This window comes from Modestobacter sp. VKM Ac-2977, from assembly GCF_026968045.1.
Taxonomy (GTDB): Bacteria; Actinomycetota; Actinomycetes; order Mycobacteriales; family Geodermatophilaceae; genus Modestobacter.
Genome location: NZ_JAPVBQ010000005.1, coordinates 1 through 113,685, shown reverse-complemented (window position 1 = coordinate 113,685; position 113,685 = coordinate 1). Strand labels below are relative to the sequence as shown.

At 74.5% G+C, this 113,685-nt stretch carries 107 protein-coding genes and 1 riboswitch (1 of these 108 only partly in view); of the genes, 53 read left to right on the top strand and 54 right to left on the bottom strand.

From position 1 onward, the window contains the following. The 3 genes from O2V63_RS20075 to O2V63_RS20065 all read left to right on the top strand — a co-directional run. Positions 1-77, top strand: the 3' end of a protein-coding gene (locus tag O2V63_RS20075; RefSeq protein WP_269169244.1) for a hypothetical protein. 145 nt of this gene lie to the left of the window's left edge; only the last 77 of its 222 coding nucleotides appear in the window; its start codon lies off the left edge, out of view; it ends in the stop codon at positions 75-77. Beyond that, positions 74-1,060 carry an ROK family protein gene (locus tag O2V63_RS20070; RefSeq protein ID WP_269169243.1) on the top strand — a complete coding sequence of 329 codons (987 nt, stop codon included), beginning with the start codon at positions 74-76 and terminating at the stop codon, positions 1,058-1,060. Before O2V63_RS20075 ends, O2V63_RS20070 begins: the two co-directional genes overlap by 4 nt. Positions 1,061-1,219: 159 nt before the next feature. Further along, on the top strand, positions 1,220-2,212 hold the full coding sequence (locus O2V63_RS20065; protein WP_269169242.1) for an NAD(P)H-quinone oxidoreductase: 993 nt from the start codon (positions 1,220-1,222) through the stop codon (positions 2,210-2,212). Between the two features lie 3 nt (positions 2,213-2,215). Here the strand turns inward: O2V63_RS20065 and O2V63_RS20060 are convergent, their stop codons facing one another. Continuing rightward, complete coding sequence (locus tag O2V63_RS20060) at positions 2,216-3,433, bottom strand: cysteine desulfurase-like protein (protein WP_269169241.1); 1,218 nt, start codon at positions 3,431-3,433, stop codon at positions 2,216-2,218. An 87-nt stretch (positions 3,434-3,520) separates the two neighbouring features. Here O2V63_RS20060 and O2V63_RS20055 point away from each other — a divergent pair, with 87 nt between their 5' ends. Continuing rightward, positions 3,521-4,051: a bacterial proteasome activator family protein gene (locus O2V63_RS20055; protein WP_269161100.1), complete on the top strand. Its 531-nt coding sequence runs from the start codon at positions 3,521-3,523 to the stop codon at positions 4,049-4,051. A 15-nt stretch (positions 4,052-4,066) separates the two neighbouring features. Here O2V63_RS20055 and O2V63_RS20050 read toward each other — a convergent pair whose 3' ends face one another. From O2V63_RS20050 to serS, 7 genes are all read right to left on the bottom strand, one after another. Continuing rightward, positions 4,067-5,587 (bottom strand): chemotaxis protein CheW, encoded by a 1,521-nt coding sequence (locus O2V63_RS20050; protein ID WP_269169240.1) that lies wholly within the window; start codon positions 5,585-5,587, stop codon positions 4,067-4,069. 23 nt (positions 5,588-5,610) lie between these two features. Beyond that, entirely contained in the window at positions 5,611-7,701 is a 2,091-nt protein-coding gene (locus O2V63_RS20045) for a methyl-accepting chemotaxis protein (RefSeq protein ID WP_269169239.1), read from the bottom strand. 170 nt (positions 7,702-7,871) lie between these two features. Next, a complete protein-coding gene (locus tag O2V63_RS20040; RefSeq protein WP_269169238.1) occupies positions 7,872-9,503 on the bottom strand; it encodes a methyl-accepting chemotaxis protein in 1,632 nt (543 codons plus the stop codon). Positions 9,504-9,700: 197 nt separating this feature from the next. After that, on the bottom strand, positions 9,701-11,341 hold the full coding sequence (locus tag O2V63_RS20035) for a methyl-accepting chemotaxis protein (RefSeq protein ID WP_269169237.1): 1,641 nt from the start codon (positions 11,339-11,341) through the stop codon (positions 9,701-9,703). A 118-nt stretch (positions 11,342-11,459) separates the two neighbouring features. Then, positions 11,460-12,269 carry an HAD family hydrolase gene (locus tag O2V63_RS20030; RefSeq protein ID WP_269169236.1) on the bottom strand — a complete coding sequence of 270 codons (810 nt, stop codon included), beginning with the start codon at positions 12,267-12,269 and terminating at the stop codon, positions 11,460-11,462. Then, on the bottom strand, positions 12,262-13,215 hold the full coding sequence (locus tag O2V63_RS20025; protein WP_269169235.1) for an HAD family hydrolase: 954 nt from the start codon (positions 13,213-13,215) through the stop codon (positions 12,262-12,264). The genes O2V63_RS20030 and O2V63_RS20025 overlap by 8 nt, the downstream gene beginning before the upstream one ends. Continuing rightward, entirely contained in the window at positions 13,212-14,516 is a 1,305-nt protein-coding gene (gene serS, locus O2V63_RS20020; protein WP_269169234.1) for a serine--tRNA ligase, read from the bottom strand. The genes O2V63_RS20025 and serS overlap by 4 nt, the downstream gene beginning before the upstream one ends. A 58-nt stretch (positions 14,517-14,574) precedes the next feature. On the opposite strand from serS, the gene O2V63_RS20015 reads away from it, so the two are divergent. The 3 genes from O2V63_RS20015 to O2V63_RS20005 are packed head-to-tail and all read left to right on the top strand — an operon-like array spanning position 14,575 to position 16,725. After that, positions 14,575-16,008, top strand: a complete 1,434-nt coding sequence (locus O2V63_RS20015; protein WP_269169233.1) for a GuaB1 family IMP dehydrogenase-related protein — start codon at positions 14,575-14,577, stop codon at positions 16,006-16,008. A gap of 10 nt (positions 16,009-16,018) precedes the next feature. After that, positions 16,019-16,366: a metallopeptidase family protein gene (locus O2V63_RS20010; RefSeq protein ID WP_269169232.1), complete on the top strand. Its 348-nt coding sequence runs from the start codon at positions 16,019-16,021 to the stop codon at positions 16,364-16,366. Between the two features lie 23 nt (positions 16,367-16,389). Beyond that, entirely contained in the window at positions 16,390-16,725 is a 336-nt protein-coding gene (locus O2V63_RS20005; protein WP_036339379.1) for a GroES family chaperonin, read from the top strand. A 41-nt stretch (positions 16,726-16,766) separates the two neighbouring features. On the opposite strand, the gene O2V63_RS20000 is transcribed toward O2V63_RS20005, so the two are convergent. The 5 genes from O2V63_RS20000 to pheA form a co-directional block, all read right to left on the bottom strand. Further along, entirely contained in the window at positions 16,767-17,417 is a 651-nt protein-coding gene (locus O2V63_RS20000) for a class I SAM-dependent methyltransferase (protein WP_269169353.1), read from the bottom strand. 338 nt (positions 17,418-17,755) lie between these two features. Continuing rightward, positions 17,756-18,232 carry a MerR family transcriptional regulator gene (locus O2V63_RS19995; RefSeq protein WP_269169231.1) on the bottom strand — a complete coding sequence of 159 codons (477 nt, stop codon included), beginning with the start codon at positions 18,230-18,232 and terminating at the stop codon, positions 17,756-17,758. A 10-nt stretch (positions 18,233-18,242) separates the two neighbouring features. Then, entirely contained in the window at positions 18,243-19,070 is an 828-nt protein-coding gene (locus O2V63_RS19990; RefSeq protein ID WP_269169230.1) for an SDR family NAD(P)-dependent oxidoreductase, read from the bottom strand. Further along, the gene (locus O2V63_RS19985; protein ID WP_269169229.1) at positions 19,067-20,095 is read right to left on the bottom strand and encodes an NAD(P)-dependent alcohol dehydrogenase; all 1,029 of its coding nucleotides are present in this window, start codon (positions 20,093-20,095) and stop codon (positions 19,067-19,069) included. Before O2V63_RS19985 ends, O2V63_RS19990 begins: the two co-directional genes overlap by 4 nt. A gap of 142 nt (positions 20,096-20,237) precedes the next feature. Continuing rightward, entirely contained in the window at positions 20,238-21,191 is a 954-nt protein-coding gene (pheA, locus tag O2V63_RS19980; RefSeq protein ID WP_269169228.1) for a prephenate dehydratase, read from the bottom strand. A 125-nt stretch (positions 21,192-21,316) separates the two neighbouring features. Here pheA and O2V63_RS19975 point away from each other — a divergent pair, with 125 nt between their 5' ends. The 4 genes from O2V63_RS19975 (at position 21,317) to O2V63_RS19960 (ending at position 28,044) form a co-directional block, all read left to right on the top strand. Next, entirely contained in the window at positions 21,317-23,086 is a 1,770-nt protein-coding gene (locus tag O2V63_RS19975) for a GGDEF domain-containing protein (RefSeq protein ID WP_269169227.1), read from the top strand. A gap of 101 nt (positions 23,087-23,187) precedes the next feature. Next, positions 23,188-25,995, top strand: coding sequence for a diguanylate cyclase domain-containing protein (locus O2V63_RS19970; RefSeq protein ID WP_269169226.1), 2,808 nt, complete (start codon positions 23,188-23,190; stop codon positions 25,993-25,995). Between the two features lie 80 nt (positions 25,996-26,075). Then, the gene (larC, locus tag O2V63_RS19965) at positions 26,076-27,278 is read left to right on the top strand and encodes a nickel pincer cofactor biosynthesis protein LarC (protein ID WP_269169225.1); all 1,203 of its coding nucleotides are present in this window, start codon (positions 26,076-26,078) and stop codon (positions 27,276-27,278) included. 166 nt (positions 27,279-27,444) lie between these two features. Then, positions 27,445-28,044 (top strand): TMEM165/GDT1 family protein, encoded by a 600-nt coding sequence (locus O2V63_RS19960; RefSeq protein WP_269169224.1) that lies wholly within the window; start codon positions 27,445-27,447, stop codon positions 28,042-28,044. 9 nt (positions 28,045-28,053) lie between these two features. On the opposite strand, the gene O2V63_RS19955 is transcribed toward O2V63_RS19960, so the two are convergent. Next, the gene (locus O2V63_RS19955) at positions 28,054-28,281 is read right to left on the bottom strand and encodes a hypothetical protein (protein ID WP_269169223.1); all 228 of its coding nucleotides are present in this window, start codon (positions 28,279-28,281) and stop codon (positions 28,054-28,056) included. 155 nt (positions 28,282-28,436) lie between these two features. Between O2V63_RS19955 and O2V63_RS19950 the strand changes: the two genes are divergently transcribed. Next, a complete protein-coding gene (locus tag O2V63_RS19950) occupies positions 28,437-29,024 on the top strand; it encodes a GGDEF domain-containing protein (RefSeq protein WP_269169222.1) in 588 nt (195 codons plus the stop codon). A 12-nt stretch (positions 29,025-29,036) separates the two neighbouring features. On the opposite strand, the gene O2V63_RS19945 is transcribed toward O2V63_RS19950, so the two are convergent. Beyond that, positions 29,037-29,936 carry a haloalkane dehalogenase gene (locus tag O2V63_RS19945; protein WP_269169221.1) on the bottom strand — a complete coding sequence of 300 codons (900 nt, stop codon included), beginning with the start codon at positions 29,934-29,936 and terminating at the stop codon, positions 29,037-29,039. 128 nt (positions 29,937-30,064) lie between these two features. Here O2V63_RS19945 and O2V63_RS19940 point away from each other — a divergent pair, with 128 nt between their 5' ends. From O2V63_RS19940 to O2V63_RS19930, 3 genes are all read left to right on the top strand, one after another. Then, positions 30,065-30,823, top strand: coding sequence for a MerR family transcriptional regulator (locus tag O2V63_RS19940; protein ID WP_269169220.1), 759 nt, complete (start codon positions 30,065-30,067; stop codon positions 30,821-30,823). Positions 30,824-30,923: 100 nt separating this feature from the next. After that, positions 30,924-32,015, top strand: a complete 1,092-nt coding sequence (locus tag O2V63_RS19935; RefSeq protein ID WP_269169219.1) for an FUSC family protein — start codon at positions 30,924-30,926, stop codon at positions 32,013-32,015. Between the two features lie 99 nt (positions 32,016-32,114). Further along, on the top strand, positions 32,115-33,362 hold the full coding sequence (locus O2V63_RS19930; RefSeq protein ID WP_269169218.1) for an MFS transporter: 1,248 nt from the start codon (positions 32,115-32,117) through the stop codon (positions 33,360-33,362). A gap of 30 nt (positions 33,363-33,392) precedes the next feature. Here the strand turns inward: O2V63_RS19930 and O2V63_RS19925 are convergent, their stop codons facing one another. Then, positions 33,393-34,187, bottom strand: coding sequence for a methyltransferase domain-containing protein (locus O2V63_RS19925; RefSeq protein WP_269169217.1), 795 nt, complete (start codon positions 34,185-34,187; stop codon positions 33,393-33,395). Between the two features lie 60 nt (positions 34,188-34,247). Then, positions 34,248-35,783: a glycerol-3-phosphate dehydrogenase/oxidase gene (locus O2V63_RS19920; protein ID WP_269169216.1), complete on the bottom strand. Its 1,536-nt coding sequence runs from the start codon at positions 35,781-35,783 to the stop codon at positions 34,248-34,250. A gap of 108 nt (positions 35,784-35,891) precedes the next feature. On the opposite strand from O2V63_RS19920, the gene O2V63_RS19915 reads away from it, so the two are divergent. After that, a complete protein-coding gene (locus O2V63_RS19915; protein ID WP_269169215.1) occupies positions 35,892-36,260 on the top strand; it encodes an STAS domain-containing protein in 369 nt (122 codons plus the stop codon). 100 nt (positions 36,261-36,360) lie between these two features. Further along, positions 36,361-37,587, top strand: coding sequence for an arginine deiminase (locus O2V63_RS19910; protein ID WP_269169214.1), 1,227 nt, complete (start codon positions 36,361-36,363; stop codon positions 37,585-37,587). 4 nt (positions 37,588-37,591) lie between these two features. Here the strand turns inward: O2V63_RS19910 and O2V63_RS19905 are convergent, their stop codons facing one another. Together O2V63_RS19905 and O2V63_RS19900 are read right to left on the bottom strand one after the other, a co-directional pair. Then, positions 37,592-39,529 (bottom strand): alpha/beta hydrolase, encoded by a 1,938-nt coding sequence (locus O2V63_RS19905; RefSeq protein ID WP_269169213.1) that lies wholly within the window; start codon positions 39,527-39,529, stop codon positions 37,592-37,594. 69 nt (positions 39,530-39,598) lie between these two features. Continuing rightward, entirely contained in the window at positions 39,599-40,369 is a 771-nt protein-coding gene (locus tag O2V63_RS19900; protein WP_269169212.1) for a zf-HC2 domain-containing protein, read from the bottom strand. A gap of 47 nt (positions 40,370-40,416) precedes the next feature. Here O2V63_RS19900 and O2V63_RS19895 point away from each other — a divergent pair, with 47 nt between their 5' ends. Beyond that, the gene (locus tag O2V63_RS19895; protein ID WP_269169211.1) at positions 40,417-40,971 is read left to right on the top strand and encodes a sigma-70 family RNA polymerase sigma factor; all 555 of its coding nucleotides are present in this window, start codon (positions 40,417-40,419) and stop codon (positions 40,969-40,971) included. A 26-nt stretch (positions 40,972-40,997) separates the two neighbouring features. Here the strand turns inward: O2V63_RS19895 and O2V63_RS19890 are convergent, their stop codons facing one another. The 3 genes from O2V63_RS19890 to O2V63_RS19880 form a co-directional block, all read right to left on the bottom strand. Then, entirely contained in the window at positions 40,998-41,789 is a 792-nt protein-coding gene (locus tag O2V63_RS19890; protein WP_269169210.1) for a DUF4184 family protein, read from the bottom strand. A 68-nt stretch (positions 41,790-41,857) separates the two neighbouring features. Next, positions 41,858-42,844 (bottom strand): cytochrome c oxidase assembly protein, encoded by a 987-nt coding sequence (locus O2V63_RS19885; RefSeq protein WP_269169209.1) that lies wholly within the window; start codon positions 42,842-42,844, stop codon positions 41,858-41,860. A gap of 92 nt (positions 42,845-42,936) precedes the next feature. Then, on the bottom strand, positions 42,937-43,875 hold the full coding sequence (locus O2V63_RS19880; protein WP_269169208.1) for a DUF5926 family protein: 939 nt from the start codon (positions 43,873-43,875) through the stop codon (positions 42,937-42,939). Between the two features lie 75 nt (positions 43,876-43,950). Here O2V63_RS19880 and O2V63_RS19875 point away from each other — a divergent pair, with 75 nt between their 5' ends. The 4 genes from O2V63_RS19875 to O2V63_RS19860 all read left to right on the top strand — a co-directional run bounded on the left by O2V63_RS19875 (position 43,951) and on the right by O2V63_RS19860 (position 48,173). Then, a complete protein-coding gene (locus O2V63_RS19875; RefSeq protein WP_269169207.1) occupies positions 43,951-45,162 on the top strand; it encodes a cytochrome P450 in 1,212 nt (403 codons plus the stop codon). Between the two features lie 227 nt (positions 45,163-45,389). Then, positions 45,390-45,488: riboswitch (cyclic di-AMP (ydaO/yuaA leader) on the top strand. Between the two features lie 24 nt (positions 45,489-45,512). Further along, positions 45,513-46,373 (top strand): LysM peptidoglycan-binding domain-containing protein, encoded by an 861-nt coding sequence (locus O2V63_RS19870; protein ID WP_269169206.1) that lies wholly within the window; start codon positions 45,513-45,515, stop codon positions 46,371-46,373. A 220-nt stretch (positions 46,374-46,593) separates the two neighbouring features. Continuing rightward, positions 46,594-47,190 (top strand): SigE family RNA polymerase sigma factor, encoded by a 597-nt coding sequence (locus O2V63_RS19865; protein WP_269169205.1) that lies wholly within the window; start codon positions 46,594-46,596, stop codon positions 47,188-47,190. After that, complete coding sequence (locus tag O2V63_RS19860) at positions 47,187-48,173, top strand: hypothetical protein (protein WP_269169204.1); 987 nt, start codon at positions 47,187-47,189, stop codon at positions 48,171-48,173. Before O2V63_RS19865 ends, O2V63_RS19860 begins: the two co-directional genes overlap by 4 nt. A 51-nt stretch (positions 48,174-48,224) precedes the next feature. On the opposite strand, the gene araA is transcribed toward O2V63_RS19860, so the two are convergent. The 7 genes from araA to chvE form a co-directional block, all read right to left on the bottom strand. Beyond that, positions 48,225-49,748 (bottom strand): L-arabinose isomerase, encoded by a 1,524-nt coding sequence (gene araA, locus O2V63_RS19855; protein ID WP_269169203.1) that lies wholly within the window; start codon positions 49,746-49,748, stop codon positions 48,225-48,227. Next, complete coding sequence (locus O2V63_RS19850; protein ID WP_269169202.1) at positions 49,745-50,428, bottom strand: L-ribulose-5-phosphate 4-epimerase; 684 nt, start codon at positions 50,426-50,428, stop codon at positions 49,745-49,747. The genes araA and O2V63_RS19850 overlap by 4 nt, the downstream gene beginning before the upstream one ends. Next, a complete protein-coding gene (locus tag O2V63_RS19845) occupies positions 50,425-52,089 on the bottom strand; it encodes a xylulokinase (RefSeq protein WP_269169201.1) in 1,665 nt (554 codons plus the stop codon). The genes O2V63_RS19850 and O2V63_RS19845 overlap by 4 nt, the downstream gene beginning before the upstream one ends. Before the next feature lie 102 nt (positions 52,090-52,191). Further along, positions 52,192-53,199: a LacI family DNA-binding transcriptional regulator gene (locus O2V63_RS19840; RefSeq protein WP_269169200.1), complete on the bottom strand. Its 1,008-nt coding sequence runs from the start codon at positions 53,197-53,199 to the stop codon at positions 52,192-52,194. Positions 53,200-53,319: 120 nt separating this feature from the next. Continuing rightward, positions 53,320-54,573 carry a multiple monosaccharide ABC transporter permease gene (mmsB, locus tag O2V63_RS19835; RefSeq protein WP_269169199.1) on the bottom strand — a complete coding sequence of 418 codons (1,254 nt, stop codon included), beginning with the start codon at positions 54,571-54,573 and terminating at the stop codon, positions 53,320-53,322. After that, positions 54,570-56,108 (bottom strand): multiple monosaccharide ABC transporter ATP-binding protein, encoded by a 1,539-nt coding sequence (mmsA, locus tag O2V63_RS19830; protein ID WP_269169198.1) that lies wholly within the window; start codon positions 56,106-56,108, stop codon positions 54,570-54,572. The genes mmsB and mmsA overlap by 4 nt, the downstream gene beginning before the upstream one ends. Before the next feature lie 168 nt (positions 56,109-56,276). Further along, positions 56,277-57,428, bottom strand: a complete 1,152-nt coding sequence (gene chvE / locus O2V63_RS19825; protein WP_269169197.1) for a multiple monosaccharide ABC transporter substrate-binding protein — start codon at positions 57,426-57,428, stop codon at positions 56,277-56,279. Between the two features lie 264 nt (positions 57,429-57,692). On the opposite strand from chvE, the gene O2V63_RS19820 reads away from it, so the two are divergent. Further along, entirely contained in the window at positions 57,693-59,309 is a 1,617-nt protein-coding gene (locus tag O2V63_RS19820) for a long-chain fatty acid--CoA ligase (protein WP_269169196.1), read from the top strand. A gap of 25 nt (positions 59,310-59,334) precedes the next feature. Here O2V63_RS19820 and O2V63_RS19815 read toward each other — a convergent pair whose 3' ends face one another. Further along, complete coding sequence (locus O2V63_RS19815) at positions 59,335-59,667, bottom strand: rhodanese-like domain-containing protein (protein ID WP_166756047.1); 333 nt, start codon at positions 59,665-59,667, stop codon at positions 59,335-59,337. Between the two features lie 84 nt (positions 59,668-59,751). Here O2V63_RS19815 and O2V63_RS19810 point away from each other — a divergent pair, with 84 nt between their 5' ends. From O2V63_RS19810 to O2V63_RS19800, 3 genes are read left to right on the top strand one after another with little or no spacing between them, the layout of a single operon-like run. Next, positions 59,752-60,267 carry a PH domain-containing protein gene (locus O2V63_RS19810; protein ID WP_269169195.1) on the top strand — a complete coding sequence of 172 codons (516 nt, stop codon included), beginning with the start codon at positions 59,752-59,754 and terminating at the stop codon, positions 60,265-60,267. Then, on the top strand, positions 60,264-61,727 hold the full coding sequence (locus O2V63_RS19805) for a PH domain-containing protein (protein WP_269169194.1): 1,464 nt from the start codon (positions 60,264-60,266) through the stop codon (positions 61,725-61,727). The genes O2V63_RS19810 and O2V63_RS19805 overlap by 4 nt, the downstream gene beginning before the upstream one ends. A gap of 43 nt (positions 61,728-61,770) precedes the next feature. After that, positions 61,771-62,412, top strand: a complete 642-nt coding sequence (locus O2V63_RS19800; protein ID WP_269169193.1) for a pentapeptide repeat-containing protein — start codon at positions 61,771-61,773, stop codon at positions 62,410-62,412. A 12-nt stretch (positions 62,413-62,424) separates the two neighbouring features. On the opposite strand, the gene O2V63_RS19795 is transcribed toward O2V63_RS19800, so the two are convergent. The 3 genes from O2V63_RS19795 to O2V63_RS19785 all read right to left on the bottom strand — a co-directional run bounded on the left by O2V63_RS19795 (position 62,425) and on the right by O2V63_RS19785 (position 65,537). After that, on the bottom strand, positions 62,425-63,669 hold the full coding sequence (locus tag O2V63_RS19795; RefSeq protein ID WP_269169192.1) for a glutamate mutase L: 1,245 nt from the start codon (positions 63,667-63,669) through the stop codon (positions 62,425-62,427). Next, complete coding sequence (locus O2V63_RS19790; RefSeq protein WP_269169191.1) at positions 63,666-64,772, bottom strand: saccharopine dehydrogenase family protein; 1,107 nt, start codon at positions 64,770-64,772, stop codon at positions 63,666-63,668. Before O2V63_RS19790 ends, O2V63_RS19795 begins: the two co-directional genes overlap by 4 nt. Before the next feature lie 108 nt (positions 64,773-64,880). Beyond that, positions 64,881-65,537, bottom strand: a complete 657-nt coding sequence (locus tag O2V63_RS19785; RefSeq protein WP_269169190.1) for a response regulator — start codon at positions 65,535-65,537, stop codon at positions 64,881-64,883. A 106-nt stretch (positions 65,538-65,643) separates the two neighbouring features. Between O2V63_RS19785 and O2V63_RS19780 the strand changes: the two genes are divergently transcribed. After that, a complete protein-coding gene (locus O2V63_RS19780; RefSeq protein ID WP_269169189.1) occupies positions 65,644-66,357 on the top strand; it encodes a sensor histidine kinase in 714 nt (237 codons plus the stop codon). Between the two features lie 67 nt (positions 66,358-66,424). On the opposite strand, the gene soxR is transcribed toward O2V63_RS19780, so the two are convergent. After that, positions 66,425-66,883, bottom strand: a complete 459-nt coding sequence (gene soxR / locus O2V63_RS19775) for a redox-sensitive transcriptional activator SoxR (protein WP_269169188.1) — start codon at positions 66,881-66,883, stop codon at positions 66,425-66,427. A 173-nt stretch (positions 66,884-67,056) separates the two neighbouring features. Between soxR and O2V63_RS19770 the strand changes: the two genes are divergently transcribed. From O2V63_RS19770 to O2V63_RS19760, 3 genes are all read left to right on the top strand, one after another. After that, positions 67,057-67,722 (top strand): MBL fold metallo-hydrolase, encoded by a 666-nt coding sequence (locus O2V63_RS19770; protein WP_269169187.1) that lies wholly within the window; start codon positions 67,057-67,059, stop codon positions 67,720-67,722. Positions 67,723-68,013: 291 nt separating this feature from the next. Further along, complete coding sequence (locus O2V63_RS19765; protein ID WP_166754109.1) at positions 68,014-68,877, top strand: manganese catalase family protein; 864 nt, start codon at positions 68,014-68,016, stop codon at positions 68,875-68,877. A gap of 133 nt (positions 68,878-69,010) precedes the next feature. Continuing rightward, positions 69,011-69,337: a hypothetical protein gene (locus O2V63_RS19760; RefSeq protein ID WP_269169186.1), complete on the top strand. Its 327-nt coding sequence runs from the start codon at positions 69,011-69,013 to the stop codon at positions 69,335-69,337. Between the two features lie 77 nt (positions 69,338-69,414). Here O2V63_RS19760 and O2V63_RS19755 read toward each other — a convergent pair whose 3' ends face one another. Further along, positions 69,415-71,028 carry a solute symporter family protein gene (locus O2V63_RS19755; RefSeq protein WP_269169185.1) on the bottom strand — a complete coding sequence of 538 codons (1,614 nt, stop codon included), beginning with the start codon at positions 71,026-71,028 and terminating at the stop codon, positions 69,415-69,417. Next, positions 71,021-71,395 carry a DUF485 domain-containing protein gene (locus tag O2V63_RS19750; RefSeq protein WP_269169184.1) on the bottom strand — a complete coding sequence of 125 codons (375 nt, stop codon included), beginning with the start codon at positions 71,393-71,395 and terminating at the stop codon, positions 71,021-71,023. The genes O2V63_RS19755 and O2V63_RS19750 overlap by 8 nt, the downstream gene beginning before the upstream one ends. A 168-nt stretch (positions 71,396-71,563) precedes the next feature. On the opposite strand from O2V63_RS19750, the gene O2V63_RS19745 reads away from it, so the two are divergent. Beyond that, a complete protein-coding gene (locus tag O2V63_RS19745; RefSeq protein ID WP_269169183.1) occupies positions 71,564-72,877 on the top strand; it encodes a Rieske (2Fe-2S) protein in 1,314 nt (437 codons plus the stop codon). Positions 72,878-72,910: 33 nt separating this feature from the next. Then, a complete protein-coding gene (locus tag O2V63_RS19740; RefSeq protein WP_269169182.1) occupies positions 72,911-73,363 on the top strand; it encodes a universal stress protein in 453 nt (150 codons plus the stop codon). A gap of 14 nt (positions 73,364-73,377) precedes the next feature. Here the strand turns inward: O2V63_RS19740 and O2V63_RS19735 are convergent, their stop codons facing one another. Next, positions 73,378-74,610, bottom strand: a complete 1,233-nt coding sequence (locus O2V63_RS19735; protein WP_269169181.1) for an MFS transporter — start codon at positions 74,608-74,610, stop codon at positions 73,378-73,380. Between the two features lie 210 nt (positions 74,611-74,820). Between O2V63_RS19735 and O2V63_RS19730 the strand changes: the two genes are divergently transcribed. From O2V63_RS19730 to O2V63_RS19710, 5 genes are all read left to right on the top strand, one after another. Then, positions 74,821-76,536, top strand: a complete 1,716-nt coding sequence (locus O2V63_RS19730) for a sensor histidine kinase (protein WP_442929049.1) — start codon at positions 74,821-74,823, stop codon at positions 76,534-76,536. Next, positions 76,533-77,243 (top strand): response regulator transcription factor, encoded by a 711-nt coding sequence (locus tag O2V63_RS19725; protein ID WP_269169179.1) that lies wholly within the window; start codon positions 76,533-76,535, stop codon positions 77,241-77,243. The genes O2V63_RS19730 and O2V63_RS19725 overlap by 4 nt, the downstream gene beginning before the upstream one ends. Positions 77,244-77,526: 283 nt before the next feature. Then, entirely contained in the window at positions 77,527-78,297 is a 771-nt protein-coding gene (locus tag O2V63_RS19720) for an ABC transporter ATP-binding protein (protein WP_231558492.1), read from the top strand. Positions 78,298-78,302: 5 nt separating this feature from the next. Then, the gene (locus O2V63_RS19715; protein ID WP_269169178.1) at positions 78,303-80,765 is read left to right on the top strand and encodes an ABC transporter permease; all 2,463 of its coding nucleotides are present in this window, start codon (positions 78,303-78,305) and stop codon (positions 80,763-80,765) included. 100 nt (positions 80,766-80,865) lie between these two features. Continuing rightward, a complete protein-coding gene (locus O2V63_RS19710; protein WP_269169177.1) occupies positions 80,866-82,068 on the top strand; it encodes an MBL fold metallo-hydrolase in 1,203 nt (400 codons plus the stop codon). A gap of 9 nt (positions 82,069-82,077) precedes the next feature. Here O2V63_RS19710 and O2V63_RS19705 read toward each other — a convergent pair whose 3' ends face one another. The 8 genes from O2V63_RS19705 to O2V63_RS19670 all read right to left on the bottom strand — a co-directional run bounded on the left by O2V63_RS19705 (position 82,078) and on the right by O2V63_RS19670 (position 89,180). Continuing rightward, positions 82,078-82,845, bottom strand: a complete 768-nt coding sequence (locus O2V63_RS19705; protein WP_269169176.1) for a hypothetical protein — start codon at positions 82,843-82,845, stop codon at positions 82,078-82,080. A gap of 54 nt (positions 82,846-82,899) precedes the next feature. Further along, positions 82,900-83,562, bottom strand: coding sequence for an HAD family hydrolase (locus tag O2V63_RS19700; protein WP_269169175.1), 663 nt, complete (start codon positions 83,560-83,562; stop codon positions 82,900-82,902). 23 nt (positions 83,563-83,585) lie between these two features. Then, positions 83,586-84,455 (bottom strand): Fpg/Nei family DNA glycosylase, encoded by an 870-nt coding sequence (locus O2V63_RS19695; protein WP_269169174.1) that lies wholly within the window; start codon positions 84,453-84,455, stop codon positions 83,586-83,588. Positions 84,456-84,533: 78 nt separating this feature from the next. Next, the gene (locus tag O2V63_RS19690; RefSeq protein WP_269169173.1) at positions 84,534-85,685 is read right to left on the bottom strand and encodes a MalY/PatB family protein; all 1,152 of its coding nucleotides are present in this window, start codon (positions 85,683-85,685) and stop codon (positions 84,534-84,536) included. A gap of 4 nt (positions 85,686-85,689) precedes the next feature. Then, positions 85,690-87,105 (bottom strand): NAD-dependent malic enzyme, encoded by a 1,416-nt coding sequence (locus O2V63_RS19685; RefSeq protein ID WP_269169172.1) that lies wholly within the window; start codon positions 87,103-87,105, stop codon positions 85,690-85,692. 149 nt (positions 87,106-87,254) lie between these two features. After that, positions 87,255-87,695, bottom strand: a complete 441-nt coding sequence (locus O2V63_RS19680; RefSeq protein ID WP_269169171.1) for an SRPBCC domain-containing protein — start codon at positions 87,693-87,695, stop codon at positions 87,255-87,257. Further along, complete coding sequence (locus tag O2V63_RS19675) at positions 87,692-88,204, bottom strand: DUF309 domain-containing protein (RefSeq protein WP_269169170.1); 513 nt, start codon at positions 88,202-88,204, stop codon at positions 87,692-87,694. Before O2V63_RS19675 ends, O2V63_RS19680 begins: the two co-directional genes overlap by 4 nt. A 1-nt stretch (position 88,205) precedes the next feature. Beyond that, complete coding sequence (locus tag O2V63_RS19670; RefSeq protein WP_269169169.1) at positions 88,206-89,180, bottom strand: anti-sigma factor RsbA family regulatory protein; 975 nt, start codon at positions 89,178-89,180, stop codon at positions 88,206-88,208. A 246-nt stretch (positions 89,181-89,426) separates the two neighbouring features. Here O2V63_RS19670 and egtA point away from each other — a divergent pair, with 246 nt between their 5' ends. From egtA to O2V63_RS19620, 10 genes are all read left to right on the top strand, one after another. Next, entirely contained in the window at positions 89,427-90,701 is a 1,275-nt protein-coding gene (gene egtA / locus O2V63_RS19665) for an ergothioneine biosynthesis glutamate--cysteine ligase EgtA (RefSeq protein ID WP_269169168.1), read from the top strand. Next, positions 90,698-91,975 (top strand): ergothioneine biosynthesis protein EgtB, encoded by a 1,278-nt coding sequence (gene egtB / locus O2V63_RS19660; RefSeq protein WP_269169167.1) that lies wholly within the window; start codon positions 90,698-90,700, stop codon positions 91,973-91,975. Before egtA ends, egtB begins: the two co-directional genes overlap by 4 nt. Positions 91,976-91,988: 13 nt before the next feature. Then, positions 91,989-92,693 (top strand): ergothioneine biosynthesis protein EgtC, encoded by a 705-nt coding sequence (gene egtC, locus O2V63_RS19655; protein WP_269169166.1) that lies wholly within the window; start codon positions 91,989-91,991, stop codon positions 92,691-92,693. After that, a complete protein-coding gene (egtD, locus tag O2V63_RS19650) occupies positions 92,690-93,658 on the top strand; it encodes an L-histidine N(alpha)-methyltransferase (RefSeq protein WP_269169165.1) in 969 nt (322 codons plus the stop codon). Before egtC ends, egtD begins: the two co-directional genes overlap by 4 nt. Before the next feature lie 13 nt (positions 93,659-93,671). After that, entirely contained in the window at positions 93,672-94,814 is a 1,143-nt protein-coding gene (egtE, locus tag O2V63_RS19645) for an ergothioneine biosynthesis PLP-dependent enzyme EgtE (RefSeq protein ID WP_269169164.1), read from the top strand. 61 nt (positions 94,815-94,875) lie between these two features. Beyond that, a complete protein-coding gene (locus O2V63_RS19640) occupies positions 94,876-95,727 on the top strand; it encodes a DUF4397 domain-containing protein (RefSeq protein ID WP_269169163.1) in 852 nt (283 codons plus the stop codon). A 241-nt stretch (positions 95,728-95,968) separates the two neighbouring features. Continuing rightward, on the top strand, positions 95,969-96,787 hold the full coding sequence (locus tag O2V63_RS19635; RefSeq protein ID WP_269169162.1) for a DUF4397 domain-containing protein: 819 nt from the start codon (positions 95,969-95,971) through the stop codon (positions 96,785-96,787). A gap of 26 nt (positions 96,788-96,813) precedes the next feature. Next, the gene (locus O2V63_RS19630) at positions 96,814-97,521 is read left to right on the top strand and encodes a class F sortase (RefSeq protein WP_269169161.1); all 708 of its coding nucleotides are present in this window, start codon (positions 96,814-96,816) and stop codon (positions 97,519-97,521) included. 44 nt (positions 97,522-97,565) lie between these two features. Continuing rightward, on the top strand, positions 97,566-98,165 hold the full coding sequence (locus tag O2V63_RS19625) for an RNA polymerase sigma factor (protein WP_269169160.1): 600 nt from the start codon (positions 97,566-97,568) through the stop codon (positions 98,163-98,165). After that, the gene (locus O2V63_RS19620) at positions 98,146-98,949 is read left to right on the top strand and encodes an anti-sigma factor (protein ID WP_269169159.1); all 804 of its coding nucleotides are present in this window, start codon (positions 98,146-98,148) and stop codon (positions 98,947-98,949) included. The genes O2V63_RS19625 and O2V63_RS19620 overlap by 20 nt, the downstream gene beginning before the upstream one ends. A 13-nt stretch (positions 98,950-98,962) precedes the next feature. Here O2V63_RS19620 and O2V63_RS19615 read toward each other — a convergent pair whose 3' ends face one another. Further along, positions 98,963-100,336 (bottom strand): 8-oxoguanine deaminase, encoded by a 1,374-nt coding sequence (locus O2V63_RS19615; protein ID WP_269169158.1) that lies wholly within the window; start codon positions 100,334-100,336, stop codon positions 98,963-98,965. 213 nt (positions 100,337-100,549) lie between these two features. Between O2V63_RS19615 and O2V63_RS19610 the strand changes: the two genes are divergently transcribed. From O2V63_RS19610 to pucD, 3 genes are read left to right on the top strand one after another with little or no spacing between them, the layout of a single operon-like run. Then, the gene (locus O2V63_RS19610) at positions 100,550-101,428 is read left to right on the top strand and encodes an FAD binding domain-containing protein (protein ID WP_269169157.1); all 879 of its coding nucleotides are present in this window, start codon (positions 100,550-100,552) and stop codon (positions 101,426-101,428) included. Between the two features lies 1 nt (position 101,429). After that, entirely contained in the window at positions 101,430-101,918 is a 489-nt protein-coding gene (locus O2V63_RS19605; protein ID WP_269160998.1) for a (2Fe-2S)-binding protein, read from the top strand. Then, the gene (gene pucD / locus O2V63_RS19600; RefSeq protein ID WP_269169156.1) at positions 101,915-104,284 is read left to right on the top strand and encodes a xanthine dehydrogenase subunit D; all 2,370 of its coding nucleotides are present in this window, start codon (positions 101,915-101,917) and stop codon (positions 104,282-104,284) included. Before O2V63_RS19605 ends, pucD begins: the two co-directional genes overlap by 4 nt. Positions 104,285-104,293: 9 nt before the next feature. On the opposite strand, the gene alc is transcribed toward pucD, so the two are convergent. The 8 genes from alc to O2V63_RS19560 are packed head-to-tail and all read right to left on the bottom strand — an operon-like array spanning position 104,294 to position 111,189. Beyond that, positions 104,294-105,424, bottom strand: a complete 1,131-nt coding sequence (gene alc / locus O2V63_RS19595) for an allantoicase (RefSeq protein ID WP_269169155.1) — start codon at positions 105,422-105,424, stop codon at positions 104,294-104,296. Between the two features lie 55 nt (positions 105,425-105,479). Further along, complete coding sequence (allB, locus tag O2V63_RS19590) at positions 105,480-106,805, bottom strand: allantoinase AllB (protein WP_269169154.1); 1,326 nt, start codon at positions 106,803-106,805, stop codon at positions 105,480-105,482. Beyond that, a complete protein-coding gene (locus tag O2V63_RS19585) occupies positions 106,802-107,461 on the bottom strand; it encodes an urease accessory protein UreD (protein ID WP_269169153.1) in 660 nt (219 codons plus the stop codon). The genes allB and O2V63_RS19585 overlap by 4 nt, the downstream gene beginning before the upstream one ends. A 59-nt stretch (positions 107,462-107,520) precedes the next feature. Next, positions 107,521-108,201, bottom strand: a complete 681-nt coding sequence (ureG, locus tag O2V63_RS19580; protein ID WP_269169152.1) for an urease accessory protein UreG — start codon at positions 108,199-108,201, stop codon at positions 107,521-107,523. Positions 108,202-108,219: 18 nt separating this feature from the next. Then, positions 108,220-108,867, bottom strand: coding sequence for an urease accessory protein UreF (locus tag O2V63_RS19575; RefSeq protein WP_269169151.1), 648 nt, complete (start codon positions 108,865-108,867; stop codon positions 108,220-108,222). Further along, complete coding sequence (locus O2V63_RS19570; RefSeq protein WP_269169150.1) at positions 108,867-110,588, bottom strand: urease subunit alpha; 1,722 nt, start codon at positions 110,586-110,588, stop codon at positions 108,867-108,869. The genes O2V63_RS19575 and O2V63_RS19570 overlap by 1 nt, the downstream gene beginning before the upstream one ends. Further along, on the bottom strand, positions 110,588-110,890 hold the full coding sequence (locus O2V63_RS19565) for an urease subunit beta (protein WP_269169149.1): 303 nt from the start codon (positions 110,888-110,890) through the stop codon (positions 110,588-110,590). Before O2V63_RS19565 ends, O2V63_RS19570 begins: the two co-directional genes overlap by 1 nt. Continuing rightward, complete coding sequence (locus tag O2V63_RS19560) at positions 110,887-111,189, bottom strand: urease subunit gamma (RefSeq protein WP_036339584.1); 303 nt, start codon at positions 111,187-111,189, stop codon at positions 110,887-110,889. The genes O2V63_RS19565 and O2V63_RS19560 overlap by 4 nt, the downstream gene beginning before the upstream one ends. Before the next feature lie 157 nt (positions 111,190-111,346). Between O2V63_RS19560 and O2V63_RS19555 the strand changes: the two genes are divergently transcribed. From O2V63_RS19555 to O2V63_RS19545, 3 genes are read left to right on the top strand one after another with little or no spacing between them, the layout of a single operon-like run. Continuing rightward, entirely contained in the window at positions 111,347-111,709 is a 363-nt protein-coding gene (locus O2V63_RS19555) for a GntR family transcriptional regulator (protein WP_036339582.1), read from the top strand. Next, positions 111,706-112,629 carry an ABC transporter ATP-binding protein gene (locus tag O2V63_RS19550; RefSeq protein WP_269169148.1) on the top strand — a complete coding sequence of 308 codons (924 nt, stop codon included), beginning with the start codon at positions 111,706-111,708 and terminating at the stop codon, positions 112,627-112,629. The genes O2V63_RS19555 and O2V63_RS19550 overlap by 4 nt, the downstream gene beginning before the upstream one ends. Continuing rightward, entirely contained in the window at positions 112,626-113,324 is a 699-nt protein-coding gene (locus O2V63_RS19545) for a hypothetical protein (RefSeq protein ID WP_269169147.1), read from the top strand. Before O2V63_RS19550 ends, O2V63_RS19545 begins: the two co-directional genes overlap by 4 nt. The last annotated feature ends 361 nt before the right edge of the window (positions 113,325-113,685 follow it).

The following is a 113,685-nucleotide window of genomic DNA, read 5'->3' as shown; positions in this document are numbered from 1 at the left end:
GCGCGGCCGGCCACCTGGAACGGGCGGACCGCCACCGGCACCTGGCCGCCCACCGGCTCGTCCGGCAGGGCTGGTGACCGCTTCCGGCCCGGTGCGCACCGTGGTCGCGGTCGACCTCGGCGGGACGGGCATCAAGGCGGCCCGGCTGGACCTGCACGGCAGGGTGGTGGCGCGTCGGACCGTGGCCACACCGGTGGCCGCCGGAGCCGGGGCCGTGGTGAACGCCGTCGGCGAGGTCGCTCGGTCCCTCGTCGTCCCCGGAACCGTCGGCGTCGGCCTCTGCGCCCCCGGGGTGCTCGACACCGCAGCTGGCCTGGTCCGCTACGCCCCCAACCTCGGGATGCGCGACGTCGCGCTGGCCGCTGCGGTACAGCAGCACGTGGGTGCGCCGGTGGTCATGGAGCACGACGTGCGGGCGGCCTGCCTGGCCGAGCATCGGATGGGCCTCGGGCGTGGCGTCGACGACCTGGTCGTCATCGCCCTGGGCACCGGGGTCGCCGCCGGGGTGGTCACCGGCGGACGTCTCGTCACGGGCGCGGCAGGAGCGGCCGGCGAGCTCGGCCACGTGCCCGTGCACGTCGGTGGGGAGCCCTGCCCGTGCGGGCAGCGCGGGTGCCTGGAGGCCTACGCCTCGGCCGGCGGGATCGTCCGCCGCCACCGTGCCGCGGGAGGAGCTGCCGGCCGAACCGCGGCGGACATCGCCGCGAGCGCGTTCCACGAGCCCGTGGCGGCCCGGATCTGGCAGGAGGGCGCAGAGGCCCTCGCCCGCGCGCTGGTCACGATCACCATGATCCTGGACCCGTCCGTGATCGCCCTGACCGGAGGACTCACCGGGGCCGGCGAACACCTGCTGGGGCCCGTCCGAACCGCGCTGGCTGCCGGTCTCGCCTGGCGCGAGCCCCCGCGGGTGGCCATCTCGGCGCTGGGGGCGGAGGCGAGCCTCTACGGTGCCGCGCTGCACTTCCTGGAGACCGCCGGGCTGCACGCGGTCCCCACCTCGTGGCAGGCGCCCACCGGTGACCGGGGCGCAGTGCCCAGCCAGGAGGACGGCGGTTGCTGATCACCGCTGGGCGGCTGGTGACCCTGGCACCGTCCTGACCCCTCGCTGACTCGAGGTCAGCGGAAGCCGGCTGATCAGCTGGTCGTGCCGGGGTTCGTGGACGTCCATGTCCAGGGCGGCGGGACGCGTACGCCGGGCGGGGACCCTAGGGTCGGGGGCATGCGTGCGGTGACGATCTCCTCCCCTGGCGGCCCCGAGGTGCTCGGCTGGGGTGAGGTGCCCGACCCGGTCTGCGGGCCCGGCGAGGTGCTGGTCGACGTGGCCGCCACCGCGGTGAACCGCGCCGACACGCTGCAGCGCCAGGGGCACTACCCGCCCCCGCCGGGTGCCAGCGAGGTGCTCGGCCTGGAGTGCAGCGGGGTGATCAGCGAGGTCGGCGCCGACGTGACCGGCTGGTCGGTGGGCGACGAGGTCTGCGCACTGCTGTCCGGTGGCGGGTACGCCGAACGGGTCGCCGTCCCCGCCGGGCAGCTGCTCCCCCGGCCGGCGGGTGTCGAGCTGGCCACCGCCGCGGCGCTGCCCGAGGTCGTGTGCACCGTCTGGTCCAACGTCTTCATGCTCGCCGGGCTGCGGGCCGGCGAGGTGTTCCTGGTGCACGGCGGCTCCAGCGGCATCGGCACCATGGCGATCCAGCTCGCCGCGCGCGCCGGCGCCCGGGTGGCGACCACGGCCGGCAGCGCCGAGAAGCTGGCCTTCTGCCGCGAGCTGGGCGCGGACATCGGCGTCGACCACCGCGAGCAGGACTTCGTCGAGGTGGTGCGGGAGGCCACCGACGGGCACGGCGCGGACGTCGTCCTGGACATCATCGGCGCCAAGTACCTGGCCCGGAACCTCGACGTGCTGGCCACCGGCGGCCGGCTGGTGGGCATCGGCATGCAGGGCGGCACGAAGGCCGAGATCGACCTCGGCAAGCTGATGCGCAAGCGCGGGTCGGTGCACGCGACCACGCTGCGCTCACGGCCCGCGACCGGGCCCGGGGGCAAGGCCGAGATCGTGGCGGCAGTGCGGCACGACGTGTGGCCCGACGTCGAGCGGGGCGTCGTCCGGCCGATCGTGGACCGGCGGCTGCCGATGTCCCGGGCCGGCGAGGCACACGCCCTGCTGGAGTCCAGCACCCACATCGGCAAGGTCCTGCTCGTCCCCGACGCCTGACGGCTACCGCAGGTCGGCGACGGCGTCGACGAGGCGGTCGACCTCCTCGACGGTGTTGTAGTGCATCAGGCCCAGCCGCACGGCGCCGCCGGTCTCGTTGACCCCGATCGCATCGAACAGCTCGCGGGAGTAGAAGTCGCCGTCCCAGGCGCAGACACCGCTCCGGGCGAGCTCGGTGGCCGCCTGCCGGGGGCGCAGCCGGTCGACGGTGAAGGACAGCGTCGGCGTGGTCCACGCCGGGTCGCCCAGCACCTGCACGTGCGCCATCGACCGCAGCGCCCCGTCCAGCCGGGTGAACAGCTGCTCCTCGTAGCGGCTCACCGCGGCCATCGAGGTGCGCAGCCGCTCCCGCCGGGTGCCGGTGGCCTCGAGGCAGAGGGCCGCCAGGTGGTCCACCGAGGCCGCGACGCCGGCGTAGAGCTCGAACGGCGGCGCGCCCGTCTCGAACCGGTCGGGCACCCGCTCCGACGCGGGCAGCAGCTTGTCCGGCCACAGCTCCTCGAGCAGTCCCGGGTGGGCGACCAGCGCGCCGACGTGCGGCCCGCACCACTTGTAGGCCGACAGCAGGAGGAAGTCCGCACCCAGCTCCTCGACGTCCAGCGGGGCGTGCGGTGCGGCGTGCGCGGCGTCGACGACCACCAGTGCCCCGACCCGGTGCGCGCGCTCGGCGATCGAGGCGACGTCGGGGCGGGTGCCGATGGCGCTGCTGGCCGCGGTCACGGCGACCAGCCGGGTGCGGTCGGTGACCAGCTCGTCGTACTGCCAGTCCGGCAGCTCGCCGGTCTCGATGTCCACCTCGGCCCACCGCACGACCATGCCGAGCTCGTCGGCGACCTGCAGCCACGGGCGGATGTTGGCGTCGTGGTCCAGCCGGCTGACCACGAGCTCGTCGCCGCGGCGCCAGTGCTTGGCCAGCGCCCGGGCGACGGCGTAGGTCAGCGTCGTCATGTTCGGCCCGAGGACGACTCCGGCGGGTGCGCCGCCCACCAGGTCGGCCACCGCGGAACGCGCGCCGGCGACCAGCTGCTCGGCCCGGGCGGAAGAGGCGAAGACGCCGCCCCGGCCGGCGATCGGCACCCGCATGGCCTGGGAGACGGCGCGCACCACGCTCTCCGGCACGAGCGCGCCCCCGGGCCCGTCGGCGTGCACGAGGCCGTCGGACAGCCCCGGGAACAGGCCCCGGACGCGGGCCACGTCCAGCTGGCCCTCCCCCGACGACATGCGGGGAGCGTAGTCAGTCGGCCGGTCGCGCCGGACCGGTGCGGCCCCTCGGCGGGCAGCCCGACGACACCGGGGCAGGATGGGGGCATGACAGCACCAGGCACCGGTGAGCCAGGCCGCCAGCAGGTCCTCGTCGTGGGCCCGGACGGGCAGCCGGTCGGCGGCATGCACCTGCCGGAGGGCGACGAGGGCGGCATGGCGGGGGTCGGCGACCTCGTCGAGCAGCCGGCGAAGGTCATGCGGATCGGCACGATGATCAAGCAGCTGCTCGAGGAGGTCCGGGCGGCGCCGCTGGACGACGCCAGCCGCAACCGGCTGCGCGACATCCACGCCTCCTCCATCCGCGAGCTGGAGCAGGGGCTGGCCCCCGAGCTGCGCGAGGAGCTGGAGCGGATCACGCTGCCGTTCACCGAGGGCGAGACCCCCTCGGACGCCGAGCTGCGGATCGCCCAGGCTCAGCTGGTCGGCTGGCTGGAGGGCGTCTTCCACGGCATCCAGACCGCGCTCTTCGCCCAGCAGATGGCCGCCCGGGCCCAGCTGGAGGAGATGCGCCGCAAGGCCCTCCCACCCGGCGCACCGGCCCAGGAGCACCGCCCCGGTGGAGGCCAGTACCTCTAGCCGGAGCCGATCCGCTCAGTGGACGAGGAGCTCCTCGTCCGGGGCCGGCCGGGGCACCGGCACGGCGGACTGGCCGTGCATCGTGCGGGCCACGTGCTGCAGGTCCAGACACGGCAGCAGCCGGGTGTCCGCACCCACCTGCACGAGGGGCGACCGCCGCAGGAGGTCCGCCAGCCGGTCCGCGCCCGGCCGGCCGGGCTGGTCGGGGTCGGTCCAGGTCAGCGGGTCGATGCTGCGCAACGCGTCGACGGCGAACGCCACCGGCTCGCCGACGTCCACGACCAGCAGACAGCTGGCCGCCGTCACCTCCAGCTGGGGCAGCCCGAGCAACGTGGCCAGGCACAGCACCGGGACGGCCGCCCCGCGGTGCACCACGACGCCCAGCACACCCCGGCCGACCGACGTCCCCGTGACCTCGGCCGGGTACGGGACGATCTCGCCGACCTGCTCCAGCGGCGTCGTGACGTCGATGCCGACGGAGAACGTCAGGTACGAGGGTGCACCGGTGGCGCTCACCCGCCCGCTGCCGCCCGGCGAGCCGGGGTCCGCACCGGCCGCCGGGGTGTTCATCGCGGCGAGCGCCAGCACCCGCGGATCGGCCAGCAGCGCCGCGCCGTCCAGCACCAGGCAGGTCGTGCCGTCCACGTCGGCCAGGCCACGCAGCAGCTCGGGCCGGGGGACGGCGAAGGCCGGCACCGGGAGCACGGCGCCCTCGGCGAGGTCGGTGAGCGCGATCAGCGCGTCCACGGCCAGGACCACGTGACCGCTGCCGGTGTCGACCACGACCCCGGCCTCAGCGGTGGACGTGCCCAGGCTGCCCAGCCCGAGCAGGGCCAGCGGATCGACGACGGCCACGTCCTGCCCGGCGAACCCGGTCACCCCGGGGCACACGCTGCCGGACAGCACCGAGGGCCGCGGCGACGGGCTCGGCAGCGTGGTGTGCACCTGGGCCACGTCCAGCGCGAGCACGTGCGGGCCGCACCGCAGCAGGGTCACCGACACCCGGTCGCCCGACGGGACCGGACCGTCCGCGCCGACCGACGAGGCCGACCGCGCCACGTCGGCGACGGTGGGCAGCCCGGGCCGGCACACGACCGCCGCCGCGTCGAGCACGCTGGTGGCCCGGCCGGTCTCCGGGTGCTGGAAGGTGTGCGAGAAGAGCAGCTCCCCGGCCGCCACCCGCATCGGCAGCAGCGCGGTGCGCGGGACCCTGGCGACCCCGCACACCTCGTCGGCCAGCAGACCCAGCGACTGCCCGTCCACCGCGACGACGACCACGACCTGGCCCGGGTGCCGCGCCGCCGGACGGCCCAGCACCAGCCGCAGGTCCACGACCGGCAGCACCGTCGTCCGCAGGTCCATGGCCCCCAGCAGGCCCACCGCATCTGCCGGCAGGCCGGCCAGCTCGGCCGGGCACGGCACGACCTCGCGCAGCACCGCCAGCGGCAGCGCGACGTCGACGCCGGCCAGCCGGATCATCCCGTAGACCTCACCGGCCGCCGTCCCGGTCGACGCGGCCGGCTGCACCCCGGACATCGCCCAGTCCTCGCCGGGCCGGCTCAGCGGGCCGGGTCGGCGGAGGTCAACTGGGCGATCAGGGCGTCGACCTCCTGCGAGGCTGCCTGCTGCCGGCAGGTGGCCGAGGAGATGGACTTGATGACCTCGTTGGTCTGCCCGACGCTGTCGACGATCCGGGCGAACGCCGCCTCGGCCCGCTGGGAGACCGTCGACCCCTGCTCCACCCGCTCCGCCGACTCCTCGATCAGCTTGCCGATCTGCTGTGCGGCGTCGAACGACCGCTCCGCGAGACGGCGGACCTCGCCGGCCACGATCGAGAAGCCCACCCCGTGCTCGCCGGCGCGGGCGGCCTCGATCGAGGCGTTGAAGGCCAGCAGGTTGGTCTGGTTGGCGATCTCCCCCATCACCCGGACGATCTCGGAGATCGACACCGAGGAGCGCTGGATCAGCGCGATCGCCTCGAGCGACGCCTGGAGCGCCTCGACGCCCTCCGCGGCGTCCCCGTGGGTCTTCTCGGCCAGGCCGGTCGCGGCGGCCGAACTGCGGGCGATCTCGTCGATCGAGGTGGCGAGCTTGCGGACCGAGGCCGTCATGTCCCGGGTGCCGTCGGACACCCGGCGCTCCCGCTCGACCTCGTTCGTCACGTCGTAGGCGTACTTCACCACCTTGACCGGAGCACCGGACAGGTCGAGCACCGGGTTGTAGGTGGCCTGGATGTGCACGTCGCGGCCGAACTTGCCCTTGCGGTGGAACCGGCCGGCGATGAGCTCGCCCTTGCCCAGCCGGAGCCAGAAGTCCCGGTACTCGGGGGAGACGCGGTACTCCTCGTCGCAGAAGAGGCTGTGGTGCTGACCGGTGACCTCGCGGAGCGAGTAGCCCATGGTGCGCAGGAAGTTGTCGTTGGCGGCGAGCACGTTGCCGTCGAGGTCGAACTCGATGACCGCCTGCGCGCGGTCGACGGCGTTGACCCGCGCCTCGATGTCGGCGTTGCGCAGCTTGGCGTCGGTGACGTCGCTGGCGAACTTCACGATCTTGAAGGGGCGGCCGTCGTCGTCCAGGATCGGGTTGTAGGTGGCCTGGATCCAGACCTCACCGCCGTCCTTGCCGACCCGGCGGTACTCGCCGCCGGCGTACTGGCCCCGGCCCAGCAGCTCCCAGAACTGCCGGTACTCGTCGGTGGCGGTGTACTCGGGGTCGCAGAACATGCGGTGGTGCCGGCCGACGACCTCCTCGAGCCGGTACCCCATGACCTCGAGGAAGTTGGGGTTGGCGCCCAGCACAACGCCGTCCAGGCCGAACTCGATCACCGCCTGGGAGCGCTCGATGGCGGCGACCTTGCCCCGCGACTCGGCGTTGTGGGTGCGCTGCTCGGTGAGGTCGCTGGCGAACTTGACGACCTTCACCGGACGACCGGTCAGGTCGAGGATCGGGTTGTAGGTGGCCTGCAGCCACACCTCGCGGCCGCCCTTGGCCACCCGCTTGTACAGACCGGAGGTGTAGCGGCCGGTGCCCAGGTCGGCCCAGAACTGCCGGTACTCGTCGGTGGCGACGTGCTCGGGCTCGCAGAACATGCGGTGGTGCTCGCCGACGACCTCGTCCAGCTCGTAGCCCATCGTGTCCAGGAACAGCTGGTTGGCGGAGAGCACGTGCCCGGCCAGGTCGAACTCGACCACCGCCTGCGAGCGCTCGATGGCAGCGACCTTGCCCGCGGAGTCGGCGGCGGCGAGCTTGACGGCGGTGACGTCGCTGGCGAACTTGACCACCTTCACCGGCGTCCCGGCACCGTCCAGGATGGGGTTGTAGGTGGCCTGCAGCCACACCTCGCGGCCACCCTTGGCGAGCCGGCGGTACTCCCCGCTGCTGAACGCCCCGGTCGCCAGGGCCGCCCAGAACTGCCGGTACTCCTGGGTGTCGGCTTGGGCGGGGTCGCAGAACATGCGGTGGTGCTCACCGACGACCTCGTCGAGCTCGTACCCCATGACGTCGAGGAAGTTCTGGTTCGCGGTGACCACGTGACCGGTCAGGTCGAACTCGATCACCGCCTGCGCCCGGTCGAGCGCCGCCACCAGGCTCGCGTACTCGTGCAGCTGGGCGGGGATCGGGGTGGAGCCCTTGGTGGTGGCGGCGGGCATGGGGGCCTCCGGTTGCTACGTGGCGTCGTCGCCTGCGGCCGGGTGTTGGACCGGTGACGGGGACCTCATCGGCAGTCCACGGATGCGGCGTGACCGGGTGGGCCACCATCCGGTGCCGAGCAACGCGAACGGCCCCGGCACACTGCGCCGGGGCCGTTCGTGCCGATCGGTCAGACGGTGAAGCGCCGGACGGCGTCCTGCAGCTCGTCGCTCATCCGGGCCAGGTCCGCGGCCGAGCGCTGCGCCTCCGCGACGCCCTCGTTGGTCTGCTGGGTGCCCGCGGCGAGTCCGGTGATCGCGGTGGCGATGCTGCGCGAGCTGCCCGCCGCCTCGGCCACGTTCCGGTTCATCTCGTTGGTCGTGGCGGTCTGCTCCTCCACCGCGGCGGCGATGGTGGCCTGGTAGTCGTTGATCTGGCCGATGACGTTGCTGATCTCCCCGATCGCCTCGACCGCACCGGCGGTGTCGGCCTGGATGGCCTCGACCCGCTGGGAGATGTCCTCGGTGGCCCGGGCGGTCTCCTGCGCCAGCTCCTTCACCTCGCTGGCCACCACCGCGAAGCCCTTGCCCGCCTCACCGGCACGCGCGGCCTCGATCGTGGCGTTCAGCGCCAGCAGGTTGGTCTGCTCGGCGATCCCGTTGATCAGCTTCACCACCGTGGCGATCTCCTGCGAGGAGTCACCCAGCTTGCCGACGGTCCGCGTCGTGTTCTCCGCGACGTTCACCGCCTGCCCGGCCACCCGCGACGCCTCGCTGGCGTTCCGGCTGATCTCCCGGATCGCCGCCTCCATCTGCTGGGAGCCGGTGGCGACGGTGTCCACGCTGGCGGCGACCTCCCCGGCGGAGCTGACGACGACGTCGGCCTGGCCGGTCGCCGCCCGGGCACTCTGGGCCATGCCCGCAGCGCCGGCGTTCAGCGCCTGCGACGCCACCGCCAGCCGGCCGGCGGAGTCGTTGACCAACCGGAGCACACCGCTGAGCGAGTCCAGCGTCGAGTCCAGGGAGCGGGCGACCTCCCCGATCTCGGCACCACCGGTGGCGCCGGCCCGGACGCTCAGGTCACCGTCGGCCACCTGGTCCAGCACCTCACGCACCCGCTGCACGGGGCGCATCACCGACCGGACGACGAGCAGCGCCAGGACGACGGAGACCAGCAGCCCGACCACGATGATCCCCAGCGTGAGGGCACGCGCACTGCTGTAGGCGTCCTCCGCCTCTGCCGCCGTGGCGACCGCGTCGGCGGCCGCCGCGTCGGTGGCGGCCACGATCGCCGTGGAGATGGTCGTCTCGGTGTCGTTCATCCGGGCGATGAGGGCGAGGGTCTCCTGTGGGGCGCGGGTGCCCTGGCCGGCGGACAGCTGCTGGAGCAGGCCGAGGTACTGCTGCGACGCGGCGACGAACTGGTCGTAGCCGGCCCGCGCCTCGGCCGACAGCGGCAGCTCGCCGGCGGCTGCGGTCTCCTCCGTCAGCGCCTGGAGGTTCTCCGTCGACGCCTGGGCGAAGGCCGCCCGGGTCTCGGCCGGCAGGGACGCGATGCTGGCCCGGGCGTTGCTGGCGGAGAACTGCCACCAGCCGGCCTGCAGTCGGCGGAGCGCATCCAGCGGGACGGCGCCCTCGGAGTACACCTGCTCGGCCTTGTCGCTGAGCATCGACATCCGCTGGATGCCGACCAGCCCGACGGTCAACGTGGTCAGCGCCACCAGCAGGATCGCCAGGAGGAGGCGGCCACGCAGCCCCACCCGGGCGGACAGCGACGGGCTCCCGGCCCTGCTCGACTCGGTGGTTGCCGGTCCCTGCGCCATGACGTCCATCTGTCCCTCTTCTGCCCACGGCGCGCCCGTGCGGCCCACCGCCTCTGTGATCGGCAGCGGCGCCCGCTCCTCGACCCGGTGTGTCGCACGCGATCGAGATCGGGAGGCGGTCCCCGGCCGGCCCGGGACGACGACGGCGCCGGCCACCGCGAGCTGCGGTGACCGGCGCCGCCGGGTCGGGCCCTGCGTCAGACGGTGAACCGGCTGACCGCGTCCTGCAGCTCGTCGCTCATCCGGGCCAGCTCGACCGCGGACCGCTGGGCGTCCTCGACCCGCTGGTTGGTCTCCGCCGTACCGGCAGCCAGCCCGGTGATCGCGGTGGCGATGCTGCGCGAGCTGCCCGCCGCCTCGGCCACGTTCCGGTTCATCTCGTTGGTCGTGGCGGTCTGCTCCTCCACCGCGGCGGCGATGGTGGCCTGGTAGTCGTTGATCTGGCCGATGACGGTGCTGATCTCCCCGATCGCGTCCACCGCACCGGCGGTGTCGGCCTGGATGGCCTCCACCCGGCGGGAGATGTCCTCCGTCGCCCGGGCGGTCTCCTGCGCCAGCTCCTTCACCTCACTGGCCACCACCGCGAAGCCCTTGCCCGCCTCACCGGCACGCGCGGCCTCGATCGTGGCGTTCAGCGCCAGCAGGTTCGTCTGCTCGGCGATCCCGTTGATCAGCTTCACCACCGTGGCGATCTCCTGCGAGGAGTCACCCAGCTTGCCGACGGTCCGCGTCGTGTTCTCCGCGACGTTCACCGCCTGCCCGGCCACCCGCGACGCCTCGCTGGCGTTCTGCGAGATCTCCCGGATCGCGGCCTCCATCTGCTGGGACCCGGTCGACACCGTGTCCACGCTGGAGGCGACCTCACCGGCCGAGGCCACCACGACGTCGGCTTGACCGGCCGCCGTCCGGGCGTTCTGCGCCATCGACTCGGCACCCGCGTTCAGCTGCAGTGACGCCGTGGCCAGCCGCCCGGCCGAGTCGTTGACCAGGCTCAGCACGCCACTGAGCGCGTCCAGCGTCTCGTCCAGCGACTCCGCGACCTGACCGAGCTCGGCACCGCCGGTGGCGCCGGCGCGCACCCGCAGGTCACCGGCGGTCACCTGGGCGAGCACCTCCCGGATCCGCTCGACCGGCCGGGTCACACTGCGTGCGACCAGCACGGCGAGGGCGACGGAGATCGCGAAACCGATCGCCACGCCGAGGAGCGTCAGGGTGCGGGCGGCGGCGTACGCGTCGCGGGCCTCCTGCACGGTGGCCTCGGTGGCGGCGATCTGCGCGTCGCTGGCCGCCGCGAGTGCATCGATGGCGTTGGTCTCGGCCTCGATCAGCGTGGGCAGCACGGACATCGGGTCGCCCCCGGACGCGGCGATCTCACCCATCTGGGCGCTGGCGTCGTCGTAGAGCGCGATCGCGGTCTGGAAGTCCTGGAACGCGGCCTCGGTGGCCGGCCGCAGGGTCACCTCGTCCAGGCCGGCGCGCAGCCCGTCCAGCGTCTCCCGGATGGCCGCCGTCTGCTCCTGCAGGGACTGCACGATCTCCGGCGAGAGGCCCGCACCCGTGGAGCGGGAGATGGTCGCCTGGTACTGCCAGTAGGTGGAACGGAGCAGCAGGATGTCGCGGAGCGGGACGGCTCCCTCCTCGTAGACCACCTCGGCCTGGTGGCTGAGCGCGGACATCCGCGAGATGCCGAGGCCGCCGACGACGAGCGTCATCACCGCGACGGTCAGGAAGGCCGCGAGCAACCTGCCGCGCAGCCCGATCCGGGACAGCGGGTTGCCTGCACGCTCGTCCGTCGGGTCGGGGACGTGCGTGGCGGGGTCGTGGGTCGTCGGGTCCATGGCGTGCCTCTCGTCGCGCGGGCGCACGAGCGCGCCCCTCGCCCATGGGATCGGCACCATGGGCGACCGACTCCACCGGAGATCCGATAACGAAACGAATCGGTCGCCCGGTGGACGGTCAGGCGCGCAGGGAGGCCAGCAGCGTCGCGACGCCCTCGGCGTCGTTCGAGTCGGTCACGTCGGTGGCCGCCGCGAGCACGTCCGGGTGGGCGTGCGCCATCGCCACGGCGCGGCCGCCGCCCTCGCGCACCCAGTCGAAGGCGGCCAGGTCGTTGGGCATGTCGCCGAAGTAGACGACGTCGGCCGCCGTCAGCCCGCGTTCGGCGGCGAGCCGGGCCAGACCGGTGGCCTTCGTGATCCCGACGGCGGAGATCTCGGCCATCGCGTCGGACGAGGAGTACGTGACCGTGGCGGTGTCCCCCACGACCTCTGCGACCAGGGCGACGAACTCCTCGCGGCCCATCCGCTCGTGCCGGGCCAGCAGCTTGGCGACCGGCTGGGCGACCATCTCGGCCAGCGTGGCCACCGCGACGCCGGGGGCGTCCCGGTCCCAGCGCGGCCGGTAGATCGGCTCGTGCCGGAACTGGTCGCCGTACTCCACCGCGAACCAGGTGTCCGGTTGGTGCTCACGCAGCTGCCCGGTGACCTGCTGGAGCACCTCCGGCTGGACCGGGTGCTCCTCCAGCACCCGGAACTCCCCCAGGTCCAGCAGCACCGCGCCGTTGCAGCAGATCGCGGTGCCGCCGCCCAGGCGGTCCCGCACCCCGAGCATCCAGCGGGGCGGGCGGCCGGTGGCCAGCACCAGCGGGACGCCCTCGTCGGCCCAGCGGTGCAGCTCGGCCAGGGTGGCGTCGCTGATCGTCTCGTCGCTGCGCAGCAGCGTGCCGTCCAGGTCGCTGACGATGAGCTTCGGCCGCCAGTCAGACATCGGTGCCCTCCAGGGCGAGCAGGGCCTCGAGGTAGCGGGCGACGCCGTCGGCGTCGTGGCCGCTGGTCCGGTCACCGGCGGCGGCCCGGACGGTCAGGTGGGCGTTGGCCATCGCGACCGCCCGGCCCCCGGCGGCGGTGACCGCCTGGAACATCGGCAGGTCGTTGGGCATGTCGCCGAACACCAGCACGTCGCCGAAGCCGATGCCCAGCTCGGCCAGGACGACGGCCAGCCCGGTGGCCTTGGTGACCCCTGGCGGCAGCACCTCGATGAAGCCCAGCCCGGCGTGGGTCAGCTCGGCGTCGGCCGGGTCGACCACCGAGCGGGCCAGCGCGACCAACTGGTCCTCAGCCAGCCGCGGGGAGCGGAGGAACACCTTGAGCACCGCCCCGACCGGCAGCACCTCGTGCCGGGGCAGCAGGTGGGCCGGCTCCGGGTAGGGCCAGTCGAAGCCGTGCTGCACCCGCAGCGGGCGCAGCGCCTCGGCCTGCTCGGCGGCGTCCTCCACGGCCACGACCAGCTCACCGGCGACGTCCTCGATCGCGGCGATGACCTCGGTGGCGACCTCGCGGGTCATCCCGACGGTGCGCAGCACCTCGTCGGCGGCGCCGCCGGAGCCGAACCGGACGACGTAGCCGCCCTGGGCCAGGACGGCGATCCCCTGGCCGCCCAGCGCGGCGCGGACGCTCTCCAGCAGGCGGGGGCCGCGGCCCGTGGCCCCGACGACCGGGATGCCCGCGGCGCGGCAGGCGGCGACCGCAGCGGCGGTGCGCCCGCTGACCTCGCCGGCCGAGTCGAGCAGGGTGCCGTCCATGTCGCTGACCACCAGCCGCGGCCGCCAGCTGCCCAGCCGTGCCCCGAGGTCGCCGAGGTCGACCAGCTCCTGTGCGCGGCCGGCCGCGGCCGGCGCGGTGAGGCCACCACCGCCGGGCTGGTCCCCGGTCATGCGGGGAGGCCCGGTGCGGCGACCGCGGCCAGCGACATGCCGGGGGTGAGGACGGCGTGCCCGCCCAGCCAGGGGCGCAGTGCGGCGGGCACGTGCACCGAGCCGTCGGCCTGCTGGTGCACCTCGAGCAGGCAGGCGATGGTGCGGGCGATCGCGCACAGGGTGCCGTTGAGGGTGGCGGCCGGCTGCGGCTTCCCGTCGGCGTCCCGGTGCCGGATCTGCAGCCGGCGGGACTGGAAGGTGGTGCAGTCCGAGGTGCTGGTCAGCTCGCGGTAGGCGCCCTGGCTGGGGAACCACGCCTCGATGTCGAACTTGCGGGCGGCGCTGGTGCCCAGGTCACCGGCGGCGATGTCGACCACCCGGTAGGGCAGCTCGAGGAGTTGGAGGAACTCCTCCTCCCACTGCAGCAGGCGGCGGTGCTCGGCCTCGGCCTCCTCCGGCGCGCAGAAGCTGAACATCTCGACCTTGTCGAACCAGTGCACCCGGATGATGCCGCGGGTGTCCTTGCCGTAGGAGCCGGCCTCGCGGCGGAAGCAGGACGACCAGCCGGCGTAGCGGCGGGGCCCGGCGGAGAGGTCGAGAACCTCCTTGGCGTGCATCCCGGCGAGCGCCACCTCCGAGGTGCCGACCAGGTAGAGGTCGTCGCGCTCGACCCGGTAGATCTCCTCGTCGTGCTCGCCGGTGAAGCCGGTGCCCTCCATCGCCTCGGGCTTGACCAGGGCCGGGGCGATGACGGGGATGAAGCCGGCGGCGACGGCGCGGGTGATCGCCAGCTGGGCCAGCGCGAACTCCAGCAGCGCGCCCGGGCCGGTCAGGAAGTAGAAGCGGGCGCCGGAGACCTTCGCGCCGCGCTCCATGTCGATGGCGCCGAGGGCCTCACCGATCTGCAGGTGGTCACGCACCTGGAAGTCGTAGGTGGGCACCTCCCCCACGGTCCGGATCTCCACCGCGTCGTCCTCGCCGCCCGGCGGCACGTCGGGGTGGACGACGTTGGGGATCCGCAGGTGCAGCGCGTGCAGCCCCGCGTCGGCGGTGCGCTCGGCCTCCTCGGCCTCCTTCACCTGGGCGGCCAGCGCCTTCGCCTTCTCCAGGACGGCGGGACGCTCCTCCGGGCTGGCCTTCTTGACCGCCTGGGACGCCGCCTTCTGCTCCCCGCGCAGGTCGTCGGCGGCCTTCACGGCGGCCCGGCGTCCGGCGTCGGCGGCCAGCAGGGCGTCGACCAGCGACTCGTCGGCACCCCGGGCACGCTGACTGGCGCGGACGAGGTCGGGGTTCTCGCGGACGAGGCGCAGGTCGATCACGCCCTGATCGTAGGTGCCGGGGCCCGCGGCGACGGACCACCCGAGGGACACTGGGGCCATGCGGTTCCTCGGTGACACCCGCCCGGCCCACGACTTGACCTACGCCGACGTCTTCATGGTGCCGGCGCACTCGACGGTCGGTTCCCGGCTGGAGGTCGACCTGACCACCCCGGACCGGGTGGGGACGACGATCCCGATCGTCGTCGCCAACATGACCGCGATCTCCGGACGGCGGATGGCCGAGACCGTGGCCCGGCGCGGTGGCCTCGCCGTCCTGCCGCAGGACATCCCGGTCGACGTCGTCGGGGAGGTCGTGTCCTGGGTGAAGCACCGGCACCCGGTCTACGACACCCCGATCACGCTCTCCCCCACCTCCACCGTGGGCGAGGCGCTGTCGCTGCTGACCAAGCGGGCGCACGGCATCGTCGTGGTGGTGGAGGCCGGTGCCCCGGTCGGGATCGTCACCGACGGCCAGTGCCAGGGCGTCGACCGGTTCACCCAGCTGGCCGAGGTGATGACCCGCGACCCGCTGACCATCCCGGCCGGCACCGACCTGCCCAAGGTCTTCGACGTCCTGTCCGGCGAGCGGGTGAGCGCGGCCCCGGTGGTCGAGGGCGACCGGCTGGTCGGCGTCATCACCCGCAAGGGCGCACTGCGCTCGGCGATCTACACCCCGGCCACCGGGCCCGAGGGGCACCTGCTCACCTCCGCGGCGGTCGGCATCAACGGCGACGTCGCCGGGAAGGCGAGCGCCCTGCTCGCCGCCGGTGTCGACGTGCTCGTCGTCGACACCGCCCACGGGCACCAGGAGAGGGCCATCGAGGCGGTGGCCGCGGTCCGCTCGGTGGCCGGCTCGACGCCGGTCGTCGCCGGCAACGTGGTGACCGCGCAGGGCACCCGAGACCTGATCGAGGCCGGCGCGGACGTCGTCAAGGTCGGCGTCGGCCCCGGCGCCATGTGCACCACCCGGATGATGACCGGCGTCGGCCGCCCGCAGTTCTCCGCGGTCGAGGAGTGCGCCGCGGCCGCCCGCGAGCTCGGCAGGCACGTCTGGGCCGACGGCGGCGTGCGGCACCCGCGCGACGTGGCCCTCGCGCTGGCCGCGGGTGCGGCGAACGTGATGGTCGGCTCCTGGTTCGCCGGCACCTACGAGAGCGCCGGGGACCTGTACGAGGACGGCACCGGCCGCCAGTACAAGGAGAGCTTCGGGATGGCCTCGGCCCGCGCGGTGAAGGCCCGGACGTCGACGCAGAGCGGCTTCGACCGAGCCCGCGCCGGGCTGTTCGAGGAGGGGATCAGCTCCTCGCGGATGTACCTGGACCCGGCCCGGCCCGGCGTCGAGGACCTCATCGACCAGGTCGTGGCCGGCGTCCGCTCGTCGTGCACCTACGCCGGGGCGCGCACGGTCGACGAGCTGCACGAGGGTGCGGTGCTGGGCGTGCAGAGCGCAGCGGGCTACGAGGAGGGCCGCCCGCTGCCGACCAGCTGGTGACCCGACGCTGATGGACGCGATCCCGCTCCCCCGCTTCGAAGAGCTCGTCGCCGACGCCCTGGACGAGGTGCCCGAGGAGCTGATGGCGCTGCTGGACAACGTCGTCGTGCTGGTCGAGGACCGGAACCCCGAGGAGCCGAGCCTGCTGGGCGTCTACGAGGGGTACGCGCTGACCGAGCGCGGCTGGGACCACTCGGGCGCCCTGCCGGACCGGATCATGATCTACCGCGCGGCGATCTGCGACATCTGCGAGGACGAGGAACAGGTGGCCGACGAGGTCACGATCACCGTCGTCCACGAGATCGCCCACCACTTCGGCATCGACGAGGAGAAGCTGCACGCCCTCGGCTGGGGCTGAGCCTCCGGGTAGCGTTCGATGACGTGCCTGAGGACGACGCGAACGCCGGCGGGTTGCCGATCAAGATGCTGCACGACCGGCTGCTCGTCTCCCTCCGCAAGGAGGACGGCGACCGCCGGTCCAGCGGCGGCATCCTCATCCCGGCCACGGCCCAGGTCGCCAAGCGGCTGGTCTGGGGCGAGGCGAAGGGCATCGGCCCGAACGTGCGGCAGATCAAGGTCGGCGACCGGGTGCTGTTCTCCCCCGAGGACCAGCACGAGGTCGAGGTGCACGGCGAGGACCTGGTCATCCTGCGCGAGCGCGACGTGCACGCCGTCGCTGCCGAGCGGATCGAGGAGTCGACCGGCCTCTACCTGTAGCGGCAGGGCGCCCTGGCCGTCACGCCAGCCAGGGGAGGCGCTCAGGTACTGGCAGTGATGAGGCGCAGGGCGCCGTTGCGCTCGGCCAGCTCGCGCAAGTCTCCGTACTTCGTGTCCCACGCCCCGTTGCTCAGGTCCTTCTCGAGACGGGCGAAGCCGCGCTGCACCGCTTCTGGGTCGGTCAGCACCAGACCGGACGTGGCGGCCCGGACCTCCGGGCGCAGAAAGGCCTCCGGGCGGGCGTAGAACGCCTCACCGAACCCGTCGGTGCAGTCTCGGGGCACCGGCACCACGTCGACGCGGACCTCGACGCTGCCCTGGGCGAGGGCGCTCGTCACCTGGTCGAGCGTCGGAAACCGCGCCTGCTCGACGGCGACGACCTCGGGAATATAGTCGGTCAGCCAGAACTGCTGCAGCGCCGGGGCGTCGAAGGTCAGCACGACCACTGGCCCGCGGCTGACCCGTCGCATCTCGCGCAGACCCTGATCGACGTCGCCCCACTGGTGCACGCTTACCACGGCCATGGCGGAGTCGAAGCTGTCGTCGTCGAGCGGCAGGTGCTCGGCGGCCGCATCAACAGCTGGTGCCGCTCCGACTGGCCGTTGGGCACGCATCGCCGCCGACGGCTCAACAGCCAGCACGTACCGGTCGGTGGGCTCGTAGGACCCAGCCCCAGCGCCGACGTTGAGCACAGTTTGGCTGGCGCCCAGAGCTGCGTGGACCCGAGCCGCGATCCGCGGGTCCGGCTGACGCACAGACGCGTAGCCCCCGCCGTGACGTTCGTAGTCGAAGTCACCAGCGGGACGCGCGCGTGTGGACACAGGGCCATCGAAGCACCGACATGGCGACCGCACTCCTGCTGCTGTCAGGAGATCGCGGCAAGTGAGGGGTCGAGTGCGCCATGCGGCCGACAGGCCGTCGCCAGATGTCGATCGCCAACCGGGAGCTGCGCCAGCAGACGGTCGCCCGTCGGGCGGTGGTTCGAGGACCCACTGGTGGTGGACGTGCAGGACTGGGCGAGGTTGGGGCGTCAGGCGGGGGCCGGGGGCAGCAGGCCGGCCAGCAGGCCGTCGTCGCGCAACTGGTCCAGCACGTCCTCAGGGACGTCGTCCTCGCAGTTCAGGCCGTGGGCGATCAGATGGTGGTACGAGCCGATCTTGGCCTGCACGACGGCCAGGTCGTCCCGCAGCTCGGCCAGTCGCTGCTCGATCGCCGCACACTGCCGCTCCAGCAGCGCCAGCCGGCCCGCGTGGTTGGCCAGCTCGCCCCCACCGGCCTCGATGAACGCCCGCACGTCGGCCACCGGCATCCCGGTCCGGCGCAGCGCCTGCACCAGCCGGATGAACCGCAGCGCCCCCGGCGGATAGCGCCGCCGGCCGTCGGTGCTGCGTTCCACCAGCGGCAGCAGCCCCTCGCGCTCGTACCAGCGCAGCGTGTCGATGCTCAGGCCGGTCTCCTCGGAGACCTGCCGGATGCCGAGGGACGTCTCCCGGGTGACCGCGGTCATGACCGCCAGGCTAGGCCGCGGCACGGCGCGGCACCCCGTCCTCGGCTGCCCGGCCGGTGATCGCGGCCATCAGCAGCACCGCGCGCCGCCGGGTGAGCAGCCGCACGGCCCGGACCGAGGCCCGGTTCGCCCGGCCGACCGCCACGCTGGGCGGCGGGTTGCGCCGGTCGAGCGCCCGGAACGCGGTGGCCACCACCTCCTGCGGTGACTGCCGGGGCCGGCCGCCGTCCGCGGCGTCGTTGCCCACGACGTCGAAGAACTCGGTGTCGGTGGCGCCCGGCGAGAGGGCGAGCACCCGCAGCCCGCTGTCCCGCGACTCGGCCCACAGCGCCTCGGTGAAGCTCAGCACGAACGCCTTGGCCGCGGCGTAGACGGCCATGTCGGGCGCGGGCAGGTAGGCGGCCATGCTCGCGACGTTCACCAGCACGCCAATACCGGCCCGCAGCCCGTCGACGAACGCCCGGCTCACGTCGACCAGGGCGGTGACGTCGACGGCGATCATCTCGGCCAGCCGGTCGGCGTCCTCGGAGTGGACGGGCCCGTGCGTGCCGAAGCCGGCGCAGTTCACCACGCTGGTGACCGCGATGCCCCGCCGGTCGACCTCCGCAGCCAGCGCCCGGCCGGCTGCGGGCCGGCCGAGGTCGAGCGGGACGACGTCGACCCGGACGCCGGAGGCCGCGGTCAGCTCGGTGGCCAGGGCCGTCAGCCGGTCGGCGCGCCGGGCGACGAGCACCAGGTCCGAGCCGCGGGCGGCGAGCTGCCGGGCGAACTCGGCGCCGATCCCCGCGCTGGCGCCGGTGACCAGCGTGGTCTGCCCGGCCCAGTCGACCCGGGTCACGAGGCCACCGCCAGCACGAACCGGTACCGGACATCGTTGCGCCGCAGCCGCTCGAAGGCCGTGTTGACCTGGTCGAACGGCAGCACCTCGACGTCGGCGGCCAGGCCGTGCTCGCCGCAGAAGTCGAGCATCTCCTGGGTCTCCCGGGTGCCGGCGGAGCCCGAGACCGTGAGCGAGCGGCCGAGCAGGCTCATCGGCGACACCGCGTACTGCTCCGGGAGGCCGAGCACGCACAGCGTCCCGTCCAGCCGGAGCGCACCCAGGTAGGGCGCGAGGTCGTGCGCACCGGAGGCGGTGTCCAGCACGAAGTCCAGCCGGCCGGCGACCGCGGCCATCGCCGCCGGGTCGGTGGAGACGACGACGTCGTGCGCGCCGAGGGCCCGGGCGTCGTCCGCCTTGGCCGCCGAGGTGGTGAACACGGTGACCCGGGCGCCGAGCGCGACGGCGAACTTGACCGCCAGGTGGCCCAGCCCGCCGAGGCCGACGACGCCGACCTGCGTGCCCGGCCCGACGCCGGCGCGGCTGAGCGGCGACCAGGTGGTGACCCCGGCGCACATCAGCGGCGCGACCGCGGCCGGGTCTAGCCCGGCGGGGAGCGCGTAGACGAAGGCGTCGCGGACGACGTACCCGGTGGAGTACGCGCCCTGGGTGGGGGTGCCGTCGCGCAGGTCCCGGCCGCCGTAGGTGGTGGCGGGGAACTGCCGGCAGTAGGGCTCCCGGTGGGCCAGGCAGTTGTCGCACTCCCCACAGGAGTCGACGATGTTGCCCACGGCGACCGCATCGCCGACCCGGAAGCGGGTGACCTGGGGCCCGACCGCGGTCACCTCACCGGTGAACTCGTGGCCGGGCACCAGCGGCGGGTCGCCGGCCGACAGCGCCTCGACCGCGTGCAGGTCGCTGTGGCAGACGCCGACGTGGGTGACCCGGACGGCGACGTCGTCGGGCCGCAGGTCGCGGCGGGTGAACTCGATCGGCCGCAGCGGCTCGCGCGGACCGGAGGCGGCGAACCCGGTGACTGCTCTCATGCCGCGGACGCTAGGAGCTGGAGTGCACTCCAGCGCAAGGTCCGCTGCACAACCGGCGTGACGGAACGGTCCCACTCCGGGTGTGCGTCCCGTTCCGGGAGGAGCACACTGTGTGATCATGGGCAGTGCTGCAGTACGACGGTCAGACCGCCGTCCCGGCGCGCACCCGGGCCACCCACTCCTCCGCTGCGGCGAAGGCCTGGTCGCCCACCCGTCCCTCCACCGGCTTGCCCGGCTGCTCGTCGGCCCGGGCGTAGGAGCCGAGGAAGCGCACTTCCGCACAGCGCCGGTGCAGCGCGGCCAGCGCGTCGCCCACCCGCCGGTCGGACACGTGCCCCTCGACGTCGATGGAGAACGAGTACACACCGAGCCGCTCGCGGGTGGGCCGGGACTCGATGCGGGCGAGGCTGATGCCGCGCACCGCGAACTCGGCCAGCAGGTCCAGCAGCGCACCCGTGCGGTCGTGCACCACGGCGGTGATCGTCGTCTTGTCCGCCCCGGTCGGGGCCGGCAGACCGCCGGGCGGCTCCACCAGCACGAAGCGGGTCACGGCGCCGGGGTGGTCGGCCAGGTCGGTGACGAGGGCATCGAGGCCGTAGCGGTCGGCGGCGATCGCCGCGCAGACCGCGGCGTCGAACTCCCCCTCGGCGACCCGGCGGGCGGCGTCGGCCGTGGAGGCGGCCGGGACGACGTCGGCCCCGGGCAGGGACTCGGCGATCCGGCCGCGGCACTGGGCCAGCGCGTGCGGGTGGCTGGCGACGGTGCGCACGTCGGCGGCGTCGCTCCCCGGCCGGACGGCGAGCACGAAGGCCACCTCGAGGAAGACCTCGCGGGTGATCACCAGCGGGTCGCCGGTGACCAGCCCGTCCATCGTGGCCGGCACCGAGCCCTCGACGGAGTTCTCCAGCGGCACCAGGGCGGCGGCGCACTCCCCGTTCCGCACCGCGGTCAGCGCGGCCGCCACGCTGGGTTCCGGCCGGGTGCCGGCCGTCCCCAGCGACCCGGTGACGGTGCCGAGCGCGGCCTCGGCGAAGGTACCCTCGGGGCCCAGATAGGCGAACTCCGTCGGGGCTGTGCTGCGTGGTGCAGTCGGCATCCGGCGAGGGTAGTGCGGCCGTATCGGACACCGACTCCCGTCGGGTCCCCGGTGCGGGGGGAGCTGCCTCGTCACCGGCCGGGCACGCGCACGATGCGTGCCCCGACAGCTGAGTGGAGGGACGCGTGAACCCTGGGCTCCCCGCCGACGAGCGGCTGCAGACCGCCCGCTGGCGGCTGCTGACCGCCAGCGCCGCCGAGGACGCCCGGGTGTTCGCCGACGAGTTCGCCCTGGCCGCGGACGACCTGGCCGCCACCGGCGAGCCCTGCTGGGACGCGTGGTCGGCCGCCTTCACCGCCCGCGCAGCCCTCTTCGACGCCGACCTGGACGGTGCGGCGGACGCCGTCGGCGCCGCCCGGGCCGCGCTCGCGGAGTGCCTCCCGTCCGCCGACCACGCCCTGACACTGGCCTACCTGGCACACCTGGAGGTGGCCGCCGACCGGTTCGACGCGGCGATGCACCTGGCCGTGGACGCCAGCCTGCTCGCCGACCAGCTGGCCGGGGAACAGCCCAGCCGGCCCCTGCACCAGGCCCACCACTGGTTGTCCCTGGCGCTGACCCGGCTGGACCTCGAGGAGCTGGCCGTGGCCCAGTCGCTGCGGGGCGCCCGGGTCGCCGCGGCCCTCCCCGACCTCGGCGACCAGTGGCAGCTGCTCCGGCTGTGCGCCCAGCAGCACGCCGAGCTGGCGCAGACGGTGCACCGGCGCGGCCAGCTCGACCGCTCGCAGCAGTTGGCCCAGGCCGCGCTGGAGTGCGCGACCACCGCCCGCGCGCTGCCCTGGGACCCGAGCGACGCCGACGCCGACCTGCTCGACGTCGTCCAGTCCTGGGCCCTGACCCTGGCCGGTCAGCTCGACGACGCCCTCCCGCCGCTGCGCCGGGTGCGCCGGCACCTGTCGGCCGGAGAGGGCGGGCTGTGGCTGGTCGGGTACACCGACCTGGTGCTGGGCCGGCTGCTGACCCGACTGTGCGCCCTGGAGCCCGGCGCGCACGGCGAGGAGGCCATCGACCTGTTGGTCACCGCCTCCGGTGCCTTCGCCGCGGTGAACGACCGCCGGCGGTACCGCCAGTGCCTGCTGGAGCTGGGGCAGACCACCGCGGCGATGGGCTCCACCGCCGAGGCGCTGCACTGGCTGGAGGCCTACCGGGCAGAGACGACCCGGGCGCACCGGCGCGGGCGCGAGCTGTGGGCGGAGATGTTCGTGCGCCGCAGCCGGTTGCGCGAGGCCGAGCGGCAGAACGCCGTCCTGCGCCGGCACGCCCTCGAGGACACCCTGACCGGCCTGGGCAACCGGCGCAGCGCCGAGCGGCGGCTGACCGACCTGCGGTTGGACGGCGAGCCGGTGTCGCTGGCCGTCGTGGACGTCGACGGCTTCAAGTCCGTCAACGACCAGAACTCGCACCTGCACGGCGACGCGGTGCTGCGCCGGGTCGCCGAGCTGCTCCGCCAGCACAGCCGCACCGGCGACGAGGTCTTCCGCTGGGCCGGCGACGAGTTCGTGGTCGTGCTGCCCAACACCACCGAGGCACAGGCCGTGGTCGCGACGGAACGGCTGCGCAGCGCCGTCGCCTGCGCCGAGTGGGCCCACCTGCAGATGCCCGCCCCGGTGACCGTCAGCATCGGCGTCGCCACCACGGGGCCGGCCGGCGCGCCGGGGCCGAGGTCCTGGCGGGAGCTGTTCGACCGGGCCGACCTGAACCTGTTCGGCGCCAAGCGCGGCGGCCGCAACCGGGTGCGGGCCTCCGGCGGAGTGCAACACGCGCCCGCGCCCGCCGCGCGGCCCGGCGGGCTGCCGGCCGACGCCTCGGTCGACGACCTGGTGGCCGAGGTCCTCGGCACGACCCCCCGGCGACCGGGCTGGGCCTTCGACGACGGCACCGAGGTCGCCTCGTGAGGCTGCGGCGCGTCCGTGGTCCAGAGGGGCCGATGGGGCAGGAGGGGCCGGCCGACGCGCCGGTGCGTGACACGCCGCCGACTCCGGGGCACAGTGCCCTGGTGCCACCCGGTCTCCTGCACCAGCAGGTGAGCTCAGCCCTGGCGAACTGGCAGCTCGACACGGCCGAGACGCTGCTGCGCGAGATCGACGGCGAACTGCCCCCCGCCCCGGCCGACGACCGCTCGGCGCCGCCGCTCACCTCGCTGGCCCGCGCCTGGGCCGACACGCTCCGGGCCGAGCTCCTGGTCCGACGCCTGCGGCGGGCCGGCTACTCGCTGCTGGGCGACCCCCTGGTCGAGGGGGGCCCCGAGCAGGAGGGCCCGCTGGACCTGCACGGCCCGGTCGGCGCCCCGGGCGAGGCCGTGGACCGCGACAGCCGGTCGGAGTCGGCCACGCACGCGGCCCTGGCCATCTCCCTGGTCCGCTCGGCACGCGCGGCCTTCGACGCCCAGGACGACGACCTGCAACGCGCCGCCGGCCTGGCCCGGCACGCCCGGATCGAACTGCTGTCCCGCCGGGTCGACGCAGCGATGGACGAGGCGGTCGAGGCAGCCAGCCTGCTGGACCCGGCCCTGCCGCCGAGCCCGTTGCTGGTGCACACGCTGAGCTCCCTGGCGGCCGTGCTGGCCGACCTGGAGCTGATGCCGCTGGCCCTGGACTACCAGCGCCGGGCCGCCGACGTCACCGCCGAGGCGATCGACGCGGCCGGCACCGACGACGAGGCAGGCTCCGTCGACGCGCTCGCCGGGGAGGCCGCGACCCGGCTGGCCGCGCTGTGCGCCGAGGTCGGCGAGGGCCTGCTCGACGACGGCGGCGCCGACGCCGCGGCACCGCACTTCGCCGAGGCCCGCGACCTCGCCGTCCGGGCGCTGGGGCAGCTGCCCCCCGGCGTCCCCGGGCTGCTGGACGCGCAGGTCGTGCACGGCTGGGCGTTGGTCGGCCTGGGCGAGCACGCCGCCGCGCGGTCCCTGCTGACCAGCGTCGTCGGCGCGGCGGCGAGCGTGGCGGACCGCGCCCTCCTGGCCTCCGCCGAGCTGGGCCTGGGCCGCGCGCTGCGCCGCTCGGGCGACCCGCGGGCCGCCGACGACCACCTGGCCACCGCCCTGGCCGCCGCGACCGAGCACGGGCTGCCGCGGTTGCGCCGGGCCGCGCTGCGCGAGCTGTGCACGCTGCACGCCGAGCTGGACGACGCCGCCCGGGCGCTGCCCTACCTGCAGGCCTACCTCGCCGACGAGCTGGACCGGGTCGACGAGCGGCGCACCCGCTGGGTCGAGCTGTTCGGCCGGCGCAAGAGCCTGCTGGAGACCGAACGGGCCGCCGGCCAGCTGCGCCGCCAGGCCTACGAGGACCCGCTCACCCACCTGCCCAACCGCCGTTACGCCGAGGCCCGGCTCGACGGGCTGCTCTCGGCGGGTGGCGTGCCTGCCCTGGCCGTGGTCGACGTCGACCGGTTCAAGGCGATCAACGACGCCGCCGGGCACCCGACCGGCGACGCAGTGCTGCGTGCGGTCGGCCAGCTGCTGGTCGACGGCTGCCGGGACACCGACGAGGTGTGCCGCTGGGCCGGCGACGAGTTCGTCATCCTGCTGCCGGACACGACGTCCGAGCAGGCCGAGCGGGCCATGGAGCGCATCCGCCGGTCGATCGCCGCGCACGACTGGTCGGCCCTCGGCGTGGAGGTGCCGGTGCGGATCAGCGTCGGCATCGCCCAGGCGGCCCGCGGTGACGACCGGCGCACGCTGTTCGCCGCCGCCGACGGGGTGCTCTACGACGCCAAGCGGGCCGGGCGGGACCGGGTCGTCCGGTTGTCCGGGGTCACCCAGACCCGGGCCCCCGACGCCGCCCCGACGACCATCGACGGTCAGGTCGCCGAGGCCCCACCGGCGATCGACCCGTCCCCGGCAGCGGACGACGCGGGCCCGGTCGAGGCCACCGGTCACGTCCCGGCGTCGCCTCCCGTCCGCGACGTGACCGCCTCCCCGCTGCCCGAGGAGCAGGACGAGCAGCCCGAGGACGCCACCGGTGGCTTCGCCCCCCTGCTGGTCGAGCCGGCCGCGGAGGAGCTCGCCGTCCAGGAGCCCGCCGTCGAGGCGGCCGACGTCGAGCCGCCGGCCAGCCCGCTGGACGAGCTCTTCGGTGGTCCGTCGGCCGGGCGACGGCTGGAGTCCGCCGAGCCCGCGGCTCCGGTGGTGAGCCCGTCGCCGTCCCCCACTCCGATGATCGACGTGCCGGCCCTCGCGCCGGGTCCGGACGTCATCTGGGGCACCGGACGGAGCACCGAGCAGGTGCTCGCCCTGGTGCGCGAGGCCCGCCGCGAGCACCCCCAGCACCCGGCGGTGGTGGTGCGGGCCAGCGCCGACACCCTGGTCGCGCTGGCCACCGAGCACGACGCGTACACGACGATGGACGCCGCGGCGATGTCCGCCGCCGTCGGCCCGGTGCCGGAGCCGGTCGGCCGGGTGGGCGTGCTCTGCGCCAGCAGCGGCGACACCCCGATCGCCGCCGAGGCGGCCTTCGTCGCCCGGGTCACCGGCACCGAGGTGATCCGGGTCGACGACGTCGGCGGCAACCGGATCCGCCCGCTGCTGACCGACCGCTCGCTGCTCACCGACGTCGACTGCCTCGTCGTCGTGGCCGGTCTGGACGCCGCGCTGGCCAGCGTGGTCAGCGGGCTGACCGAGGTGCCGGTGGTCGCCGTCCCGACGTCGGCCGGCCAGGGCGCCAGCTCCTTCGGCGGGTTCAGCGCGCTGCTCACCATGCTCAACTCCGCCGCGCCCGGGGTCGTGGTCAGCAACATCGACAACGGCTGGTCCGCCGGCGTCTTCGCCGCCCGCATCGCCCGCCGGGCCGCGTCCCTGCCGAGTTGATCATCGGCGGACGGCGGTCCGGCCCGGCGTGTCGGGCGGCCGCCTGCCGATGATCGTCCCGGTCAGGTCATGATCGGCCCGTGACCATCGGGTGGTTGGACCTCTCGGCGGGGGCGTCCGGGGACATGCTGCTCGGCGCGCTGGTCGACGCCGGGGTGCCGCTGGACGTGCTGACCGGTGCCGTCGCCGCGCTGCCGGTCGAGCCGGTCACCCTGACCGCCGAGCCGACCACCCGGCACGGGCTGGGCGCCACCCGGGTGCACGTGCACGCCCCGGCCAGCGACGTCCACCGCACCTGGACCGACGTCCGGACGGTCCTGGCCGACGCCGCGCTCGCCCCGGCCGTGCGGGACGGTGCCCTGGCCGTCTTCGAGCGGCTCGCGGTGGCCGAGGGCCGGGTGCACCGGGTGCCCGCCGACGAGGTGCACTTCCACGAGGTCGGGGCCCTGGACGCGCTGGCCGACGTCGTCGGGGTGGTCGCCGGGTTCGCCCACCTGGCGCTGGATCAGCTCACCGCCTCCCCCGTCGCGCTCGGCAGCGGCTCGGCCCGCGGGGCGCACGGCGTCGTCCCGGTGCCCGGCCCCGCCGTCCTGGAGCTGCTGCGCGGCGTGCCGGTGGTCGCCGGCCCGGTGCCGGCGGAGACGTGCACCCCGACCGGTGCCGCGCTGCTCGCCGCGCACGTGCAGGAGTGGACGACGCTGCCGCCGATGCGGGTGGCCCGGGTCGGGTCGGGCGCCGGCGGCCGGAACCCGGAGCAGCTGCCCAACCTCGTGCGCCTGGTGCTCGGCGAACCGGTGGACGAGCCGGCCACCGGGCTGCTGCTGGAGACCAACGTCGACGACCTGGACCCCCGGCTGTGGCCCGGGGTGCTCACCGAGCTGCTGGCCGCCGGGGCGTCGGACGCCTGGCTCACCCCGATCCTGATGAAGAAGGGCCGCCCGGCGCACACGCTGTCGGTGCTCTGCCGGCCGGCGGTGCGCGCGGCGGTGCAGGACGTCGTCGTGGCCGCGACCTCCACCATCGGGCTGCGCGTGCAGCCGGTGCAGAAGGTCGCGCTGCAGCGGGTCGAACGCAGCGTGGCGGTGTTCGGCAGCCCGGTGGGCGTCAAGGTCGCGGGCATCGACGGCCGGGTGGTGAACGTCAGCGTCGAGTTCGAGGACGTGGCGGCGCTGGCCCGCTCGCTCGGGCTGCCGGCCAAGGAGGTGCTGCGGGCGGCGACCGCGGCGGCGCACCAGGCGTACCCGGGGGCATCGGCTACGCTCCTGCACCCAGAAGGGGAGTAGCCCCCCGACCGCTGGTCGACATGCTGGCGCGTCCGCGCGCCCGGTCAGCGGGCCCGCGTCGCCGCGGGTGGGCGAGACCTTCCGCCCGCAGTCCACCCATCGGTGCGCTGCCGGACGGAGGCGCCCCGCATGCCCCGGCCGGTCGGCGCGAGCAGAGAGAGAACTCGTGGTCCTGTCCGTCGTCCTGGCCGCCTTCGTGCTGATCCTCCCCGTCGAACTGCCCGACAAGACGCTGTTCGCCACCCTGGTGCTGGCCACCCGGTTCCCGCCGCTGCCGGTCTTCGTCGGCGTCGGCCTGGCCTTCGGCCTGCAGGTGGCGATCGCGGTGACCGCCGGCAGCCTGCTCTCGCTGCTGCCCGAGGCGGTGGTCAGCGCGGTGGTCGCGGTGCTGTTCCTGACCGGCGCGGTGCTGCTGTGGCGGGAGTCCCGCAAGGGCGGGGACGAGGACGAGGCCACCGCGCAGGCCCGGGAGCAGACGTCGTTCCTGCGTGCGGCGGCGATCTCCTTCGGCGTCCTGTTCGCCGCCGAGTGGGGCGACCTCTCCCAGCTGGCCACCGCAGGGCTGGCCGCCCGCTACGCCGAGCCGCTCTCGGTGTTCGTCGGGGCATGGGCGGCGCTGCTGGTGATCTCCGGGCTGGCCGCGTTCCTGGGCCGCAAGCTCGCCGACCGCCTCCCGGTGACGCTGCTGCACCGGATCGCCGCCGGGCTCTTCCTGGTCTTCGCCGTCATCGCGGTGGTGGAGACCGTCCGCACCCTGACCGGCTGAGCGCCCCGGTCAGCCGCCTCCGCCACCACCACCACCACCGCCACCGAGCATCCAGCTGCTCTTGTTGACGGCGCCGCGGGCGTCCGGGCCGGCGGGGTCCCCGGGACGCGCCGGGTCGTTGCCGTTCAGGCCGGCCGCGTCCCCGCGGCCAGAGGTGCGCCCCGCGCGGACCCCCAGTCCGACGAGCACGAGCAGCGCGAGCCCGATGACCACCAGCAGCAGCACCTCTCCTCCCATGGCGCCAGCGTAGGGCGGCCGGGCGGACCTGCCCGCCTGCCGGCGACCGCACCCGGAGGGGGCAGGCCGGCGACCGGGGCGCTCAAGCGCCGGCGACGTCCTGCCGACTCCCCCTCCACGGCCGGCATGCGGCCGGACGGGAGCAGGGAGAGGTCATGCAGACGATCAAGCTCGAGGAGTCGCAGGACGTGCTGGTGCAGACGGCGGCGGTCGTCGCCGCCCAGCGCCAGTTCGCGCAGCGGCTGCGGCAGCGGACCGTGGCCGACCCACTCACCGGCCTACCGGTGCGCAGCCTGCTCATCGACCGGCTGGAGCTCGCCCTGGCCGCCGCGGGCCCGGCCACCGGCCGGCTCGCCGTCCTCTCCTGCAACCTCGACGGCATCACCGTCCTGGAGGACACCCGCGGCTCCGTCGTTGCCGACGCCGCCCGCGCCGAGGCCGCCGGCCGGCTGGTCGGCGCCGTGCGGCAGGGGGACGTCGTCGCCCGGATCAGCGCCCAGACCTTCGTGCTGCTCTGCCCCGGCATCCAGGCCGCCGAGGACGCGCAGGGCATCGCCCTGCGGATCGCGGCCGCGTTCGACGAGCCGCTGCGGCCGCTGCCGGGCGTGGAGCACCGGGTGCGGCTCAGCGTCGGCGTCGCGCTCTCCGGGCGGGCCTCGACGCCGGAGTCGCTGGTGGCGGCGGCCAACGAGGCGATGACCTCCATCCGGCACGACCGCCAGGGCAGCGGCCGGCACGGCTGACCCGCCGTCCCCTCAGCCCAGCGTCGGGATCCACTCCGCCAGCGCGCGGCCGATCTCGTCGGGCGAGTCCTCGGGCACGAAGTGCCCACCCGGCACCGTGACCTCGGTCAGCGCCGGCCACCGCCGGACCTTGTCGCGCTGCCGGCCGACGAGGATCGACCCCGGCTCGACATTGACGAACAGCTTGGGCACCTCGCTGTGCGCCAGCCACTGGCCGTACCGGTCGACGACGTCGTGCACGCCCGGCGGCACGTGCTCGATCGGCAGCTGCCGCGGCCACTCCAGCGTCGGCCAGCGGTCGGCGCGCTCCTGGAACGGCGCCCGGTACCTGTCGTGCGCCTCCGCCGAGAGCCCGCGCCGCACCTCGGCGGGGAGGATCTTCTCGACGAACACGTTCTGGTCGAGCACCCGGCGCTCGCCGTCCTCCCCGCGCATCGCCTGGAAGACCGGTTTGGCGGCCCGCGGCCAGTCCGCCCAGATCATCGGGGTGACGATCGCCTCCATGAAGGCGATGCCGCGCACCGCCTCGGGGTGGGTGGCCGCCCAGTCGAAGCCGAGCCCCGAGCCCCAGTCGTGCAGCACCAGGGTGACCCGCTCGGTGACGCCGACGGTGCTCAGGAACTCGGCGAGGAACTCCGCGTGCCGGTCGAAGGAGTAGCTGCCCGGCCCGGGGTGGGCCAGCTTGCTCGACTCACCCATGCCCACGAGGTCGGGGGCGAGGCAGCGGCCCAGGTGCCGCACGTGCGGGATGACGTTGCGCCACAGGTAGGACGACGTCGGGTTGCCGTGCAGGAAGACGATCGGGTCGCCCTCCCCCACGTCGACGTAGGCCATCTCCTGGTCAGCGACCTGCACCCGCGAGCGCGGGAACGGGTCGTCGGCGGACACGGGCGTGCGGACGTCGTCGGCCATGCCCTGGGTCTCCCCGCCGTCCCCCCGTCCGAACCTCCCGCACCACCACAATGGCCATTTTGGTGGCTTGACCCTGACGCGACGTCAGGCTGTTGCGTGGTCTCCGTCAACGAGAGAGAGGAGGGGCGATGAGCTGGACGGTGGGTGAGCTGGCCCGGCTGGCCGGCGTCACGGTGCGCACGCTGCACCACTACGACCGGATCGGGCTGGTGCGGCCCAGCGAGCGCACGTCGGCGGGCTACCGCAGCTACGACGCGCACGACCTGGACCGGCTGCAGCAGGTGCTGCTCTACCGCGAGCTCGGGTTCCCCCTCGACGAGGTCGCGACCCTGCTGGACGACCCCGAGGCCGACCCCGCGGCGCACCTGCGCCGGCAGCACCGGCTGCTGCGGGAACGGCTCGAGCGCACCCGGGCGATGGTCGCGGCCGTGGAGAAGGAGATGGAGGCACGGCAGATGGGGATCTCCCTGAGCCCGGAGGAACGGTTCGAGGTGTTCGGCGACTGGCTCCCGGAGGAGTACGCCGCCGAGGCCGAGGAGAGGTGGGGCGACTCGGACGCCTGGGCGCAGTCGCAGCGGCGCACGGCGGCGATGACCAAGGAGGACTGGCTGCGGGTCAAGGCCGAGGGCGACGACGTCGAGCGCCGCTTCGCCGCGGCGCTGGCCGCCGGCGCACCGGCCGACTCGAACGCGGCCCAGGACTTGGCCGAGGAGTACCGGCAGCAGATCAGCCGCAACTTCTACGACTGCTCACCGGAGGTGCACGCCGGGCTGGGCCGGATGTACGTCGAGGACGAGCGGTTCAGCGCGTACTACGAGCGGATCGCCCCCGGCCTGGCGCAGTACGTGAGCACCGCCGTCCAGGCCAACGCCACCCGCCAGAGCTGACCTCCCCCGAGGGGCCAAAGTCGCGATTTTGGCCCCTCGGGCGAGCGACGTCACGTCACCCCAGCGCCGTCGTCGGGGCGGCGGGCCGCATCCTGGTCGTGTGGGTTGGGTGATCGGGCGACTACAGCAGCCCTGGGTGCAGCGGATGGTCCGGGCGGCGCTGGCGGCCGGGCTGTCCTGGCAGGTGGCGTTGCTGCTGCCGCCGATGCTGTCGGACTACGCCTACTACGCGCCGCTGGGCGCGGTCATCGCGGTCAGCCCGACGATCGCCGACTCCGCCTCGGCGGCATGGCGCAGCATCGCCGCGATCCTGGTGGGCTTCGCCCTGGCCGTCGTCGTCTACGAGGTCACCCGGGCGGTGCCGAACGCGCTGACCATCGCGCTGATCGTCGCCCTGGCGATCGTGGTCGAGCAGTGGCGGTCGCTGTTCCGCGAGCAGGCCAGCTGGGTCAGCTTCGCCGCCGTCCTCATGCTGACGGTCGGGACGTCGGACCCGGCCGAGTACGCCGTCCGCTACGCCGGGCTCACCCTGCTGGGCGCCGCGATCGGCGTGCTGGTGACGACGGCGCTGTTCCCACCACTGCAGCTGACCACCGCCGTCGAACGGATCGCCCGCACCCGGGAGACCCTGGCCGCGCACCTGGAGTCGATGGCCGCCGCCCTCCGCAGCGGGCAGCTCCCGGCGCCGCACGAGTGGGAGGACCGGGGCGAGGCGCTGGACGTCGCCCTGGAGCAGATGCGCCGGGCGGAGACGCAGGTCGAGCGGGCCCGGCGGGCCAACCCGCGCGCCCACCGCTGGCAGGGTGCGGCCGGCAGCATCCGGGACCAGTCGCGTGCGCTCGACCGCGTGGCCGTGCTGGTCGACGACCTCACCACGCTGGTCGTGGAGTTCCAGCCGCACCGGCGTGGGCTCGACCGGGTGGACGACGGCACCGGCTGGGTCCTCGCCGATGCGCTGGACGGCCTGGCCGGCGTGGTGCGGCTGCCCTTCCACGACGCCGCGGACCAGCCCGACGACCGGGACGCCGCGATCGCCACCGCGGTGGCCGCGTCGAACCGGCTGACCGCGCTGCTGCGCAACTCCGAGATCGCCGACGACGAGGGCTTCTTCGCCCTGGGGGCGGTCACCGTCGGGATGCACCGGTCGCTGCAGACGCTGGAGGCGCACGTCCGCTTCCCCGCCGCTGCCTGACGTCGACCCGCCCGGGGCGGTGCCGGTTGCACGTGGAACGTCCGCCGTCAGCGGAACGAGGACGACGCCGTCCCTGAGCGGGGCTAAGGTCTCCTCCTCGTGAGCCGCATCGGTGAGGTCCTGGTCCCGGCGCGGCTCGGTACCGGGTTCCGGTGGTTGCTGGCCTCGTCCTGGACGACGAACCTCGGGGACGGGATCGCGCTGGCCGCCGGGCCACTGCTGGTCGCCTCGCTCACCCGGGACGCGTTCCTGGTCGCCCTCGCCGCGACGGTGCAGTGGCTGCCGCCGCTGCTGTTCGGCCTGGTGGCCGGGGCGCTGACCGACCGGCTGGACCGGCGGCTGATCGTGCTGACCGTCGACCTCGCTCGCGCCGCCGTCCTCATCGTGCTCACCCTGGCGGTGGCGACCGACCGGGTGTCCATCGTCGCGGTGCTCGGTGCGCTCTTCCTGCTGGCCACCGCAGAGGTGTTCGCCGACAACAGCTCCCAGACGCTGGTGCCGGTGCTGGTCGCCCGGGAGGACCTGGCGGTGGCCAACGGGCGCCTGCAGACCGGGTTCATCACGGTGAACCAGCTCGCCGGGCCGCCGCTGGGTGCGGCGCTGTTCACCGTCGGCGCGGCCTGGGCGCTGGGCGTCCAGGCGGTGCTCGTGGCCCTCGGGGCGGTGCTGATCACCCGGGTGGTGCTGCCCGCCCGGGCGCGCGTCGAGGGCCGGCGGACCGCGATGCGGCACGACATCGCCGAGGGGCTGCGCTGGGTGCGGCACCACGCCGCCGTCCGCACGCTGGTGCTGACCATCACGATCTTCAACGTCACCTTCGGCGCCGCCTGGTCGGTGCTGGTGCTCTACGCCACCGAGCGCATCGGGCTGGGTGAGATCGGGTTCGGGCTGGTGACCACCGTCGGTGCGGTCGGCGGCATCGTCGGCGGCCTGACCTACGGCTGGATCACCCGCCGGGTGAGCCTGGGCGACCTGATGCGGATCGGTCTGGTCGTCGAGACGCTGACCCACCTGGCGCTGGCCCTCACCTCCAGCCCGTGGGTGGCACTGCCGGTCTTCTTCGTCTTCGGGGCGCACGCCTTCATCTGGGGGACGACGTCGGTCGCCGTCCGGCAGCGGGCGGTCCCGGCGGCGCTGCAGGGCCGGGTGGGCAGCGTCAACGTGGTGGGCGTCTACGGCGGGTTGGTGGTCGGCTCGGGCATCGGAGGGCTGCTCGCGCAGCACTGGGGGGTGACCGCGCCGTTCTGGTTCGCCTTCGCCGGGTCGGCCGTCTTCGTGGTGCTCATCTGGCGCTCGCTGCGGCACATCGCCCACGCCGACGAACAACCGGCGCCGGCCGCCGCCTGACACGCGCCCGCCGGCGGCGATCCGCGCTCGTCAGACGCGGATGAGCAGCTCGCCGTGCAGCATGCCCAGCCAGCCGTCGTCGGCCTCGGCCCACTCCAGCCACGCGTCGGCGACCGCCTGCAGCTCCTCCTGGGTGGCCAGTCCGTACGCCCGGGCCTGCTCGGCGAACGCCGACGCGGTCGCCCGCCCGGCCCAGGAGCGCCCCCACCAGGTGCGCTCGTCGGGGGTCGCGAAGCACCAGGCGGACGTCGTGGCCACCGTGTCCCGCAGCCCGGCGGCGTGCGCCCACGACCGCAGCCGCCGGCCGGCGTCCGGTTCGGCCCCGTTGGCCCGGGCCACCCGCTGGTAGAGGTCCAGCCAGCGGTCCAGCCCCGCCGACGGCGGGAACCAGGTGGTGGCGGCGTAGTCGACGTCGCGGACGGCGATCAGCCCGCCGGGGCGGCAGACCCGGGCCATCTCGCGCAGCGCGGCGACCGGGTCGGTCAGGTGCTGCAGCACCTGGTGGGCGTGCACGACGTCGAAGGAGTCGTCGGCGGCGGCCAGCGCGTAGCCGTCGCCCACCCCGAACTCCACCGCCACCCCCGCCTGCTCGGCCAGCGCACGGGCCTCCGCGAGCGGCGCGGGCGACACGTCGAGCCCGACCACCCGCCCCGGCGCCACCCGGGCGGCGAGGTCGACCGTGATCGTGCCCGGCCCACAGCCCACGTCGAGGAGCTCCAGTCCCGGACGCAGGTGCGGCACCAGGTGGGCGGCGGAGTTCTCCGCCGTGCGCCAGCGGTGGGACTGCAGGACCGGTTCGGCGTGCCCGTGCGTGTAGGTGTCCACGGCGACACCCTGCACCGTCGGCTCACCCAGTGGAACGGTCTTCCCGGAGGCTGGGACGGATCAGCTCTCGGCGGCCAGCACGGCCGCGGCCAGCGGCGCGGCCCGTTCCCGGTCGGTGGGCACCAGGCCGATCCGGGTGCGCCGGTCCAGCAGGTCGTCGACCGTCCGCGCCCCCTCGGCCCGGACGGCGAACCGCAGCTCCCCCACCGTCTCCGGGCGGCCGTCGACCACCGGCTCCTCCCCCAGCCCGGCGACCACCGCGGCCTCGGTGCCGTACCGGCGCACCAGCCGGGCGGCGGCGTCCACCCGGGCCAGCGCCCGCCCGGGCGCGGCACCGACCAGCGGCAGCCGGGCCGTCGGTGACCGGACGGCGCCGCGGCCCAGCCGGGCCACGACGGCGTCGACCGCCTCGGCGGCCGTCGACCGGTAGGTGGTCAGCTTCCCGCCGACCACGGTGAGCACCGGCCCGTCCCAGGCCAGCAGGGGCCGGCGGGACAGGTCGGCCGGAGCACCCCCCGACCCGTCCCCGGCGGAGACCGGCTCAGCCAGCGGACGCAGCCCGGCGTACGCACCCACCACGTCGGCACGGTCCAGCGGCCGGGCCAGCACCCGGTTCACGGCGTCCAGCAGCTGTGCCACCTCGGCGTCGCTGGGCACCGGGTCGTCCTCGGGCACCGGCCCGGCCACCGGCTCGTCGGTGATCCCCAGGTGCACCAGTCCGCCGGGTTGGGGCAGGGCGACGACGAACCGGGTCCGCGACCCCGGCAGCGGCACGGTCAGCGCGGCCGTCGGCGAGCCGAGCCGGGCCGCCGGGACGACGAGGTGCGATCCGCGCGAGAGCACCAGCCGGACGCCGGGCGCCAGCCGCTGCGCCCACGCCCCGGTGGCGTTGACCACCACCCCGGCCCGCACCGTCGCCGACCCGCCGTCGACGGTCAGCGCGACCGCCCCGCCGTCCACGCCGGTGACCGTCACCCCGGTGAGCACCCCGGCCCCGAAGGCGGCGGCGGTGCGGGCCAGCGAGACGACCAGCCGCGCGTCGTCGACCAGCTGCCCGTCCCAGAAGACGACGCCGCCGCGCCCCGGGCGGACACCGGGCACCAGCCGGGAGACGCCCTCCGGCCCGATCCGGCCGGTGCCGGGCAGCGAGCGGCGCCCACCGGGCACGGAGAGCCGCACCGCATCGCCCAGCCGCCCGCCGAGCCCGGCCAGCGCACTGACGTCCCGGCCGGCCACGTCGGGTACCAGGAACGGCAGCCGCCCGACCAGGTGGGGTGCGGTGACGCCCATCAGCACGGCCCGCTCCCGGGCGCTGTGCCGGGCCAGTCCGATCTCCCGCTGTGCCAGGTACCGCAGCCCGCCGTGCACCAGCTTCGACGACCAGCGGCTGGTGCCCGCGGCCAGGTCCACGCGCTCGCACAGCGCCACGCTCAGCCCACGGGCGGCGGCGTCCAGCGCGACCCCGGCGCCGGTCACCCCGCCGCCCACGACCAGGACGTCGACCCCCTCGGTGACGAGCCGGTCGAGGTCGCGGGCCCGGCGGCGCGCGTCGAGCGCTGCGGGCCGGGCGACGTCCCTCAGGTCCGGCTCGGGCACCGGCAGACTGTAGCGGTGCCCGACCGTCGTGGCCGGTCGATCCAGGGCGAGGCGTACTGCGTCCCAGCTGATCGCGTTTCGGCAGCTCCGCTCGGGTACCGGTGTTCTGTGTCCAGCGGCCCCGATCCAGTCGCCGGCGAGGTGGTCCGGGTTGAGGACGGGGACGGTCCGCTGCTCCGGTTCTCCGGCCGCATCGACCGGGAGGCCGTGCGCCGCTTCCGGGTGCTGGTGACCCCGGCGGACTGGCCGGACCGGGCAGACCTCTCCGCGGTCACCGCGATCGACGCTGCGGGGCTGCAGCTGCTGGTGCACCTCAGCCGCAAGCCGCTGCGCCGCGGGGAGCACCTGCGCCTGCTGGCCGTGCCCGCCGCGCTGCAGCCGGCGCTGGTGCGGGCCGGGCTGTCCCGGCTGCTCACCGGGGACGGTGTCGCGCGATCCGGAGCCGCCGTGGACCCGGACCGCACCGCGCCCGGCTGACCGGCTCGGAGGCGGCGACTGCCCCACGGGAACGGCAGGACCGCGCGGACTCACCCCTTCCGGGCTGGCCGACCCGAGCAAGATCCAGCAGGCTCGGGGGATGCCTGCCCCGAACTCCACTGCCCCCGGCGTGACCAGTGAGGTCGGCCGGCTCCGCACCGTCCTCCTGCACCGCCCCGGCGCCGAGCTGCGCCGGCTCACGCCGCGCAACAACGACGAGCTGCTCTTCGACGGCGTCCCCTGGGTGGCCCGCGCGCAGGAGGAGCACGACGCGTTCGCCGCCGCCCTCACCGACCGCGGGGTCGAGGTCCTGCACCTGGACCGGTTGCTGGCCGAGGTGATGGCGGTGCCGGCCGCCCGCGCGGAGGTGATCGCCGCTGCGGTCGACGACCCCCGGCTGGGCGCCACCCTGCAGCACGCCACCACCGCCCACCTCGACGGTCTCGCGCCCGAGGACCTGGCCACCGCCCTGATCGCCGGGGTGGCACACGACGAGCTGCACGGCGGCCGCGGGCTGGCCTACGAGCTGATGGGGCGCGGGGACTTCGTGGTCCCGCCGCTGCCCAACCTGATGTTCACCCGCGACTCCTCGGTGTGGGTCGGCGGGCAGGTCGCCATCACCTCGCTGGCCATGCCGGCCCGGGACCGGGAGAGCGCGCTGACCGCGGCGCTGTACACCCACCACCCCCGGTTCGCCGGTGTCGAGCAGCTCTACGGCCCGCACCTGGAGCACCTCGAGGGCGGCGACGTGCTGCTGCTGGCCCCGGGCGTCGTCGCCGTCGGGGTGGGCGAGCGGACCACGCCCGGCGGCGCGGAGCGGCTGGCCCGGCGGGTGTTCGCCCGCGGGCTGGCACACACGGTGCTCGTCGTCCCGATCGCTCAGCAGCGGGCCACCATGCACCTGGACACCGTCGCCACCATGGTCGACGTCGACGCGATGGTCATGTACCCGGCGATCGCCGACCACCTGCAGGCCTGGACCGTGACGGCCGGGGACGCCTCCCCCGACACGGCCGAGCTGTCGGTGCAGGGCCCGCAGCCCTTCCTGATCGCCGCCGCGCAGGCGATGGGGATCGACCGGCTGCGGGTGATCGACACCGGGCTCGACCCGGTGACCGCCGAGCGGGAGCAGTGGGACGACGGCAACAACACCCTCGCGCTGGCCCCGCGGCTCACCGTCGCCTACGAGCGGAACACCGTCACCAACGCCGCGCTGGAGGCCGCCGGGATCGAGGTCGTCGCGATCGCCGGCTCGGAGCTGGGCAGCGGCCGGGGTGGCCCACGCTGCATGAGCTGCCCGGTGCTGCGCGACGCCGTCCCCGCGTAGTCGGTCAGGGCGCGGGGTCGAAGGCCTCCACGGCCGGTTCGAAGACCTGCTCCCGGTGGACGTCGATGCGCTCCGGGCTCGAGGTCAGCTGCACCACGGCCAGGCCTGCCGGGGTGTCGGCCAGGGCCAGGTCGATCCGCTTGCCGAGGTCGTCGAGGCGGTACAGGTCCCAGGTGGCCGACCCCGTCTCGCGCTGACCCACCGGCTCGAGGGGCTCACCGGTGCCCAGCTGCGCGGCCAGCTGCGGGAGCAGCTGGTCGGCCGTCGCACCGGGCACCACCTGCTGCACCAGCGAGACCAGCGGCGACTCCTGGAACGCACCGGGGAGCACCTCCGACCAGCCCTCCGGCCGGACCCCGGCGACGCCCAGCTCCTCGCTCTCCCAGGCCGTCATCTCCACCTGCACCCCCTCCGCGGTGAAGGCGGGGAGCTCGACGTCGTCGGCGCAGGAGGCGTCCGGCTCGCTGTCGGGGTCGGCGAGGAAGTCGCGGGTCAGCTGCACCGCGCACTCGTGCGTCGCCACCGAGCCGTGCCCGGTGGCAGGGAACTCGACGAAGACGCTGTTCCCCAGCTGCTCGGCCAGCTGCGCACCCCACCGGGGCGGGGTGATCGGGTCGAGCTCGCCGGCCAGCACCAGGGTGGGCAGGTCGCTGCCCAGCGCCTCGTTCTCCCCCGCACCGGGCTCACCGGCGTCCCAGTCGGCGCAGACGTCGAAGATGCCCGGCCCCATCGTGGGCGTGCTGTCGAAGAAGCTCTCGACCAGCGGGTGCTCGGCGGTCGCGTCCGCCACCGCCTCCGGGTCGCTGAAGCTGATCTCCTCCTCGCACTGCACGGCCAGCTGCTGACCGACGCTGACCAGGTCCAGCTGCTGGGAGAAGGCGCCGAGCAGCAGGCCGATCGAGCCGAAGTCGTCGTTCGCCGCGGCCTCGATGATCTCCGGGAGGAACGGGATCAGCTCGGTCGAGTACATGCTCTGGAACAGGAACCCGACGAGGCCGGCGCCGTCCAGCGGGCTCTCCACCCGCTCGCCGGTCGTCGGGTCGAGCACCGTGACCGAGGCAGGCGCGGCGTCCAGCTCCGCGACCAGGTCGGTGACCGTCTGCTCCAGGTCGGGGTACCGCTCGGCGCACCGGGCGTCGGCGGCGCAGGTGGCGAACAGCGCTTCCAGCGCCTGGGCGGCGTTGCCCGGCGTCTCCTCGTAGAGGTCGGCGTCGATCGGGTACGCGGCGTCGAGCACCACCGACCGGATGCCCTCGGGGTGGTCGCGCATCGCGGTCTGCGCCAGCCGCGTGCCGTAGGAGATCCCGTAGAGGTTCCACTCCTCGTGGCCCAGCGCCCGGCGCAGGTCCTCGAGGTCGGCCGCCGAGGCCGCGCTGTCGTAGTCGGCGAAGTCGACGCCCTCGTCGACCAGCCGCTGCCGGCACTCCTCCAGCGAGGCCGCGGCCTGGGCCGCCAGCTCCTCGACCGGCTCCTCCGACCCCAGCGACTCCCGCACCCACGAGCTGTACTCGTCGCACGCCAGCGACGGCTCGGTCAGCCCGGTGCCGCGCTGGTCGAGCAGGATCAGGTCCCGGTCCTGGGCGAGCGGCTCGTACAGCTCCCCGAAGGCGAGCGGCACGAACTCCAGCGCACCCTGCCCCGGGCCGCCGGAGAGGTAGACGAGCGGGTCCTCGGCCGGGTCCTCGGCCGCCGCGGCGACGACGCCGAAGGCCAGGCTGACCGTGCCGGCACCCGGGTCGTCACGGTCGGCCGGCACCTCGAGCGTCCCGCACTCGATGTCGACCCCCGCCGGGACGTCGAAGTCGCAGGCGCCCCACTCGACCTCACGGGCCGCCGAGGTCGACGCCGTCCCCGCCGCGTCTGCGCCGTCGTCCTCGCCGTCCCCGGTACAGCCGGCCAGGAGCAGGACGGCGAGCGGCAGCAGAGCCAGGCGACGGTCCATGGGGTTCCTCCGTGTTCACTGCCGGTCACACCGGCTGGTCAGCGCGGGCAGTCAACCAGGGGCACGCGGTCAGGCGGCCGCGCGCTCGCCACCGCCTTCGGCCCGGACCGCGGCACGCGCGGCCGGGCCGGCGGCCCGCCAGCCGGGCGCCGCAGGACGCTCGGCCCACCGCCTGGGCTCCGCTCCCCGGGCGACGGCCCACCTCGTCACCGGCCGGGCGACCCGCTCCCCGGTCGGACCGGTGCGGGCACCCCGGTTCCGCAACGCGAGCCAGCTGACCAGCACGGCCCCGCCGAGCAGCAGCAGGTGGCCGACCGCCCGGCCGGTGTGCACGTGACCGGCGCCCAGGTCACCGACGGTGACCCAGGCGAGCACCGCGGTGAAGGGCAGCAGGAAGGGCAGGGCCCCGGCCGCCAGCCGCGGCAGCACGGCGACGCCCAGGAAGCAGGCAGCCAGCCCCAGGTTCCAGGCACCCGTCTCGTGCGCCAGGTGCACCGGGGCGGCCGCCGCACCGCCGGCCCCCAGCAGCGCCGGCAGGCTGACCGCCAGCTGACCGGCGCCGACGGCCAGCAGGGCGAGCCGGAGGGCGGCGTCCAGCCACGCCCGGGAGCGGGCCGCCGGCTGTACCGCCGGCAGCCGGCCCAGCACCGCGGCGGTCACGTCGGGCACCGCCGCGACCGGGGTCAGCCGGGCCCGCCGGGTCACCTCCGCCGCGGCCTCGGCCCACCCGCGGCAGGCCGGGCACCGGCCCAGGTGCTCGTCGACCCAGGTCTGCGGCGCGCCCGGGGACTCGCCGTCCAGGTCGGCGGAGACCGCCTCACGACAGGCTGCACAGCTCACGGTGGCATAGTCGCCGCCGACGACCGCAGAGTTCCCGGAGGGTCCACGTGGGGCAGCTGGAACGTCTCGCTGCCCGTGCAGCCGAGGGCGACAGGCTGGCGCAGGCCGCGCTGATCCGGGAGACGCAGACCGACGTGTGGCGGCTGTGTGCGCACCTGGCCGACCGCCAGGCCGCCGAGGACCTCACCCAGGAGACCTACCTGCGGGCCCTGCCGGCGTTGCGGGGCTTCGAGGGCCGGTCGTCGCTGCGCACCTGGCTGCTGTCCATCGCCCGCCGGGTCTGCGCCGACCACCTGCGGGCCCGGAAGCGCCGGGGCCTGGTCCTGGTCTCCGACGACACCGACCTGGCCGACCTGGTCCGCGACGTGCCGGACGACGAGGTGGGCGGGTCGGTCGCCGCGCAGGACGTGCTGGACCGGCTGGAGCCCGAGCGCCGGGAGGCCTTCGTGCTCACCCAGCTGATCGGGCTGCCCTATGCCGAGGCCGCCGAGGTGGTGGGCTGCCCGATCGGCACGATCCGCTCCCGCGTGGCCCGGGCCCGCGCGGACCTGGTCGAGGCGCTGGTCGCCGCCGACCACCCCCGCACCCGCCGCCCCTCCTGAGGCGCCCCGGGCGGACGCGCCCGCGGTCAGGGCGCGGTGACCTGCTCCCCGCGGCGGCGGGTGCCCGCACGGTGCACGTGCCAGCCGACGGCATACACCACCAGTGCCACGATGAACGCGGTGCCGCCCTCGACCAGGAACGTCCGCAGCTCCGCCTCGGCCACACCGACCCGGTCGACGACCCCGTCCACCCGGTAGGCCTCGCGGATCTCCGTCAGCCGCCTCATCGCGGCGACCGCCCCCGCCACCACCGCCACCGCGGCGAGCAGCGCGGCGACGCCGGTACGCAGGGGGCGGGGCAGCAGGACGCCGTCCGGCACCGGCTGCGGGGGCGTGGCCCGCCACCAGCGGACCAGCCACCCCAGCAGAGCGACCCCTCCCAGCACGCTGAAGGCGACCTCCAGCCGCAACGCCCACGGGTGGCCCGGGGAGCGGGTCAGCTCGTCCCACGCCAGGTGGGTCGCCGCGCCGACGACCAGCGAGACGGCGATGAGAGCCAGCGCCGCCGAGCTGCGCCAGCGGAAGCCCAGGGCCGCGGGCGCCGCGCGCCCGCCGGCCGACGGCGGCAACAGCGCGAGCAGCGGGCCCTTGAGCAGGAGCTGGAACGTGGCCAGCAGCACCGACCCGATGATCGGGTCCACCCAGAGCACGGACGACCACTCGTGCGTCAGCGTGAGGTTGTAGTCACCGCCGATCCACTGCAGCGAGACGTAGTAGGGCAGGTCCGGGGCCATCGCGCCGGCCACCAGCGCGGAGGGCACCAGGGGAGTGCGCAGCAGCGGGAGGACCACCGCTGGGTGGGCGAGGGTGAACGGCACGCGGGGAGGGTAGGGCGCGCCGACTCGACCGACGGGGACCCGACCGCGCGCGCCCGGTCAGCCCGCGGTCAGGGGTGCTGGGCCGCCAGGCGGCGGAGTCGTTCGTTGTAGGCGGTCAGCTCCGGGTCCTCGCCGCTCTCGCCGCGGGCGATGGCGCGGTCGCGCGCCCGGTCGGCGGACCGGTTGGCCCGGTCCTCCGACCGGGTCCACTGGAAGAAGACCACCGCCAGCACCAGCACGGTGGGGAACTCCCCGAACGACCAGGCGATGCCGCCGGCGGCCCCCTGGTCGTAGAGCGGGTCGATGCCCCAGGACTCCGGCGGGGTGGTGTAGCTGGTCAGCAGCAGGGTGTTGCTCATCATCACGATCACGCCGAAGAAGGCGTGGAACGGGGCGGGCAGCAGCAGTTCCAGCATCCGCGCGCCGTGCCCGGACCGCCGGGGCCACGGGTCGATGGCCATGATCGGGCCGAAGAAGAGCAGCCCGGTGACCAGGAAGTGCAGCAGCATGAACGTGTGCCCGGGCACCGTCGACATCAGCTCGTCGAACAGCGGGGTGAAGTAGACGCCGTAGAGGCTGGCGATGAACAGCGGGATGGTGAACAGCGGGGAGGAGACCAGCTGGCCCAGCCGGCTGTGCAGGGCGCCGAGCAGCGCCCGCCGCGGCATCCCGACCGGCCCCTGGGCCGCGGGGAGTGCGCGCAGCATCAGGGTGACCGGGGCGCCGAGCAGCAACAGCAGCGGCGTGATCATGCTCAGCACCATGTGCTGCACCATGTGCAGGCTGAACAGCGCCATCCCGTAGCTCTGCAGGCCACTGGCGGTGACGTGGAACAGGGTGGCGCAGCCGAGCAGCCACGCGACCGTCCGGGACGGCGCCCAGCGGACGCCCCGGCGGTGCAGCCGCCACAGCCCGACCAGGTAGCCCGCGGCCATCAGCACGGCGAGCCAGGCCACCGGCGACGCGGCGCCCAGGTCCAGTCCCAGCACCCGACCGAGGGTCGGCGGCAGCTCCGGGACGTGCATCGCACCCATGCCGCCGTGCTCGTGGCCCACGTTCGTCCTCTCTCAGCTCTGCTGTGCGGCCCCCACGGTAGGCCTGGCCCGACCCTCTCGCCGCAGTCGGCGAGGGGGCCGGGGCCTCCGGCTCAGCGCAGCGTGACCTGCCGGGACAGCAGCCCGGCGCGGGCCCGTCGCTCGTCCGCGTCCAGCGGCTCGGTGACCGCCAGCGCGGCCTCCAGCCGAGAGTGCAGCTCGGCCGAGGGGCCGGCCCACTCGGCACCGGGCACGGCGCCGGGCACGTCCCACACCGGGACGACGAGCCCGAGGGCGCGGAAGGCGCCGGCGTAGCGGGTGCCCTCCCCCAGGCTCAGCTGCTCGGCCGCGCCGAGCCGGGCCAGGGCGTCCAGGAGCGCCTCCTCCGGCTCGGGGCGCACCCAGCGCACGTGCCCGCGCTCGGTGGTGGGCCGGCACCAGTAGGCGGCCTCCAGCCCGTCCAGCCGCACCGTGGGCATGACCATCTCGTTGGCCTGCTGCATGCTCGCGCGGGCGGTCGCGTCGACGTCGGCGCCCTCCAGCCAGAACTCGAAGTCGTCGTGCACGGTGACCTCGAACGGAGCCGAGAGTTCCAGCAGCTCCTGCAGTCGCGGTCCGGCCGAGCCGGCGGCACCGATGGGGCCCGGGTCGACCGGGGCGCCGGCCGGGGCCTCGAGCGCGGCGGCGAGCGCGGTGCCGAGGTCGCGGCTGACGTCGTCGGAGGAGGTCTGCAGCTGGACGCCGAGCAGAATCTCGCCGTTGGCCCGCACCAGGGCGGGGGTGCCACCGGGGAGCACGCTGGCCAGCGTGACCGACCGGCCCTCCGTCGTGGTCAGCGAGGCCGTGGCGGCCGGCACGAGCTCGCGCAGCGCCACCCAGTCGACCTCGCCGGGCAGGCCCTCGAACGGGCGGCGCACGGGCTGGCCGTAGCCGGAGCCGTGGCAGTGCTTGTAGCGGCGGCCGGAGCCACAGGGGCAGGGCGCCTTCGGGTTGGTCTCGCCGTCGGCCGCGGCAGGAGCGGTGGGGCGGCGACGGGTCGTGGAGCGGGCCATGCATGCGAGCGTAGGAGGCGCCGTCGGCGACCGGGGGACGGCGTCCCGTCCGGCTGCCGCCCGTAGGCTCTGCCGGTGGCACCGGCTCCCGTCCCGTTCGACCTGACCGACCCCGCGCTCGTCGCCGATCCCTATCCGGCGTTCGCCGTGGCCCGCGCCGCCGCGCCGGTGCAGTGGGACGAGCGGCAGGACCTGTGGCTGGCCTTCGGCCACGCCGAGGCCAACGCCGTCCTGCGGGACCGGCGGCTGGGCCGGATCTGGTCGGACCGGACCCCTGCCGAGCGGTTCGAGAGCTTCAACCTGATCCACCGCAACGCCATCCTGGAGATGGAGCCGCCCACGCACACCCGGCTGCGCCGGCTGATCAGCGCGGCGTTCGCCCGCGGCCACGTCGAGCGGCTGCGGCCGTGGGTGCAGGAGCTGGCCGACTCCCTCGTCGACTCCCTCGTCGAGCGCTCCGCCGGCGAGACCGGCGTCGACGTGCTGTCCGGCATGGCCGAGGAGCTGCCGGTCGCGGTCATCGCCGAGCTGCTCGGGGTGCCGGTGGCCGACCGGCCGCTGCTGCGCCCGTGGTCGAACGCGATCGTGAAGATGTACGAGTACGGGCGGACGACGGAGATCGAGGCCGACGCCGAGCGAGCCGCCGCCGAGTTCGTCGCCTACCTGCGCGAGCTGGCCGCCGAGCGGCGGACCACCCCGGGCGAGGACCTGCTCACCCACCTGGTCACGGTGCGCGACGCCGAGGGCGACCGGCTCACCGAGGACGAGCTGGTGACCACCTGCATCCTGCTGCTCAACGCCGGCCACGAGGCGACGGTCAACGTGAGCGGCAACGGCCTGCTGGCGCTGCTGGAGCACCCCGACCAGCTGGCCCGGCTGCGCGCGGACCCGGGCCTGCTGCCGACGGCGATCGAGGAGCTGATGCGCTACGACTCGCCGCTGCAGCTGTTCGAGCGCACCGCCACCGAGGACGTCGAGATCGGCGGGGTCACCGTCGCACGTGGACAGAAGATCGCCGCCCTGCTGGGCAGTGCCAACCGCGACCCGGCCGTCTTCGTCGACCCCGACACCCTCGACGTCGGGCGCGCGGACAACCCGCACATCTCCTTCGGCGCGGGCGTGCACTTCTGCATCGGCGCCCCGCTGGCCCGGGTGGAGCTGCAGGCCTCCTTCGGCGCACTGCTGAGCCGCACGTCCCGGCTCGAGCTGGCCCGCCCGGCCCGGCGTCGTCCGGAGTTCGTCATCCGCGGCCTCCAGGACCTGCCGGTCGTGCTCGCCGGCCACTGAGCCGTTGCGCCGGGAAACGACCTCAGCGCACCGACCCACGCCGCGTCCATGATCCGTCACAGCCGGTGCTGACCGCGTCGGGGCGCCCGGGAAAGCTCGTCGCCGACCGACGCCTCCGGCCGACGGCCTGCCTACCGTTGTCCCCGTCCGCCGCACGGCGGGCTCCGGACGACGGCACCGCCGAACCTGCCCACCGTCGCCCGGACGTCACGAGACCACGGGCAGGCGCGGGGGACCCACCTCGCAGGACCAGGCCTCCGGGCCTTGGGGTGAAGCCGCAGAACGCGGCCGGGCAGCTCTCGCCCGAACCCGACAGCTAACTCCGCAGGCGGCGAGAGGCACACACACCCATGCTCAATCGCTTCACGGCACGGCGCGACCGCTCCACCGGGCGCTCCGCCTTCGCTTCCGCGGCACGCCCCGCGATGGTCGTCGCGGCAGCCGCGGCGATGTCCTTCGGGGTCATCGCACCGGCCCAGGCCCACACCGGCAGCCACACCGTCAGCCCCGGTGACACGCTCAGCAAGCTCGCCGCCAGCCACGGCACCACCTGGCAGGGCATCCACGCCGCCAACCGGGACACCATCGGCAGCAACCCGAACGTGCTGCGTGTCGGGCAGGTGCTGTCCATCGGCGGCGGCTCGGCCGCGGCCCCGGCTGCCGCGCCCGCGGCGGCGTCCGGCTCCTACGTCGTGCGCGCCGGCGACACCCTCAGCAAGATCGCCGCGGCGCACGGCACCACCTGGCAGAGCATCTACTCCGCCAACCGCGACACCATCGGCAGCAACCCGAACGTGCTCCGCATCGGGCAGCGCCTCACCCTCGGCGGCGGGGCGGCCGCGCCCGCGGCCCCGGCACCCAGCCGCCCGGTCCAGCAGGCAGCCAGCCGCAGCGCCGACCGGAGCACCAGCGGTGACCCCCGGTCCATCGCCCGGACCATGGTCGCCGAGCGTGGCTGGGGAGCCGGCGAGTTCGCCTGCCTGGACAGCCTGTGGGAGAAGGAGAGCAACTGGAACCCGCTGGCCGACAACCCGAACTCCAGCGCCTACGGCATCCCGCAGGCGCTGCCCGGGTCGAAGATGGCCTCGGCCGGCCCGGACTGGCGCACCAACCCGGCGACCCAGATCACCTGGGGCCTGGGCTACATCAGCGACCGCTACGGCACCCCGTGCGCCGCGTGGGCGCACTCCCAGGCCAACAACTGGTACTGATCGACGAGCGCGACGGGTCGGTCGGCGCGATCACGCGCTGACCGACCCGGCGGTCCGGGCGACCGGACCACCGGCACGACGACGCCCCGGCCGGGCAACCGGCCGGGGCGTCGTCCGTTCCGGACCAGGGCCTCCGACCTCTGTCGGAGGCGCCCCCACCGCGCCCGCTGCACCGTTACCGGATCGTGACCGGAGGACCTGGGGGCCATCCGGACTGCCGATGCGTCTCCTCAGTGGGACCAGCGGAAGGGACGCGGTGGCGGAGGAGCAGGACGAGGAGTTCACCGACTTCGTCGGTGCGCACGGCCCACGGCTGCTGCGCACCGCCGTGCTGCTGACCGGCGACCGTGGCCGCGGCGAGGACCTGCTGCAGACCGCGCTGGCCCGCGCCTACGGCCGGTGGGGCACGGTCCGCCGCGCCGACGACCCCGTCGCCTACGTGCGCAAGATGCTGGTCAACGGCCACCTCAGCTGGCTGCGCCGGCTCAGCAACACCGAGCAGGTGGTCGAGTGGTTCCCCGACTCCCCGGACCGGGTGGACCTGCAGGCGCTGCACGCCGAGGCCGACGAACTGCGCACCGCGCTGCGCGAGCTGAGCCCGCGGGTGCGCACCGCAGTGGTGCTGCGCTACCTCGACGACCTCAGCGAGGCCGACACCGCACGCCTGATGGGCTGTTCGGTGAGCACGGTCGGCAAGCACGTCGCCCGCGGCCTCGCCGTGCTGCGCACCGTCCTGGACCGTTCCCCGGAGCCGTCCCTCGCCCCCTCCCCCGAGCCGTTCCCGGACCCGGCACGGACCACCCGGAGGCCTGCGTGAACCCACACGAGCGCGACCTCGCCGGCCGGCTGCACGGTCTGGCCGACGAGTTGACCGCCGGCGGAGGCGGCGACGCCGAGGGCGCGATGGCCCGATGGCGCCACCGGCGCCGGACCCGGCGGACATTGGCCGCGGTCGCCGCCGGCGTGGCCGCGGTGGCCGTCGGGGGCGCGGTCGCCGTCGGCCCACCGTCCTCGGCACCGCTCCCCGGGGACACCGCGCGCCCGACGGTCACCTCGTCGGCGCCGGTCACGGCACCGACGCCGCCCGGGGGGTCCACACCGTCCGGGACACCGGTGCCCGACGACCGCCCGGTCACCGCCGACGCGGGGGACGCCACCCTCACCGGCGGTGGGACCGAGGCCTACGGCAAGGAACCGATCCCGGTGGTGTCCGCGGCGGAGAAGGCTCGGCTGACCGCAGAGGCCCAGGCCGACCTGGACCGGGTGGTCGGCGCCCTGCCGTCGTCCCTGGCGTTCCCCTCGCCCACCGAGTGGGACCGGTGGCTGCCGGAGCCCAAGCCGTACCCGGGCCGGGACACCGCGGACGACCTCTCCACCTGCCCGGTGCTGTCCGACGGCCTCTCCGCTGCGCTGGGGCCCCGGATGAGCTACTGGACCGGCACGCTGCCCGGCGCGTGCACCTGGGCGCCGGTGCCGCTGCTGTACGACACCATCGACTACCCGTTCACGGTGCGCGTGGGCTTCCTGGGCGACGGGACGACGCCCGCCGACGTCGCCCGCGATGCGTTCGACTGGATGCCCCAGGGCGATCCGGCCCCTTGCCCCCGGGCCGACGTCGCCGACGGCGGCGTGCTGATCCGGTGCGGCTCGGTCGACCAGGCATCGTTCCAGCTGGCCGTCCCCGACGCCCGTGGCCAGGGCACCTGGGTGCTCGACGCCACGGCCGACCAGGACGGCGAGGTCACCGCAGCCGCGGCGTTCACCGCGCTGCTCGACGGCGTCGCCCGCAACTACGGGTGAGACGACGACGCCCCGCCCGCAGAACCGGGCGGGGCGTCGTGCGTCAGGCGCTCAGAGGCGCTGGTTGAGCCGGTGGTAGGCCGCGCTCCAGCGCAGCTCCTTGGCCAGGCTGCGCCGGGTGGTGCCGGCGTCGATGAGCACCAACTCGGTGTCGAACACCTCGGCCAGGTCGGTCAGCTCGTCGGCCCCCAGCTGGGTGGACAGCACCGTGTGGTGCGGCCCGCCAGCGGTCAGCCAGCCCTCGGTCGCCGTCTCGAAGTCCGGCCGGGGCTCCCAGACCGCCCGGGCGACCGGCAGGTTCGGCAGCGGCTCGGACGGCTCGACGACGTCGATCTCGTTGGCCACCCAGCGGAACCGGTCGCCCAGGTCGCACCAGCCCACGGTGATGCCGGCGGCGGGGGCGGCGGTGAACACCAGCCGGGCCGGGTCCTCGCGGCCGCCGATCCCCAGCGGGTGCACCTCCAGCCGCGGCTTGTCCCCGGCGATCGTCGGGCACACCTCGAGCATGTGAGCACCGAGGATCTTCGGGGTCTCCGAGGCCAGGTCGTAGGTGTAGTCCTCCATGAAGGACGTGCCGCCGGGCAGCCCCTGGGCGGCGACCTTGAGCACCCGCAGCAGGGCGGAGGTCTTCCAGTCGCCCTCGCCACCGAAGCCGTAGCCGTCGGCCATCAGCCGCTGCACGGCCAGGCCGGGGAGCTGGCGCAGGCCGCCCAGGTCCTCGAAGTTGGTGGTGAAGGCGCCGAAGCCGCCGTCCTCCAGGAACGAGCGCAGCGCCACCTCGATCCGGGCCTGGTAGCGCACATGAGAGTGCCGGTCGCCGCCGGGGCGCAGGTCGGCGTCCATCTCGTACAGGTCGCCGTACTCGGCGACCACCGCGTCGACGGCGGAGTCGGCGACGCGCTCGACGACGGCGACCAGGTCGTTGACGCCCCAGGTGTTCACCGACATGCCGAAGCGGATCTCCGCCTCGACCTTGTCGCCCTCGGTGACCGCGACGTTCCGCATGTTGTCACCGAACCGCGCCAGCTTGAGGCCGCGGGCGGCGGCCGCACCGGCGGCGGCGCGGGCCCAGGAGCCCACCCGGGCCTGCACCCGCGGGTTGCCCGCGTGGCCGGAGACGGTGGTCCGCGGCGTGCGCAGCCGGGTGAGCATGAAGCCGTACTCGCGGTCGCCGTGGGCGGCCTGGTTCAGGTTCATGAAGTCCATGTCGATCGTCGCCCACGGGAGGGCGGCGTCGGCCTGGGTGTGCAGGTGGAGCAGCGGCTTGCGCAGCGCGTCCAGCCCGGAGATCCACATCTTCGCCGGGGAGAAGGTGTGCATCCAGGTGATCACGCCGAGGCAGTTCGGGTCCTCGTTCGCCTCGCCCATCATCTTCCGGATCGCACCGGCGTCGGTGAGCACCGGCTTCCAGACCACCCGGACCGGGACGGCATCCGCGCCGTCCAGCGTCGCGGCCACCCGCTGCGACTGCTCGGCGACCTGCTGGAGGGTCTCCTCGCCGTACAGCCCCTGACTGCCGGTGAGGAACCAGATCTCCGAACCCTCGAATGCCACCTGCTGCTCCTTCGTGCTCATCGTTGTCCGTAGACGTTCTGGTAGCGCGCGTACAGCGAGTCGATGTCCGCCTGCGCGATCGGGACGGGCTCTCCCAGCTGGCGGGAGAGGTGCACCGTGCGGGCGACGTCCTCGGTCATGACGGCGGCCTTGACCGCCGCCTTCGCCGAGGGCCCGATGGTGAAGACGCCGTGGTTCTTCATCAGCACCGCCGGCGAGCGGTGCCCCTGCAGCGTCTCCACGATGCCCTGGCCGATGGAGTCGTCGCCGATCAGCGCGAACGGCCCCACCGGGATCGGCCCGCCGAACTCGTCGGCCATCGCCGTGAGCACGCAGGGGATCTCCTCGTGCCGGGCCGCCCAGGCCGCGGCGTAGGTGCTGTGCGTGTGCACCTGGCCGTTGACCTCGGGCATGTTCCGGTAGACGTAGGCGTGCGCCGCCGTGTCGCTGGAGGGTGCCCGGACGCCGTCGACGGCGTTGCCGTCCAGGTCGCAGACGGTGATGCCCTCCCAGGTCAGCTGGTCGTACTCGACGCCGCTGCCCTTGATGACGAACAGGTCCTCGCCGGGGACCCGCTCGGACACGTTGCCCGAGGTCCAGGTCACCAGCTCGTAGCGGGTGAGGTAGGTGTGCAGGTGGGCGACGTGCTCGCGCTGGGCGCGCAGCGTCCCCTGCTCGGTGCGGGTCGGGGTGGTGGTCATGCCGGCTGCTCCTCGGTCTCGGCGGCAGAGGTGGTCTCGGTCTGCGGTGCCGCCGGCCGGTGGCCGACGTCCACGTGGTCCACGGCGGCCCGCTGCACCGGGAGCGCGGCGACGTAGCGCTGCATGAACGCCTCGAAGCCCGCGACGTCCGCGGGGTCGGGGTCAGCGGTCGTCAGGCTCGCGTCGGTGAAGACCTCGGCGTCCAGGTAGTCCGCCAGCTCCTGCTCCGGCGCGCGCCCGGCGGCGAAGGCGGCCAGGACGGCGATCCCCCAGGCGCCCCCCTCGGCTGCGACGTCGCCGACGGCGACCGGGGTGTCGATGGCGGCGGCCAGGAAGCGCTGCGCCACGCCCTCGGTCTTGAACAGGCCACCGTGGGCGTACATCCGGTCGAGCCGCACGCCCTCGGTCTTCTGCAGGACGTCCATGCCGATCTTCAGCGTGGCCAGGGAGGCGAACAGGTGCGTCCGCATGAAGGTGCCCAGGTCGAACGGGCTGTCGGGGGACCGTAGGAAGAGCGGCCGGCCCTCCTCGAAGTCGGTGATCGGCTCCCCGGAGAGGTAGTTGTAGGCGAGCATCCCGCCGCAGTCGCTCGCGCCGCCCAGGGCAGCGGTGAAGAGGGTCTGGAAGACCGTCGAGGAGTCGACGTCGGCACCCAGCGCACGAGCGAACTCGGCGAACAGCCCGGCCCAGGCGTCCAGCTCACTGGCGCCGTTGTTGCAGTGCACCATCGCCACCGGGTCACCGGCCGGCGTGGTGACCAGGTCCAGTTCACGGTGCACCTGGGCGAGTTCCCGCTCGAGCACGACCATCGCGAAGATCGACGTCCCGGCGGAGACGTTGCCGGTCCGCGGGGCGACCGAGTTGGTGGCGACCATCCCGGTGCCGGCGTCACCCTCCGGCGGACAGACGGGGACGCCGGCACGCAGCCGGCCGCTCGAGTCCAGCAGCGCCGCGCCCGCCTCGGTGAGCGTGCCGGCCGGCTGTCCGGCGCGGGCGATGCCGGGCAGCAGCTCGGCGAGGGTCAGCTCTACCCCGGCCTCGGCGGCCAGCTGGTCGAACCGGGGCAGCATCGTGGTGTCGTAGCCCCCGGCGGCGTCGATCGGGAACATGCCGCTGGCGTCCCCGATGCCGAGCACCTTCTCGCCGGTGAGCTGCCAGTGCACGTACCCGGCCAGGGTGGTCAGGTGGTCGAGTCGGCCGACGTGCTCCTCGCGGTCCAGGATCGCCTGGTAGAGGTGCGCGACGCTCCACCGGTGCGGGATGTTGCACCCGAACTCCGCGCTGAGCCGCTCGGCCGCCCGCCCGGTGTTCGTGTTGCGCCAGGTGCGGAACGGCGTGAGCAGCTCGCCCTCGGCGTCGAACGCGAGGTAGCCGTGCATCATCGCGGACACGCCGAGCGCGCCGACCCCGGACAGCTCGACCCCGTGGCGCTGCCGTACGTCCTCGGCCAGGGCCGTGACGCTCTGCTGCACCCCGGCCCACACGGCGTCCAGCGAGTACGTCCAGAGCCGGTCCACGAACTGGTTCTCCCAGTCGTGGCTGCCGACGGCGAGGGGCACGTGGTCCGGCCCGATCAGCACCGCCTTGATCCGGGTCGATCCGAATTCGATCCCCAGAGCCGTGCGACCCGAGGTGATCGCCGTGCCGGCGTCCATCGTCATGTCAGGAGCCCCTTCCGCCCACCGTGACGGGCCTGGTCCCAGCGAACCGGTTCGCCGCGGGACGCGGCACCGGATGGATTGTTAGCGTTAACAACAGCTCCGTCAAACCGCCGTGCGCGCCGGTCCGGTGGACCGCCGCACGACCAGCTGGGGCAGGACCGGCTGGGACTCCAGCGGCTCCCCCCGCAGCCGGGCGAGCACGAGCTCGACCCCGCGGCGGCCCAGCTCGGCGAAGTCCTGCCGCACCGTGGTGAGCGGCGGGGTGAAGTACGCGCACTCGGGCACGTCGTCGAAGCCGACGACGCTGACGTCGCCCGGTACCGAGACCCCCTCGTCGGCCAGGGCGCTGAGCAGGCCGAGTGCCATCTGGTCGTTGGCGACGAAGACGGCGGTGACGTCGTCCTGCCCGGCGCGCACGCGCGCGGCCAGCTCGCGACCGGCCTCGTGCCCGGAGCAGGGCCACCAGTCACCGTGCAACGGCTCGGGGACCGGTGCGCCGGCGTCCTCCAGTGCGCGGCGCCAGCCGACCATCCGCCCACGGGCCTCCAGCGAGTCCGGCGGCCCCGTGACGTGGTGCACGGTGCGGTGCCCGAGCTCGAGCAGGTGGCGGGTGGCCAGCTCCGCCCCCACCTCCTGGGCGACCCACACGGTGGGCCGGGACTCGTCCCTGCCCACCTGCACCGCGATCAGCGGCACCGGCGCCTCGAACCGCCGCAGCGCCTCGACCGCCTGGCCGTAGGTGGACAGCGCGACCACCGCATCGACGGACTGCGCCACGAAACGGTCGACCGCCTCGCGCATCGCCGCCTCGCTGTCGTCGTCGAGGATGGCGACCCCGAGGGAGTAGCCGGCCGCCCGGGCGGCCTTCTCCAGCCCGAGCAGCGTCTGTGCCGGCCCGTACTGGTTGATGTGCGAGGTCACCAGGCCGAACGAGCGGGTGGACCCGGTGACCAGGGCACGGGCCGCCGTGTTCGGCCGGTAGCCGAGCTCGGTGATCGCCCGCTGCACCCGTTCCCTGGTCGCCGGGGCCACGTTCGGGTGCCCGTTGACGACCCGGGACACCGTCTGGTGCGAGACCCCGGCGTGCACGGCGACATCGGACAGTGCCAACGCGCGCGGCGCTCCATCGGGCAGCACGGTTCCCCCTTCAGCAGAGGACGGCGCCGATGCCGTCCTCGAGGTGAGGACGGCGCCGGTGCCGCCCTCGACTTGGTGGCTCCGCGGCCTGCGTCAGCGGGCGGCGCCGGCGCGCCGCTTGTTGTAGACGTCGAAGGCGACGGCCAGCAGCAGCACGAGACCCTTGACCACCGACTGGATCGACTGGTCGACGCCCAGGAGCGACATGCCGTTGCTCATGACCGCCATGATCAGGCCACCGACCATGGCCCCGACCACGGTGCCGACACCACCGGTGACCGCCGCACCGCCGATGAAGGCGGCGGCGATGGCGTCGAGCTCGAACATCTCGCCGGCGGCGGGCTGGGCACCGTTGGACCGGGAGGAGTAGATGACCCCGGCCACCGCGGACAGGAAGCCCATGTTGACGAAGATCCAGAAGTTGACGGCCTTGACCTTGACGCCGGACAGCGTCGCCGCCGAGAGGTTGCCGCCGATGGCGTACACCTGGCGCCCGAACACGGTGTTCTTGGTGATCAGGCCGTAGGCGATCGCCAGCACGCCGAGGATGATCAGCACGATGGGCAGGCCGCGGGCGTTGGCCAGCTGCCAGGCGAAGGCCATCACGACCGCGCCGACGGCGACGACCTTCAGGACGAACAGCGCGAGGGACTCGACCGGCTGCCCGTAGCGGACCCGGGCAGCCCGGGAGCGCCAGTTGCTGACCGCGTAGCCGGCCACCGCGATGGCACCGATCACCAGGGTGAAGGTGTCGTACCCGTAGCCGCCGAGCAGGCCGTTGAGGAACCCGCTGGCCACCTCGCGGTACTCCGCCGGGAACGGCGACAGCGAGACGTTGTCCAGCACCTGGAGCGTCAGGCCACGGAACAGCAGCATGCCGGCGAGGGTGACGATGAAGGCGGGGATGCCGACGTAGGCGACCCAGAAGCCGTGCCAGGCGCCGACGAGCAGGCCCACCGCGATGGCGGCCAGGATGCCGACCCACCACGGCAGTCCTCGGTCGATGACCAGGACGGCGGAGACCGCGCCGGTGAGCGCGACCACCGACCCCACGGAGAGGTCGATGTGCCCGGCGATGATCACGATGACCATGCCGATGGCCAGCACCAGGATGTAGGAGTACTGCAGGACGAGGTTGGTGACGTTGCCGGCGCTGAGCAGGGTGCCGTCGGTCAGGAACGCGAAGAGGGCGACGATCGCGACGAAGGCGACGTAGATGCCACTGGTCCGCAGGTTGCTGCGGAGGAACTCGCGCAGGTCGCCGGAACCGCTCTGCCCGGCCGGGGTGGGCGTGAAGTCCGCGTTCGGCGGGGTCTGGCCCGCCTGCGGGGGAACGGTCCTGGTCATGCTGCGAGCTCCCTCTCCTTGGTCATGAGCGCCATCAGGCTCTCCTGGGTGGCCTCACGCACCGGCACCTCGCCGGTGATCCGGCCGGCGGACAGCGTGTAGACGCGGTCGCAGGTGCCGAGCAGCTCGGGCAGCTCGGACGAGATGACGACGACGGCCTTCCCGGCCGCCACGAGGTCGTTGATGATCGTGTAGATCTCGTACTTGGCGCCCACGTCGATGCCGCGGGTGGGCTCGTCGAGGATGAGCACGTCCGGGTCCGTGTAGAGCCACTTGGACAGGACGACCTTCTGCTGGTTGCCGCCGGAGAGCTTGCCCACGATCGAGGAGACGCTGGGCGCCTTGATGTTCATGCTCTTCCGGCTGGACTCGGCGACCTTCGTCTCCTCGTTGCTGTTCACCCAGCCGCGGCGGGACAGCTTCCCGAGCCCGGCGGCGGAGACGTTGCGCCGGATGTCCTCGATCAGGTTGAGGCCGTACTTCTTGCGGTCCTCGGTCGCGTAGGCGATGCCGTTGTCGATCGCCTCGGTGACCGTGCGGGTCCGCACCTCCTTGCCGTGCATGAAGATCTGCCCGGAGACGTGCCGGCCGTAGGAGCGGCCGAAGATGCTCATCGCGAGTTCGGTGCGCCCAGCGCCCATCAGCCCGGCGATGCCGACGACCTCGCCGGCGCGGACGCTGAAGCTGGCGTGGTCGACCACCAGGCGGTCCTGGGTCGGGTGCTTGACCGCCCAGTCCTCGATGCGGAGGACCTCCTCCCCCGGGTGCGACTCGCGCTCGGGGTAGTAGGACTCCAGATCGCGGCCGACCATGCCGCGGATGATCCGGTCCTGGGTGACCTCGCCGGCGTGCAGGCTCAGCGTCTCGACGGTCTTCCCGTCCCGGATGATCGTCACGTTGTCGGCGATCGCGGTGATCTCGTTCAGCTTGTGCGAGATGATGATCGAGGTGATCCCGCGCTCCTGCAGCGTGCGGAGCAGGCCGAGCAGGTGCGCGGAGTCGGTGTCGTTCAGCGCCGCGGTGGGCTCGTCCAGGATGAGCAGCTTCACGTCCTTGGACAGCGCCTTGGCGATCTCCACCAGCTGCTGCTTGCCGACCCCGAGCTGCCCGACGGGGGTGATCGCGTTCTCGCGCAGACCCACGGACTCCAGCAGCTCGCTGGCCTCGGCGTTGACCTTGTTCCAGTTGATCAGGCCACCGCGGCCACGGCGCTCGTTGCCCAGGAAGATGTTCTCGGCGATCGAGAGGTAGGGCACCAGCGCGAGCTCCTGGTGGATGATCGCGATCCCCACGTGCTCGCTGTCGCGGATGCCGGAGAACCGGCAGACGTCACCGTCGAAGACGATCTCGCCGTCGTAGCTGCCGGCCGGGTAGACGCCGGACAGCACCTTCATCAGCGTGGACTTGCCGGCGCCGTTCTCACCGCAGATCGCGTGGACCTCGCCGCGGCGCACCGTCAGCGAGACGTCCTCCAGCGCCTTGACGCCGGGGAAGGTCTTGGTGATGGAGCGCATCTCCAGGATGTTGTCGTCCATGGACTCCGTCGTCCTCGTCGTTCACAAGGGATGGGTGGGCCGAGTGTCGACCACTCGGGGTGTGCGCCTGCGGGGCCCCCACCCGGCCGGCGTCCGGCCCGAGGTGGGGTGGAGCCGGCCGGGTCCGACAGCATGCTGCCGGACCCGGCCGGGTCTGGAGGACGGACGTCAGTCCGTCTGGCCTGCGGCGACCTCTTCGGCGGTGTAGTAGCCGGAGTCGATCAGGACCGACTGGATGTCGTCCTGGTAGACCGTCTCGATCGGGAGCAGGTAGGACGGGACGACCTTGACACCGTTGTCGTAGGTCTCGGTGTCGTTGGCCTCCGGCTCCTCGCCCTCGAGGTAGGCGGTCGCGGCGGCGACGGCCTGCTCGGCCAGCAGCCGGGTGTCCTTGAAGACCGTGGAGTCCTGGACGTTGTCGGCGATCAGCTTGACCGAGGCGATCTCGGCGTCCTGACCGGTGATCACCGGCATCGGCTTGGGCTGCGCGTCCTGCGTCGGGCCGTAGCCGGCGTTCTGCAGCGCGGTGATGATGCCGCGGGAGATGCCGTCGTAGGGCGACAGGACGCCGTTGACGACCGAGCCGTCGTTGTAGCTGGAGGTGAGGAGGTCCTCCATCCGCCGCTGGGCGGTCTCCTGCGACCAGCGCAGCGTGGCGGCCTGCTCGATGCTCGTCTGGCCGGACTTGACGACGAGCGTGCCGTTGTCGATGTAGGGCTGCAGGACCGACATGGCGCCGTCGAAGAAGAAGCCGGCGTTGTTGTCGTCCAGCGAGCCGGCGAACAGCTCGATGTTGAACGGCCCGGTGGCCCCGGTCGGGTTGCCCTCTTCGTCGGTGATGCCCAGGCCGGTCAGCAGGGCGGTGCCCTGCGCGACGCCGACCTTGAAGTTGTCGAAGCTGACGTAGAAGTTGACGTTCTCGGTCTCCCGGATCAGCCGGTCGTAGCTGATCACCGGGATGTCCTGGTCGGCCGCGTTCTGCAGCTGCGCGCTGAGCGCGGTGCCGTCGATCGCCGCGACGATCAGTGCGTCGACGCCCTGGGCGATCATCTGGTCGATCTGCTGGGACTGGGTCGGGATGTCGTCACCGGCGTAGAGGAGCTCGACCTGGTACCCGGCCGACTCGAGCTGGTCCTCGACGTTGGCGCCGTCGGCGATCCAGCGCTCGGAGGTCTCGGTCGGCATCGAGACACCGATCGTGAGGTCCTCAGGAGCTGCGTTCTCGGTGTCGTTGGAACTGCCGGCGCCCTCGCCACCACATGCGGTGAGGCCGATGGCCAGGGTGGCGCCCAGGGCGGTGAGGCCCAGCTTCTTGTTCACTGCCACATCTCTCCTTCGAGACATCTGCCCCCTAGTGGCGCAGGCCCGCCGCTGCGGGCTGAGACAGTGTGAGCGCTAACAACCCCCGTCCGTCAAGCCCGTCACCCGAACTGGATCGTCACGGTCGCGTAACGGGACGTTCACCTCGCAGCCGGCCGGCACCGAGGCGGCAGCCCGCCCCCCCGTCCGGGGGTGGACCGGCGCGTCCTCGGCGGGTGGCGTCCACGGGTAGAACGTGAGCTCGGTCACTGGCACCATTCGGCCATGCGTGGGCTGATGCAGGACGTCCCCCTGACCGTCGACACGATCTTCCGGCACGCCGAGCAGCACCACGGCGACGTCCCGATCGTCACGAACAACCCCAGCGGCAAGGTGCGCACCACCTACGCCGAGTGGGCCGACCGCACCCGGAGGCTGGGCGGGGTGCTGGACACCCTGGGCGTCAGCGCCGAGGGCCGGGTCGGCACGTTCGCCTGGAACTCGGCCCGCCACCTCGAGCTGTACTTCGCTGCCCCCTGCACCGGGCGGGTGCTGCACACGCTCAACGTGCGCCTGTTCCCCGAGCAGCTGACCTACATCGCCAACCACGCCGAGGACGAGGTCGTCTTCGTCGACCGCACCGTGCTGCCCCTGCTGTGGCCGCTGATCGACACGATGACGACCGTCCGGCACGTGGTGGTGATGGACGACGGCGGCGACAACGAGGTGCCCGACGACCCGCGGGTGCTCGACTACGAGACGCTGCTGGCCGACGCCCAGCCGGTCGAGTTCACCACCACGGACGAGAACGCGGCCGCCTCCATGTGCTACACCAGCGGCACGACGGGCAACCCGAAGGGCGTCGTCTACAGCCACCGGTCGACGGTGCTGCACACGATGGCCGTGGTCTCCCCGAACGGCTTCGGCATCGGCGTCGAGGACGTCGCGATGCCGATCGTGCCGATGTTCCACGCCAACGCCTGGGGCATCGCGCACGCCGCCCCCGCGTCCGGTGCGGCGATGGTCTTCCCCGGCGCGATGATGCAGCCGCAGGCACTGGCCGACCTGATCATCGACGAGGGCGTCACCTTCACCGCAGGGGTGCCGACGATCTTCCAGGGCGCGCTGCCGCACCTGGCCGGCCGAACCCACCGGCTGCGGAAGATCGGCTGCGGCGGCTCGGCCGTGCCGAAGGCGCTGTCGGAGGCCTACCGCGAGCAGGTCGGCCTCCCGCTGTACCAGGCGTGGGGCATGACCGAGACGCACCCGGTCGCCTCCGGCGGCACGCTGTCGGCTCGCTGGGCAGACGCCGACGAGGGCGCCAAGGCCGAGCGGCGAGCCCGGGCCGGCCTGCCGCTGTTCGGCGTGCTGGCCCGGATCGTCGACGCGGACACCCTGGAGGAGCAGCCCTGGGACGACAAGGCCACCGGCGAGCTCCAGGTCCGCGGCCCGTGGTGCGCGCAGGACTACTACCGGCCGGACGCCGGGGTGGAGCTGGCCACCCCGGACGGCTGGATGAAGACCGGCGACGTCGCGGCGATGGACGAGAACGGCAACATCCGGATCGCCGACCGCACGAAGGACCTGATCAAGTCCGGGGGCGAGTGGATCTCCTCCGTCGACCTGGAGAACGCGATCATGAGCCACCCGGCGGTGAAGGAGGCCGCGGTCATCGCGATCCCGCACCCGAAGTGGGACGAGCGGCCGCTCGCCTGCGTCGTCCTCAGGGAGGGCGAGACCGTGACCGGCCAGGAGATCATCGACCACATCACCCCGCTGGTGGCCAAGTGGTGGCTGCCCGAGGCGGTCGAGTTCATCGACGAGGTGCCCAAGACCAGCGTCGGCAAGTTCTCCAAGAAGGACCTGCGCTCCCGCTTCGCCGACTACCCGGTCAACGACTGAGGGGCCAAAAGCGCGACTTTGGCCCCTACACGACGTAGGGCGGGCGGCCGGTCTCGCTCACCATGGGCCGGCCGGCCGCGTCCCACTCGCCCATCCCGCCGCCGACGTTGACCGCGTCGTAGCCGTTCTGGTTGAGCCACGCCGTCACCCGCGCCGAGCGCCCCCCGCTGCGGCAGGTGACGTACAGCGGGTCGCCCTCGGGCACCTCGCCGAGCCGGGCCGGGACGTCGCCCATCGGGATGTGCGTCGCACCCTGGACGTGCCCGGCGGACCACTCGTCGTCCTCGCGCACGTCCAGCACGACGGCGTCGTCGGGCACCTCGGCGGCGGGGACGGTCGGCACCTGCTGGGGCATCATCACGCGATCCATCGTGGCACGCGGTGCGCCGCCCCACCGGCGGTGCGGCCGCTCGGCCGGTCGGGCACTGCGAGGATGGTCCCGATGTCCGCTCCCCCGCCCGCGCCCGTCCGGGAACCCGCCTGGTCGCTGTCCCGCTCCGCGATCGGCCTGTGGGTGACGCAGGCGGTCCTCGGCACGATCGTCTACGCGGTGATCGTGGCGACCGCGATCGTCCTCGTGCCCACGGACGCAGGCTGGTGGGTGCCGCTGCTGCGCTGGGGAGGCCCCGCGTTCGTGGTGGTCTACGGCATCGTGACGATCGGGGTGCGCCCGCGGCTGCGCTACCGGGTGCACCGCTGGGAGGTCACCGCCGAGGCGGTCTACACACTCACCGGCTGGCTGACCCGCACCTGGACCCTGGTGCCCATCTCCCGGATCCAGACCGTCGACGTCAACCGCGGGGTCTTCCAGCAGCTGTTCGGCCTGGCCACCGTCGCGGTGCTGACGGCGTCCTCCCAGGGCACGGTCCGGGTGCCGCACCTGGAGGTGGACGTCGCCCGGCGGGTCGCCGACGACCTGGCGCGGCGGGCGGAGCTGGTGCGCGACGAGGCCACGTGACCGGCCTGGAGTCGCTCGGACGGCGGACGTCGCCGTGGGTGCTGGTGCTGCACACCGTGACCTTCCGCCAGGCGCGGGCCCTGGTGCCGGCGGTGCTCGCCCTCGGGGTCACCCGAGGCCTGGGCGACGGGCTGGGCACGGTGATCGCCCTGGTCGCCGGGATCACGCTGCTGTCGCTGCTGGGCGCGGCGATCAGCTGGTGGCGGTTCAGCTACACCGACGGGGACGCCGCGGTCGTCGTCACCCGCGGGCTGCTGACCCGCTCGGCGCGCACGGTGCCCAACGACCGGATCCGCGGGGTCGAGGTCGAGGCACCGGCGCTGCACCGGCTGCTGGGGCTCGTCCGGGTGCGGATCGACGCGGCGGCCGGCTCGGTGACCAGCGAGGAGGAGCTGCTGATCGACGGTGTCACCCGCGCCGAGGGCGACCGGCTGCGCAACCGGCTGCTCACCCATGCCGCCTCCGCGCAGGACCTGCTCGCAGGCCGGCACGCCGCGGCCGAACCGGAGGAGGAACTGCTCCGCTTCGACTACCGGTGGCTGGTCTACGCCCCGCTGGTGGGCAGCTACCTGGCGGTTCCCCTGGCCGCCGGGGGCGCGTTGCTCCGGGCCGCCGAGGAGCTGCCCGAGCAGTTCCTGCCGGAGTTCTGGTCGCCGGACGTCTCGGACACCCGGATCGTCGTCCGGCTCGTGGTGAGCGCCCTGCTGCTGCTGATCCTCGGCTCGATCATCGGCAGCGCCCTGGTGAACTGGCGGTTCCGGCTGCTCCGGCGCGGTGGGGCGCTCGTCGCCGTCCGTGGACTGGTCACCCGCCGGCACACAGAGCTGGACATCGACCGGATCCGGGGCTGCACGATCAGCGAGGGGCTGGGCATGCGGCTGGTCGGCGCGGCCCGGGTCAGCGCCCTGGTCACCGGCCTCGGTGACGCCACGCGACGGGGGCAGGTGCTGCCGCTCGGGCCGGTGGAGCTCGCCCGTGCGCTCTCCACCGAGCTCGTCGACCACCCGGGTCCGCTGCGGCGGCACCCCCCGGCCGCCCGTCGGCGCAGCATCGCGCGGGGCACCACGCCCGGGCTGCTGGTGGCGGCCGCCGGTGGGGTGGTGCTCGCGCTGACGGGCTGGTGGCCGCTGCTGGCCGCCGGGGCCGCCCTCGTGCTGCTCGGCGTGCCCCTCGGCCTGGCCCGCTACAACGCCCTGGGGCACGTCGCCGGCCCCCGGTCGTTCGCGCTGCGCTCGGGGTGGCTGGTGCGCAGCCACACCGTGCTGCAGGACCGCGCCGTCGTGGGCTGGGAGGTGCGGCAGTCGCTGGTCCAGCGCCGGGCCGGGCTGGCGACCGTGCTGGCCTGCGTCGGCGCCGGCAGCGGCGGCTACACCGCGCGGGACATGGCCGCCGACGAGGTGGCCGAGTTCACCCGGGCCGCCTCCGGGGAGTGGGCGGCCACCCTCACGCCGTACGACTGACCCTCCCCCGCACCCTGCCGCGCGGCGCGGCCAGGATGGTGCCGTGCCGATCGACGCGACCGACCTCGAGGCCCTGCTCCCGCCGCTGGCGGACGCACCTGGACCGGAGCTGGCCGGCGCGGGCACGGCCGACGGCCTGAGGTTCGCCGGCCTGGAGCTGACCGGCGACGCGACCGACGCCTCCTTCCTCGAGTGCGTGCTGACCGGGTGCGACCTCGCCGGCGTGCCCTTCGACCGCGCCCGGCTGTCCAGCTGCCTGCTCACCGACCTGCGCGCGGCCGGCTGGTCGCTGGTCGACGCGACGCTGCTGGACGTCGTGGTCGCCGGCGGGCGGTTCGGCGCGGTGACCGCGCACGGCGCCGGGCTCACCCGGGTGGCCCTGCAGGAGGTGAAGGTCGACTTCCTCGACCTGCGGGGCGCCACCCTGGTCGACGTCACGCTCACCGGGTGCACCGTGGGCGAGCTGGACCTCGGCGGCGCCGACCTGCGTGACCTGCGGCTGGTCGACTGCACCGTGGAGTCGCTGGTGCTCAGCGGTGCCCGCAGCCGCTCGGTCGACCTGCGCGGCGCGGAGGTGACCCGGCTCGACGGCGTGGCCGACCTGCGCGGCTGCACGATCAGCACCGCCCAGCTGGCCGGCTGGGCCGCCGGGATGGCGGCCGAGCTCGGCATCAGGGTCGGCTGAGGCGGCTCCGGGTCAGTCCGCCAGCAGGCCGGTGAGCAGCCCGGCCGCGGCGGCCGGTGCGTCCCCGGCGAGCAGCCCGGCCGCGGCCAGCACGTACCGGTCGTCGACGACCACCCGTGCGCCGGCCAGCACACTCCCCGCCCCGCCCCGGTCGGCCGCCACCCGCTGCACCACCGCGGCCGTCACCGCCGGCGCCGCGTGCCGGAAGACCCCGCCGGAGAGCACCACCAGCCCCGCCCCACGCGCGCTCGCCCCGCCCGGACCGTAGGCGGCCTCGGCCCGCAGGTGCCGGCGCAGCGCCACCACCGCCGCGGCCTCGCCGAGGTCCAGCGGGTCGCCCCCGGGGGTGCGGAGCCCCTCGCCCGCGGCCGCCTCCCGCAGCGCGTCGGCGCTGGCGTGCACCCCGAGGTCGCCCTCCACGGTGCGCCGGCGGGCCGGCACCCCGACCGCCGCCCGGTGCAGCGACGCCTGCTCGGCGTCGACGGCGGGCACGCAGTAGACGTCGGTCGTGGCGCCGCCGACGTCCAGCACCAGCACGCCCGGGGCGTCGGCGCCGGCCCGCAGCTCGGCCAGCACCGCCACGCCGTCCAGCACCGCGTCCGGCGTCACCGCTCGCACCCACCGGCGCAGCCGCGGATCCGCCGACAGCCGGGCGCCGCCGATGACGTGGGTCAGGAAGACGTCCCGGATCGCGGCGCGCGCGGACTCCGGGGCCAGCTGCCCGATGTCGGGGAGCACGTTGCCGGCGGCGGTGACCGGGGTGCCGGCCGTGGTGAGGACGGCGCAGACCTCCGCCCGGACGTCGACGTTCCCGGCCACCACGACCGGGACGGACCAGTTCGTACCGGCGAGCGCGGCGGCGTTGTGCCGCAGCACGGTGGCGTCCCCGCCGTCCGTCCCGCCCACCAGCAGGACGACGTCCGGGGCGGCGGCGGCCAGCTGCCGGAGCGCGGCGGCGTCCAGCCGACCCGCGGCCACGTGCACCACCCGGGCGCCCGCCGACAGGGCCGCCCGGTGCCCGGCCTCGGCGCTGATCAGCTCCTCGTAGCCGACGACCGCCAGCCGGAGTCCGCCACCGGCGCTGGAGCACGCGCGCACCGGCGCGCCCCAGCCCTCCGTCGCGGCCAGCACCCCGGCCACCACGTCCGCCGGGGTCGTCGGCGCCTGCCGCGTCTCGACCAGTCGCCCGGTGTCCAGCTCGACCAGCGCCGCCTTCGTCCAGGTCGAGCCGACGTCGACGCAGGCGAGCAGGGTCACGCCGGCCGCAGTCCGGCGGTGGCCGCCCCCGCGGTGAGCTCGTCGAGCCCGAAGGCCTGCACCGGACCCAGGGCGCCGGCGCCGGCGACCCCGCCCTCCGCGGCCCGGACCGCCCCCCAGGCCAGCAGGTCCGCGGTCAGCTCGTAGGGGTCCGGGCCGAGCAGCCGCACGCGGGCGACCCGCGCACCGGACCGGTCGCGCACCTCGGCGACGACGTGCGTGCGGGTCTCTCCCTGGGTCGTCGGCGCCTCGGCGAACCGGCGTCCGACCAGGTCGGCGAGCTGCTCCACCCGTGCCGTGGCCCCGGGGAGCCGGCCGAGCCACGGGGCGAGCGGGGCGAGCCGGCGCGCGACCGGCGTGGCCGGGCCGAACCAGTCCAGGTAGACGCCGACCTCACGCAGGGACGGCGAGAGCCCGGGCAGCGTCAGGTGCTCCGAGCCGCCCACCGAGAGCCCGCGGCGGGTGCGGCCGGCGACGTCGAACCACCAGTCCCGCGCGCCGGCCGGCTCCTCGACCAGGCGACCGTCGCGCCAGGCGTGCCCCTGCTCCAGCAGCACCCCGACCAGGGAGACCAGCGTGCCGCGGGAGAAGCCCTGTCCCCGGACGCCGTCCAGGCTGTAGCCGACGTCGAGCCGGTGTGCCCGGTCGCCCGCCTCGGCCAGCGCCAGCGCGCCGGCCAGGACGCCGGGTACGTAGTCGTGGCCGAAGGCGGTCAGCAGCCGTGCGCCCGACTGCTGCGCCTGCGGCCCGAACTCCTCGAACACCCGACGCAGGAACGGGGGCTCGCCCGTCGAGTCCAGGTAGACCGCACCGGCGTCGGTGGCCGCGGCGACGGCGGCCTCCCCCAGCCGCTGGAAGGGCCCGACCGTGGTGACCAGGACGTCACCGGCGCCGAGCAGGGCCCGCACCGAGCCCGGGTCGGTCACGTCGGCGGCCGCGGTCTCCAGCGGCCCGGCCGGCCCACCGAGCCGGTCGGCGAGCGGGACGAGCCGGGCCGGATCGCGCCCGGCGAGCACCGGCCGGGCGCCGCGGGAGGTCAGGGCGGCCGCCGTCCGACCGCCGGTGTGGCCGGTGGCACCGAGCAGGACGATCCGTGCAGGCATGGTCGGACCCTAGCCACGACGCGCCGGAGCAAACCGGAACTGCTTGGTCCGCGGGTGCGCCGCGCCGCGCCGGGTAGCCGGGGCATGATGGCCGCTCCGCTGCACCACTCAGCGCCCCAGGCTGGTCCCGGTCGCCTCGAGCCCGACCCGGCCGGCGAGCGCGGCCGCCTCCACCCGGGTCGAGACCTTCAGCTGGCGCAGCAGGTTGGCCACCAGCCGCTTCACCGTGCGCTCGGAGACGTGCAGCGTCGTGGCGATGTCCACCGTGCTGGTGCCGGCGGCCACCAGTCGCCAGAGCCGGCGGTCGTCGGCGCTCAGCTGAGCGGCGATGCCCTGGTCCGCGGTGGGCGCCGCGTCGTCCAGCAGCTGGCGCAGCAGCGACTCGGGGATCACCGACCAGCCGTCGAGGACGGCGAGCAGCGGACGCACCAGCGCCTCGGGGCTGGCGGTCTTGGGCAGGAAGCCGCTCGCCCCGGCCCGCAGCGCCTCCAGGGCCGCATCGGCCTCGGCCAGCCCGGAGAGGGCCACGATCCGCGTCATCGGCCGCGCCCGACGGATCGCCGCGATGGCCCGGGTGCCCCCGGGGGGCGGCATGTGCAGGTCGACCACGGCCACGTCGGCGTTGTGCCGGAGCACCAGCGCCGCACCGGCCGAGGCGTCGTCCGTCGTCCCGACGACGCGTACCCGCCCGCCGCTCTCCGGCGGCAACAGCAGTTCCAGACCCCGACTGAACAACGGGTGGTCATCGACCACCACGACGTCCACGGGGGGACGGTGCTCAGCAGCGGCACCGACGTCCAGTCCCTCCACGTCACTCCCACAGATCGGCTGCGCTCGGCGTGGCTGACCGACCGCTCTCCCGGAGGTGCCCGTGACCCTCGCTGCCGACACACACCCTGCGACGCTGCCCGGACTGTTCACCGACCTGCTGCGCGTGGTGCGCAGTCACCTCCCCCGTCCCGCGACTGACCCGGTGAGCACCGGCGACGCGCTGGTGCGGGCGCTCTGTCACGACATGCGCAGCCCGCTGGCCGCGCTGGAGTCGGTGCTGGCCCGGCTCGAGGACGACGACAGCCGACCGGAACTGCTCGACCTCGCCCGCGCCCAGGCGCAGCACCTGGCCTCCATGCTGCGCACCGCGAACGCCACCGGTGGGGCTGCGGAGCGGGCGGGCACCCGCGGGCTCATCGACGTCGTCCGCGCCTCCATCGCCGCCTCCGGTCTGCCCGACCACCAGCTGCGGGTCGAGCTCGGCGACGACGCGGCCGACGTGGCCGTCGCCGACGCCCGCGTCCAGCGGATCCTGACCAACCTGCTGGAGAACGCCCATCGGCACGGCGGGGGCCGGCCCGTCCGGCTGCGGGTGGAGCGACGGGACGGGTGGGTCGACCTCGCCGTGACCCAGCCGGGCGTGCCGGCCGATCGGGTCCTGGGTCATCTGAACCGGACGACCCCGCCGGTGGACCTCAGCGGCCTGGGCCTGTGGTCGGTGCAGCGGCAGACCCGGGAGCTCGGCGGCCGGCTGGCCTGGTCCGAGGGCCCCGACGGCGCCTTCACGCTGTGGGTGCGACTCCCGGACCGCTGACCCGCCCGATCCCGACGTCAGGCGGTCCTGACGTCGGGAAGAGCAGGGCCGCTGGACACCGCCCTCCTCAGGTCTCGGGGGCGAGGCGTCGCGCTCCCGGACCGACGGCGCCCAGCGCGTCGTCCGGGTTCATCAGGGCGCACGAGCGCATCGACAGGCACCCGCAGCCGATGCAACCGGTCAGCTCTCGCTCCAGCCGTTCGATGGCGCGGCGGCGTTCCTCCAGAGTCGCCTTCCACACCTGCGCCGCCCGCTGCCAGTCAGCCTGCGACGGAGTCCGGTCCAACGGCACCGTCGCAAGCGCCTCCTGCACGTCCGCGAGCGGCACGCCCAGCCGCTTCGCGACGGTGACCAGCGACACGCGGCGGAGCATGTGCCGCGGATAGCGCCGCTGGTTCCCGCTCGTACGTTCCGCGGCGATCAGCCCCAGCGTCTCGTAGTACCGCAACGCCGACACCGCCACGCCGCTGCGCCGACCGAGCTCCCCGATCGTCAGCCGATCACCCAGCGAGTGCCCCTGCGCCATCCCGACCTCCCTGGCCCCCTTGACCTCAAGGTTACTTGAGCTTCTAGCTTTCGTGGTGAGTCACGGCGCGGCCGACCGACCTCGAGGGGACGACGACAGCACCGCTGGAGCTCGACCCCCCGGGGTGGCGACGACGACGCACGCCGGCCCGGACCACTCATCGGAGGACGACCATGACGACTGCAGGAGACCACCCCCTGGACACGCCGATCGAAGGGCTGCTCGCCACCCCGACGTCACGGCTCCCCTACCAGCACGACGTGCTGCTGCGCTCGTACGTGCTCGAGCGCCCGCAGGGCAACCTGGTCGTCTACAACTCCCCAGGGGTGAGCGAGTCGGCGGCGGCGATCCTCGCGCTCGGCGCACCGGCCCGCCTGCTGGTCAACCACGGCCACGAGTCGATGTACGGGCAACCCGACCTCGACGTGCCCATCTGGGTCCACCGGGACGACCGCTCGGAGCTCGCGGCGTCGCTCGACGTGGCGGGCACCTTCGATGGGCCGGGGATGATCGACGACGACCTCGAGGTGGTCCCCACCCCCGGCCACACCGCGGGGACGACCTCCTACCTCTGGGACAACGGCACCCACCGCTTCCTCTTCACCGGCGACTTCATCTGGATCGAGGACGGCGAGTGGAAGGCCGTCGTGCTGAGCTCCGGACTCCGCCGCGACTACCTGGACAGCCTCGCGCTCGTCCGCGAGTTGGACTTCGACGTGCTCGTCCCCTGGGGCACCACCGAGGGAGACCCGCCCTACGGACTCGTGCCGAACCCGGCACAGCGACACGATCGCATCGACGCGATCATCGATCGGGTCGAGGCCGGCGGTGACCGCTGACCTCGGCAGCCATCCGCGCGCTGCCACCCGTCCCACGGTTCTCGTCCGCTCCCCGTCGACACCGCATGCCCTGCGGTCGGCCCCTCCCGACTCGCGCGTCGACCGGGCCCGGCTGCCGGGCCCGCCACCCGGTCGTGCACGGAGAGCAGGGGCGGAGCTCCCGGCGCCGGGCCGGCGGACAGGTAGGCCCCCGGGGGCCAGCGGACGGCACGGGGGTGACACCGGGAGGGGGCATCTGTCTGTTGTCACCGCGAGGGCGGCGACAGCGACCGACGCAGAGGGAGAACGCCCGTGTTCACGCACACCCACGCCCTGCAGTACGAGGCCAAGCCCGACGGCCCCGACGCCAACTACGCCCGCCGGCTCCAGGAGGTGCTCGGTGGTCAGTGGGGCGAGATGACCGTCGCCACCCAGTACCTGCTGCAGGGCTGGAACTGCCGCCTGCCCGGCAAGTACAAGGACATGCTGCTGGCCATCGGCACCGAGGAGCTCGCGCACGTCGAGATCCTGGTGACGCTGATCGACCGGCTGCTGGACCACCAGCCGCTCAAGCCGGACTCCGCCGACCACTCGAAGGAGAGCGCAGCCGCGTACGGCCAGAGCAACCCGCAGCACGCCATCGTCAACGGCGGCGGCGCCTACTTCCGGGACAGCATGGGCCTGCCGTGGAGCGGCGGGTACGTGACCGCCAGCGGGAACCTGATGGCGGACTTCCACTACAACGCCACGGCCGAGATGATGGGCCGGCTGCAGGTGAGCCGGCTCTACAACATGACCGACGACAAGGGCGTCAAGGACACCCTCCGCTTCCTGATCGCGCGGGACCACTACCACCAGATGCAGTGGCTGGCCGCGGCGGAGGAGCTGAAGGCCGACGGGCTGGACAACATCCCGGTGCCGGCCGCCTTCCCGCTGGACGAGGAGCCGCCGGAGTTCGCCTACGCGTTCCTCGACGCCTCCGACGGGCCGGATGCCGCCAACGGCCGCTGGGCCAACGGGCCGGCGCTGGACGGCACCGACAACCAGCTGACCGCCCGGCCGATCGCGGCGAACGCCGACGCCCCGATCCTGCCCCCGGGCGACCCGCGCCTCTACGGCACCCCGCCGGTGCCGATGCAGGGGATCCTCCAGAAGGCCAAGGACGCCCTCAAGTGAGGCGCCGCCTCCTGTGATCTGCCACGGGAGGCCCGCCCGATGCGCCGTCGCCGTGCCGGCGCCCCGGCTCCGCTCCCCAGCGGACCTGGGACGCCGGCCCGGCGGGCGCCCGAGCACTCGCTGGAGGTACGTCGTGCACCTGCCCGTCCCCACCCCCCACCTCGCTCTCCCCCACCTGCCGGTCCTGCACCTGCCCGGCCGGCTCCCCGTCGCCACGGTGCTGCTGTCGGTGGTCTACGCCGCGGCGATCGCCGTCGCCCTCACCGCCCCCGGGCAGCACGTGCTCGCCGGTCTCGTGGTGCTGGCCGGGCTGGTCAGCCGCTCCGTCGTCCGCCGGCGCCGCTCCGCCGCCGGCGCGGTCAGCGTCGCGACCGTCGCCGTCGACGCCGTCCTGCCGGAGCCCGCCATCCGGCCCGGCACGGCCCCGGACGAACCGGCCACCGCGCCGGCTGCCGCCTGAGGCACCCGGAGACGACGCGAGGCGCGCCCCCACCGGGGACGCGCCTCGCGCTTTCAGGACCTGCTCAGCTCAGGCCCTCAGTGAGCGACTGCCTTCTCGGCACCGATGCCGGTCAGCGACCGGACCTCGAGCTCGGCGTACTTGTCGATGTCGGGCTTCTCCTTGGACACCTTGGTGCCCAGCCAGCCGAGGAAGAACGACAGCGGGATGGAGACCAGGCCCGGGTTCCGCAGCGGGAACCACGCGATGTCGAAGTTGGAGAACATCGCCGTCTCCGACCCCGAGACCACCGGCGAGAAGATGATCAGACCGATGCAGACGATCAGCCCGCCGTAGATCGACCACAGCGCGCCCTGGGTGGTGAAGTTCTTCCAGAAGAGCGTGTAGAGGATCGTCGGCAGGTTGGCCGAGGCCGCCACCGCGAAGGCCAGGGCCACCAGGAAGGCGATGTTGATCCCGGCCTGGAGCGCCAGGATGCCCAGGCCGATGGAGACCGCGCCGATGACGACGGCGGTGATCCGGGCGACCCGGACCTCCGCGTTCGGGTCCACCTGCCCCTTCTTCAGCACCGAGGCGTAGACGTCGTGGGCGAAGGACGCCGACGCGGTGATGGTCAGCCCGGCCACGACCGCGAGGATCGTGGCGAAGGCGACGCCGGCGATGATGCCCAGCAGCACGGTGCCACCGAGCTCGAACGCCAGCAGCGGGGCCGCCGCGTTGACCCCACCGGGTGCGGCCAGGATCGTCTCGGAGCCCACCAGGGCACCGGCGCCGTAGCCGATGACCAGGCTGAACAGGTAGAAGCCGCCGATCAGCCAGATGGCCCAGACGACCGACTTCCGGGCGTCCTTGGCGGTGGGCACGGTGTAGAAGCGCATCAGCACGTGCGGCAGGCCGGCGGTGCCGAGCACCAGGGCCAGCGCGAGGCTGATGAAGTCCAGCCGGGTGGCGTTCGACACCCCGTACTGGGCGCCGGGCTCCAGGACCTGCCCGCCCTCCGACGCGACCGCCCCACCGAGCAGCGCGGAGAGGCTGAAGCCGTACTCGGCGAGCACCCAGACCGTCATGACCAGTGCACCGGCGATCAGCAGCGTCGCCTTGATCATCTGCACGTAGGTGGTGCCGCGCATGCCGCCGACCAGCACGTAGAAGATCATCAGCGCGCCGACGACGACCACGACGATCGCCTCGGCCGCGGCGCCGCTGACCCCCAGCAGCAGGGCGACCAGGCCACCGGCACCGGCCATCTGCGCGAGCAGGTAGAACAGCGAGACGAACAGCGTCGAGATGGCCGCCGCGGTGCGCACCGGCCCCTGCCGCATCCGGAAGGCCAGGACGTCGGCCATCGTGAACCGGGCCGTGTTGCGCATCAACTCCGCGACCAGCAGCAGCGCGACCAGCCAGGCCACGAGGAAGCCGATGGAGTACAGGAAGCCGTCGTAGCCGTAGATGGCGATCGCGCCGGCGATGCCGAGGAACGAGGCAGCCGACAGGTAGTCGCCGGCGATGGCCAGGCCGTTCTGGGTGCCGGTGATGTTGCGGCCGGCGGCGTAGTAGTCGGCCGCGCTCTTGTTGTTCCGGCTGGCCCGGAAGGTGATGATCAGCGTCACCACCACGAAGGCGCCGAAGATCGAGATGTTGATCGCCGGCTCGCCGATGGTCGCGCTCTCGGCGGCGAACACGTCAGCCACGGGGGGTCTCCTCGTTCCGGGGGGAGGCGAACTCGTGGGCCTCGAGGCGGGTGCGCATCTCGTCGGAGATGGGGTCGGTGTTCTTGCTCGCGTGCCGCACGTAGAGCTGGGTGATCAGGAAGGTGCTCACGAACTGCCCCAGCCCGAGCAGGATGCCGAGGTTGACGTTGCCGAAGACCTCGGTGGACATGAAGTCCGCCGCGTACGTGGAGAGCAGGACGAACAGCGCGTACCAGACCAGGAAGGCGACCGTCATCGGGACGGCGAAGCTGCGGAACCGGCGACGCAGCTCGGTGAACTCCGGGGAGTCCTGCGCTTGGCGGTACTCCTCCGGGGTCAGCAGCTTGCGTTCGTTCGGGGGTGTCACATGGCACCTCACTGTGTGTCGCCTGTCGGGTGATCGCGGTCACCCTAGGGTGTCAACGCTCACAATGGCAGCCGGGGTGTCCCGATAGTTATCGAAGCGGTCTCGGCGGACGCCTGGAGTCCACGCAGGGGCAACGCCGGGGAAACGGTCGGCTGGTGCCATGGGCGCATGGCCTCCTCCAGGACCGCGAACTCCCGGACCACCACCCCCCTGACGGGCGGGCGGGCCATGGCCTCCACCGGCTGGTACCCCGTCGCCCGCTCCAGTGAGGTGGGGACGACGCCACGGCAAGTGGGCGCGGCCGGGCAGGCCTACGTCGTCCTCCGCACCCGGCCGGGGGCCGAGGTGACCGCCCTGTCGGCGCGCTGTCCGCACCGGCTGGTGCCGTTGACCACCGCCACCGTCGTCGACGGGCGGGTGCGGTGCTCGTACCACGGCTGGGAGTTCAACGCGGAGGGCCGCTGCGTGGAGATCCCGTCGCTCGGGCCGGCCGGCACCCCTCCTCCGCGGGCCGACCTGTCCGCACCCTGGGCGGTCGAGGAGCGGGACGGCTGGGTGTGGCTGGCCCCCGACCCCACGCCGGCCGCGCGGCCACCGCGCACCGACGGGACGACGCCGTCGCCGGAACCGGTGCCCGATCTGCCACCGCCGGCGGGACCGGTCCTGGACAACCTGCACCCCGCCCTCGAGCACGCCTGGCACCCGGTCGCCCCGTCCACCGACCTCCGTGCGAGCGGCTACCTGCAGACCCGGTTGCTGGGGCGCACCTGGACGGTGCACCGCCGGGCCGGCGGCGAGCTGGACGCCGACCCGCCTGCGTGGGGCGTCGCGGAACGCCTCGGGGTCGTCTGGATCGCACCGGCCGAGCCGTGGGCCGAACTGCTCGCCGTCCCGGAGACCGCCGACCCGCTGGCCGTGTCCGGCTGGCTGCCCCCGACCCGCAGTCCCGCCTCGGCCGGTGCGCTGGCCGACGCCTTCCTCGACACCTCCCGTCGCGCCGGGCACCCCACGTCCGAGGTGGCCGTCCCGGAGCTGACGTACGAGCGCAACGGCTTCTCCGGCGTACAGGAGGAGCAGCTGGGCGGTCGACGGGTCACCGCCGTCCACCGGGCCCCGTTCCAGCTGGTGCGGCGGGAGGAGGACCTGCGGACGGGCGTGGTGACCACGGTCCTCCGGCTGCTGCAGCCCGAGGACGCCGACTCGACCCGGGTGCACACCTGCGTGCTGGTGCAGCGGACCAGCGGCGCGGTCTCCCCCCGTGCTCTGGCGACCGCGGTGGCGTCCGCGACCGCCGCGCTCGACGAGGACCTCGCGTTGCTGGCGCGCTGGGGCGGCACCGGGCTGCCGCTGCTGCCCCGGGACGAGCTGCACCTGCGGGCCGACCGGCTGGGGGTGGCGCTCCGCCGGACGCTGGCCGACTTCGCCGCCGACGGTGCGGCCGCCGGGCAGGCGGAGGAGCTGCAGCGGCGCGCCACCGCCTGATCCCGCAGCGCTCCGGTCGCGCAGGATGGGCCGATGACCGCAGCGGGGCAGTTCGAGCGGGGCACCGACGGCCCGCGGGTGATCCTCGTCGGGGTGGACGGCTCCCCGACGTCGCTGCGCGCCGCGGCCTACGCGGCCGGGCTGGCCCGCCGCCAGCGCTCCCGGCTGGTCGCGGTCTACGTCGAGGAGCCGCCGTCGATGGTCGGCTGGGTGCCCGAGGCCCAGGCGATCGCCCGGGACGCCGCTGCCGAGGTGGGCGAGGAGCTGCGCCGTGAGCTGCAGTCCGCGGTCGAGCACCTGGGCATCGCAGCGGAGCTGCGCACCGCACAGGGCGATCCGGTGACCGAGCTGTCCCGGATCGCCGACGAGCTGCCGGCGGACGCGGTGCTGGTGGGCGCGTCCGAGCAGGCCGGCCACCGGGTGATCGGGTCGGTGGCGGTCCGGCTGGTGCGGGTCGGCCGCTGGCCGGTGACCGTCGTCCCCTGACCGTCCCGGCTCACTCAGGGCGCAGCCGGCTCCTCGTCCGCGGCGAAGGCGTTGGCCACCAGGTCCCGGTGGGCGGCGAGCAGCCACCAGAGTGCCCCGGCGAGCACCAGCTGGGCGGCGCCGGACATCGCGAACACGGTGGGCACGCTCGTCGCGTCGGCCAGCAGCCCGCCGGCCAGCGCGCCCAGCGGGATCCCGCCCCAGACCAGCGTCCGGTAGCCGCCCTGGACCCGGCCGAACAGCGCCTCGGGGATGAGCGCCTGGCGCAGCGACATGGTGAGCACGTTCCAGAACAGCACCCCCACCGTCCCGGCCCCGAACAGCACCCCGGCCACGACGCCGTTCTCGGTGAACGCCATGGCGCCCAGGGTCAGCGCGGCCAGCACCGACCCGGCGACCAGCGTGGCGGTGCGGCCGATCCGGCCGGCCAGCGGTGCGGCGGTCAGCCCGCCGGCCACTGCGCCCACCCCGGCGGCGGTGAGCAGCAGCCCGTACCCGGCCGCGCCGATCTCCAGCGTGTCCAGCGCGTACAGCACGAAGACGCCGGTGGTCATCGACGAGGTGAGCGCGGTGCTCGCCGAGACGAGGGTGAGGCCGCGGAGGAAGCGGTGCCGCCACAGCCAGCCCACGCCCTCGGCGACGTCCCGGCGGATCGTCGTGGGCGGGCCCCCGCCGCGGACCGGCCGGTGCGTGCCGGCGATGCCGACCACCAGGACGGCGGCGAGCAGGAAACCCCCGGCGGTGGTGAGCAGCGGCGCGGCGGCCGCGAGGACGAACAGCACCGAGCCCAGCGGCGCGCCGATGAACCCCTGACTGGCCTCCTCGGCGGTGGTGAGCAGCCCGTTCCCGCGGTCGAGCTGGTCACGGCGGACCACCTGCGGGAGCATCGCCCGGGCCGCGCTGTCGTACACGGTCTCGGCGACCCCCACCGCGAACGCCACGGTGTAGAGGACGACGAGCGACGTCGTCCCGGTGAGCACCGTGGCCGCCAGCGCACCTGCCCGGACGACGTTGGCGGCGGCCATCGCCCGCTTGCGGTCGGTCCGGTCGACGAAGGCACCGGCCGGCAGGGCGAACAGCAGCCAGGGCAGGAACGCCAGCGACGTGAGGGCCGCGACCGCGACCGGGTCGCGCGTGAGCGTCGCGGCCAGCAGCGGCAAGGCGACCCGGTTCACCCCGTCGGCGAGGTTGGACGCGGCGCTGGCCGAGTAGAGCCGCCAGAACGCCGGACCGAGGGGCGAGGACACGACCGGCACCCTGCCAGTGCGGTCCGACAGCCGAGCCCGCACGGCGGTCCGCCGAGTGACAGCGCAGTGGGGAACCCACCCCGCCGGTCGCCCGCTGAGCTGTCACTCGGCGCCGGGGCGCCCGCGGACGGCAGCTCATCCCGCAGGCGGACACGCGGTTCACCCCGCGGGACGACGACGGACGGCGCGACCCTGCCTAGGGTCGGCAGCATGGTCCGGTCGCTGCTCGAACGTGCGGCGACACGTCTCCGACGGCACCCCTTCGGCGTGGACGTCGCCCTCGCCGGCCTGGTCGCGCTGGTCACGGTCCCGGTGCCCGGGCTGTCCGGCTACAGCGAGTCGAGCCCGGAGGTGGCCGTCCTGCTCGGCCTGGCGCTGTGCGCCCCGCTGGCCTGGCGGCGCCGCCGCCCGGTCCCCGCAGCCGCCGCGGTGGTGCTGGTCTGCCTGGTCCAGCTCCTCGTGCTCCCTGGCGAACTCCTGCTCGCTGACGTCGCCGCCCCGATGATGGTCTACGCGCTGGCGGCCCACGGTCCCCCTTGGGCCGGCCGGGCGGGGCTGGCCGCCGGGTTGACCGGCGCGGGGCTCGCAGCGGTCACGGTCGGCCAGGGCGCGCCGCTCAGCGACGGCATCCCCTTGATGATCTTGCTCGCGGTGCTGGTGGTGGCGGCCTGGGCGCTGGGGCTGCTGGTCCGCACCCGCGTGCAGGACGCGCAACCGGACCGGGTCCCCGCCGCTGCGGATCAGCCGCTGCTGGAGCGCGCGGCCGGGTGGCTGCGGGAGCACCCGTTCGGCGTCGACGCCGTCCTCGCCGGCGTCGCGGTGCTCGTCCTGGTCAGCGCCTCCACGGACATCGCCTACCCCGGGTCCGGCCTCGCCGCGATCCCGCTGTCGCTGGCGCTGCTGGTCCCGCTGGCCTGGCGCCGCCGCCGACCGGTCCGTGCCGCCGCAGTCGTCACCGTCGCCAGCCTGCTCGAGCTGGTGCTCATGCCGGGCTACTTCCTCCCCGCCAACATCGCCGCGCCGGTGATGGTCTACGCGCTGGCCGCGTACGCCCCCCGCTGGGCCAGTCGGGCCGGCCTGGTCGTCGGGCTGGTCGGTGCCGTGCTCGCCTCGGCCGTCTACTTCGGCGCGGGCACGTGGTTCGGCTTCGTCTTCGCCGCCGGCGTCATCGGCGTGCTCGTGGTGGCGTGCTGGGCGCTGGGCGACCTGCGCCGCGCCCGGCTGCAGCAGGTGGCCGGCCTGGAGGAGCGCGCCCGGCTGCTGGAGCTGGAACGGGAGCAGGAGATGCGGCTGGCGGCGTCGACCGAGCGGGCCCGGATCGCCCGGGAGATGCACGACGTCGTCGCCCACTCGCTGTCGGTGGTCATCGCCCAGGCCGACGGTGGCCGGTACGCCGGGCAGACCGACCCGGCGGCCGCGACCGGGGCCCTGGACGCGATCTCGGCCACCGGCCGGCAGGCGCTGACCGACATGCGCAAACTGCTCGGGGTGCTGCGGGAGGGTGACGGGCAGGAGTACGCCCCGCAGCCCGACGTCGCCGCGATCGACCAGCTGGTGGCCGACGTCCGGGCCAGCGGCCTGGCCGTCGACCTGATCGTCGAGGGCGACCCGCGGCCGCTGCCGGCCGGCGCGCAGCTGGCCGCCTACCGGATCGTGCAGGAGTCGCTGACCAACGTGCTCAAGCACGCCGGCCCGGCCGGCCGGGCGTGGGTGCGGCTGCACTGGCGGCCCGATGCGCTGGAGCTGGCCGTGCTGGACGACGGCCGGGGCGCATCGGCGGCGATCGTGGAGTCCGACGGCCAGGGACAGGGCCTGCTGGGCATGCGCGAGCGGGCGGCGCTGCACGGCGGGCGGCTGACCGCCGGCCCGCGGACCGGCGGCGGGTTCGGCGTGCACGCGTCCCTGCCCTACGGTCCACCTCGATGAACATCAGCCAGATCCGCGTCGTCCTCGTCGATGACCAGCAGCTGGTCCGGGCCGGGTTCCGGATGGTGATCGACTCCCAGCCCGACCTCACCGTGGTCGGGGAGGCCGGGGACGGCGCCGCGGCGGTCGAGCTGCTGCGCCGGACGCCGGCCGACGTGGTCCTGATGGACGTCCGGATGCCCGGCACCGACGGCATCGCCGCGACCGAGCTGGTGACGGCGCTCCCCGAGCCGCCCCGGGTCGTCGTGCTCACCACCTTCGACCTCGACGAGTACGTGGTCGCGGCGATCGGCGCCGGGGCCAGCGGCTTCCTGCTCAAGGACGCCCCGCCGGAGGAGATGCTCGCCGCGGTGCGCACCGTGCACGCCGGCGACTCGGTGATCGCGGCCAGCTCCACCCGCCGGCTGCTGCAGCACGTCGCGCCGATCCTGCGCGGGGCCGGCAACGGGGGCGGGACCGGCCAGGTCGACCCGGATGCGCTGGCCGAGCTCACCCCACGGGAGCGGGAGGTGCTGGTGCAGATGGCGTACGGCGCGTCCAACACCGAGATCGCCGCGCAGCTGTTCGTCAGCGAGGCGACGGTGAAGACCCACGTCGGCCGGGTGCTGTTCAAGACCGGCTCCCGGGACCGGGTGCAGGCCGTCGTCCTGGCCTACCGCACCGGCCTGGTGGCCCCCGCCGACCTGCTGCGGAACGCCCCCGCCTGACGAAGGACCCCCTCCTCCCCACCCCTCGCAGGCTCGCGGCGGGCCCCTGGAGGGGGCCGGTCCGCCGAGTGCGGAGCTGTCGACGCCTGCCGGCCCGGCGAGGCGTCGACGACACAGCACTTGGCGCCACCCAGGGGCGGGGGCATGCACCTGGGGGATGACCCCGGGTCAGCCCACAGGTGCAGCACAGCCTCCGTGGAGACCAGCCCCTGCGGCGACGCGGCCGGTTGTCGCGCCGGGAGAACGTGATCTCAGTCGAAGACCACGTCCCTGGAGGCCGAAAGTGTCCGTCCCCGTCATGACCGTCCCGGGTGAGCCCGCGGCGACGCAGTCCGCCGCCGTCCACGCCACCGACCTGCGCAAGACCTACGGCTCGGGTGAGACCGCGGTGCACGCACTGGCCGGCGTCGACGTCGCGTTCGACCGGGGGGCGTTCACCGCGATCATGGGCCCCTCGGGCTCGGGCAAGTCGACCCTGATGCACTGCCTGGCCGGCCTGGACGCCGCGACCAGCGGCAAGGTCTGGCTCGGCGAGACCGAGCTCACCAGCCTGCGCGACGACCAGCTGACCACGCTGCGCCGCGAGCGGATCGGCTTCGTCTTCCAGTCGTTCAACCTGCTGCCGGTGCTCAACGCCCAGGACAACATCCTGCTGCCGATGCAGCTGGCCGGACAGCGCCCGGACCGGGCGTGGATGGACTCCGTCATCGGCCGGCTCGGCCTGCGCGACCGGCTCCAGCACCGCCCGCACGAGCTGTCCGGCGGCCAGCAGCAGCGGGTCGCCGTTGCCCGGGCGCTGCTCCCCCGCCCGGACGTCGTCTTCGCCGACGAGCCCACCGGCAACCTGGACAGCCACGCCGGCGCCGAGGTGCTGGACCTGCTGCGCTCCAGCGTGCGGGAGACCGGCCAGACCGTCGTCATGGTCACCCACGACCCGGTGGCCGCCGCCTACGCCGACCGGGTCGTGCTGCTGGCCGACGGCCGGCTGGCCGGCGAGGTCCACCAGCCCACCACCGACTCGATCATCAACGCGCTGCGTGGACTGGGGGCCTGACCGTCATGCGTGCAGTCACCCTGGCGAGCATCCGGGCGCACGCCGGCCGGCTGGTCGCCTCGACCCTGGCGATCGTCATCGCGGTGGGCTTCGTGGTCGCCACCCTGGTGCTCAACGAGACCACGAAGGCCACCGTCCTGGAGGCCGCCGGCGCCCAGTACGTCGACACCGACGTGGTGGTCACCTCCGACAGCGGAACCGGGCTGGCCGAGCACGTCGACACCCTCACGGCGCTGGACGGCGTGCAGGCCGTCGACCCGACCTGGCAGACCTCCGTCCAGGCAGTCGCCCCCGGCCGCACCGGTGCCCAGTACCTGCTGGTCGAGTCGGTGGCCGGCGACCCGGCGCTGCGCTGGCAGCAGCTGAGCGACGGCTCGCTGCCGGTGCGCCCGGGCGAGGTCGCGGTCAGCGAGCGCGTCGGTGCCGCCGTCGGCGACGTCCTCCCGGTCACCGTCTACGACGCGGAGGGCACCGGGACCACCGCCGATGTCACCGTGACCGGGGTGGTCGACCTGGGCGGCGACCCCACCGCCGGCATCTACGGCAAGGGCTACGTCACCGCCGACCAGGCCCAGGCCTGGGGTGCGACGGAGCCGACCGAGCTGCGCATCGCCGGGCCGACCCGCACAGACCCCGGCCTCCTGGCCGAGGAGGTGCGCGCCACCCTGTCCGGCGAGGACGTCACCGTGCGCACCGGCACCGAGCAGGCCGAGGAGTCCGTCGCGATGCTGACCGGTGACGCCGACTGGCTCACCACCTCCCTGCTCGTGTTCGCCACCATCGCGGTGCTCGTCGCCGGGCTGGTCATCGCCAACACCTTCGCCGTGCTGCTGGCCCAGCGGACCCGCGACCTGGCCCTGCTGCGCTGCGTCGGCGCGACCTCCCGGCAGGTCCGTCGCAGCGTGCTCGGCGAGGCCGTGCTCACCGGGCTGGTCGCCTCCGTGATCGGCGTGCTCGCCGGGATCGGGCTGGCCGCCGGCGTCTCGGCGCTGGTGTCCGGCATCGACTCCCCCATCCCGCTGTCCGGGGTCTCGGTGCCGCTGTACGTCGTCGGCGTCGGCATAGCCGTCGGCACGGTGACCACGCTGATCGCCGCACTGGCCCCGGCCCGCGCCGCCACCCGGGTCGCCCCGCTGGCCGCGCTCCGCCCGACGGACCCGGCTCCGCTGCGTTCCCGCGGCGGCGTCGTCCGGCTGGTCACCGGCCTGCTGCTCACCGTCTCCGGCGTGGCGCTGATGACCCTGGGCGTGGTGACGGCGGACATCCTGATCGCACTGGGCGGCGGGGTGCTCAGCTCGCTGGGGCTCCTGCTGCTCGCCCAGCGGGCGGTTCCGCCGATCGTCGCGGCGGCGGGCCGGCTGCTCGGCCGGTTCGGCGGGCTGCCGGCGCGCCTGGCCACCGGCAACGCGACCCGCAACCCCCGCCGGACGGCGGCCACCGCCACCGCGCTGCTGATCGGCGTCACGCTGACCACGGCGATGGTCGTCGGGGCCAGCTCCACCCGGGCGACCGCCCAGGCCGGACTGGCGGCCAACTACCCGACCGACGTCATCGTGCAGAGCTTCGACGAACCGGTACGCCCCTCCCTGCAGTCGCAATTGGAGTCGGTGGACGGCGTCGTCGCCGCCACCGGGCTCACCGGCGCGACGGTGACCGGGCCGGACGGCGTGAACACCTGGGCTGCCGGTGTCGACGCCGCGCAGGCCCTCCCGGTCCTCCGCTCGACGACCGACGTGACGCTGCCCGAGCTCGGCCAGGTCGTGCTCCCCGACTGGGAAGCCGACTCCTGGAGCGTGCAGCCTGGCGACTCGCTGACGCTGACCGCCGGTGACCGTTCGCGCACGTTGACCGTGGTGGCCGGCGAGACCGACCGGACGCTGCTGACCCGCGCCGACCTGCAGGCCCTGGTGCCCGACGCAGCGGTGGACGCCATGTGGCTGCGACTGGCCGACGGGATCGACCAGACCGCGGCGATCGACGAGGTCACCGACCTGGCCGGCACCGCACTGCCCACCGCGTTCGTCACCGGCCTGGCCAGCGAGCGGGCCGCCATCGACCAGGTGGTCGACGTCCTGCTGCTGGTGGTCACCGGTCTGCTCGGCGTGGCGGTGCTCATCGCCCTGATCGGGGTCGGCAACACCCTGGCCCTGTCGGTGGTCGAGCGGCGTCAGGAGAGCGGCCTGCTGCGGGCGCTGGGGCTGACCCGGCGCCAGCTGCGGGCGCTGCTGGCCTGGGAGGCGGTGCTCGTCGCCGGCGTGGCCGCGGTGCTCGGCGTGCTGGTCGGCGGCGCCTACGGCCTGGTCGGGGCCGCCTCCGCGCTCGGCGAGATCGGCGAGGTGGTGATCAGCATCCCGTGGCTGCAGATCGGCGCGATCGTGCTGGTCGCCACCGTGGCCGGGCTGCTGGCCTCGGTGCTGCCGGCCCGCCGTGCGGCGAAGACCCCGCCGGTGGCCGCCATCGCCGGCTGAGGACACCGCTCGTGCTCTGCTCACCCACGGTGAGCAGAGCACGAGCGTCTTCCGCACCACTTCCTGGGCAGCGCTCAGCTGCGTCGGGGATGCTGGGGACGTGCCGTTCCTCCGTCGTGTCGCCACCGCCACCGCTGCCACCGCCCTGTTGGGCGGCGTGAGCTGGGTCGCCCGCGCCGCCTGGGGCCTGCCCGTCGCCCTCGGCGCCAGCCAGCGCCGGCTCCGCCCGACCGTCACCGCCTCCTCCCAGTTCTCCGAGGGGAAGTTCCACAACAACCTGCCCACCCCCGCACTCGCCCCCGCCAACGCGCGCGACGGGCTGCTGCGGCAGTGGCACGAGGACCGGCACAAGGGGCTCCCCGGCGGCCCCATCCCGCTGATCACCCCGGACGTGCCCGAGCAGGCCGCCGAGCTCGCGGTCACCTGGTTCGGGCACTCCAGCGCCCTGCTGGAGATCGACGGCCGGCGGGTGCTGGTCGACCCGGTGTGGGGCGAGCGGGTGTCACCGTCGCCGCTGCTGGGCCCCACCCGCCTGCACGAGCCGCCGGCGCCGGTGGAGAGCCTGCCCCCCGTCGACGCGGTGCTGATCAGCCACGACCACTACGACCACCTCGACCTGCCCACGGTGCGGGCGCTGGTGCGCGAGCAGTCGGCGCCGTTCGTCGTCCCGCTGGGCATCGGCGCGCACCTGCGCCGGTGGGGCGTGCCCGACGAGCGGATCGTCGAGCTGGACTGGGACGGCGCCACGACCGTCGCCGGGCTGACGCTGACCTGCACCGAGGCCCGGCACTTCTCCGGCCGGTTCTTCGCCCGGGACACCACGCTGTGGTCGTCCTGGGTCGTCGCCGGCCCCCGGCACCGGGTCTTCTTCGGCGGGGACACCGGCTACACCCCGGCCTTCGCCGGGATCGGCGCCCGCCTGGGGCCCTTCGACCTGACGCTGCAGCCGATCGGCGCCTACAACGACGCCTGGCACGCCATCCACATGGACCCGGAGGAGGCCGTGCGCGCGCACGGTGACCTGGGTGGCCGGGTGCTGGTGCCGATCCACTGGGCGACGTTCAACCTGGCCTTCCACCGGTGGGCCGAGCCGGTGCAGCGGCTGCTCGCCGCCGCCGAGGCCCGGGACGTGCAGGTCGTCGTCCCGCAGCCCGGTGAGCGGGTCGACGTGCTCGCCCCGCCGCCGCTGCGCGACTGGTGGACGGCGGTCGGCTCCGTCGACGACCTGCCCCCCAGCGGTGCGGCGGCCGCCAACGCCCGCGTCCGGCGGCTGACCGCCCGGCGGGCCGGCTCCCGGGGCTGACGGCGGCGCTCAGCCGACCAGCAGCGCGCTCCGGTCCGTCCGGGTCAGCGCCCGGCCGGCCAGCGCCACCAGGACGACGGCGGCCGCGCAGACCGCCGCCACGGCGACCTGCCGCGGGCCCTCCGCGGCAGCGATGCCCAGCAGGCCCCAGATGACGGCAGCGGCGAACGGACCGGCAGCCACGTAGGAGCCGAGCAGCACCGCGGCCGCGATCCCGGCGACCGTGACCAGCGCGGCCACCGCCCACGCCTGGGCGGCCAGGGTGTCCGGGGAGATGCCGAGCGCGACCCCGGTGCTGCCCACGTTCGCCACCGGCGCCACGGTGAGCCAGCCCAGCAGGAGCCCGGCGGTGGCCCGCGGCAGCACCCGGGCCAGCCCGTCGGCCGGCACCGTCTGCAGCCGGACGTAGGCGACGGCGGCCGCGGCGGTGATGCCGAAGATCAGCACCTGCGCGACGTACTGCCACGCACCGCCCTGCGGGTAGACCACCTCCCAGACGGCGTTCCCGGCGAACGCGATGGCCAACGGCCAGCCGGTCCGCCGGTGCACCTCGCGTCCGCGCTGCGACGGCAGCGCCTGGTAGACCGCCCAGGCCAGCGACCCGGCGAAGATCACCCCCCAGATGCTGAAGGCCCAGCCGGCCGGGGTGACCAGGGAGCGGTCGGCGTCGCTGACGTCGCCGACGCTGCGACCGGCGAGCGCCGCGCCCAGCGGGCTGCCGACGATCTGGGCGACCGCCGCGACGACCACCGCCATGACCCGGGGGGTGTCCCGCATCGGTTCCTCCTCGTCCGCGCGCAGCCACCGGGTCGGCCACGTCCTCGGTGAGCGCTACCCGGCGAGGGCGGCGAGCACCCGGGGGAGCTCGAGGAGATCGGTGACCTCGTGCTGCGGCTGCGGCCCGTCCGGGTCGACCCGGTGCCCGGGCCGGCGCACCCGGACGACGGTGAGACCGGCCTCGAGCGCTCCCCGGGTGTCCCGCGCCGACGCGGGGACGTGCACCGCGGCCCCCGCGTCGGCCGCCCGCCGGTAGATCTCCGGATGCGGCTTGTAGGCGTGCAGCCGCTCACTGGTCAGGACGGCGTCGGGGTGCACCAGGCCGGCCGCCCGGGTGCGGGCGAACAGGTCGTCGTCCACGTTGGACAGCACGCCGACCTGGTGCTGCTCGGCCACCAGCGGCAGCGCCCGGCCGACGTCGGGCCACAGCGGCCAGTCCGGCAGCGACGCCAGCAGCGCGAGGGTGTCCGCGGTGGCGTCGGCGTCCAGGCCCCGGGCCGCGTAGGCGTCCGCGAGCGCGCGCCGGCAGTGCTCGGCGAAGGGCATCCAGTCGGTGAGGTCCTTCTGCGAGGCCTTGTTCCGGGCGTCCCAGTCGTCGTAGAGCTCCGTGCCGGAGACGTCCCAGCCGTGCCCCTGGGCGAGGGAGTCGAACGTCGCCGAGCCACCCGTCCGGGAGTCGATCAGCGCGCTGAACAGGTCGAAGGTCACCAGGGCCATGGGCCCATCGTGGCCCGGCCGGCTCAGCGCAGCAGCTTGGACATCCGCCGGTCGGCCAGCGGCTTGCCGCCGGTCTGGCAGGTCGGGCAGTACTGCAGCGAGGTGTCGGCGAAGGACACCTCGCGCACGGTGTCCCCGCAGACCGGGCAGGGCAGCCCGGTGCGGGCGTGCACCTGCAGACCGGCCCGCTTCTCGCCCTTGAGCGTCGCCGCCCGCTGCCCCAGCTGGCGGTCCAGGGCGCCGGTCAGCGTCTCCCGCATCGCGGTGTGCAGCCGGAGCAGCTCGTCGTCGGTGACCTTGTCGGCCATCTTGAACGGGGAGAGCCGGGCGGCGTGCAGGATCTCGTCGGAGTAGGCGTTCCCGATGCCGGAGAGCACGGTCTGGTCGGTGAGGGTGCCCTTGAGCTGGGTGTGCCGGCCGGCCAGCAGCGCCCCGAGGGTCTCGGCGTCCAGCTCCAGCGCGTCCGGGCCCAGCCGGGCGATGCCCGGCACCTCGGCCGGCGAGCGGACCACGTAGACCGCCAGCCCCTTGCGGGTGCCCTGCTCGGTCAGGTCGAACCCCTCGGGCAGCTCACCCTCGCGCGGCTCCAGGTGCACCCGCAGCGCCAGCGGGCCCTTCCCCGGCTTGGGCGGGGCGGTGGGCAGGTTCTGCCGCCAGTGCAGCCAGCCGGCCCGGGCCAGGTGGACGACCAGGTGCAGCCCGGAGACGTCCAGGTCGAGGAACTTGCCGTGCCGGGTGGCGCCGGTGAGCTCCAGCCCGGCCAGCGAGGACAGCGCCGGGTCGAAGGTCTTGATCGCCTGGACGGCGGCCAGGTCGACGCGCGTGACGATCCGGCCGACCGCGTTCTCCCGCAGGAACGCCGCCAGCGCCTCCACCTCGGGCAACTCGGGCACCCGCCCATGATCCACGCCGGACGCCGTCCCCGTCGTCCTCCCCAGGGGCCAAAATCGCGACTTCGGCCCCTCCGTCGTTCAGGGAAGGGCGGCGGCCATGCGCTCGACGATGGTGCGGAGCACCGGGCGGGGGGTGGCCAGGTTCAGCCGCACGTGCCCGGCCCCGGGAGCACCGCACTCCGGTCCGTCGACCAGCGCCACCCCTGCCTCGCGCAGGAAGAACTCCCCCAGGGGCTCCTCGATGCCCAGTTCCCGGCCGTCCAGCCAGGCCAGGTAGGTGCCCTCCGGCGGGGTGTACCGCACCTGCGGCAGGTGCTCGGCGAGCAGCTCGCTAAGCAGCCGGCGGTTGCCGTCCAGGTACGCCAGGACGTCGTCCAGCCACTCCTCCCCCTGGTCGTACGCCGCGGTGCTGGCGAGCACCCCGGGAGTCGAGGCCCCGTGGCCGGCCAGCTCGCCGACCTCGGCCCAGTGCGCGGCGTCGGCGGGGTTGGACAGCAGCAGCTGCGCGGCCTTGAGCCCGGGCACGTTGAACGCCTTGGACGCCGACGTCGCGGTCACCGTGTGCTCGGCGGTCACCGGCGACAGCGAGGCGTAGGGCCGGTGCACCGCCCCCGGGTACACCAGCGGCGCGTGGATCTCGTCGGCGAACACCCGGGCACCGTTGCGCCTCACCACCTCGGCCAGCGCGAGCTGCTCGGCGGCGGTGAACACCCGGCCCACCGGGTTGTGCGGGTTGACGTGCACCAGCAGGGCCCCGGGGGTCAGCGCCCGGTCCAGCGCCGCGAGGTCGTGGGTGAGCCGGCCGCCGTCGACGACCATCGGCACCTCGACGAGCTCGCGGCCCATCAGCCGCGGCACCTTCAGGAACGGCATGTACGCCGGGGTGGGCAGCACCACCGGGGCACCGGGCGGGGTGAAGTGCTCGATCGCGGCCTGCAGCCCGGCGACGACGTCGGCCAGCGGGGTGATCCACTCGGCCGGCAGCTCCCAGCCGTACCGGCGGCGTTGCCAGCCGGCGCACGCCCGCGCCATCGCGGTGGCGGTCGGGGTGGGCAGGTAGCCCAGCGCCCCGGCATCGACCGCGTCGTGCAGCGCGCGGGTCACCACCGGCGCCGTCCCGAAGTCCATCTCGGCGACGAACGCGCCCAGCGCGTCGCCGTACGTCGTCCACTTGAGGCTGCCGGCCGACCGCAGCGCGTCCTCGGTCAGTGCGTCGAAGGAGGTGCCCACCCGGTCAGTCTGCGTCGCCGGGTACGTCGGCGGTGGCCCCGGGCTCGGCGCGGGCCGACTCCTCCACCGCGGCCGCCACCGCCTGCGCGACGGCCGGGTCGAAGACGCTGGGGATGATGTAGTTGGCGTTGAGCTGGTCGTCGCCCACCACTGCGGCCAGTGCGTCGGCAGCGGCCAGCAGCATGCCGGGGCGGATCTCCTTGGCCCGGGCGTCGAGCAGCCCGCGGAAGACCCCGGGGAACGCCAGCACGTTGTTGATCTGGTTGGGCAGGTCCGAACGGCCGGAGGCGACGACGGCGGCGTACTGCCGGGCCCGCACCGGGTCGACGTCGGGCGTCGGGTTGGCCATCGGGAAGACCACTGCCTGGTCGGCCATCCCGGCCAGCACCTCGGCCTGGATGACGTTGGCCGCGCTGACCCCGATGAACACGTCCGCGCCGACCAGGGCGTCGGCCAGCTCACCCCGCCGGCAACCGGGGTTGGTGCGCCGGGCCAGGTCCAGCTTCGCCGGGGAGAGCCGCTCGTCGTCGGGGGAGAGGACGCCCTCCCGGTCCCAGACCAGCACGTTCGTCGCCCCGGCCTCCAGCAGCAGGGTGACGATCGCCGTCCCGGCCGCACCGCCGCCGGCCACGACGACCGCGACGTCCTCGAGCTGCTTGTCGACGACGCGCAGCGCGTTGCGCAGCGCGGCGAGCACGCAGATCGCCGTGCCGTGCTGGTCGTCGTGGAAGACCGGGATGTCCAGCTTCTCCCGCAGCCGGGCCTCGATCTCGAAGCAGCGCGGCGCGGAGATGTCCTCCAGGTTGATCCCGCCGAAGCCGGGGGCGATCAGCTCGACGGTGCGCACGATCTCGTCGACGTCCTGGGTGTCCAGCGCGATCGGCCAGGCGTCGATGTCGCCGAACCGCTTGAACAGCGCGGCCTTGCCCTCCATCACCGGCATCGAGGCGCCCGGCCCGATGTCGCCGAGCCCCAGCACCGCCGAGCCGTCGGTCACCACGGCGACGGTGTTGCCCTTGATGGTGAGCCGGCGGACGTCCTCCGGGTGCTCGGCCAGCGCGAGGCAGACCCGGGCGACGCCGGGCGTGTAGGCCATCGACAGGTCGTCGCGGGTCTTCAGCGGCACCCGGGAGGCGACCTCCAGCTTGCCGCCCAGGTGCAGCAGGAACGTGCGGTCGCTGACCTTGCGCACGTGCACGTTGTCGACGGCGTCGAGTGCGGCGACGACCTCCTCGGAGTGCTCGGCGTCGGCGGCCGAGCAGGTGACGTCGACGGTGAGGCCGTCGGGGCGGGACTCCACGACGTCGATCGCGGTGACCGCACCGCCGGCGTTGCCCACCGCGGTGGCGATCCGGCCGACGCTGGCCGGGTCACCGTCGGCGGAGAGCCGCACGGTGATCGAGTAGGACGCCGACGTCACCGGACCGCGGTGGACGACGGGCGCGGGCGCCGAGCCAGGAGTGAGAGACGTCACCTTCCCATCGTGGCACCCCCACCACGACATTTCCACCTGACGGGGCACGCTTCCCACCATGCGGAATCACGCCGTACGACGGGGGCCAGGCAGCGTCAGGCGGAGACCTCGGCCGCCCGCTGCTCGGCCCGGGCCTTCAACCCGACCGCGAACTGGCGGAAGGCCGGGTTCAGGTCGGGCACCGTGCGCATCATCAGCGGCGCCAGCGGGCCGCGGTACTGCTCACGGACGGTGAACTCCGTGCTGCCGTCGCCCTGCGGGTCGAGCCGGAAGGTGCGCTCGGCGACGAACAGGTCCAGCGGCAGGCCGCTGTGCCAGCGCATCGACTCCGCCGGCCGGATCTCGGTGACCGTGACCCGCAGCGGCCGGCGCCGGGTGCCGGTGGCCACCAGGAGGAGTGGCGCGCCCAGCCGGACGACCCCCTCCACCCGGTCGATCCCGGAGTGCCAGTCACGCCAGCCGCCGACGTCGACGAGCACCGACCACACCTGTTCGGCCCCGGCGTCGATGCGGGTGGCCGCCTCGTAGCTCCTCATCGGGACCGAGTGTGCTCCCCGTCACTCGTCGGTGGAAGAGCCAGCCGCGGCGGGGCCGGGTCCGGCAGCACCCCGGCCGCGGCATCCGCACCCAGCCGGGCGCCCCAGGCGACCAGCCCGGCGACGTCCACCCCGTGCCGGGCGGCGGCCGGGCCGGCGGTGCCGAGCGACCGGGCGCCCCGGGTCAGCAGGGTCGCCGCACCCGGCAGGTTGCCGCGCAGGGCGTGGGTCAGGCCGACGGCGAGCTGGGCCAGGCCGCGCCACAGGTCCCGTTCGTCGTCCGGGCCGGTCTTCCACGCGTCCTCGAGCACCTCGTGGGCGTGGAACGGCCGGCCGGCGTCCAGCAGCTCCTGGGCCTCCACCAACGTCTGGTCCGGCGTGCGGACCAGACCCTCGGGCGCCCGCGGCTCCCCCGGCGAGCCGTACGGCAGCGGCCGGCCCAGCGCGTCGCGCGGTCGGGCACTACGGGCCCGGCCGGCGTCGTCCCGGTCGCGGGGGGCGCCGGGCACGTCAGCGCAGGACGGTGGTGAGCCGGACCTGCACGCCTTCGCCGGCCACGGTGATGTCGACGTGGTCGCACAGCTGGCGGGCCAGCCACAGCCCCATGCCGCCCAGCGACAGGTCGTCGCCGTGTGCCGGCCCGTAGCCGATGAACGGGTCCTGCAGCCCGGCGCCGTGGTCGGTCACCGTGCAGACCAGCCGGTCGCCGCCGGCCCACAGCCGCAGGTCGACCGGCGGCCGGCCGTGTCGCAGCGCGTTGGTGGTCATCTCGTCGACGGCGAGGAGGAAGTCCTCGAGCGCCGGCTCCGAGCCGGACGGCAACCGGGCCTCGGCGGCGCGCGCGGCGAGGTCGCGGCGCAGTCCGCGCAGGTCGCGGACCGAGTCGGCGTGCACCAGCGGCTGGGTCGACTCCAGCGGCTCGAGCGGGACCGGCAGCGAGGCCAGGTACTCCTCGGGGTCGACGTGGTCGGGGTTGACCTGCTCGTGCCCGTCGACCTGGAGCACCGGGTGGGTGGCCCGCACGGCGTCCACCAACGGGGTCGGCACCCGGCGGGTGTCGCACAGGCAGAGCACCAGCAGCGGGTCGTCCCCGGCGCGGTTCGCCTCACCGAGCTGGTGGTCCAGGACGGCCTCGTAGCGCTGCCACTCCCGCCAGCTGTCCGGGTCGGACCCGGGCAGCGGCTCGAGGACGACGCGGACCACCGGGCTGGCCGCCACCCGGTGGCGCACCCCGAGGCGGCGGACGGCGGTGATCGCCGCTGCCGGCCCGTTGCCGTACACGTCGGACCACGCGGTCCAGATCACCTGCGGACGGTCGGGGAGCGCCTGCTGCAGGAGCTGGGTGGTCTGGTCGCTGCAGACGACCACCACCGGCTCCCCGGCGTCCAGCCCGGCGCAGACGAACGCGACGGTGCCGTCGACCAACTCGCTGTCCGACGCGCCGATCAACGCCCGGTGTCTGCCGGACCCGGCTGCCCCGTCCATGCGTGCTGATCCCCGTCCTGCCCGATGCGGAGCCGCCGTCCTGGCAGCCGTGTCCACGGGCTCACTACCCGCTCCCCGGCGACCTAGGCGTACGGCCGGCCGCGAGCTGACCGGACGGCCCGGAGGTGCGGGTTGCCGCGTCGGCCCAAGCGTGGAAGATGGGCAGCGAGGACGGCCGCCACCCGGCACGCCGCCCCCGCACCGACCCGCGGTCGACACGACCGGTCCGGACCTGGAGGGGGCGACATGACCACGTCCACAGCACTCGCCGACCATCCCGCCGACGACGTCCTGCCCGACCTCGACGCCGCCCGGGAGCACGTCGGCGTCCGCGCGCTGCACCCGGCGGCGACCGGGCCGATCGGGCTGGAGCTCGAGGCGCACCTGGTCGACCGGGCCTCCCCCGGCACCCGGGTGCCCTGGCACCGGGTCACCGCCGCCGTCGCGGCGCTGCCCCCGCTGGACGGCGGCAGCCGGGTCACCCTCGAGCCCGGCGGCCAGGTCGAGCTGTCCGGCCCACCGGCCCCCGACGTCACGGCTGCGGTCACCGGCCTGCGGTCCGACCTCGCGGCCGTCCGGGGCCGGCTGGGCACGGCGGGCCTGGGACTGGCGCCGCTGGGCGCAGACCCGTGCCGCCCCGCGCAGCGGGTGAACCCGGGCTCCCGCTACGTGGCGATGGAGGAGCACTTCCAGGCGCTGGGCCACCGGGCGGCCGGCGTCACGATGATGACCAGCACCGCGGCGCTCCAGGTCAACGTGGAGGCCGGGCCCCGGTCCGGCTGGGCCGCACGGGTGCGGCTGGCCCAGTCGCTCGGCCCGGTGCTGGTGGCGGTCTCCGCCTGCTCCCCGCTGCTCGCCGGGAGGGAGACCGGGTGGCGCTCCGGCCGGCAGCGGATCTGGGCCGAGCTGGACCCCGCTCGCTGTGCGCCCCTGCCGGAGGGGCCCGACCCGGCCGACGAGTGGGCCGCGTTCGCCCTGGCGGCGCCGGTGATGCTGGTGCGCGGGCCGGCGGGGGACGCCGTCCCGGTGCGCGGCCGGACGTCGTTCGCCGACTGGGTCCGCGGGGCCGGGCCGGCCGACCGGCGGCCGACCGTGGCCGACCTGGAGTACCACCTGACCACGCTGTTCCCACCGGTCCGGCTGCGCGGCTACCTGGAGCTGCGGTACCTCGACGCCGCGCCCGAGCCGTGGTGGCCGGCGCTGTCGGCGGTGGCCGGCACCCTGCTCGACGACCCGGTGGCCGCCGACACCGCCGCCGCCGCGACCGAGCCGGTCACCGGTCGCTGGGAGCCGGCCACCCGGCTCGGACTCGCCGACCCGGAGCTCCACGCGGCCGCCTCCGCCTGCCTGGAGGTCGCCGTGCGCCGGGCGCCGGCGGGCCTGCGGGCACAGGTCACCGCCCTGGCCGAGCTGGTCGAGCGCCGGGCCAGCCCCGGCGACGCACTGCTGCACACCGCCCGGACCCACGGTCCGGCAGCCGCCCTGCTGGCCGCGACCCACGACGCCGAGGAGGAGACGTGACCGACCTGAGAGAGACGCTCGCCCAGGAGCTCACCCGCGCCCGGGAGCGCACCCTGCTGCTCACCGAGCACGACGAGCCCGAGCTGCTGCGCCAGCACTCGCCGCTGATGAGCCCGCTGGTCTGGGACCTGGCCCACGTCGGCCAGCAGGAGGACCTGTGGCTGCTGCGCGGCGGCGATGCCCGGTGCACCGGGGTGCTGCCGCCGGACGTCGAGTCGCTGTACGACGCCTTCACCCACCCCCGGGCCGCACGGGTCAGGCTCCCGCTGCTGCCGCCGGTGGAGGCCCGGGCGTACTGCGCCGAGGTGCGCGGCCGGGTGCTGGACCGGCTCGACCGGTCCGGGCCGGACGACGACCCCTTCGACGTGGCGATGGTCGTCAGCCACGAGCAGCAGCACGACGAGACGATGCTGCAGACCCTGCAGCTGCGCGCCGGCCCACCGCTGCTGGGCACCGGCTCCCCGCTCCCGCCCGGCCGGCCCGGGCTGGCCGGCACCACCGCGCTGGTCCCCGGCGGGCCCTTCCGCCTGGGGGTCGACGGCACCGAGGAGCCGTTCTCCCTGGACAACGAGCGGCCGGCGCACGTCGTCGACGTCCCGGCGTTCCGGATCGGGCGGGTGCCGGTCACCAACGCCGAGTACGCCGCCTTCGTCGCCGACGGCGGCTACACCGACCCGCGCTGGTGGTCCGCGCGCGGCTGGCAGCACCGCTGCGACGCCGGCCTCACTGCACCGGAGTCCTGGGGGCCCGAGGGCACCCGGAACCGGTTCGGCCTGGTCGAGGATCTGCCGGCGGACGAACCGGTCCAGCACGTGACCTTCTTCGAGGCCGAGGCGTACGCCGCCTGGGCCGGGGGGCGGCTGCCGACCGAGGAGGAGTGGGAGAAGGCGGCCGTCTGGGACCCGGCCACCGGCAGCCGGCGGCGGTTCCCGTGGGGCTCGGCCGAGCCGACCCCGGAGCTGGCCAACCTCGGCGGCTCGGCACTGCGCCCGGCCCCGGTGGGTGCCTACCCCGCCGGCGCCTCGGCCTGCGGCGTGGAGCAGCTGATGGGCGACGTGTGGGAGTGGACCTCCTCGGACTTCCGCCCGTGGCCCGGCTTCACCCCGATGCTCTACGCCGACTACTCCGCGCCCTTCTTCGGCGGCGACTACAAGGTGCTGCGCGGCAGCTCCTGGGCGGTGGGCGCCTCGGTGTCCCGGCCGAGCTTCCGCAACTGGGACCATCCGGTGCGCCGGCAGGTCTTCAGCGGCTTCCGGCTCGCCTTCGACGCATGACGGGAGACGTCTGATGTGCCGGCACCTGGCGTGGCTCGGGCAGCCGCGCACGCTGGCCGCGCTGGTGCTCGAGCCGCCGTCGTCCCTGCTGGTGCAGTCCTACGCCCCCCGCCGGCAGCGGTACGGCACGGTGAACGCCGACGGCTGGGGCGTGGGCTTCTGGGCCGACGGCCGTCCGGAACCGGCCCGCTGGCGGTCGGCGCAGCCGTTGTGGGGGTCGGCGTCCTTCGCCTCGGTCGCGCCCGCCGTCTCGGCCCGCTGCGTGCTGGCCGCGGTGCGCTCGGCGACCGTGGGGATGCCGATCGAGGAGGCGGCGGCCGCCCCGTTCACCGACGGTCGCTGGCTGCTCTCGCACAACGGCCGGGTCGACCGGGCGGTGCTGCCCCCGGCCCGGGACGCCGAGTCGGTGGTGGACAGCGCGCTGCTGGCCGCGCTGGTCTTCTCCCGCGGCATGGCGGCGCTCGGCGAGACCGTCCGCGAGGTGGGGGCCGCCGACCCGGCCGCCCGGCTCAACCTGCTCGCCGCCGACGGCACCCGCCTGCTGGCCACCACCTGGGGCGACACCCTGTCGGTGCTGGCCACCGACGAGGGGACGGCGCTGGCCAGCGAGCCGTGGGACGACGACCCGCGCTGGTCCGACGTCCCCGACCGGACGCTCGTCGAGGTCACCCCCGACGGCCTGACCCTGACCCCCCTCGAGGCATCGGAGCCCGCATGACGTTCACGCTCACCGACCACCTCGGCCCGGTCGACGCCGGCGCTGCGCTCGCCGCCGACGCACGCGCCGGCCTGACGGCGAGCCCGAAGACGCTGCCGCCCCGCTGGTTCTACGACGAGCGCGGCAGCGAGCTGTTCGACGAGATCACCCGGCTGCCGGAGTACTACCCGACCCGCGCGGAACGGGCCCTGCTGGCCGAGCGCGCCGCGGACGTCGCCGCGGCCACCGGCGCCGACACGCTGGTCGAGCTGGGCAGCGGCACGTCCGAGAAGACCCGGCTGCTGCTCACCGCGCTGGCCGAGGCCGGCACCCTGCGCCGCTTCGTGCCGGTCGACGTCGACCCCTCGGTGCTGCGGGCGGCCGGTGCCCAGATCACCGCGGCCTACCCGGGGACGGCGGTCGACGCGGTCGTCGCCGACTTCACCGTGCACCTGGGCGACCTGCCACAGGAGGGCCGCCGGCTGGTCGCCTTCCTGGGCTCCACGATCGGCAACCTCGAGCCCGGGCCGCGGGCGGCCTTCCTCTCCTCGCTGGCGGCGACCCTGCGGCCGGGGGACTCGTTCCTGCTCGGCACCGACCTGGTGAAGGACCCCGATCGGCTGGTCCGCGCCTACGACGACGCCGCCGGGGTCACCGCGGCGTTCAACCGGAACGTGCTCGCGGTGCTGAACCGGGAGCTGTCGGGCGACGCCGACCCGGCCGCGTTCGAGCACGTCGCGGTCTGGGACCCCGAGCACGAGCGGGTCGAGATGCGGTTGCGCTCGACCCGGGACCAGGTCGTGGACCTGGCCGCGATCGGGCTGGCGGTGCCCTTCACTGCCGGGGAGGAGATGCGCACCGAGGTGTCGACCAAGTTCCGCCGGGCCCGGGTCGAGCAGGAGCTGGCCGCCGCGGGCCTGCGGATGACGCACTGGTGGACCGATGAGGCCGGCGACGTCGCGGTCTCCCTGTCGGTCCTGGCGTGACCCCGTGCCCACGGTGAGCGGCCTCCCGCACGAGGACCTCGGCGACACCTGGCGCGCCGGCCGCCTGCGGCCGGCCGCCGTGCACCTGGACCACGCCGCCTGCAGCCGGCAGAGCACCGCGGTGCTCGACGCCGTCGCCCGGCACGCCCGGCACGAGGCCGAGCTGGGCGGCTACGTCGCCGAGCAGGCCGCCGAGGGGCTGCTGCAGCAGGGCCGCTCGGTGCTGGCCGGGCTGGTCGGGATGGCCGCGGCCGACCTGGCCTTCACCGAGAGCGCGTCGGCGTCGGTGCGCACGCTGGTCTCCCGCTGGCGGCTGGCTCCCGGTGCCCGGGTGGCCGTCCTGCCCGGGGAGTACTGGCACAACGCCGCCACGTTCGCCGACGCCGGGCTGACGCCGGTGGTGCTGCCCGCCGACGCCCTGGGCCGGGCCGACCTCGCCGGAGTCGAGCGGGCGCTGCGCGACGACCCGCCGGCGTTCGTGCACGTCACCCTCGTGGCCAGCCACCGCGGCGTCGTCCAGCCCGGCCGGGAGGTCGCCGCGCTCTGCCGGGCCGCCGGCGTCCCCCTGGTGCTGGACGTCGCGCAGGCCCTGGGCCACGTCGACTGCGACCTGGGCGCGGACGCGGCCTACGGCACGTCCCGCAAGTGGCTCGCCGGGCCTCGCGGCGTCGGCTTCCTCGTCCTGCGCCCGGCGGTCAGCGGACAGCTGACCCCGCTGGTCGGCCCGGAGCTCTACGACGACGACCGCACCGGCGTCGACCACGCTCGCTGGTACGAGTCGCACGACGCGCACCTGGCCGGCCGGGTCGGCCTGGTCGTCGCCGTCGGCGAGCACCTGGCCGCCGGCCCACAGCGGGTCCGCGAGCGGCTTGCGGCGCTGGGCCGCGCCACCAGGGAGCGGCTCGACGGCCGGGGCGGGTGGCAGGTCACCGAGCCGCTGGACGAGCCGACCGCGATCACCACGCTGCGACCCCCGGACGGCGTCGACGTCCGTCAGGTGGTCGCCCGGCTCCGCACCGAGCACAGCGTGCTGACGACGGCGGCCGGCCGGGAGCGGGCACCCGGTGAGCTCACCGGCGCGGTGCTCCGGGTCTCCCCGCACCTGGACTCGACCGTCGAGCAGCTGGACCTGCTGGCCACGGCACTGGCGCACTGATCCCTGCGGGCCGGATCTGGACCGGGTGCATCCAAGACCGGGGGTGGTCAGGAAGTACGGGATGACAGTCCACCCCAACGGAAGGAACGTCACCGTGAACAAGACCCGCCCGATCGCCCTGACCGTCGGCGCCACCGGCGCGTTCGCCCTGCTCTTCGCGGCCACCCCCGCGCTGGCCGACTCGCACACCGCGACCCTGTCGGTCCTGCACGCCATCCCGGAGACCCCGGTCGACGTCTACGCCAACGGCGAGCGGCTGATCGACGACTTCGAGCCCGGCACCCTTGCCGGCCCGCTCACCCTCCCCGGTGGCGACTACGACCTGGCGCTCTACCCGGCCGACGCCGAGGACGCCTCCGGCGAGCCGCTGCTGCAGGCGATGGACGTATCGGTCCCGGCCGGCGCCAACGCCACGGTGACCGCCCACCTGACCGAGGCCGGCGAGCCCGCCCTCACCCCGTTCGTGAACGACACCTCGGCCGTGCCCGCGGGCGAGGGCCGGCTCACCGTGCGCCACGTGGCCGCGGCGCCCGCCGTCGACGTCCGCGCCGGTGGTGAGGTCATCATCGACGGGCTGGTCAACCCGAACGAGGAGTCCGTGACCGTCCCGGCCGGCTCCGTGTCCGCCGACGTGGTCGTCGCCGGTACCGACACCGTGGCGATCGGCCCGGCCGACGTGACGGTGGCCGAGGGTGCCAACACGATCGTCTACGCGTGGGGGTCGGCCGACGCCGGCTACGAGCTCGCCACCCAGACGGTCCAGGCCGGGGCCTCCGCCCCGACCGGCGTCCCCGGCGGCTCGGCGGGTCTGGCCGCTGACGAGGGCATGCCGGCGCCGCTGGTCGGCCTGACCGTGGCCGGCCTCGCCGGTGCGGCGTTCGCCGGCCGCAAGTACGCCACCAGCCGGGTCTGACCCGACCGAGAACAGAGGCACCCACCGTGCGCAGCTCCGCCGTCGTGTTGGTCCTGGGCCTCGTCCTGGCGATCGGGACACCGATCACCTGGGCGTTGACCCGGCCCGACACGACGGCGGGCACCACGGTCCGGTCGCCACGCTGATCGGATCAACTCCTGATCCGGAACAGGTGCATCCGCAGCTGCGGGTGGGCAGTAAGTACGAGATGACAGTCCACCCCAACGGAAGGAACGTCACCATGAACAAGACCCGCCCGATCGCCCTGACCGCCGGCGCCACCGGCGCGTTCGCCCTGCTCTTCGCGGCCACCCCCGCGCTGGCCGACTCGCACACCGCGACGGTCTCGGTGCTGCACGCCATCCCGGAGACCCCGGTCGACGTCTACGCCAACGGCGAAGAGCTCATCGCCGACTTCATGCCCGGCACCCTCGCCGGCCCGCTCACGCTGCCCGGCGGCGAGTACGACCTGACGGTCTACCCGGCCGGCGCGGACCCGGAGACCGCCGAGGTCGCGGTCAGCCTCGACGACGTGGAGATCCCGGCCGGCGCCGACGCCACCGTGGTAGCCCACCTCACCGAGGCCGGCGCCCCGGAGCTCACCCCGTTCGTGAACGACACCTCGGCCGTGCCCGCGGGCGAGGGCCGGCTCACCGTGCGCCACGTGGCCGCGGCGCCCGCCGTCGACGTCCGCGCCGGTGGTGAGGTCATCATCGACGGGCTGGTCAACCCGAACGAGGAGTCCGTGACCGTCCCGGCCGGCTCCGTGTCCGCCGACGTGGTCGTCGCCGGTACCGACACCGTGGCGATCGGCCCGGCCGACGTGACGGTGGCCGAGGGTGCCAACACGATCGTCTACGCGTGGGGGTCGGCCGACGCCGGCTACGAGCTCGCCACCCAGACGGTCCAGGCCGGGGCCTCCGCCCCGACCGGCGTCCCCGGCGGCTCGGCGGGTCTGGCCGCTGACGAGGGCATGCCGGCGCCGCTGGTCGGCCTGACCGTGGCCGGCCTCGCCGGTGCGGCGTTCGCCGGCCGCAAGTACGCCACCAGCCGGGTCTGACCCGACCGAGAACAGAGGCACCCACCGTGCGCAGCTCCGTCGTCGCGATGGTCCTGGGCCTCGTCCTGGCGATCGGGACACCGATCACCTGGGCGTTGACCCGGCCCGACGCGACGGCGGGCACCACGGTGGAGCAGGCGATCGACGCGCCATCGCCCTCGGCGGTGCCGCCGTCGCCCGCACCGTCGGCGGCACCGTCCCCCTCCGGGGCGGTGCCGCCGACGGTGCCTGCACTCGACCTCCCACCGGTGCCGATCCGGGATGCGGCGCCGACCGTGGCCGCGCCGGTCCCGCCGCCGGTCCGGCTGAGCCTGCCGGCCCAGGGCGTGACCGCCCCGCTCGATGCGGTCGGCGTCTCCCCGGACGGCCAGATGGAGTTGCCGGAGGACGTGGACCGGGTCGGCTGGTACCGCTTCGGGCCCGTCCCCGGGGACGACGGCTCCGCGGTGCTCGCGGGGCACGTCGACGACCGGGAGCAGGGGCTGGGCGCCCTGGCCCCGCTGCGCACCACGGAGGTCGGCGACGTCGTCGTGGTCACCGGCGCGACCGGTGCGGAGACCAGGTGGCAGGTGGTCTCCCGGGAGCTGATCACCAAGCAGGTCCTGCCGCTGGACTCGATCTTCAATCGCGAGGGGCCTCCGCGACTGGTGTTGATCACCTGTGGTGGCCCGTTCATCCCCGAGCTCCGCAGTTATCGCGACAACGTGGTCGTCGTTGCCGAACCACTCCCATGAGCCTGCTGGCCGTCCGGCTGCCGCCCCTGGGTACGGTCGCTGACGTGCCCACCACCCAGGGTTCGGTGCAGCAGAGCGCCGAACCCGATGACAGTGAGGTCGCCCGGCGCTTCGTCGACGGCGACGAACAGGCCCTGGCCTGGGCCTACGAACGATGGGCGGCGCAAGTGCACGGCATGGCGGTGCGGGCCTTCGGTCCGGGCCCCGACGCCGAGGACGTCACCCAGCAGACCTTCATCTCGGCGTGGACCGGGCGTTCCCGCTACCGCCCCGACCAGGGGCCACTGCCGGCCTGGCTGGTGGGGGTGTGCCGGCACAAGATCGCCGACACCTGGGCCAAGCGGGAGCGGCAACGTCGGTCGACCGAGGCGGCCGCGAGCGAGGCCCGCTCGGCACCGACCACCGGCCCGGGCAGCGAGCTGGCCACCGAGGTGGCCGACCGGGTCCTCCTGCTGGGCGAGTTGAACCGGATCGGCCAGCCACAACGAAGCATCATCGAGCTCGCGTTCTTCGAGGACCTGACCCATGCACAGATCGCGGCACGCACCGGCATCCCGCTGGGCACCGTGAAGAGCCACATCAGACGCACCCTGGAGCGCCTGCGAGACCGGTTGGAGGTGGACGGTGCAGCACTGCGATCCTGACGAGTTGGCGCTGGCCGCCCTCGGCGAGCAGGCGTCGCCCGAGTGCGCCGCGCACCTGGCCGACTGTGCCGAGTGCCAGCGGGAGGTCGCGTCGCTCCGGCGCAGCGTCGACGTCCTCGCCGTCCCTGCGCTGGCCGCGCCCAGTCAGGCGATGGCCCCACCCCCACAGGTGTGGGCGGCCATCGCCGCTGCGACCGGGGTCGCGGTGTCCCCTCGTCCGGCCGAGATGGAGGCCGGACTGTTGCGTGGGATCCCCATGCCCACGCCGACCGAGGTCGAAACGGACGTTCCCGGATCGGCTGGCTCCCCTCCGGCAGGGGCGACCGTCATGCCCTTCCGGTCGAGGTCCGATCGGCGGCCGGCGACCCGGTGGCTGCCGCTGGCCGCCGCCGTGCTCGTGGGTGGCCTGATCGGCGCCGGGGCGGTCGCGGTCACCCAGGACGGTGCCGGCGGTGCCGTGGTGGCCCAGACCGGGCTCGATCCGCTGCCGGAGCAGGTCGCATCGGGAACCGCGGAGGTCCGGGAGCGCGGCGGGGTCCGGGAGCTGCAGGTCGACCTCGACGTGCCGACGCTGGACGGCTCCTACTACGAGGTGTGGCTGCTGCAGGCCGATGCCCAGCGGATGGTGCCGGTCGGCATCGTCCAGCAGGGCGCCACCGTGCTGCGGCTGCCCGACGGCATCGACCTCGCCGCCTTCCCGCTGGTCGACGTCTCGGTCGAGCCGCTCGACGGCGACCCGACGCACTCCGGCGTCTCGGTGGTCCGCGGAGAGCTCTCCACCTGACCCCGGCGCCCGCTCAGCCGCGCGGGGCCTGCATGCGCTGCGACACCCGCCGGTGGACGGCGAGCTGCTCCTCGAGCCCGGGGTGCACGATGGCGCCCTCGGAGACCACGAAGCGCCCCGCCACGACGGTGTGCCGGGCGGACACCGGGCCGCAGCGCAGCCAGGCCTCCACCGGGTCCGACAGCGCGCCGGCGAACCGGACGCCCTCCAGTGACCAGACGGCCAGGTCACCGCAGGCACCGACGGCCAGCTCCCCGATCTCGCCGGCCCGGCCCAGGCAGGCGGCGCCCCCGCGGGTGGCGATCTCCAGCGCGTCCCGGGCCGACATCGACGCGGCGCCGTGCCGGAGCTTGCCCTGCAGCATCGCGGTGCGGGCCTCCAGCCAGAGCGACGCGGAGTCCGCCGACGCCGACCCGTCGACGCCCAGCCCGACCGGCGCGCCGGCCGCCCGCAGCTCTGCCACCGGGGCGAGACCGCTGCCCAGGATCATGTTCGACGAGGGGCAGTGCGCTGCCCCGACCCCGGCCGCGCCGAGCCGGGTGACCTCCCCGGCGTCCGGCCAGACCACGTGCGCGAGCCACGTCCGGTCGGTCATCCAGCCGACGTCGGCCAGGTGGTCGACCGGGCGCCGGCCGAAGGTCTCCAGGCAGAAGGCGTCCTCGTCCTCGGTCTCGGCGAGATGGGTGTGCAGCCGGACGTCGAGGGACTCGGCCAGCTCCGCCGTCCGGCGCATCAGGTCGGGGGTGACGCTGAACGGGGAGCACGGCGCCAGCGCGATCCGGGTCATCGCGGTGGGCGACGGGTCGTGGTGGGCCTGCACCAGCCGCTGCGAGTCGGCCAGGATCTCGTCGTCGTCCTGCACCACCGAGTCCGGCGGCAAGCCGCCGTCCTTGACGGACAGCGACATCGAGCCGCGGGTGGGCGAGAACCGGACGCCGAGCTCCCGTGCCGCGGCCACCTCCGCCGAGATCAGGTCGCCGGCGCCGCGCGGGTGCACGTAGAGGTGGTCGGTCGAGGTCGTGCCGCCGGAGAGCGCCAGCTCGGCCAGCCCGACGTACGCGCTGACGTACGCCGCCTCCTCGTCCAGCCGGGCCCACAGCGGGTACAGCGTGACCAGCCAGTCGAACAGCCCACCGGTGAGCGCGGGGGCGTAGGCGCGGGTCAGGTTCTGGTACAGGTGGTGGTGGCTGTTCACCAGCCCGGGGGTGACCAGGCAGCCGCGGGCGTCGACCCGCCGGACGGCGGCCGGCTGCGGGTCGCCCGGGCCGCCGAGGCCGCTGACCACGCCGTCGGTGATCGCCACCCACCCTCCGGCGAGCTCGCGGCGGGCGTCGTCGACGGTGGCGATCAGCTCGGCGTCGTGCACGAGCAGGTCAGCGGTCTGCACCCAGCGCATCCTGCCGCCTGGACGTGTCCGGCGTGTGTACGAGCCACGGGCGTCGCGGGTGCGGTCGACCGCCACGTGGCGATGACCCGCGCCACGCACAGCTCGTCGTCCTCACCACCACGGGACCGCCGAGAGTGACCCAGGTCGCATCGCCGTCATCACCCCGTGACACGGCCGGGCTACCGTGGCCGTCCCCCACCGATGAGGAGCCCCATGGACTTCCTGCAACCGGTCACCTGGGCGGAGGCGCTGGAGGCGAAGGCCGCCCATCCCGACGCCGTGCCGATCGCCGGGGGCACCGACGTGATGGTGGGCCTCAACTTCGGCCACCTCCGCCCGGCGCTGCTCCTCGACCTCACCCGGATCGCCGACCTGCGCGACTGGCAGGTCGCTGACAGCGCGGTCCGGCTGGGGGCGGGGGTCAGCTACGCGCGCGTGATCAGCGAGCTCGGCGACCGCCTGCCGGGCCTGGCCATGGCCTCCCGCACCATCGGCTCCCCGCAGATCCGCAACCGGGGCACGGTCGCCGGCAACCTCGCCACCGCCTCACCGGCCGGCGACGCCCACCCCGCGCTGCTGGCGGCGGGGGCCGAGGTCGAGGTGGCCTCGGTGCGGGGCACCCGCCGGATCCCGATCGACGACTTCTACACCGGGGTCAAGCGGAACGCGATGGACGGCGACGAGCTGATCACCGCCGTCTCCGTCGTCCCGCCGAGCGGCCCGCAGCAGTACAGCAAGATCGGCACCCGCAACGCGATGGTCATCTCCGTCGCCGCGTTCGGCCTCGCCCTGCACCCGGACCGCCGCGCGGTCGGCACCGGCATCGGCTCGGCCGCGCCGACGCCGCGCCGCGCTCCCGCCGCCGAGGAGTTCCTGGCCGGCGAGCTCGACAGCAGCGGCCTGTGGGAGTCCCGGGCCGAGCTGCCGGAGGCGACCATCGCCCGCTTCGGGGAGCTGGTCGCCGCCGCGGCCGCCCCGATCGACGACGTCCGCGGCAGTGCCCGTTACCGCGTCCACGCACTGTCCGTGATGGCCCGCCGCGCCCTGACCTGGGCCTGGGCCGACCACCGCTCCGCGACCCAGGAGGCCTGACGTGCGTCTGACCTGCACCGTGAACGGCACCGAGCAGCACGTGGACGACGTCTGGGAGGGCGAGAGCCTGCTCTACGTCCTCCGCGAGCGGATGGGCCTCCCCGGGTCGAAGAACGCCTGCGAGCAGGGCGAGTGCGGCTCCTGCACCGTCTACCTCGACGGCCTGCCGGTCTGCGCCTGCCTGGTCGCCGCCGGCCAGGCCGAGGGTCGGCAGGTCGGCACCGTCGAGGGGCTGGCCGACCCCGAGGCGCTGCACCCGGTGCAGCAGGCCTTCCTGGACGCCGGCGCCGTCCAGTGCGGCTTCTGCACGCCCGGGCTGCTGGTGGCCACGCACGACCTGATCGCCCGGCACGGACGGCCCAGTGACGCCGAGACCCGCGAGGCGCTGGCCGGCAACCTCTGCCGGTGCACCGGCTACGAGAAGATCCTGGACGCCGTCCGGCTCGCCGCGGACCGGATGGCCGAGCCCACGGCAGGGGGAGACCGATGAGCACGCCGACCCGCACGCCGACCGGGGCACCGGAGCACCTGACCGGGCCGGGCAGCGGCGGGGTCGGCGACGACGCCCAGCGGCCCGACGGCGTCCTCAAGGTCCGCGGCGAGTTCGCCTACGGCAGCGACCTGTGGATGGCGGACATGCTCTGGGGGGTCACCCTGCGCAGCCCGCATCCCTATGCCCGGATCCGCTCGGTCGACACCAGCGCGGCGCTGGCCACCCCCGGCGTCTCCGCGGTGCTCACCTCCGACGACGTGCCCGGGGAGAAGGTCTACGGGCTCGAGCTGGCCGACCAGCCGGTGCTGGCCCTCGACGTCGTCCGCTACCAGGGCGAACCGGTGGCGCTGGTCGCCGCCGACCACCCGGAGACCGCCCGACTGGCGGCCGGCCGCATCCACGTCGACTACGACGTGCTGGAGCCGGTCACCGACGCGCGCACGGCGCTGGGGCACCCGACCTGGAACCAGGTGCACGACTCCACCGCCGAGGTCACCGAGCTGAGCCGGGAGAGCGCCCACCTGCACCCGGAGGGCAACCTCGTGCGGCACCTCAAGGTGCGCACCGGTGACCCGGCGCCGACCGCGGACGTCGTCGTGGTGGGCGAGTACGAGGTCGGCATGCAGGACCAGGCCTTCCTCGGCCCGGAGGCCGGCCTCGCCGTGCCGGCCGAGGACGGCGGCGTGGAGCTGCACGTCGCCACCCAGTGGCTGCACGTGGACCAGAAGCAGATCTGCGCAGCCCTCGCCCTGCCGCCCGAGCAGGTGCGGCTGACGCTGGCCGGCGTGGGCGGCGCCTTCGGCGGCCGCGAGGACCTGTCGATGCACGTGCACGCCTGCCTGCTGGCCCTGCGCACCGGGCGCCCGGTGAAGATGTCCTACAACCGGGAGGAGTCCTTCTTCGGCCACGTGCACCGCCACCCGGCGACCATGCGCTACGAGCACGGCGCCACCCGGGACGGCGAGCTGGTCTACGTCAAGGCGGCGATCTACTTCGACGGTGGCGCCTACGCCTCCAGCACCCCGGCCGTGGTGGGCAACGGCGGGACGATGGGGATCGGCCCCTACGTCGTCCCCAACGTGCACGTCGACTGCTACGGCGCGTACACGAACAACCCGCCGTGCGGGGCGATGCGCGGGTTCGGGTCGGTGCAGACCGCCTTCGCCTACGAGTCGCAGATGGACGCCCTCGCCGCCGAGCTGGGCATGGACCCGGTGGAGCTGCGCTGCCGCAACGCGATGGAGGAGGGGTCGGCCACCCCCACCGGCCAGGTGATCGACAGCCCGGCCCCGGTCGCGGAGCTGCTGCGCCGGCTGGAGGCCATGCCGCTGCCTGCCGCGTCCGGCGACGGCGAGGTCGACCTGCGCGACATGCCCGGCGGGGTCTCCAACACCACCCACGGGGAGGGCGTCCGGCGCGGGGTCGGCTACGCCGTGGCGTACAAGAACGTCGCCTTCTCCGAGGGCTACGACGACCACTCCACCGCCCGGGTGCGCCTGGAGGTGGTCGGCGGCGAACCGACCGCGACCGTGCACACCGCGGCGGCGGAGGTCGGCCAGGGGCTGGTCACCGTGGAACAGCAGATCGCCCGCACCGAGCTCGGGGTGGAGCGCGTCGTCGTGCACCCCAAGGACACCAGCGTGGGGTCGGCCGGCTCGACCTCGGCGTCCCGGCAGACCTACGTCACCGGCGGGGCGGTCAAGGCCGCCTGCGAGAAGGTGCGCGCCCAGGTGGTCGCCCGGGCCGAGCGACTGGTGGGACGGACCGTTCCCGACCTCCGGCTGGCCGGTGGTGCCGTGGTGTCCGACAGCGAGGACATCACCGTCCCGCTGGCCGACCTGCTGGGCGACGACGTGCTGGAGGAGACCCTCGAGTGGCGGCACCGCCCCACCGAGGCGATCGACCCGGAGACCGGCCAGGGGTTCGCGCACGTGCAGTACGCCTTCTCCGCGCACCGGGCCGTGGTGGACGTCGACACCGAGCTCGGGCTGGTCAAGGTGGTCGAGATGGCCTGCACCCAGGACGTCGGCAAGGCGATCAACCCGCAGGCGGTGGTCGGCCAGATCCAGGGCGGCACCGCGCAGGGGCTGGGGCTGGCGGTGATGGAAGAGATCCTGATCAAGGACGGCAAGGTGCGGAACCCGTCGTTCACCGACTACCTGATCCCGACCATCCTGGACATGCCGCCGATGCGCATCGAGGTCCTCGAGTACGCCGACCCGCACGCCCCCTACGGCCTGCGCGGGGTCGGCGAGGCACCCAACATCTCCTCCGGCCCCGCGGTGCTCGCCGCCATCCGCGCCGCGACCGGCCTCCCGCTGACCCGGGTGCCGGTGCGACCGGAGCACATCACCGGCACCTGACCAGCCCCGTCAGCCGGCCCGACCGTCGAGCAGGGAGCGGACGGCGGGCGGCAGTTCGCCGGTCAGCGAGCGGGGCCCGACCAGCCGGCCCGCCTCGGTCGGGTCGACGCCGAGCGAGCCCAGCACCTCCAGCGCCGGGACGTCGGGCAGCGCGTCGAACCAGCGGCGTCCCAGTGCGGCGCGGCCGGCGGCGGTGGGTCGCCCCCACAGCCGCAGCCGGGCCATCCCGCCGTCCGGGAAGACGTCCATCCGCACGCTGCTCACCCCGGTCTCCCCGTCCAGGACGAACCGGTGCCGGGTGTCCGGCTGCAGCCGGGTGCGGGGCAGCAGCACGACCTCCGCGCCGTCGGCGGTGCGGCCGGTGAGCGAGGCGGTGCCCGGGGCGTTGCCCAGGAACCAGGAGGTGTCCAGTTCGGCGAGGGTGACCACGCCGTCGCAGGCCAGGTCGACGTCGACCCAGTCGTTGCCCCCGCCGCGGCGGCGGGCGTTCTCCCAGCCCTCCCCCATCGACCGGGCCGTCCCGCGGCCGATCAGCTGGTGCGGGCTGCCGTAGTGGGCGTTGCTCACACCGGTGACCCGCCCGCCGTTCTCCAGGGCGGCCAGGTCGAACGGCCCGGCGTCCACCAGTCGCGGGTCCGGGACGACGGTGCCGTGCACCCGCAGCCGGGCCACCCCGCCGTCGGGGTGGATGGACAGCCGAACGTGCGTGTACCGCCGGTCGGAGTCGACGGCGAAGGCGTTGGCGGCGTCCCCCGCGAGGTCCGACAGCGGCAGCAGCGGCTGCCAGTCGGCTCGGGTCAGCTCCTCGACCGACGGGTGGCCCTCGACCGCAGCGCCCTCCAGCGAGGCCTGCGGCGGGTAGTTGCCGGTGAAGAACGCGGTGTCGACGACGACGCCGGCCACGATCCCCGGCGCCCCGAGCCGCACGATCGCCCAGTCGTGCCCGGGGCTGCGCCGGCGGCGCGTCTCCCAGCCGTCGTACTCCTTGCCCTTGTGCCCGAACTCGGTGCGCGGCACGGCCGGGTGCGGCAGCACCAGGTTCTCCCGGGCGGCGAAGAACTCGTCGTTCGCGGCGACGACGGCGCCGCCGAGGTCACGACGGGCCAGGTCGGGGAGGGCGAGGAAGGCGGGGTCGGTCATCGGGCTCCAGACGGATCGGGACGGACGCGGGTCACTGTGACACGGCGCGGGCCCGTCACCCCTCCGATCGCTCGAGCAACCGGCCGAGGGGAGCCGCCCCGTCGACCAGCGGCTGCCCGCGCAGCCAGGTCCGGCGGACCACCCCGGTCAGCTCCCGCCCCGCGTACGGCGTGACCGGGCTGCGGTGGTGCAGCTGCGCCACCCGCCACGGCTCGTCGGGGGCGAACGCCACCAGGTCGGCGTCCTTGCCCACGGCGATCGCCCCCTTGCCGGTCAGCCCGGTCAGCCGCGCCGGCGCGGCCGCCATCCACCGGACGACGTCGGCGAGGGAGAACCCCCGCGCCCGGGCCCCGCTCCACACCACCGGCAGGGTCACCTGCAGCCCGGCGATCCCGCCCCAGGCCAGCGCGAAGTCGCCGACGTCCAGCCGCTTGAGCTCCGGTGTGCACGGCGAGTGGTCGCTGACCACCAGGTCGATGTCGCCGTTGGCCAGCGCGCGCCACAGCGCCTCCCGGTGCTCGGCCTCCCGGATGGGCGGGCAGCACTTGAACGACGTGTCGCCGTCGGGCACCTCCTCGGCGCTGAACGTCAGGTAGTGCGGGCAGGTCTCGACGGTGATCCGCACCCCCTCGGCCCGGGCGGCCCGCAGCATCGGCAGCGCACCGGCATCGGCCAGGTGGACGACGTGCACCCGGGCGCCGGTGTCCCGGGCAGCGGCGATCAGCCGGCCGATCGCGGTCTCCTCCGCCGCACCCGGCCGCGAGGCGAGGAAGTCGGCGTAGCTCCGCCCGCCGGGCTGCGGGGCGGCGGTGATCACGTCGTCGTCCTCGCAGTGCGCGATGAGCAGCCCGTCGACGGCGGCCAGCTCGGTGAGCGCCGCCCGGAGGCCGGCGTCGTCCAGCGGCGGGAACTCCGGCACCCCGGAGTCCAGCAGGAAGCACTTCACGCCCACCGCGCCGGCGGCGAGCAGCCGTGGGAGCTGGCCGGTGTTGCCGGGCACGGCGCCACCCCAGAAGGCGACGTCCACGCTGACCTGCCCCTCGGCCGCCGCGCGTTTCACGTGCAACGCCTCGACGTCGACCGTCGGCGGGACCGAGTTCAGCGGCATGTCGACGATCGTGGTGATGCCCCCCGCCGCCGCGGCCCGGGTCGCCGAGGCGAAGCCCTCCCACTCGGTGCGCCCGGGCTCGTTGACGTGCACGTGGCTGTCGACCAGCCCGGGCAGCAGCACCTCGTCCTCGGCGAGGGTGACCACCTGGCCGTCGACCTCACCGAAGCCGGTGACGGCGACGATGACGCCGTCCTGCACGTGCACCGCAGCCGACCGCTCCCCGTCGGGCAGCACCACCCGCCGGGCCCGCACGACGAACGACCCGCTCACCGCGTCACCTCCGCCAGCTCGTCGACCGGTCGCGGCGACACCGACGCCAACCGGGTCACCGCGTCGTGCAGCTCGTCGCCCCACGCCGTCCCCACCCAACCGCCGGGCAACGGCAACCGCACGGCGTCGACCCCGGTCGCCACCTCGGGCCACGCGTCGCCGATCGACACCGTGGAGACGTAGGCCCTGGGGGCGACCGGCGGCAGCCAGGCCGGCGCCCCGGGCCCCAGGCCGATCGCGGTGTGCACCAGCGGACGACCGTCCCGCTCGACCCGGGTCGTGCCGGTCCAGCGACCGGGCTCCTCGCCCACCCGGCCGAGCAGCACCTGCTCGGTGGCGGTCAGCTCGCCGCCATCGGCCAGCTGCGCGTGCAGCTCGGCCCGGTGGTCGGCGCGCGCGGTGACGACGGTCGGCTCCGGCGCCAGCTGAAGCACGCCGGCGACCTCGGCGCGCACCACCTGCCGCGACGGCGGAGACTCCCCCCGGGCGGGCAGCACGACGGACGCGGCCACCGTGTGGACGCTGAGCCGGGCGCCTGCCTCCACGACGAGCCGGATCTCCACGTCGTCCCCGCCCAGCGGGCCGAAGGCCGTGGCGACCAGGTGCACGGAGGCAGCGCCGGTGCGCCGCACCGCCAGCTGCCCGCTGGTGCGCACGATCGGCAGGGTCGTGCGCCCCCGCGCGTCGCACCGGGCGACCACCTCCACCCGCGTCCTCACGGCGCCGTCTGCAACGCCCTCGCGCGCACCTGCTCCCGCACCCACTCGGCGACCTCGGTCGCCGCCGGGTCCTCGCGCAGCGAGATCAGCAGCGTCGGCTTGTCCCCGCGGACGGCGGCGGAGTCGCGGCGCATCACCCCGAGGTCGGCGCCGACCAGCGGCGCGAGGTCGGTCTTGTTGACCACCAGCAGGTCCGAGGCGGTCACCCCGGGCCCGCCCTTGCGCGGCACCTTGTCCCCGCCGGCGACGTCGACCACGAACACCTGGACGTCGACCAACCCGTAGCTGAACGAGGCGGTCAGGTTGTCACCGCCGGACTCGACGAAGACCAGCTCCAGCCCTGGGTGCCGGGATTCCAGCAGCTCCACGGCGTCGAGGTTGGCGGTGATGTCGTCGCGGATCGCGGTGTGCGGGCAGCAGCCGGTCTGCACCGCCTCGATCCGGTCGTCGGGCAGTACGGCGTTGCGGCGCAGGAAGTCGGCGTCCTCGGTCGTGTAGATGTCGTTGGTGACGACGGCGAGGTCGTACTCGGCGCCCAGCGTGCGGCACAGCGCGGCGGCCAGGGCGGTCTTGCCCGAGCCGACCGGCCCGCCGAGGCCCACCCGCAGGGGGCCGCCGTGCCGGTGCTCGGGGGTGTACGGGTCGACGTAGTCGTCGATCCGGTGGTCAGGCGGCATGGGCACTCCTGGTCGGGGTCATGAGGCGAAGAAGCGGTCCGCGCGGGCGGCGTGCACCTCGGCGAGCAGGTCGAGGAGGGGGTCGGTGGCGGCAGGCAGTGCTCCGGCGGAGGCGTCGGCCACCTCGTCGACCTCGGGGGCCAGCCGGGCGGTCACCGCGGCCACGGTGATCGGGTCCATGGCCAGCAACCGCTGGGCGGCGGTGGCCGGGCCGCTGATCGAGAGGTAGGCAGCGGCGTGCGCGGCGTCACGCGGGGTCAGCCCGCCGGTGGCCGCGGCGATGCCGAGGGCCAGCGGGTGGTGGGGTTGGGTCGGCAGCGCGGCCCACGCCGGGTGCGGCCAGGCACGGCTGCCGACCCGCACCAGCCCCCGGCCCTGCTGGCGGGAGGCGGCCCGCAGCGCCGGGGAGGGCGTACGGGCATCCGCCTCCGCGTCCAGCGCACCGAGCGCGGCCACCGGGTCGGCGTCGTCCACCGCCCGGCACGCGGCCGCGGCCAGCCCGGCGGCCACCGCGCCCGAGGTGGTCAACCGCCGGCGCAGGAAGACCGCCAACGAGCCCGGGTCGGCGAGCACCCCGGCCGCGATGGCCTGTTCCACGCCGCCGGAGTGGGTGTGTCCCCCAGCGGGCAGTCGCGAGTCGGCGAGGGTCAGCAGCGCAGCCGTCATCAGAACAGGGAGTAGCGCTGGGCCATCGGCAGCTCGGCGACCGGCTCGGGCTCCCACACCTCGCCGTCGATCGCGACCGTGAACGTCTCGGGGTCGACCCGGATGTCCGGCAGCGCGGTGTTCTCCGGCATGTCCGCCTTGCCCAGCCGGGTGGTGTCGGCGACCGCGACCAGCCGCCGGTCGACGGCCAGCCGGTCGGCCAGCCCGGCCTCCAGCGCGGCCGGGGCGACGAAGTGCACCGAGGTCTGCGCCGGCACCCGGCCGTACGCGCCGAACATCGGCCGCGGCAGCACCGGCTGCGGCGTCGGGATCGAGGCGTTCGCGTCGCCCATCTGCCCCCAGGCGATCATCCCGCCCTTGAGCACGACGTGCGGCCGGACGCCGAAGGTCCCCGGGTCCCAGAGCACCAGGTCCGCGAGCTTCCCCGGCTCCACCGAGCCGACCTCGCCGTCGATCCCGTGCGCCACCGCCGGGCAGATCGTGTACTTGGCGACGTACCGGCGGGCCCGCAGGTTGTCGGCCGCGCCGTCGCCGGCCAGGGAGCCGCGGCGGCGCTTCATCACGTGCGCGGTCTGCCAGGTGCGCATCACGACCTCGCCGACCCGGCCCATCGCCTGGGCGTCGGAGCCGATCATCGAGATCGCGCCCAGGTCGTGCAGCAGGTCCTCGGCGGCGATCGTCGTGGGCCGGATCCGGCTCTCGGCGAAGGCGAGGTCCTCGGGCACGGAGCTGTCCAGGTGGTGGCAGACCATGAGCATGTCGAGGTGCTCGTCGAGGGTGTTCACCGTGTGCGGCCGGGTCGGGTTCGTGCTGCTGGGCAGCACGTTCGCCGCACCCGCGACGGTGATGATGTCCGGCGCGTGCCCGCCCCCGGCGCCCTCGGTGTGGTAGGCGTGGATGCTCCGGCCGGCGATCGCGGCCAAGGTGTCCTCGACGAAACCGGCCTCGTTCAGGGTGTCGGAGTGCAGGGCCACCGGGACGCCGTTGCGACCGGCCACGGTGAGCGCGGCGTCGATCGCGGCCGGTGTGGAGCCCCAGTCCTCGTGCAGCTTGAACCCGCTGGCGCCGGCCCGGAGCTGCTCCTCCAGCGAGTCGACCGAGACGGTGTTGCCCTTGCCCAGCAGCGCGACGTTGACCGGCATCCCGTCCATCGCCTCGAGCATGCGGGCCAGGTACCAGTCGCCCGGGGTGATGGTGGTGGCCTTGGAGCCCTCGGCCGGCCCGGTGCCGCCGCCGATCATCGTGGTGATGCCCGAGCCGATCGCCGTCGGCACGATCTGCGGGCAGATGAAGTGCACGTGACAGTCGATGCCGCCGGCGGTGAGGATCTTGCCGTTGCCGGCCAGCACCTCGGTGCCCGGGCCGATGACCAGGTCGGGGTGGACGCCGTCCATCGTGTCCGGGTTGCCGGCCTTGCCCAGCGCGACGACCCGCCCGGCACGGATGCCGACGTCGGCCTTGACGACCCCCCAGTGGTCGAGCACGACCGCACCGGTGATGACCAGGTCGGGGGCACCCTCGGCACGGGTCGCCCGGCCCTGACCCATCGACTCGCGGATCACCTTGCCGCCGCCGAACACCGCCTCCTCACCGGCCAGACCCGGACCACCGCAGCGGTCCTCGGTGACCTCGATGAGCAGGTCGGTGTCGGCCAGCCGGATCCGGTCGCCGACCGTCGGGCCGTAGAGCTGGGCGTAGCGCTCCCGGGACAGCTGCACCATCAGGCCAGCCCGCCTTCCGCAGTGAGCCCGGGGACGACGCGGGCGCCGGCCAGCGGGACGAGGATGACGGTGCGCTGGATGCCGGGCTCGAACCGGACGGCCGTGCCGGCGGCGATGTCGAGCCGGTGACCGTGCGCCGCAGCCCGGTCGAACGCCAGCGCCCGGTTCGCCTGGGCGAAGTGGAAGTGGGAGCCGACCTGGACCGGCCGGTCGCCGGTGTTGTGCACCGCCAGCTCGATCCGCGGCACGCCGGGCAGCGTCTCGATGACGCCCTCGGCCGTGATGACCTCGCCGGGGATCACGAGATCGGGTGGTGGACCGTCACCAGCTTCGTCCCGTCCGGGAAGGTCGCCTCCACCTGCACCTCCTCCAGCAGCTCCGGGACGCCGTCCATCACGTCGTCCCGGGTCAGCACGGTGCGGCCGGACTGCATCAGGTCGGTGACCAGCTCGCCGTCCCGGGCGCCCTCGAGCACGTGGTCGGTGACGATCGCGGTCGCCTCGGGGAGGTTGAGCCTCAGACCCCGGGCCTGACGGCGGCGGGCGAGCTCGGCGGCGTAGCTGAGCATCAGCCGTTCCTGCTCGTGCGGGGACAGCAACACGGGCGTCGTCCTCCTGACGTCGGCGAGCCGGCGGAGTCAGGAACTTAGCGGGCCCGTGTGACGGTCCCGTTGCGGGGACTTGTGCACTGCGATTCCTCGGCTCTATGGTTCGCTACATGAGTAATGAACCAGTGAGCGTGCCGGGTCGTGCGCCTCGGTGAACGAGGACGCCGGGCCGATCTTCCGGCAGGTCGCCACCCAGCTCGAGGACGCGATCGTCGACGGCTCCCTCGCCGAGGAGAGCCAGGCGCCCTCGTCCAACGAGCTGGCCGCCTTCCACCGCATCAACCCCGCCACCGCCGCCAAGGGCCTGAACCAGCTGGTGGCCGACGGGGTCCTCTACAAGAGACGAGGAGTCGGGATGTTCGTCGCCACCGGCGCACGGGAGCAGCTGCTCAAGCGGCGCCGCAGCGAGTTCGCCGAGCAGTACCTCACCCCCCTGCTGGCCGAGGCCGACAAGGTCGGCATCAGCATCGCCGAGATCGTCCAGCTGCTGCGCGAGCGGGGAGGCCGGTCGTGACCGCCGCCGCCACGCTCCTGGGCGTCACCATGCGTTTCCGGGGGCACACCGCGCTGACCGACGTCTCCACCACGCTGCAGGCGGACACGATCACCGGCCTGCTCGGCCGGAACGGCGCCGGCAAGACCACGCTCATGCAACTGCTCACCGGCCACCGCGTGCCCACCGCAGGCCAGGTGACCGTGCTCGGTGCAGCGCCGTACGAGAACGACGGCGTGCTGAGCCGCATGTGCTTCATCAAGGAGGGCCAGCGGTACCCGGACCACTTCCGCGTCTGTGACGCCGTCTCCGCGGCCGCCCACCTCTACCCGAACTGGGACCAGCCACTGGCCGACCAGCTGCTCACCGACTTCGACCTGCCCGGCAGACGGCCGATCAAGAAGCTGTCCCGGGGGATGAACTCGGCCGTCGGCATCGTCCTGGGCCTGGCCTCACGTGCACCGGTCACGCTCTTCGACGAGCCGTACCTGGGCCTGGACGCCGTCGCGCGCCAGCTCTTCTACGACCGCCTGCTGGCCGACTACGCCGAACACCCCCGCACGATCCTGCTCTCCACGCACCTCATCGAGGAGATCAGCGACCTGCTCGAGCACGTCCTGCTCATCGACCGCGGCCGAGTCCTGCTGGATGCGGACGCGGAGACGCTGCGCTCCACGGCGCTGACCGTCACCGGCCCGGCGGCCCAGGTGGCCACCTTCGGCGCCGGCCACGCTGTCCTGCACCAGGAGTCGATGGCCGGCCAGACCCGGGCGATCGTCCGGACGGCGACGGCGACGGCCCGACAGGAGGCCACGACCCTCGGCCTGGCCGTCGAGCAGACGTCGATCCAGCGGCTGGTGGTCGCCATGAGCCTCGCCGCGGCGCAGCCCGCCACACCCTCGACTCTCGACCGCGCCACTCTGCAGGGAGCCCACCGATGAACCGTGTCCTCGGCGCCGCCCGCCTCCAGCTCATCAACCCACTCCTGTCCGTCGGGATCGGCTGGGCGATCGTCGCGCTCGCCTTCGTCGTGAACCTGGCGATCTGGGGCGTCGGTGACCTGGACACCAGCGCGAGCGACTCCAACACCGGCGGTCTGGCCGCGCTGTACATCACGGTGCTGGTGACCTACATCCAGGCGGTGACCATGGTGTTCCCCCTGGCGATGGGGCTCAGCCTCAGCCGTCGGGTCTTCTACCTGGGGACGGCGCTGGTCGCCGTCGTCCAGGCGGTCGTCTTCGGCATCGCCCTGGCCGCGCTGACCGCGGTCGAGAACGCCACGAACGGCTGGGGCGTCGGACTGGAGTTCTGGGCCCCCGGAGCCGTGGACGTCGGGAACCCGGCCCTGCAGGTCGTCGTCTTCGCCGTCCCGATGATGGCCTTCGCCTTCATGGGGATCGGCTTGGGCGTGCTCTACAAGCGCTGGGGGGCGACGGGCATCTACGCGCTGACGGCCGCCCTGATCGTGGGGACCGGTGCCCTCGTCGTACTGCTCACCTGGCGCCGGGCCTGGGAAGAGCTGGGGGCCTGGCTGGCCGACCGTTCGGTCGAGTCCTTCGCCATCGGCCTGCCCGCGGTGGCCGCCCTCGCGCTCGCCGCGCTGGCATACCTGGGGCTGCGACGCGCTGTCCCTTGATCACCGAGCAACAACCGACGGCCGGCCCGCTCTTGGCGCGCCGGCCGCTCGGCGTCCTGTGCGTCCGATAACTCGTCTGACGAATCAGGGCACCACCATCGGGGTCTCGCGCTGGACCAACGACCTGGAGCCCCGGGCATCTCCTCGGCGCCAGGTACCGCTGATGGAGTGGGGCGACAGCCGGCGCTCGACCGCCAGTGGCATGAGGGATGCAGTGGGATTGGCGACAGCCGACGTGTCCTTCTCGGTACAGAAGGCACACCGGCCGGCGTGGCCCAGGTCGACCTCTCCCGGAAATGCAGGAACGGGGCCACAGCCGTAGCTGTGACCCCGTCCTGGGAGTTATGTCCGGCGGCGTCCT

Bases quoted from the DNA above. Each gene is read 5' to 3' on its own strand.
- O2V63_RS19725 (WP_269169179.1), top strand. From the start codon at position 76,533: ATGAACATCAGCCAGATCCGCGTCGTCCTCGTCGATGACCAGCAGCTG.
- O2V63_RS19940 (WP_269169220.1), top strand. From the start codon at position 30,065: ATGAGCTGGACGGTGGGTGAGCTGGCCCGGCTGGCCGGCGTCACGGTG.
- O2V63_RS19955 (WP_269169223.1), bottom strand. From the start codon at position 28,281: ATGGGAGGAGAGGTGCTGCTGCTGGTGGTCATCGGGCTCGCGCTGCTC.
- O2V63_RS19745 (WP_269169183.1), top strand. From the start codon at position 71,564: ATGGCCTCCTCCAGGACCGCGAACTCCCGGACCACCACCCCCCTGACG.
- O2V63_RS20035 (WP_269169237.1), bottom strand. From the start codon at position 11,341: ATGGACCCGACGACCCACGACCCCGCCACGCACGTCCCCGACCCGACG.
- O2V63_RS19995 (WP_269169231.1), bottom strand. From the start codon at position 18,232: ATGACCGCGGTCACCCGGGAGACGTCCCTCGGCATCCGGCAGGTCTCC.
- O2V63_RS19905 (WP_269169213.1), bottom strand. From the start codon at position 39,529: ATGGACCGTCGCCTGGCTCTGCTGCCGCTCGCCGTCCTGCTCCTGGCC.
- mmsA (WP_269169198.1), bottom strand. From the start codon at position 56,108: ATGGACGACAACATCCTGGAGATGCGCTCCATCACCAAGACCTTCCCC.
- O2V63_RS20010 (WP_269169232.1), top strand. From the start codon at position 16,019: ATGGACGCGATCCCGCTCCCCCGCTTCGAAGAGCTCGTCGCCGACGCC.
- O2V63_RS20055 (WP_269161100.1), top strand. From the start codon at position 3,521: ATGACAGCACCAGGCACCGGTGAGCCAGGCCGCCAGCAGGTCCTCGTC.
- O2V63_RS19640 (WP_269169163.1), top strand. From the start codon at position 94,876: ATGACAGTCCACCCCAACGGAAGGAACGTCACCGTGAACAAGACCCGC.
- egtD (WP_269169165.1), top strand. From the start codon at position 92,690: ATGACGTTCACGCTCACCGACCACCTCGGCCCGGTCGACGCCGGCGCT.
- O2V63_RS19950 (WP_269169222.1), top strand. From the start codon at position 28,437: ATGCAGACGATCAAGCTCGAGGAGTCGCAGGACGTGCTGGTGCAGACG.
- egtC (WP_269169166.1), top strand. From the start codon at position 91,989: ATGTGCCGGCACCTGGCGTGGCTCGGGCAGCCGCGCACGCTGGCCGCG.
- O2V63_RS19770 (WP_269169187.1), top strand. From the start codon at position 67,057: ATGACGACTGCAGGAGACCACCCCCTGGACACGCCGATCGAAGGGCTG.
- O2V63_RS19845 (WP_269169201.1), bottom strand. From the start codon at position 52,089: ATGACGATGGACGCCGGCACGGCGATCACCTCGGGTCGCACGGCTCTG.
- pucD (WP_269169156.1), top strand. From the start codon at position 101,915: ATGAGCACGCCGACCCGCACGCCGACCGGGGCACCGGAGCACCTGACC.
- soxR (WP_269169188.1), bottom strand. From the start codon at position 66,883: ATGGCGCAGGGGCACTCGCTGGGTGATCGGCTGACGATCGGGGAGCTC.
- O2V63_RS19810 (WP_269169195.1), top strand. From the start codon at position 59,752: ATGTCCGCTCCCCCGCCCGCGCCCGTCCGGGAACCCGCCTGGTCGCTG.
- O2V63_RS19820 (WP_269169196.1), top strand. From the start codon at position 57,693: ATGCGTGGGCTGATGCAGGACGTCCCCCTGACCGTCGACACGATCTTC.
- O2V63_RS19985 (WP_269169229.1), bottom strand. From the start codon at position 20,095: ATGAGAGCAGTCACCGGGTTCGCCGCCTCCGGTCCGCGCGAGCCGCTG.
- O2V63_RS20030 (WP_269169236.1), bottom strand. From the start codon at position 12,269: ATGTCTGACTGGCGGCCGAAGCTCATCGTCAGCGACCTGGACGGCACG.
- O2V63_RS20060 (WP_269169241.1), bottom strand. From the start codon at position 3,433: ATGTCGTCGGGGGAGGGCCAGCTGGACGTGGCCCGCGTCCGGGGCCTG.
- O2V63_RS20050 (WP_269169240.1), bottom strand. From the start codon at position 5,587: ATGTCCGGGGTGCAGCCGGCCGCGTCGACCGGGACGGCGGCCGGTGAG.
- O2V63_RS19730 (WP_442929049.1), top strand. From the start codon at position 74,821: ATGGTCCGGTCGCTGCTCGAACGTGCGGCGACACGTCTCCGACGGCAC.
- O2V63_RS19575 (WP_269169151.1), bottom strand. From the start codon at position 108,867: ATGACGGCTGCGCTGCTGACCCTCGCCGACTCGCGACTGCCCGCTGGG.
- O2V63_RS20040 (WP_269169238.1), bottom strand. From the start codon at position 9,503: ATGGCGCAGGGACCGGCAACCACCGAGTCGAGCAGGGCCGGGAGCCCG.
- O2V63_RS19670 (WP_269169169.1), bottom strand. From the start codon at position 89,180: ATGGACGGGGCAGCCGGGTCCGGCAGACACCGGGCGTTGATCGGCGCG.
- O2V63_RS20045 (WP_269169239.1), bottom strand. From the start codon at position 7,701: ATGCCCGCCGCCACCACCAAGGGCTCCACCCCGATCCCCGCCCAGCTG.
- O2V63_RS19705 (WP_269169176.1), bottom strand. From the start codon at position 82,845: ATGCGGGACACCCCCCGGGTCATGGCGGTGGTCGTCGCGGCGGTCGCC.
- O2V63_RS19910 (WP_269169214.1), top strand. From the start codon at position 36,361: ATGCCTGCCCCGAACTCCACTGCCCCCGGCGTGACCAGTGAGGTCGGC.
- araA (WP_269169203.1), bottom strand. From the start codon at position 49,748: ATGAGCACGAAGGAGCAGCAGGTGGCATTCGAGGGTTCGGAGATCTGG.
- O2V63_RS19870 (WP_269169206.1), top strand. From the start codon at position 45,513: ATGCTCAATCGCTTCACGGCACGGCGCGACCGCTCCACCGGGCGCTCC.
- O2V63_RS20065 (WP_269169242.1), top strand. From the start codon at position 1,220: ATGCGTGCGGTGACGATCTCCTCCCCTGGCGGCCCCGAGGTGCTCGGC.
- O2V63_RS19680 (WP_269169171.1), bottom strand. From the start codon at position 87,695: ATGAGGAGCTACGAGGCGGCCACCCGCATCGACGCCGGGGCCGAACAG.
- O2V63_RS19815 (WP_166756047.1), bottom strand. From the start codon at position 59,667: ATGATGCCCCAGCAGGTGCCGACCGTCCCCGCCGCCGAGGTGCCCGAC.
- O2V63_RS19570 (WP_269169150.1), bottom strand. From the start codon at position 110,588: ATGGTGCAGCTGTCCCGGGAGCGCTACGCCCAGCTCTACGGCCCGACG.
- O2V63_RS19865 (WP_269169205.1), top strand. From the start codon at position 46,594: ATGCGTCTCCTCAGTGGGACCAGCGGAAGGGACGCGGTGGCGGAGGAG.
- O2V63_RS19715 (WP_269169178.1), top strand. From the start codon at position 78,303: ATGCGTGCAGTCACCCTGGCGAGCATCCGGGCGCACGCCGGCCGGCTG.
- egtA (WP_269169168.1), top strand. From the start codon at position 89,427: ATGACCACGTCCACAGCACTCGCCGACCATCCCGCCGACGACGTCCTG.
- O2V63_RS20015 (WP_269169233.1), top strand. From the start codon at position 14,575: ATGCGGTTCCTCGGTGACACCCGCCCGGCCCACGACTTGACCTACGCC.
- O2V63_RS19880 (WP_269169208.1), bottom strand. From the start codon at position 43,875: ATGGCCCGCTCCACGACCCGTCGCCGCCCCACCGCTCCTGCCGCGGCC.
- ureG (WP_269169152.1), bottom strand. From the start codon at position 108,201: ATGCCGCCTGACCACCGGATCGACGACTACGTCGACCCGTACACCCCC.
- O2V63_RS19790 (WP_269169191.1), bottom strand. From the start codon at position 64,772: ATGCCTGCACGGATCGTCCTGCTCGGTGCCACCGGCCACACCGGCGGT.
- O2V63_RS19740 (WP_269169182.1), top strand. From the start codon at position 72,911: ATGACCGCAGCGGGGCAGTTCGAGCGGGGCACCGACGGCCCGCGGGTG.
- pheA (WP_269169228.1), bottom strand. From the start codon at position 21,191: ATGCCGACTGCACCACGCAGCACAGCCCCGACGGAGTTCGCCTATCTG.
- O2V63_RS19700 (WP_269169175.1), bottom strand. From the start codon at position 83,562: ATGGCCCTGGTGACCTTCGACCTGTTCAGCGCGCTGATCGACTCCCGG.
- alc (WP_269169155.1), bottom strand. From the start codon at position 105,424: ATGACCGACCCCGCCTTCCTCGCCCTCCCCGACCTGGCCCGTCGTGAC.
- O2V63_RS19545 (WP_269169147.1), top strand. From the start codon at position 112,626: ATGAACCGTGTCCTCGGCGCCGCCCGCCTCCAGCTCATCAACCCACTC.
- O2V63_RS19850 (WP_269169202.1), bottom strand. From the start codon at position 50,428: ATGACCACCACCCCGACCCGCACCGAGCAGGGGACGCTGCGCGCCCAG.
- mmsB (WP_269169199.1), bottom strand. From the start codon at position 54,573: ATGACCAGGACCGTTCCCCCGCAGGCGGGCCAGACCCCGCCGAACGCG.
- O2V63_RS20025 (WP_269169235.1), bottom strand. From the start codon at position 13,215: ATGACCGGGGACCAGCCCGGCGGTGGTGGCCTCACCGCGCCGGCCGCG.
- O2V63_RS19635 (WP_269169162.1), top strand. From the start codon at position 95,969: ATGAACAAGACCCGCCCGATCGCCCTGACCGCCGGCGCCACCGGCGCG.
- O2V63_RS19610 (WP_269169157.1), top strand. From the start codon at position 100,550: ATGGACTTCCTGCAACCGGTCACCTGGGCGGAGGCGCTGGAGGCGAAG.
- O2V63_RS19945 (WP_269169221.1), bottom strand. From the start codon at position 29,936: ATGGCCGACGACGTCCGCACGCCCGTGTCCGCCGACGACCCGTTCCCG.